This window comes from Marinactinospora rubrisoli, assembly GCF_042664915.1.
GTDB classification, from domain to species: domain Bacteria; phylum Actinomycetota; class Actinomycetes; order Streptosporangiales; family Streptosporangiaceae; genus Marinitenerispora; species Marinitenerispora rubrisoli.
In genome coordinates this window covers 57,672-170,182 of the sequence record NZ_JBHTBH010000011.1, presented here as the reverse complement: position 1 = coordinate 170,182, position 112,511 = coordinate 57,672, and the positions used below count along the sequence as shown (strand labels likewise).

General features: G+C 73.4%; 107 protein-coding genes and 3 riboswitches (2 of these 110 cut by a window edge). Of the genes, 63 read left to right on the top strand and 44 right to left on the bottom strand.

All coding sequences use genetic code 11. The features are described 5' to 3' along the window. A protein-coding gene (locus ACFQRF_RS21790) for an alpha/beta hydrolase (protein ID WP_379873005.1) crosses the window boundary here: on the bottom strand, positions 1-673 show its 5' portion. Its footprint begins 95 nt before the window's first position; only the first 673 of its 768 coding nucleotides appear in the window; the start codon lies at positions 671-673; its stop codon lies beyond the left edge, outside the window. Between the two features lie 294 nt (positions 674-967). Here ACFQRF_RS21790 and ACFQRF_RS21785 point away from each other — a divergent pair, with 294 nt between their 5' ends. From ACFQRF_RS21785 to ACFQRF_RS21775, 3 genes are read left to right on the top strand one after another with little or no spacing between them, the layout of a single operon-like run. Continuing rightward, positions 968-1,792, top strand: a complete 825-nt coding sequence (locus ACFQRF_RS21785) for a lysophospholipid acyltransferase family protein (RefSeq protein WP_379873004.1) — start codon at positions 968-970, stop codon at positions 1,790-1,792. Beyond that, positions 1,761-2,927, top strand: coding sequence for a MacS family sensor histidine kinase (gene macS / locus ACFQRF_RS21780; protein WP_379873003.1), 1,167 nt, complete (start codon positions 1,761-1,763; stop codon positions 2,925-2,927). Before ACFQRF_RS21785 ends, macS begins: the two co-directional genes overlap by 32 nt. Before the next feature lie 38 nt (positions 2,928-2,965). Beyond that, on the top strand, positions 2,966-3,631 hold the full coding sequence (locus ACFQRF_RS21775; protein ID WP_379873002.1) for a response regulator transcription factor: 666 nt from the start codon (positions 2,966-2,968) through the stop codon (positions 3,629-3,631). Here the strand turns inward: ACFQRF_RS21775 and ACFQRF_RS21770 are convergent, their stop codons facing one another. The 3 genes from ACFQRF_RS21770 to glpK are packed head-to-tail and all read right to left on the bottom strand — an operon-like array spanning position 3,632 to position 5,714. After that, complete coding sequence (locus ACFQRF_RS21770; protein WP_379873001.1) at positions 3,632-3,907, bottom strand: type II toxin-antitoxin system RelE family toxin; 276 nt, start codon at positions 3,905-3,907, stop codon at positions 3,632-3,634. Beyond that, complete coding sequence (locus tag ACFQRF_RS21765) at positions 3,904-4,185, bottom strand: type II toxin-antitoxin system Phd/YefM family antitoxin (protein ID WP_379873000.1); 282 nt, start codon at positions 4,183-4,185, stop codon at positions 3,904-3,906. The genes ACFQRF_RS21770 and ACFQRF_RS21765 overlap by 4 nt, the downstream gene beginning before the upstream one ends. Positions 4,186-4,235: 50 nt before the next feature. Next, complete coding sequence (glpK, locus tag ACFQRF_RS21760; protein ID WP_379872999.1) at positions 4,236-5,714, bottom strand: glycerol kinase GlpK; 1,479 nt, start codon at positions 5,712-5,714, stop codon at positions 4,236-4,238. Between the two features lie 341 nt (positions 5,715-6,055). Between glpK and ACFQRF_RS21755 the strand changes: the two genes are divergently transcribed. Beyond that, positions 6,056-7,081: a 6-phosphofructokinase gene (locus ACFQRF_RS21755; RefSeq protein WP_379872998.1), complete on the top strand. Its 1,026-nt coding sequence runs from the start codon at positions 6,056-6,058 to the stop codon at positions 7,079-7,081. Positions 7,082-7,256: 175 nt separating this feature from the next. Continuing rightward, positions 7,257-8,525 carry a tRNA uracil 4-sulfurtransferase ThiI gene (gene thiI, locus ACFQRF_RS21750; RefSeq protein WP_379872997.1) on the top strand — a complete coding sequence of 423 codons (1,269 nt, stop codon included), beginning with the start codon at positions 7,257-7,259 and terminating at the stop codon, positions 8,523-8,525. A gap of 102 nt (positions 8,526-8,627) precedes the next feature. Here the strand turns inward: thiI and aroF are convergent, their stop codons facing one another. Then, on the bottom strand, positions 8,628-9,674 hold the full coding sequence (gene aroF, locus ACFQRF_RS21745) for a 3-deoxy-7-phosphoheptulonate synthase (protein ID WP_379872996.1): 1,047 nt from the start codon (positions 9,672-9,674) through the stop codon (positions 8,628-8,630). Between the two features lie 352 nt (positions 9,675-10,026). Here aroF and ACFQRF_RS21740 point away from each other — a divergent pair, with 352 nt between their 5' ends. The 5 genes from ACFQRF_RS21740 (at position 10,027) to ACFQRF_RS21720 (ending at position 14,937) form a co-directional block, all read left to right on the top strand. After that, positions 10,027-10,629 carry a sulfite oxidase-like oxidoreductase gene (locus tag ACFQRF_RS21740; RefSeq protein WP_379872995.1) on the top strand — a complete coding sequence of 201 codons (603 nt, stop codon included), beginning with the start codon at positions 10,027-10,029 and terminating at the stop codon, positions 10,627-10,629. Between the two features lie 34 nt (positions 10,630-10,663). Then, positions 10,664-11,836 (top strand): sensor histidine kinase, encoded by a 1,173-nt coding sequence (locus tag ACFQRF_RS21735; protein ID WP_379872994.1) that lies wholly within the window; start codon positions 10,664-10,666, stop codon positions 11,834-11,836. Positions 11,837-11,999: 163 nt separating this feature from the next. Continuing rightward, entirely contained in the window at positions 12,000-12,737 is a 738-nt protein-coding gene (locus ACFQRF_RS21730) for a LytR/AlgR family response regulator transcription factor (protein WP_379872993.1), read from the top strand. Beyond that, a complete protein-coding gene (locus ACFQRF_RS21725; RefSeq protein ID WP_379872992.1) occupies positions 12,734-13,240 on the top strand; it encodes a hypothetical protein in 507 nt (168 codons plus the stop codon). Before ACFQRF_RS21730 ends, ACFQRF_RS21725 begins: the two co-directional genes overlap by 4 nt. After that, a complete protein-coding gene (locus ACFQRF_RS21720) occupies positions 13,237-14,937 on the top strand; it encodes a sodium:solute symporter family transporter (protein WP_379872991.1) in 1,701 nt (566 codons plus the stop codon). The genes ACFQRF_RS21725 and ACFQRF_RS21720 overlap by 4 nt, the downstream gene beginning before the upstream one ends. A 369-nt stretch (positions 14,938-15,306) precedes the next feature. On the opposite strand, the gene ACFQRF_RS21715 is transcribed toward ACFQRF_RS21720, so the two are convergent. The 5 genes from ACFQRF_RS21715 to thiO form a co-directional block, all read right to left on the bottom strand. Beyond that, complete coding sequence (locus ACFQRF_RS21715; RefSeq protein ID WP_379872990.1) at positions 15,307-15,555, bottom strand: hypothetical protein; 249 nt, start codon at positions 15,553-15,555, stop codon at positions 15,307-15,309. A 1,333-nt stretch (positions 15,556-16,888) separates the two neighbouring features. Then, entirely contained in the window at positions 16,889-18,829 is a 1,941-nt protein-coding gene (pknB, locus tag ACFQRF_RS21710; RefSeq protein WP_379872989.1) for a Stk1 family PASTA domain-containing Ser/Thr kinase, read from the bottom strand. 133 nt (positions 18,830-18,962) lie between these two features. Next, positions 18,963-19,775: a thiazole synthase gene (locus tag ACFQRF_RS21705; protein ID WP_379872988.1), complete on the bottom strand. Its 813-nt coding sequence runs from the start codon at positions 19,773-19,775 to the stop codon at positions 18,963-18,965. A gap of 115 nt (positions 19,776-19,890) precedes the next feature. Continuing rightward, complete coding sequence (thiS, locus tag ACFQRF_RS21700) at positions 19,891-20,091, bottom strand: sulfur carrier protein ThiS (protein WP_379872987.1); 201 nt, start codon at positions 20,089-20,091, stop codon at positions 19,891-19,893. Between the two features lie 49 nt (positions 20,092-20,140). After that, positions 20,141-21,265 (bottom strand): glycine oxidase ThiO, encoded by a 1,125-nt coding sequence (gene thiO / locus ACFQRF_RS21695; RefSeq protein ID WP_379873057.1) that lies wholly within the window; start codon positions 21,263-21,265, stop codon positions 20,141-20,143. Positions 21,266-21,343: 78 nt separating this feature from the next. After that, a riboswitch (TPP riboswitch) is annotated at positions 21,344-21,456 on the bottom strand. A 120-nt stretch (positions 21,457-21,576) separates the two neighbouring features. On the opposite strand from thiO, the gene ACFQRF_RS21690 reads away from it, so the two are divergent. After that, positions 21,577-21,936, top strand: coding sequence for an Rv2175c family DNA-binding protein (locus tag ACFQRF_RS21690; protein ID WP_379872986.1), 360 nt, complete (start codon positions 21,577-21,579; stop codon positions 21,934-21,936). 95 nt (positions 21,937-22,031) lie between these two features. Here ACFQRF_RS21690 and ACFQRF_RS21685 read toward each other — a convergent pair whose 3' ends face one another. Next, entirely contained in the window at positions 22,032-23,231 is a 1,200-nt protein-coding gene (locus tag ACFQRF_RS21685; RefSeq protein WP_379872985.1) for an MFS transporter, read from the bottom strand. Positions 23,232-23,327: 96 nt separating this feature from the next. Between ACFQRF_RS21685 and ACFQRF_RS21680 the strand changes: the two genes are divergently transcribed. The 4 genes from ACFQRF_RS21680 to ACFQRF_RS21665 all read left to right on the top strand — a co-directional run bounded on the left by ACFQRF_RS21680 (position 23,328) and on the right by ACFQRF_RS21665 (position 28,174). Continuing rightward, positions 23,328-23,675, top strand: a complete 348-nt coding sequence (locus tag ACFQRF_RS21680) for an ArsR/SmtB family transcription factor (protein WP_379872984.1) — start codon at positions 23,328-23,330, stop codon at positions 23,673-23,675. Positions 23,676-23,744: 69 nt separating this feature from the next. Next, positions 23,745-24,398, top strand: a complete 654-nt coding sequence (thiE, locus tag ACFQRF_RS21675; RefSeq protein ID WP_379872983.1) for a thiamine phosphate synthase — start codon at positions 23,745-23,747, stop codon at positions 24,396-24,398. Between the two features lie 972 nt (positions 24,399-25,370). Continuing rightward, complete coding sequence (locus ACFQRF_RS21670) at positions 25,371-27,026, top strand: long-chain fatty acid--CoA ligase (protein ID WP_379872982.1); 1,656 nt, start codon at positions 25,371-25,373, stop codon at positions 27,024-27,026. 263 nt (positions 27,027-27,289) lie between these two features. Next, on the top strand, positions 27,290-28,174 hold the full coding sequence (locus ACFQRF_RS21665) for an SDR family oxidoreductase (protein ID WP_379872981.1): 885 nt from the start codon (positions 27,290-27,292) through the stop codon (positions 28,172-28,174). Positions 28,175-28,197: 23 nt separating this feature from the next. Here ACFQRF_RS21665 and ACFQRF_RS21660 read toward each other — a convergent pair whose 3' ends face one another. Beyond that, positions 28,198-29,268 carry a polyprenyl synthetase family protein gene (locus tag ACFQRF_RS21660; protein ID WP_379872980.1) on the bottom strand — a complete coding sequence of 357 codons (1,071 nt, stop codon included), beginning with the start codon at positions 29,266-29,268 and terminating at the stop codon, positions 28,198-28,200. A gap of 158 nt (positions 29,269-29,426) precedes the next feature. Between ACFQRF_RS21660 and metF the strand changes: the two genes are divergently transcribed. Continuing rightward, positions 29,427-30,380 (top strand): methylenetetrahydrofolate reductase [NAD(P)H], encoded by a 954-nt coding sequence (metF, locus tag ACFQRF_RS21655; protein WP_379872979.1) that lies wholly within the window; start codon positions 29,427-29,429, stop codon positions 30,378-30,380. On the opposite strand, the gene ACFQRF_RS21650 is transcribed toward metF, so the two are convergent. Then, positions 30,298-30,909, bottom strand: a complete 612-nt coding sequence (locus ACFQRF_RS21650; protein ID WP_379872978.1) for a GNAT family N-acetyltransferase — start codon at positions 30,907-30,909, stop codon at positions 30,298-30,300. The two genes, metF and ACFQRF_RS21650, sit on opposite strands and share 83 nt — an antisense overlap. A gap of 465 nt (positions 30,910-31,374) precedes the next feature. Beyond that, positions 31,375-31,869: a transcriptional regulator BldD gene (gene bldD, locus ACFQRF_RS21645; RefSeq protein WP_379872977.1), complete on the bottom strand. Its 495-nt coding sequence runs from the start codon at positions 31,867-31,869 to the stop codon at positions 31,375-31,377. Between the two features lie 540 nt (positions 31,870-32,409). Here bldD and pyrR point away from each other — a divergent pair. The 13 genes from pyrR to metK all read left to right on the top strand — a co-directional run bounded on the left by pyrR (position 32,410) and on the right by metK (position 48,366). Beyond that, positions 32,410-33,063, top strand: a complete 654-nt coding sequence (gene pyrR / locus ACFQRF_RS21640) for a bifunctional pyr operon transcriptional regulator/uracil phosphoribosyltransferase PyrR (RefSeq protein ID WP_379872976.1) — start codon at positions 32,410-32,412, stop codon at positions 33,061-33,063. Beyond that, positions 33,063-33,998 carry an aspartate carbamoyltransferase catalytic subunit gene (locus ACFQRF_RS21635; protein WP_379872975.1) on the top strand — a complete coding sequence of 312 codons (936 nt, stop codon included), beginning with the start codon at positions 33,063-33,065 and terminating at the stop codon, positions 33,996-33,998. Before pyrR ends, ACFQRF_RS21635 begins: the two co-directional genes overlap by 1 nt. 13 nt (positions 33,999-34,011) lie before the next feature. Then, complete coding sequence (locus ACFQRF_RS21630; RefSeq protein ID WP_379872974.1) at positions 34,012-35,310, top strand: dihydroorotase; 1,299 nt, start codon at positions 34,012-34,014, stop codon at positions 35,308-35,310. Between the two features lie 121 nt (positions 35,311-35,431). Then, on the top strand, positions 35,432-36,559 hold the full coding sequence (carA, locus tag ACFQRF_RS21625; RefSeq protein ID WP_379873056.1) for a glutamine-hydrolyzing carbamoyl-phosphate synthase small subunit: 1,128 nt from the start codon (positions 35,432-35,434) through the stop codon (positions 36,557-36,559). Between the two features lie 183 nt (positions 36,560-36,742). Then, complete coding sequence (gene carB / locus ACFQRF_RS21620) at positions 36,743-40,054, top strand: carbamoyl-phosphate synthase large subunit (protein WP_379872973.1); 3,312 nt, start codon at positions 36,743-36,745, stop codon at positions 40,052-40,054. Between the two features lie 60 nt (positions 40,055-40,114). Beyond that, entirely contained in the window at positions 40,115-41,008 is an 894-nt protein-coding gene (locus tag ACFQRF_RS21615; protein ID WP_379872972.1) for a dihydroorotate dehydrogenase electron transfer subunit, read from the top strand. A 210-nt stretch (positions 41,009-41,218) separates the two neighbouring features. Beyond that, positions 41,219-42,166 carry a dihydroorotate dehydrogenase gene (locus tag ACFQRF_RS21610; protein WP_379872971.1) on the top strand — a complete coding sequence of 316 codons (948 nt, stop codon included), beginning with the start codon at positions 41,219-41,221 and terminating at the stop codon, positions 42,164-42,166. Positions 42,167-42,466: 300 nt separating this feature from the next. After that, positions 42,467-43,192 (top strand): orotidine-5'-phosphate decarboxylase, encoded by a 726-nt coding sequence (pyrF, locus tag ACFQRF_RS21605; RefSeq protein WP_379872970.1) that lies wholly within the window; start codon positions 42,467-42,469, stop codon positions 43,190-43,192. A gap of 323 nt (positions 43,193-43,515) precedes the next feature. Next, positions 43,516-43,839: an integration host factor, actinobacterial type gene (gene mihF / locus ACFQRF_RS21600; RefSeq protein WP_379872969.1), complete on the top strand. Its 324-nt coding sequence runs from the start codon at positions 43,516-43,518 to the stop codon at positions 43,837-43,839. Between the two features lie 508 nt (positions 43,840-44,347). Next, positions 44,348-44,965 carry a guanylate kinase gene (gene gmk, locus ACFQRF_RS21595; RefSeq protein ID WP_379872968.1) on the top strand — a complete coding sequence of 206 codons (618 nt, stop codon included), beginning with the start codon at positions 44,348-44,350 and terminating at the stop codon, positions 44,963-44,965. A gap of 206 nt (positions 44,966-45,171) precedes the next feature. Continuing rightward, entirely contained in the window at positions 45,172-45,438 is a 267-nt protein-coding gene (gene rpoZ / locus ACFQRF_RS21590; RefSeq protein WP_379872967.1) for a DNA-directed RNA polymerase subunit omega, read from the top strand. A gap of 172 nt (positions 45,439-45,610) precedes the next feature. Next, positions 45,611-46,804, top strand: a complete 1,194-nt coding sequence (gene coaBC / locus ACFQRF_RS21585) for a bifunctional phosphopantothenoylcysteine decarboxylase/phosphopantothenate--cysteine ligase CoaBC (RefSeq protein WP_379873055.1) — start codon at positions 45,611-45,613, stop codon at positions 46,802-46,804. 368 nt (positions 46,805-47,172) lie between these two features. Beyond that, the gene (metK, locus tag ACFQRF_RS21580) at positions 47,173-48,366 is read left to right on the top strand and encodes a methionine adenosyltransferase (RefSeq protein ID WP_379872966.1); all 1,194 of its coding nucleotides are present in this window, start codon (positions 47,173-47,175) and stop codon (positions 48,364-48,366) included. Positions 48,367-48,475: 109 nt separating this feature from the next. On the opposite strand, the gene ACFQRF_RS21575 is transcribed toward metK, so the two are convergent. From ACFQRF_RS21575 to ACFQRF_RS21565, 3 genes are all read right to left on the bottom strand, one after another. Beyond that, complete coding sequence (locus ACFQRF_RS21575) at positions 48,476-49,702, bottom strand: DUF418 domain-containing protein (RefSeq protein ID WP_379872965.1); 1,227 nt, start codon at positions 49,700-49,702, stop codon at positions 48,476-48,478. Positions 49,703-49,910: 208 nt separating this feature from the next. Further along, positions 49,911-50,375, bottom strand: a complete 465-nt coding sequence (locus ACFQRF_RS21570; protein ID WP_379872964.1) for a nitroreductase/quinone reductase family protein — start codon at positions 50,373-50,375, stop codon at positions 49,911-49,913. A 142-nt stretch (positions 50,376-50,517) separates the two neighbouring features. After that, positions 50,518-50,613, bottom strand: a complete 96-nt coding sequence (locus ACFQRF_RS21565; RefSeq protein WP_379872963.1) for a hypothetical protein — start codon at positions 50,611-50,613, stop codon at positions 50,518-50,520. Between ACFQRF_RS21565 and ACFQRF_RS21560 the strand changes: the two genes are divergently transcribed. Continuing rightward, the gene (locus ACFQRF_RS21560) at positions 50,572-50,844 is read left to right on the top strand and encodes an aldehyde dehydrogenase family protein (RefSeq protein ID WP_379872962.1); all 273 of its coding nucleotides are present in this window, start codon (positions 50,572-50,574) and stop codon (positions 50,842-50,844) included. The genes ACFQRF_RS21565 and ACFQRF_RS21560 overlap by 42 nt on opposite strands. A 156-nt stretch (positions 50,845-51,000) precedes the next feature. Here the strand turns inward: ACFQRF_RS21560 and ACFQRF_RS21555 are convergent, their stop codons facing one another. Beyond that, positions 51,001-52,191: an acyl-CoA dehydrogenase family protein gene (locus ACFQRF_RS21555; protein ID WP_379872961.1), complete on the bottom strand. Its 1,191-nt coding sequence runs from the start codon at positions 52,189-52,191 to the stop codon at positions 51,001-51,003. 797 nt (positions 52,192-52,988) lie between these two features. Further along, positions 52,989-54,248: a CaiB/BaiF CoA transferase family protein gene (locus ACFQRF_RS21550; protein WP_379872960.1), complete on the bottom strand. Its 1,260-nt coding sequence runs from the start codon at positions 54,246-54,248 to the stop codon at positions 52,989-52,991. A gap of 255 nt (positions 54,249-54,503) precedes the next feature. Continuing rightward, positions 54,504-54,630: riboswitch (SAM riboswitch) on the top strand. 61 nt (positions 54,631-54,691) lie between these two features. Between ACFQRF_RS21550 and ACFQRF_RS21545 the strand changes: the two genes are divergently transcribed. The 4 genes from ACFQRF_RS21545 (at position 54,692) to ACFQRF_RS21530 (ending at position 58,990) form a co-directional block, all read left to right on the top strand. After that, on the top strand, positions 54,692-56,053 hold the full coding sequence (locus tag ACFQRF_RS21545; RefSeq protein ID WP_379872959.1) for an aminotransferase class V-fold PLP-dependent enzyme: 1,362 nt from the start codon (positions 54,692-54,694) through the stop codon (positions 56,051-56,053). Between the two features lie 200 nt (positions 56,054-56,253). Further along, on the top strand, positions 56,254-57,036 hold the full coding sequence (locus ACFQRF_RS21540; RefSeq protein WP_379872958.1) for an SAM-dependent methyltransferase: 783 nt from the start codon (positions 56,254-56,256) through the stop codon (positions 57,034-57,036). A gap of 74 nt (positions 57,037-57,110) precedes the next feature. Continuing rightward, a complete protein-coding gene (locus ACFQRF_RS21535; RefSeq protein ID WP_379872957.1) occupies positions 57,111-57,659 on the top strand; it encodes a DinB family protein in 549 nt (182 codons plus the stop codon). Positions 57,660-57,898: 239 nt separating this feature from the next. Continuing rightward, a complete protein-coding gene (locus tag ACFQRF_RS21530; RefSeq protein WP_379872956.1) occupies positions 57,899-58,990 on the top strand; it encodes a hypothetical protein in 1,092 nt (363 codons plus the stop codon). Here ACFQRF_RS21530 and ACFQRF_RS21525 read toward each other — a convergent pair. The 9 genes from ACFQRF_RS21525 to ACFQRF_RS21485 all read right to left on the bottom strand — a co-directional run bounded on the left by ACFQRF_RS21525 (position 58,960) and on the right by ACFQRF_RS21485 (position 64,649). Next, positions 58,960-59,547 (bottom strand): hypothetical protein, encoded by a 588-nt coding sequence (locus ACFQRF_RS21525; RefSeq protein ID WP_379872955.1) that lies wholly within the window; start codon positions 59,545-59,547, stop codon positions 58,960-58,962. The two genes, ACFQRF_RS21530 and ACFQRF_RS21525, sit on opposite strands and share 31 nt — an antisense overlap. Continuing rightward, a complete protein-coding gene (locus ACFQRF_RS21520; protein WP_379872954.1) occupies positions 59,528-60,091 on the bottom strand; it encodes a hypothetical protein in 564 nt (187 codons plus the stop codon). Before ACFQRF_RS21520 ends, ACFQRF_RS21525 begins: the two co-directional genes overlap by 20 nt. A 3-nt stretch (positions 60,092-60,094) precedes the next feature. Further along, a complete protein-coding gene (locus tag ACFQRF_RS21515) occupies positions 60,095-61,003 on the bottom strand; it encodes a phosphotransferase family protein (protein ID WP_379872953.1) in 909 nt (302 codons plus the stop codon). A gap of 60 nt (positions 61,004-61,063) precedes the next feature. Further along, positions 61,064-61,801: a hypothetical protein gene (locus tag ACFQRF_RS21510; RefSeq protein WP_379872952.1), complete on the bottom strand. Its 738-nt coding sequence runs from the start codon at positions 61,799-61,801 to the stop codon at positions 61,064-61,066. Between the two features lie 86 nt (positions 61,802-61,887). Further along, on the bottom strand, positions 61,888-62,730 hold the full coding sequence (locus ACFQRF_RS21505; protein ID WP_379872951.1) for a helix-turn-helix domain-containing protein: 843 nt from the start codon (positions 62,728-62,730) through the stop codon (positions 61,888-61,890). Next, complete coding sequence (locus ACFQRF_RS21500) at positions 62,727-63,263, bottom strand: DUF6879 family protein (protein ID WP_379872950.1); 537 nt, start codon at positions 63,261-63,263, stop codon at positions 62,727-62,729. Before ACFQRF_RS21500 ends, ACFQRF_RS21505 begins: the two co-directional genes overlap by 4 nt. A 5-nt stretch (positions 63,264-63,268) precedes the next feature. Next, the gene (locus ACFQRF_RS21495; protein WP_379872949.1) at positions 63,269-63,478 is read right to left on the bottom strand and encodes a hypothetical protein; all 210 of its coding nucleotides are present in this window, start codon (positions 63,476-63,478) and stop codon (positions 63,269-63,271) included. Positions 63,479-63,655: 177 nt separating this feature from the next. Further along, positions 63,656-63,841, bottom strand: a complete 186-nt coding sequence (locus ACFQRF_RS21490; protein WP_379872948.1) for a DUF397 domain-containing protein — start codon at positions 63,839-63,841, stop codon at positions 63,656-63,658. Beyond that, on the bottom strand, positions 63,828-64,649 hold the full coding sequence (locus ACFQRF_RS21485) for a helix-turn-helix domain-containing protein (RefSeq protein WP_379872947.1): 822 nt from the start codon (positions 64,647-64,649) through the stop codon (positions 63,828-63,830). The genes ACFQRF_RS21490 and ACFQRF_RS21485 overlap by 14 nt, the downstream gene beginning before the upstream one ends. Positions 64,650-64,854: 205 nt before the next feature. On the opposite strand from ACFQRF_RS21485, the gene ACFQRF_RS21480 reads away from it, so the two are divergent. Further along, positions 64,855-65,397: an ATP-binding protein gene (locus ACFQRF_RS21480; protein ID WP_379872946.1), complete on the top strand. Its 543-nt coding sequence runs from the start codon at positions 64,855-64,857 to the stop codon at positions 65,395-65,397. A 5-nt stretch (positions 65,398-65,402) separates the two neighbouring features. Here ACFQRF_RS21480 and ACFQRF_RS21475 read toward each other — a convergent pair whose 3' ends face one another. Together ACFQRF_RS21475 and ACFQRF_RS21470 are read right to left on the bottom strand one after the other, a co-directional pair. Then, positions 65,403-66,188, bottom strand: coding sequence for a nucleotidyltransferase domain-containing protein (locus tag ACFQRF_RS21475; RefSeq protein WP_379872945.1), 786 nt, complete (start codon positions 66,186-66,188; stop codon positions 65,403-65,405). Positions 66,189-66,310: 122 nt separating this feature from the next. After that, entirely contained in the window at positions 66,311-68,365 is a 2,055-nt protein-coding gene (locus ACFQRF_RS21470; protein ID WP_379872944.1) for a primosomal protein N', read from the bottom strand. A gap of 838 nt (positions 68,366-69,203) precedes the next feature. Between ACFQRF_RS21470 and ACFQRF_RS21465 the strand changes: the two genes are divergently transcribed. Beyond that, on the top strand, positions 69,204-70,772 hold the full coding sequence (locus ACFQRF_RS21465; RefSeq protein WP_379872943.1) for a hypothetical protein: 1,569 nt from the start codon (positions 69,204-69,206) through the stop codon (positions 70,770-70,772). Here the strand turns inward: ACFQRF_RS21465 and ACFQRF_RS21460 are convergent. From ACFQRF_RS21460 to ACFQRF_RS21450, 3 genes are all read right to left on the bottom strand, one after another. Continuing rightward, entirely contained in the window at positions 70,699-71,064 is a 366-nt protein-coding gene (locus tag ACFQRF_RS21460; protein ID WP_379872942.1) for an MmcQ/YjbR family DNA-binding protein, read from the bottom strand. The genes ACFQRF_RS21465 and ACFQRF_RS21460 overlap by 74 nt on opposite strands. 182 nt (positions 71,065-71,246) lie before the next feature. Then, the gene (locus ACFQRF_RS21455; protein ID WP_379872941.1) at positions 71,247-71,615 is read right to left on the bottom strand and encodes a hypothetical protein; all 369 of its coding nucleotides are present in this window, start codon (positions 71,613-71,615) and stop codon (positions 71,247-71,249) included. A gap of 49 nt (positions 71,616-71,664) precedes the next feature. Continuing rightward, entirely contained in the window at positions 71,665-72,726 is a 1,062-nt protein-coding gene (locus tag ACFQRF_RS21450; protein ID WP_379872940.1) for a hypothetical protein, read from the bottom strand. Positions 72,727-73,127: 401 nt separating this feature from the next. Between ACFQRF_RS21450 and fmt the strand changes: the two genes are divergently transcribed. After that, the gene (gene fmt, locus ACFQRF_RS21445; protein WP_379872939.1) at positions 73,128-74,060 is read left to right on the top strand and encodes a methionyl-tRNA formyltransferase; all 933 of its coding nucleotides are present in this window, start codon (positions 73,128-73,130) and stop codon (positions 74,058-74,060) included. Positions 74,061-74,096: 36 nt separating this feature from the next. Here the strand turns inward: fmt and ACFQRF_RS21440 are convergent, their stop codons facing one another. Continuing rightward, complete coding sequence (locus tag ACFQRF_RS21440) at positions 74,097-75,545, bottom strand: MFS transporter (RefSeq protein WP_379872938.1); 1,449 nt, start codon at positions 75,543-75,545, stop codon at positions 74,097-74,099. 90 nt (positions 75,546-75,635) lie between these two features. Next, a complete protein-coding gene (locus tag ACFQRF_RS21435; protein WP_379872937.1) occupies positions 75,636-76,118 on the bottom strand; it encodes an Rrf2 family transcriptional regulator in 483 nt (160 codons plus the stop codon). Between the two features lie 213 nt (positions 76,119-76,331). Between ACFQRF_RS21435 and ACFQRF_RS21430 the strand changes: the two genes are divergently transcribed. The 7 genes from ACFQRF_RS21430 to ACFQRF_RS21400 all read left to right on the top strand — a co-directional run bounded on the left by ACFQRF_RS21430 (position 76,332) and on the right by ACFQRF_RS21400 (position 84,609). Beyond that, positions 76,332-77,762: an RsmB/NOP family class I SAM-dependent RNA methyltransferase gene (locus ACFQRF_RS21430; protein ID WP_379872936.1), complete on the top strand. Its 1,431-nt coding sequence runs from the start codon at positions 76,332-76,334 to the stop codon at positions 77,760-77,762. 1,764 nt (positions 77,763-79,526) lie between these two features. Then, positions 79,527-80,207: a ribulose-phosphate 3-epimerase gene (gene rpe / locus ACFQRF_RS21425; RefSeq protein WP_379872935.1), complete on the top strand. Its 681-nt coding sequence runs from the start codon at positions 79,527-79,529 to the stop codon at positions 80,205-80,207. Positions 80,208-80,293: 86 nt separating this feature from the next. Further along, positions 80,294-80,424: riboswitch (FMN riboswitch) on the top strand. A gap of 107 nt (positions 80,425-80,531) precedes the next feature. Next, complete coding sequence (locus tag ACFQRF_RS21420; RefSeq protein WP_379872934.1) at positions 80,532-81,149, top strand: riboflavin synthase; 618 nt, start codon at positions 80,532-80,534, stop codon at positions 81,147-81,149. Then, positions 81,146-81,817: a nicotinamide riboside transporter PnuC gene (pnuC, locus tag ACFQRF_RS21415; RefSeq protein ID WP_379872933.1), complete on the top strand. Its 672-nt coding sequence runs from the start codon at positions 81,146-81,148 to the stop codon at positions 81,815-81,817. Before ACFQRF_RS21420 ends, pnuC begins: the two co-directional genes overlap by 4 nt. Positions 81,818-81,900: 83 nt before the next feature. After that, a complete protein-coding gene (locus ACFQRF_RS21410; RefSeq protein WP_379872932.1) occupies positions 81,901-83,199 on the top strand; it encodes a bifunctional 3,4-dihydroxy-2-butanone-4-phosphate synthase/GTP cyclohydrolase II in 1,299 nt (432 codons plus the stop codon). Between the two features lie 82 nt (positions 83,200-83,281). Further along, on the top strand, positions 83,282-83,776 hold the full coding sequence (gene ribH, locus ACFQRF_RS21405; RefSeq protein ID WP_379872931.1) for a 6,7-dimethyl-8-ribityllumazine synthase: 495 nt from the start codon (positions 83,282-83,284) through the stop codon (positions 83,774-83,776). Between the two features lie 371 nt (positions 83,777-84,147). Further along, positions 84,148-84,609 carry a PH domain-containing protein gene (locus tag ACFQRF_RS21400; protein ID WP_379872930.1) on the top strand — a complete coding sequence of 154 codons (462 nt, stop codon included), beginning with the start codon at positions 84,148-84,150 and terminating at the stop codon, positions 84,607-84,609. A gap of 312 nt (positions 84,610-84,921) precedes the next feature. Here ACFQRF_RS21400 and ACFQRF_RS21395 read toward each other — a convergent pair whose 3' ends face one another. After that, positions 84,922-85,497 (bottom strand): hypothetical protein, encoded by a 576-nt coding sequence (locus ACFQRF_RS21395; RefSeq protein ID WP_379872929.1) that lies wholly within the window; start codon positions 85,495-85,497, stop codon positions 84,922-84,924. Positions 85,498-85,992: 495 nt separating this feature from the next. Between ACFQRF_RS21395 and ACFQRF_RS21390 the strand changes: the two genes are divergently transcribed. The 6 genes from ACFQRF_RS21390 (at position 85,993) to ACFQRF_RS21365 (ending at position 91,026) form a co-directional block, all read left to right on the top strand. Continuing rightward, a complete protein-coding gene (locus ACFQRF_RS21390; protein WP_379872928.1) occupies positions 85,993-86,142 on the top strand; it encodes a hypothetical protein in 150 nt (49 codons plus the stop codon). Positions 86,143-86,359: 217 nt separating this feature from the next. Then, positions 86,360-87,331: an AAA family ATPase gene (locus tag ACFQRF_RS21385; RefSeq protein WP_379872927.1), complete on the top strand. Its 972-nt coding sequence runs from the start codon at positions 86,360-86,362 to the stop codon at positions 87,329-87,331. Beyond that, the gene (locus tag ACFQRF_RS21380; RefSeq protein WP_379872926.1) at positions 87,328-88,473 is read left to right on the top strand and encodes a vWA domain-containing protein; all 1,146 of its coding nucleotides are present in this window, start codon (positions 87,328-87,330) and stop codon (positions 88,471-88,473) included. Before ACFQRF_RS21385 ends, ACFQRF_RS21380 begins: the two co-directional genes overlap by 4 nt. Beyond that, positions 88,466-89,626, top strand: a complete 1,161-nt coding sequence (locus tag ACFQRF_RS21375; RefSeq protein ID WP_379872925.1) for an XdhC family protein — start codon at positions 88,466-88,468, stop codon at positions 89,624-89,626. The genes ACFQRF_RS21380 and ACFQRF_RS21375 overlap by 8 nt, the downstream gene beginning before the upstream one ends. A 145-nt stretch (positions 89,627-89,771) precedes the next feature. Next, positions 89,772-90,257, top strand: coding sequence for a hypothetical protein (locus tag ACFQRF_RS21370; protein ID WP_379872924.1), 486 nt, complete (start codon positions 89,772-89,774; stop codon positions 90,255-90,257). A gap of 148 nt (positions 90,258-90,405) precedes the next feature. Further along, positions 90,406-91,026, top strand: coding sequence for a nucleotidyltransferase family protein (locus tag ACFQRF_RS21365; protein ID WP_379872923.1), 621 nt, complete (start codon positions 90,406-90,408; stop codon positions 91,024-91,026). Between the two features lie 16 nt (positions 91,027-91,042). On the opposite strand, the gene ACFQRF_RS21360 is transcribed toward ACFQRF_RS21365, so the two are convergent. Continuing rightward, positions 91,043-91,981 (bottom strand): aldose 1-epimerase family protein, encoded by a 939-nt coding sequence (locus ACFQRF_RS21360; protein WP_379872922.1) that lies wholly within the window; start codon positions 91,979-91,981, stop codon positions 91,043-91,045. Between the two features lie 251 nt (positions 91,982-92,232). Here ACFQRF_RS21360 and ACFQRF_RS21355 point away from each other — a divergent pair, with 251 nt between their 5' ends. Then, positions 92,233-93,354 (top strand): hypothetical protein, encoded by a 1,122-nt coding sequence (locus tag ACFQRF_RS21355; RefSeq protein ID WP_379872921.1) that lies wholly within the window; start codon positions 92,233-92,235, stop codon positions 93,352-93,354. On the opposite strand, the gene ACFQRF_RS21350 is transcribed toward ACFQRF_RS21355, so the two are convergent. Further along, a complete protein-coding gene (locus tag ACFQRF_RS21350) occupies positions 93,335-96,019 on the bottom strand; it encodes a protein kinase domain-containing protein (RefSeq protein WP_379872920.1) in 2,685 nt (894 codons plus the stop codon). The genes ACFQRF_RS21355 and ACFQRF_RS21350 overlap by 20 nt on opposite strands. Positions 96,020-96,260: 241 nt before the next feature. Between ACFQRF_RS21350 and ACFQRF_RS21345 the strand changes: the two genes are divergently transcribed. After that, positions 96,261-97,451 (top strand): CaiB/BaiF CoA transferase family protein, encoded by a 1,191-nt coding sequence (locus ACFQRF_RS21345; RefSeq protein ID WP_379872919.1) that lies wholly within the window; start codon positions 96,261-96,263, stop codon positions 97,449-97,451. Positions 97,452-97,509: 58 nt separating this feature from the next. On the opposite strand, the gene ACFQRF_RS21340 is transcribed toward ACFQRF_RS21345, so the two are convergent. Both ACFQRF_RS21340 and ACFQRF_RS21335 read right to left on the bottom strand, forming a co-directional pair. Beyond that, the gene (locus tag ACFQRF_RS21340; protein WP_379873054.1) at positions 97,510-97,806 is read right to left on the bottom strand and encodes a DUF2470 domain-containing protein; all 297 of its coding nucleotides are present in this window, start codon (positions 97,804-97,806) and stop codon (positions 97,510-97,512) included. A gap of 223 nt (positions 97,807-98,029) precedes the next feature. Then, positions 98,030-98,575 (bottom strand): YceI family protein, encoded by a 546-nt coding sequence (locus ACFQRF_RS21335; protein ID WP_379872918.1) that lies wholly within the window; start codon positions 98,573-98,575, stop codon positions 98,030-98,032. Positions 98,576-98,685: 110 nt separating this feature from the next. On the opposite strand from ACFQRF_RS21335, the gene ACFQRF_RS21330 reads away from it, so the two are divergent. Together ACFQRF_RS21330 and ACFQRF_RS21325 are read left to right on the top strand one after the other, a co-directional pair. Further along, positions 98,686-99,162, top strand: coding sequence for a MarR family winged helix-turn-helix transcriptional regulator (locus ACFQRF_RS21330; protein WP_379872917.1), 477 nt, complete (start codon positions 98,686-98,688; stop codon positions 99,160-99,162). 62 nt (positions 99,163-99,224) lie between these two features. Next, positions 99,225-99,929, top strand: a complete 705-nt coding sequence (locus ACFQRF_RS21325) for an SseB family protein (protein WP_379872916.1) — start codon at positions 99,225-99,227, stop codon at positions 99,927-99,929. A 215-nt stretch (positions 99,930-100,144) separates the two neighbouring features. On the opposite strand, the gene ACFQRF_RS21320 is transcribed toward ACFQRF_RS21325, so the two are convergent. Then, positions 100,145-100,480: a YciI family protein gene (locus tag ACFQRF_RS21320; protein WP_379872915.1), complete on the bottom strand. Its 336-nt coding sequence runs from the start codon at positions 100,478-100,480 to the stop codon at positions 100,145-100,147. Positions 100,481-100,713: 233 nt separating this feature from the next. Here ACFQRF_RS21320 and ACFQRF_RS21315 point away from each other — a divergent pair, with 233 nt between their 5' ends. From ACFQRF_RS21315 to ACFQRF_RS21285, 7 genes are all read left to right on the top strand, one after another. Continuing rightward, positions 100,714-101,562, top strand: coding sequence for a prepilin peptidase (locus tag ACFQRF_RS21315; protein ID WP_379872914.1), 849 nt, complete (start codon positions 100,714-100,716; stop codon positions 101,560-101,562). A gap of 87 nt (positions 101,563-101,649) precedes the next feature. After that, the gene (aroC, locus tag ACFQRF_RS21310) at positions 101,650-102,831 is read left to right on the top strand and encodes a chorismate synthase (RefSeq protein WP_379872913.1); all 1,182 of its coding nucleotides are present in this window, start codon (positions 101,650-101,652) and stop codon (positions 102,829-102,831) included. A 122-nt stretch (positions 102,832-102,953) separates the two neighbouring features. Then, positions 102,954-103,475: a shikimate kinase gene (locus tag ACFQRF_RS21305; RefSeq protein ID WP_379873053.1), complete on the top strand. Its 522-nt coding sequence runs from the start codon at positions 102,954-102,956 to the stop codon at positions 103,473-103,475. Between the two features lie 191 nt (positions 103,476-103,666). Continuing rightward, positions 103,667-104,746, top strand: coding sequence for a 3-dehydroquinate synthase (gene aroB / locus ACFQRF_RS21300; RefSeq protein WP_379872912.1), 1,080 nt, complete (start codon positions 103,667-103,669; stop codon positions 104,744-104,746). A 468-nt stretch (positions 104,747-105,214) separates the two neighbouring features. After that, positions 105,215-105,778, top strand: a complete 564-nt coding sequence (gene efp, locus ACFQRF_RS21295; RefSeq protein ID WP_379872911.1) for an elongation factor P — start codon at positions 105,215-105,217, stop codon at positions 105,776-105,778. A gap of 43 nt (positions 105,779-105,821) precedes the next feature. After that, entirely contained in the window at positions 105,822-106,235 is a 414-nt protein-coding gene (gene nusB / locus ACFQRF_RS21290; protein ID WP_379872910.1) for a transcription antitermination factor NusB, read from the top strand. A 76-nt stretch (positions 106,236-106,311) separates the two neighbouring features. Beyond that, complete coding sequence (locus ACFQRF_RS21285; protein ID WP_379872909.1) at positions 106,312-107,127, top strand: methyltransferase domain-containing protein; 816 nt, start codon at positions 106,312-106,314, stop codon at positions 107,125-107,127. Positions 107,128-107,469: 342 nt separating this feature from the next. Here the strand turns inward: ACFQRF_RS21285 and ACFQRF_RS21280 are convergent, their stop codons facing one another. Continuing rightward, positions 107,470-107,751 carry a type II toxin-antitoxin system Phd/YefM family antitoxin gene (locus ACFQRF_RS21280; protein WP_379872908.1) on the bottom strand — a complete coding sequence of 94 codons (282 nt, stop codon included), beginning with the start codon at positions 107,749-107,751 and terminating at the stop codon, positions 107,470-107,472. A gap of 124 nt (positions 107,752-107,875) precedes the next feature. On the opposite strand from ACFQRF_RS21280, the gene ACFQRF_RS21275 reads away from it, so the two are divergent. Both ACFQRF_RS21275 and ACFQRF_RS21270 read left to right on the top strand, forming a co-directional pair. Beyond that, positions 107,876-109,144: a DNA polymerase IV gene (locus tag ACFQRF_RS21275; protein WP_379872907.1), complete on the top strand. Its 1,269-nt coding sequence runs from the start codon at positions 107,876-107,878 to the stop codon at positions 109,142-109,144. A 271-nt stretch (positions 109,145-109,415) separates the two neighbouring features. Then, a complete protein-coding gene (locus ACFQRF_RS21270) occupies positions 109,416-109,808 on the top strand; it encodes a DUF3040 domain-containing protein (RefSeq protein ID WP_379872906.1) in 393 nt (130 codons plus the stop codon). Positions 109,809-109,984: 176 nt separating this feature from the next. Here the strand turns inward: ACFQRF_RS21270 and ACFQRF_RS21265 are convergent, their stop codons facing one another. After that, positions 109,985-112,276 (bottom strand): transglutaminase TgpA family protein, encoded by a 2,292-nt coding sequence (locus ACFQRF_RS21265; protein ID WP_379872905.1) that lies wholly within the window; start codon positions 112,274-112,276, stop codon positions 109,985-109,987. Next, on the bottom strand, positions 112,273-112,511 hold the 3' end of the coding sequence (locus tag ACFQRF_RS21260) for a DUF58 domain-containing protein (protein ID WP_379872904.1). The gene runs 997 nt beyond the window's last position; the window shows 239 of its 1,236 coding nt (coding positions 998-1,236); its start codon lies off the right edge, out of view — the gene reads right to left on this strand; it ends in the stop codon at positions 112,273-112,275. The genes ACFQRF_RS21265 and ACFQRF_RS21260 overlap by 4 nt, the downstream gene beginning before the upstream one ends.

Sequence of the window (112,511 nt, the reverse complement as noted above, 5' to 3'; positions counted from 1 at the left end):
CATGGTAGCTGTCGTCACAGGACCGAACGGTCACCGGTGCGTTGACCGCCCTACTTGTGAGGATACGCAGACTCGCCGGACCGATCACATGATCCTCCGGACTCCGGTAGACCAAAATCGGGGCGGTGATCCGGCCCAGATCGCGGCGGGTCGTCCGCCACAGCCTGGGCAGTGTCGCGGCGGCGGCCGTGGGGACGCGATCGTAGCCCACCTCGAACGCGCCGGGCTTCTTGATGTCCCCCGCGACCGCCCGCGTCGACGGCAGCACGCGGCGCAGGACGGGGGCCACCAGGAGCAGCGGGTTCTCCAGCGCGAGGGAGGGGTTGACCACCACCACGCCCGCCACCGCGTCCGGGTGCGCGGCGGCCAGCCGCAGCGCCAGGCAGCCGCCGACGGACAGCCCCATGACGAACACCTCGGCGCAGCGCTCCCGAAGCGCCGCGAACGCCGTCTCCGTGGCGGCGGCCCAGTCGTCGGCGGTGGTGCCGCTCATCTCCTGCCACGTGGTGCCGTGGCCGGGCAGCGCCGGCAGGTCGACCGTCAGGCCGGCGTCGGCGAGGTGCCGCGCCCAGGGCAGCATCGACTGCGGGCTGCCGGTGAAGCCGTGGCACAGCAGGACGCCCACGGGGCCGCCGTCGTGCCGGAAAGGGTCCGCTCCCGGTAGAAACGGCATCGCTGTCTCCGTATGTCGTATGTCGTGGGTCGTGGGCCCGGCGCGCCGTGGGGCCGCCGCCGCGGTGGCGCTATCGAAACTAGCCGAGCGCCGGGATCGCCGGAAGTCCCGTCCCGTGGGGCATCCGGCACGCCGGGCCGCGGTCTTACCCGCTGGTAACCGGACGCGCCATTGGTAGCAGTGCTCCGGCGATGCGAAGATAACGGCGATTGTTCGTGGCAGCGGGGTGGCGGAGAGACGGCGCGCCGGAATCGACGAGGCCGGCCCTCCCCGCACGGGCGGGGGTGAGACTGGGTGTTCTACTGGGTGGTCAAGGCGATTCTCGGCCCGGTGCTCGCGGTGCTGTGGCAACCGCGGGCCGAGGGCGTGGAGAACGTGCCGCGGTACGGCCCCGCCATCATGGTCAGCAACCACCTGTCCTTCTCGGACCACTTCTTCGGCCCGCTGCCGCTGCCGCGCAAGATCACCTTCCTCGCCAAGTCGGAGTACTTCACCGGCAAGGGCGTCAAGGGCCTGGCCAGCCGCGTCTTCTTCACCGGCGTGGGCCAGATCCCCATCGACCGCTCCGGGGGCAAGGCCAGCGAGGCCGCGCTGCGCACCGGCCTCAAGGTGCTGCGCCAGGGCAAACTGCTCGGCATCTACCCCGAGGGCACCCGCTCGCCCGACGGCAAGCTCTACCGTGGCCGCACCGGGGTCGCCCGCCTCGCGCTGGAGTCCAAGGCGCCCGTGGTGCCGATGGCGATGATCAACGTCGACAAGATCATGCCGCCCGGCCGCACCGTGCCCAAGCTCGGCATCCGTCCCAAGGTGGTGTTCGGCAAGCCGATGGACTTCTCCCGCTATCAGGGCATGGAGAAGGACCCCCGCGTGCTGCGGGCCATCACCGACGAGATCATGTACGCCCTGATGGAGCTGTCCGGCCAGGAGTACGTCGACCGGTACGCGCAGTCCGTCAAGGCCGAACTGGAGGCCGCGGCCCGTGAGGGACGCAAGGAGCAGCACGCCGACCGCCGGGAGCGGCGCAAGACCAGGCGCGAGACCCGCCGGGCCGAACGCGCCAAGCGGCGCGCCGAGCGCAAGGCGCTCCGTGCCGAAGGACGCGGCGACCGGACGGACTGACGCCCCGGGCGCGGCCATGGGATTCGAGGTCCCCCTCTGGCGCGGCATCGCGGTGTTCCGCACCGCCGCGCTCGTGCACGCCGTCGCCCTCATGCTCCAGCACCTCGGCCGGATGGACCACCCCGCGCTGGCGTGGGCGGTCATCGTGGTCATGGCGGCGTGGACCGCCGTCGCCGGTTACGCCTACGCCCGCCCGGCGCTGCGGGGCTGGCCGCTGCCGGCGGCCGACCTCGGCGTCGCGTTCGCCTGCATGCTGAGCACCGGTGTCGTGGGCGGCGCCGGCTATTTGGACGCCGCACCGCCGCTCACGGCCACCTGGTTCGCGGCCGCCCCGCTGTCGGCGGCCGTGCTGGGCGGCCGCCGCTGGGCGGTCGGCGCCGCCCTCGGTTACGGGGTGGCCGACCTGCTGCTGCGCGGCGAGTTCGGCGCGGCGGTCCTCAACGGCGTCGTGCTGCTGCTGCTCGCCGGCTACGCCGTCGGCTACATGGCGCACATCGCCGCGGAGTCCGAGCGCCGGTTCGCCCGCGCGGTCGAGCTGGAGGCGCGTACCCGCGAGCGGGAACGGCTGGCGCGCTCCATCCACGACTCCGTGCTCCAGGTCCTCGCCATGGTGCAGCGGCGCGGCACCGAGCTCGGCGGTGAGGCCGCCGAGCTGGGCCGCCTCGCCGGGGAACAGGAGGCGGCGCTGCGCGGCCTCGTCGGGCGGGACCGCCCGGCGGGGGACGGGGTGGACCCGCCGCCGGGGACGGACCGCACCGACCTGTGCGGGCCGCTGGCCGCGCTCGGCTCGGCGACGGTCACCGTCTCCACGCCCGCCACCGAGGTGCCGGTCCCGGCCCTGCTCGCCGCCGAGGTCGAGGCCGCGGTGCGCGCCGCGCTGGCCAACGTCGACCGGCACTGCCCGCCCGGTACCCGATCCTGGATCCTGGTGGAGGACGAGGGGGACACCGTCACGGTGACCGTGCGCGATGACGGTCCCGGCATGCCGGCCGGCCGGGTCGAACAGGCCGCGGCCGACGGGCGGCTGGGCATCGCCCAGTCCATCACCGGCCGGATCCGCGACCTCGGTGGCGAGGTGGCGATCAGTACCGCCCCCGGCGAGGGGACCGAGATCGAGATGCGCGTGCCACGGTGACGGCCGGGCGCTGCCAGCGACCACGAGAGGACGGCGGCATGGCGGACGGGGAGATCCGGGTCATGGTCGTGGACGACCATCCGATGTGGCGGGAGGCCGTCGCCCGCGACCTCGGCGAGGCCGGCCTGGAGGTGGTCGCCACCGCGGGCGACGGCCGCACGGCCGTCCGCGTCGCGCCGGCGGCCCGGCCGACCGTCGCCGTGCTCGACCTCCAGTTGCCCGACATGTCCGGCGTGGCGGTGACCCGTGAGCTGCTCGCCCAGGAGCCCGCGCCGCGGGTGCTCATCCTCTCGGCGAGCGGTGAGCACCAGGACGTCCTGGACGCGGTGAAGGCCGGCGCCACCGGCTACCTGGTGAAGTCGGCCAGCCGCGAGGAGCTGCTCACCGCCGTGCGCCGGGTGCACGTCGGCGACGCGGTCTTCACGCCCGGGCTGGCCGGCCTGGTGCTCGGCGAGTACCGCCGCCTGGCCACCGCCGCCCGCGCACCCGAACGCCCCGCGGCGCCGCGGCTGACCGACCGCGAGACCGAGGTGCTGCGGCTGGTCGCCAAGGGCCTGACGTACAAGCAGATCGCGGCGCGGCTCACCCTCTCGCACCGCACGGTGCAGAACCACGTGCAGAACACGCTGAGCAAGCTCCAGCTCCACAACCGGGTGCAGCTGGTGCGCTACGCCATCGACCAGGGGCTGGACGGCGAGGACTGATCAGCGGGGACGGTAGATGCTTCCTCCGTGTCCGATATCTTCGATCACGACGAGATGTTCGTCCTCGTCGATGCGGTAGACGACACGGTAGGTGGCACGCCGTGCGGACCACAGACCAGTGAACGGCTCACGCAGGGGCTTGTCCACCCGGCGGGGCTCCTCTCGCAGGGGACCGAGGATGAGTTCGAGGGCCGCAGCTGCCGCCCCCTCCGGGAGTTCCTCATTCACCGCTCGCCTGGCGTTGCGAGACCACCGCAGATCGTAGGGAACGCTCACGCGGTGCTCCGCCTCCGCCGCCGGTCCGCGAGGACTTCTTCGGTCGTGTAGACGTCACCTCGCGCGATGTCGGCTTCGGCTTCGTAGATGGCCGCCACCGCCGCGCGGTCCGAGAGAATCTCCAGGGTCTCCCGCAGACTCTCCCATTCACCGATCGAGATCACGACGGCGGCGGCCTTTCCATTGCGCGTGATGAGGAGCCGCTCGCGCTGCTTCTCCACCTCGCTGACGAGTTCGGACGGTCCGGCCTTGACGTCGGCCAACGGCAGGGACTTCATGGTCCGAATTCTCGTCGTCCCAGCTGGTGGGCGTCAGCCGAACCGTGCGCCTACTCCAGCTCGGCCCAGCCCTTCGAGCGCTCCACCGCCGTGCGCCAGCGCGCGTAGGCGCGCTCGTCGCGCTCTCCCGGCTCGAAGCGCCGGTCAAGCTGCCAGGTGTGCGTCAGCTCCTCGGTGGACGCCCACACGCCGGTGCCCAGCCCGGCGAGGAAGGCGGCGCCGAGCGCGGTGGTCTCCTGGATCCGTGGCCGTGCCACGCTCACACCGAGCTGGTCGGCCTGCAGCTGGCAGAGCAGGTCGTTGGCCGACGCGCCGCCGTCCACGCGCAGCTCCGGCAGCGCGGTGCCCGACGCGGTGGCCATGGCGTCCACGACGTCGCGCACCTCGAAGGCGATGGCCTCCAGCGTCGCCCGCGCCAGGTGCGCCCGGCCGGTGCCACGGGTGATGCCGAAGATCGCGCCGCGGGCGTGCGGGTCCCAGTCCGGCGCGCCCAGGCCGGTGAGCGCCGGCACGAACACCACGCCGCCGGAGTCCTGCACGCTCGCCGCCAGCGCCTCGGACTGCGGCGCGGTGTCGATCAGCCCCAGGCCGTCGCGCAGCCACTGCACGGCGGCGCCGGTGACGAAGATCGAACCCTCCAGCGCGTAGTCGAGCCGGCCGTCGGGGTGCTGCCACAGCACGGTGCTGAGCAGCCCGTGCTTGGGGTCCACCGCCTCGCCGCCGGTGTTCACCAGAACGAAGGACCCCGTGCCGTAGGTGCACTTGGAGGAGCCGGGCAGGTAGCAGTTCTGCCCGAACATCGCGGCCTGCTGGTCGCCGGCGATGCCCGCCACCGGGATGCGCAGGCCGAAGAACTCCTCGGGGTCGGTGTCGCCCACCGGGCCGTAGGAGGGCACCACCTCCGGCAGCGCCGACATCGGAACGCCGAACAGGTCGCACAGCTCGGGGGACCATGCGCCGGCCCGGATGTCGTACAGCAGGGTCCGGGAGGCGTTGGAGGCGTCGGTCACGTGCCGCGCGCCGCCGGTGAGCCGCCAGATGACGTAGGAGTCGACCGTGCCCACCGCGACGTCGCCGGACTCCACACCGCTCCACGCCCGGGCGTCGTGCCGGGAGATCCAGGTGAGCTTGGAGGCGGTGAAGTAGGGGTCCAGGCGCAGGCCCGTCAGCTCGGTCACCCGGTCCTCGTGCCCGGCGTCGCGCAGCTCGGCGCAGATTCCCGCCGTGCGGCGGTCCTGCCACACGATGGCCCGCCGCGGCGCCGTGCCGCGTCTGCGGTCCCACAGCACCGCCGTCTCCCGCTGGTTGGTGATCCCCAGGCAGGTGGGGGCCTCCTCGGTGCCGTCCAGCGCCACCCGGCAGGCGGCGAGGGTGGCCTGCCAGATCTCCTCGGCGTTGTGCTCCACCCAGCCGGATTCGGGGTAGTGCTGGGCGAACTCCTGGTAGCCGCGCGCGAGGACGGCGCCGTTCTCGCCGACGATCAGCGCGGTGACGCCGGTGGTGCCGGCGTCGATGGTGAGCACGGACATGGGGTTGGCCTCCAGTAGCTCTGGCGACTATGGTCTAGACCATGTGAGACATGCGGCACGGCACCGTGCTCCCGTGTCGGTCGTCTTCCACCCGGACTTACCCGGTACGTGGAAGTCGCAACGCTACGCGATCCGGTGGCCGTGACGGCGGTCACAGCGTCCTCGCCAGGGTGGCGGGGACACGCCACGAGGTCAAGGGTCCGCGGCGGCGCCCAGGCGCGCCCGCGGGGACCAGTGGCGGCTCCCCGTGCTCCGGCGGCTGGTGGGCCGGGCGCGGGGGATACTGGGCTTCCGGTTACCTGTGGTTGCTGGTTCATCGACAATTTCGAGGAGTACACGCAATGCGAGTCGGGGTGCTGACCGGCGGCGGCGACTGCCCGGGTCTGAACGCGGTCATCCGCGCGGTGGTGCGCAAGGGCATCAAGGACTACGGGTACGAGTTCGTCGGCTTCCGGGACGGCTGGCGCGGCCCGCTGGAGGGCGACACCATGCCGCTGGACCGCGCGGCGGTCAGCGGCATTCTGCCGCGCGGCGGCACCATCCTGGGGTCGTCGCGGACCAACCCGATCAAGATCGAGGGCGGCGTCGAGCGCATCAAGGACAACCTGGCCGGTCTCGGGCTGGACGCCCTGGTCGCCATCGGCGGCGAGGACACCCTCGGCGTGGCCCGCAAGCTCTTCGACGCCGACGTCAAGGTCGTGGGCGTGCCCAAGACCATCGACAACGACCTCAACGCCACGGACTACACCTTCGGGTTCGACACGGCGGTGAACATCGCCACCGAGGCGATCGACCGCCTGCACACCACCGCCGAGTCCCACCACCGCGCGCTGATCGTGGAGGTCATGGGCCGGCACGCCGGGTGGATCGCGCTGCACTCGGGCATGGCGGCCGGGGCGAACGTCATCCTCATCCCCGAGCGGCCGTTCGACATCGACGAGGTCGTCGCGCACGTCGAGAGCCGGTTCAAGACCCGCTACGCGCCCATCATCGTGGTCGCCGAGGGGGCGCACCCCAAGGAGGGCCAGATGGAGCTGGCCACCGGTGAGCGCGACGCCTTCGGCCACGTCCGGCTCGGCGGCATCGGCCAGCGCCTCGCCGAGGAGATCGAGTCGCGTACCGGCAAGGAGGCCCGCTCGGTCGTGCTGGGGCACGTGCAGCGCGGCGGCACGCCGTCGGCCTTCGACCGGGTGCTCGCCACCCGCCTGGGCGTGCACGCCATCGAGGCCGTCCACGACAAGGACTTCGGCAAGATGGTCGCCCTGCAGGGCACCGACATCGTGCGGGTCGACCTGTCGGCCGCCACCGACAAGCTCAAGACCGTCCCGGTCGAGCGCTACCAGGAGGCCGAGGTCTTCTTCGGCTAGCCGCCCCGCGGCCGCGGCGCCCCCGCCCGGACATCCGGGCGGGGGCGCCCGTGCGCCGGGCCGGCCGTGGCCGATCCGGTTGCGCGGGTGTTCGATACTGGAAACGAACACACGTCACGGTCCCGCGCCGGTCCGGCCGGGACACCCCCTAGCGACTCTCCCCGGAGGTGCCGTCATGTCCGCGCCACTCGACTCAGCGGCGGCCGAAGTCCGTGCGGTCGACACCGCCGCGCGGTCCGGCGTCCAGGACGGACTGGGCGAGCTCTGCGTCCTGATGAAGCTCGGCGAGATCGTGCTCAAGGGCAGCAACCGGCAGCTGTTCGAGCGCCGGCTGCACAACAACATCCGGGCGGCGGCGCGCGGCCTGGGCGAGATCCGGATCTCCCAGCGCAAGGGCGTCATCGTCATCCGGGTTCCGGGGGGTTCCGACCTGCAGGTCGCCGAACTCGCCGAGCGCATGCGCAACGTGATGGGCATCGTCTGGATCCACCTGGTGCGCCGGGTGGCCAAGGACGTCGACGCCGTCACCGACGTCGCCGTGCGGTCGATGGCCGAGCGCACCGGCACCTTCGCCGTGCGGGCCCGGCGCCGCGACAAGCGGTTCCCGATGACCTCCTCGGAGCTCGCCCGCCACCTCGGCGCCGAGATCCAGGAGGCGCACGGCCTCCCCGTCAAGCTCAAGCACCCCGACAACACCGTGTTCGTCGAGGTGGACAAGGACGAGGTGTTCGTCTTCACCGACGGCATCCCCGGCCAGGGCGGGCTTCCCGTCGGCATGAGCGGCCGCGCGCTGGTGCTGATGTCCGGCGGCATCGATTCGCCGGTCGCCGCGCACCGCATGATGCGGCGCGGGCTCAAGGTCGACTTCCTGCACTTCTCCGGGATGCCGTTCACCGGCCCGGAGTCCATCTACAAGGCCTACAGCCTGGTCCGCCAGCTCGACCGCTTCCAGGTGGGCTCGCGGCTGTTCGTCGTGCCGTTCGGCAAGGCCCAGCAGCAGCTCAAGAACTCCGGAGTGGAGCGGCTGCAGATCGTCGCCCAGCGCCGGCTGATGCTGAAGACGGCCGAGGCGCTGGCCGAACGCCTCGGCGGCGCCGCCCTCGTCACCGGTGACGCGCTCGGCCAGGTGTCCAGCCAGACCCTGACCAACATCACGGCGCTGGACGACGCCGTCGACCTGCCGATTCTGCGCCCGCTCATCGGCATGGACAAGACCGAGATCATGGCCGAGGCCCGGCGGATCGGCACGCTGCACATCTCCGAACTGCCCGACGAGGACTGCTGCACCCTGCTCACCCCGCGTCAGGTGGAGACCGCTGCCAAGATCGAGGACCTGCGCCAGATCGAGAAGCGGCTGGACGTCGAGGAGCTGGCCGAGCACCTGGCCGCCAGCGCGCAACTGCACCGGCCGAGCTTCCTCGGCGACAGCGCCCCGGCGGCCTGAGCCCGCCCGGGCCTACGTCGCGGCCGGGTGCGGCCGCGACGGCGACCCGGGCCCACCGCTGCGGGCCGGACCCGGCCCGCGCGGCCGACCCGGGCCGGCGGTTCACACCGCGGCCACCGCCGGCTCCGGCGCCGGGGTGAGCGTGCGCCCCACCAGCGCGGGCAGCGTGCGCACCGCGTCCGCGAGCTGGTCCAGGTCCGTGGACACCAGGGCCTGCGGGCCGTCGCACAGCGCCTTCTCCGGCTCCGGGTGCACATCCACGATGATGCCGTCGGCGCCCACCGCGATGGCCGCGCGCGACAGCGGCAGCACCAGGTCGCGCTTGCCACCGGAGTGCGACGGGTCCACGATCACCGGAAGGTGCGACAGCTCCTGCGCCACCGGCACCGCGCTGAGGTCGAGTGTGTTGCGCGTCGCCTTCTCGAAGGTCCGGATGCCGCGCTCGCACAGCACGATGTCGAGGTTGCCGCGCTGCGCGATGTACTCGGCGGCCATGAGCCACTCCTCGATGGTGGCGCTCATGCCGCGCTTGAGCATCACCGGCCGGCCGGCCTCGCCGGCCGCCTGCAACAGCGCGAAGTTCTGCATGTTGCGGGTGCCGATCTGCAGCATGTCGGCGTAGCTCGCCACCAGCTCCACGTCGGCCGGGTCCACCACCTCGGTGACGATCGGCAGCCCCGTCTCGGCGCGCACGTCGGCGAGGATCCGCAGCCCGGCCTCGCCCAGGCCCTGGAAGGCGTACGGCGAGGTGCGCGGCTTGTAGGCGCCGCCGCGCAGCAGCGCCGCCCCCGCCGCCCGCGCCATGCGGGCCGCGGCCAGCGTCTGCTCGGGCGTCTCCACCGCGCACGGGCCGGCGATCAGCGTCATGTGGTCGCCGCCGATCGGCACGCCCCCCACGCGCACCACCGTGCGGCTGTCGTGGTTCTCCCGGCTGACCAGTTTGTACGGGACGGAGACGCGCAGCACGTCGCTCACCCCCGGCAGGGCCCGCAGGTCCAGGGTCTCGAACTGCTGGACGTCGCCGACGAGCCCGATGATCGTCCGGCTGACACCTCGGGTTACGTACGCCGTCCCGCCCGCCGTGGTGACCACATCGACGATGTGGTCGATGTGGTCGGGCGTGGCTTCGGAATCCATCACGATGACCATGTACGCCGTCCTTCAACGCGTCTGAAGATGACTGGAGATAACCGCCGGACAAACGAAAGAGCCCCGGGCCGTGCGGCCCGGGGCTCTTGGGAAGTCGTCCGTGTCAGCGCAGCGCTATTCGGGCGACCGTCCCACCCATGGGCCGGTAGCCATAAAAGCGCCAGAAGTTCCGCTGCATGTCAGCGACTATAGCGCACCCCCGTTCGCCGAAGTCCCAGCTTCCGCCAATGATCCGCCCATCGCCGGGTGAACGCGGTCCGGGTAACGCCAGGTCGGCGCCGGGTGCGGGGGCCCGCCACGGAACGTCACCACGGCCTGGCAAGATGGCGGTACAGCCACGAAGGAGCCCCGATTGCCCGAGCATCGACTTCCGCCGGGGCAGCACGTGCCGCGAGGCTGGCCGGCGGTGCACTACGGCCCGGTTCCCAGGTTCCGGCCGGAACGCTGGGACCTGCGCGTCTACGGGATGACCGCCTCGCTCGGGGAGTACCGGTGGACGTGGCCGGAGTTCGCCGCCCTGCCGACGGCCGAGATCACCGCGGACCTGCACTGCGTCACCAGGGTCACCCTGCTGGACGTGTGCTGGTCGGGGGTGCCGGCCAGCGCCCTCGTCGCGATGGCGCCGCCCGCCGACTCCGCCAGTCACGTCATGGTGTGGGCCGAGTACGGCTACAGCGCCAACCTGTCCATGGCCGACTTCCTCGCGCCCGACGTCCTTTTCGCCACGCACCGCGGTGGCGTGCCGCTGACCCCCGAGCACGGCCGGCCGGTCCGTCTCGTGGTGCCGCGGCTCTACGGGTGGAAGAGCGTGAAGTGGGTGCGCGCCATCGAGTACCTGGACGCCGACCGGCGCGGTTTCTGGGAGGAACGCGGCTACCACAACCGCGGCGACCCGTGGAACGAGCAGCGCTACTCCTACCAGGAGCGCCCCGGGGACGGCCCGCCGCTCGGCTAGCCGGGCCGGGGCGCGCCGGGGATACGTTGTGCGCATGCTCTACCTCGCCATCGGCAGCCTCCTGGTCGCGCTCGCCAGCGCCGGCGAGCTGGTCCGCCGCACCGTGCTGCACCGGCGGCGGCAGCGGGTCCTGGCCGCGGACGCCACCCGCGCGACCCTGCACACCGCGGCGCTGGCGGCCCCCGCGCTGCGCCAGGGGCTGACCCGGGAGTCGGCCCGCCGTGCCGCGCGGCACCTGCGGGCTTTGCTGGGCAGCCCCGCGGTGGCGATCGTGGACACCGGCGAACTGCTCGCGTGGAACGGCGCGGGCGGCGCGCACGCCACCGAGGCCCTGCGGCTCGCCCGCCCGGTTCTCGCCAGTGGCCGGCCGCACGTGCACGAGCGGCTGAGCTGCGACGACCCGGGCTGCGCGGTGCGCGTCGCCGCGGTGGCGCCGCTGGTGGTGGACGGCCGGCCGGCCGGCGCGCTGCTGGCCTTCGCGACGGACCGTGCCGCCGCACTGGCCGAGGCCACCGCCGAGGTCGCGGGCTGGGCCTCCGGGCAGCTGGAACTCGCCGAACTCGACCGGTGCCGCGCCCGGCTGGCCGACGCCGAACTCCGCGCGCTGCGGCTGCAGATCTCGCCGCACTTCGTGTACAACTGCCTGACCACCATCGCCTCGTTCGTGCGGACCGACCCCGAGCGCGCCCGCGGGCTGCTCCTCGACTTCGCCGACTTCGCCCGCTACTCCTTCCGCAGTTCGCGCAACCTCACCACCCTGGAGGAGGAACTGCGCTCCATCGACCGCTACCTGGCCCTGGAGCGGGCCCGGTTCGGCGAGCGGCTGCGGATGACCGTCCGGGTCGCGCCCGAGGTGCTGCCGGTCAAGGTGCCGTTCCTCTGCCTGCAGCCGCTCGTGGAGAACGCGATCCGGCACGGCATCGAGGGCAAGCCGGGGGCCGGGCAGGTCAGCGTCACCGCCCGGGACGCCGGCGCCGAGGCGCACATCAGCGTCGAGGACGACGGCATCGGGATGGACCCGGACCGGCTGCGTGCCATCCTGTCCGGGCAGGCCGACGGCTCCAGCGGTATCGGGCTCGCCAACGTCGACGAACGGCTGCGCAACATGTTCGGTGACGCCTACGGGCTGGTGATCGAAACCGGCCCCGGCGCGGGAACCCGGGTCAACCTCCGATTCCCGAAATTCCTCCCCAAAGCCGACGGCTGACCCGGGCGTCGAGTGCCGGATCGGCCATTCCCGGCGGCCCCGCGGTGGTGAACGGCCCGCTGGTCGGGGCGATAACGGGGCATCCGCTCACCACGGCCACCGATCCCGTCGCATTACGCCAAAACGGTTGCGGGCGCCGGAGGGCTCGGCCATCCTCGGTGACATGCTTCGTGTCCTCGCGGTGGACGACGAGCTCCCCGCCCTTGAGGAGATGGGCTACCTCCTCCAGCGCGACCCGCGCGTCGCGGAGGTGGTGACCGCCGGTGATGCCACATCGGCCATGCGCCTCATCAGCGACCGGGCCGCCGCGGAGGACCCCGTCGACGCACTGTTCCTCGACATCCACATGCCCGGACCGAGTGGAATCGACCTGGCACGGTTCATCTCGGCGCTCGCGCTGCCGCCGGCCGTCGTGTTCGTCACCGCGCACGAGGACTTCGCGCTGACCGCGTTCGAACTGCGCGCCGTCGACTACCTCCTCAAGCCGCTGCGCGAGGAGCGGCTGGCCGACACCGTCGACCGCCTGGTACGGCTGCGGCCGGGACGCGCCGACCGCACCCGCGTCCCGGTGGAGCTGGGCGGGCGCATCCGGTTCATCGAACGTTCCGACATCTGGTACGTCGAGGCGCGCGGCGACTACGTGCGGCTGCGCACCGCCGAGGGCAGCTTCCTGATCCGCAGCACGCTCGGCGCGCTGGAGCGCGACTGGGCCGGGGACGGCTTCGTCCGCATCCACCGCAGTGTCCTGGTGGCGGCGCGGCACGTCTCGGAGCTGCACCTGGACGGCGCGCGGGCCAAGGTCAAGGTGGGGGAGGAACTGCTGCTGGTCAGCCGCCGGCAGACCCGGGAGGTGCGCGACCAGCTCGTGCACCGGCTCGCGGGCGAACGGGGCGGCCGGTGACCGGCCGGCCGGACCGGCCCGGCCCTCCCGGCGAGCCCCCGCGCCGCACGGTGGTCGCCTCGCCCGCCACGCGGCGCGCCCTTGCCGCGCGGGCCGCGCAGCACCGTCTGCCACCGCCGCCGGAGCGCGGGACGGCCGCCCACGGCGTCGGCGCCAGGCCGCTGCTGCGCCGCCAGTTCGCGCTCGGCGGCGCCTGCGCGCTGTTCGTCCTGGGCACCATGATGACGCTGCCCGCGCTGTTCGCCCTCGTCCCGTGGCTCGACGACCTGGAGATCGCCGGCACGCCGCTGGCCTGGATCGTGGTCACCCTCGGTGCGCCGCCGTCGATGGCCGCGGTCCTCGTGCTGCACGTGAGCCGCGCGGAGCGACTGGAACAGTGGGCGGTGGACGAGGGGGCCGCGGCCGCCGGAGGCGCCCCGGAGCCGCCCGTGGCTCCCCGGCGCCACGTCGTTGCGCGGCTCCGGCCGGGCCGTCCGGCCACCCGCGGCGAGGGCCGGCGGTGATCCCCCTCGTCGGCGGCGCGATCATGGTGACCGCGCTGCTGATGAGCCTGCTCGTCGTGGCCGGCTACTTCGGCCGCTCCAGCGGCGTCTCCGACTTCACCACCGCCACCCGCCCCACCCCGCTGCTGACCTCGGCGGCGGCGGCCGGAGGCGAGTACACCTCCGCCGCCACCTTCCTCGGCTTCGCCGGGCTGCTGCTCGTCCAGGGCTTCCAGTCGGTCTGGCTGTTCATCGCGCTGAGCGCCGGCTATGTGCTGCTGGCCGTGTTCGTCGCCGCACCGCTGCGCCGCTCCGGGGTCTACAGCCCCTCCGACTTCGCCGAGTGGCGGTTGCGCAACCGCAGGGTGCGCCGGATGGTGAGCGCCTGCGTGGTCTTCACCGGCTGGGTCTACCTGCTCGCGCAGTACGCGGCGGCCGGCGTCCTCGTCGACCGCTTCCTCGGCCTGCCCGAGCAGGCCGGCTGGATCGGCGTCACGGCGGTCACGCTCGTGATCGTGCTGCGCGCCTTCAGCGGCTCCGACACCGGCTTCCAGGCGGCGTTCTTCTGGGTGAAGCTGGTGGCGATCGCCGTTCCGGCGGTCGTGCTGCTGGTCCTGTGGCACCTGCAGGACGGGCCGCACGTCGAGCACACCGGGGTGCCGGTCTTCGCCGAGACCACCACCGTGCGCGTCACCGAGGACCAGCGGCTGACGCTGCCCGAGGCGACGCGGGTGACCGTGACCGGCCGCATCGACGGACGGCCGGCCGCCGGCGCGGAGCTCCGGCTCGCGGCCGGCGGCCACCACGTCGCGGCCGGCAGCGCGCTCACCTTCGAGGCGGGCACGGCCGTGCCGCACGCGGAGGGGGTGCCCCCGCTCGAAGGACGGCAGTGGCTGGCGATGGAGGCCGACGTGCCCCTGCTCAGCCTGTACTCGATGCAACTGGCGCTCGCGCTCGGCGTGGTGGGGCTGCCCCAGATGGTGGCGCGGCTCTACGGCGCCCCCAGCGCGCGGGCGGCCCGGCGGATGGTCGTCCTGACGCTGGTGCTGATCATGGTGTTCTCGATCTTCCCGCTGATCTACGCCGGGCTGGGACGGCTGTACGCGGGCGACCTGCTGCTGACCGGTGGCAGCGACATGGTGGTCCTCGCCCTGCCGGAGCGGATCGCCCCCGGCGCGCTGGGCCAGGCACTGGTCACCCTGCTCGCCGCCGGGGCCGCCGCGGCGGTCATCACCGTGACGGCCGGACTCGCCACCGCGCTGGGCGGCACCATCTCGCAGTGCGTCCTCGGTGGCGGGTCGGGGATGTTCCGGCTGGGGGTGCTGATGGCGGTGGGGGTGCCGCTGGCCGGCCTCCTCGCGTTGCCGCGGCTGGCCGAGGCGGACCTGGTCCCGATGGTGCTGCTCGCCTTCCGGATCAGCGCGGTGACCGTGGCGCCGGTCCTGCTACTCGGCGTGTGGTGGCGGCGGCTCACCGACGTGGGCGCCGCCGCTGGGATGGCGACCGGGCTGGCCGGGGTCGCCGCGGGAGTGGCGGCGCCGCTGGCCGGTCTCGATCCGGCGACGCCGGCCGGCTGGCTGCTCTCGGTGCCGACCCTGCTGCTGGTCCCGCTCGTGTTCGCGGTGATGGTGCTCGTCTCGCGGCTCACCGGCCGCCGGGTGCCCGAGAGCGTGGACGCGATGCTGGCCCGGATGCACCTGCCCCACCGGACGTCGTGACGACGCACTCGCACCGGAGGCTGCCGGACCGCCGGGGAACGCCCGTCCGAACGGCCGGATGGGCCCGTATGGCCACTGCCGCCCCCACTCGCGCCGCTATCGGGGACTCCGGCTGCTCCCGGTCCGCGCTCCGGATCGCCTACGAGCACTGACCACAAAACAGCGGACAGGTATGCAAACCCTGCGCGACCTGCGGCCGGAGCGCTCGGGCCGGTGCAGGTCGCCGGTGCCGCGCCCGGAGAACCCGGAGGAGCCGGGCGGCCGGTCCCGTTCGGGCCATCCACGGCGAACCGCTCGTCGGCCACCCCTGGCTCCTCGAGGCGCCGGAGCCTCGGTTCCCGACACCCGCCACCCTGAGGAACCACTCGGCTAGAACTCGGTCACCCCGCTGCGGACGCACTCCTCCAAGAGCCGGTCCGGCCGGGAGAGGGAGTCGAATGCGATGTGGACGGGGATCACCAGGCAGACGGGGATGCTGATGTTCAGGTCCTCGACCAGGTCCAGGTCGTTGAGGATCGCGGTCCCCCCGACGTCGTCGACGGCCCCGGCCGGGCCCGCGGCGCCCAGCAGCGCGGCCACCGTGGTCCCGGCCGCCGCCAGCGCCCGTGTTCCGAACATGAGAACCTCCCGGCCACGTCCGCTCGCGGGATCGCGGGTCGTGGTCGACGGCTACGTTACGTGGCGCGGGGCGCGGCGCTGGCGCGCCACACCGCCCGGCCGGGGAACCGCGACGCGCGGCCCGGATCGCGCGGCCCGGCGGAGCCGCCCACCGAGCCGGACGACCGCTCGTCGTACCGGAACGACCGTTGGTCGGCCGCCCGGCCCCGCGTGGCGACGCCTCCGCGCCGCCCGCCGATCGGCGGCGCCGTACGGCGTTCCAGCCTCTCTGCAGAGCCTAGGGTTGTTCTCAGCGGCCGGCCGACAGTCTCGTCGGCGGAAGCGATCGGTTCCGGCCGTGGCCGGGACCGAGAGGGGGGAGGACCCCGGCGCCGTGCACGCCACCCGGAACGGGAAGCCGCGTGGCGGGGAGGGGAACGGCGTCGGAGTGTTGCCGCCCGGCCACCATCCCGAGGATGGTGGCCGGGCGGCAACGTGCTGCGCGCGGTCCGGCGCCCGCCGGTGTCCAGTCGTGGTGCTCGGAGTGGCCGGGAACACGCTCGGCGGTGCGTGGCCGCCGATTCCGGTGTGGGGTCTGTGGTCGTTGTGCCGGTCCAGGGAGGCCGGGTGGGCGGCTAGACGGTCGGCCGCTGAGCCGTGCGGGTGGGCGTGCGCCCCATTCCTCCAGCGGTGTGGTGGATGCGTTCGGCCTTGCCGTTGGCCTGGGGCCGCCAGGGACGCCTCCACCGGGGCGAGACGCCCGGCTCGGAGCAGGCCGAACGCTTGGTGGCCTTGGCGTACGCCCAGGCGTTGCCGGTCAGCGCCCGCTTGACGCCGATTCCGTGGCCGGCGAACCAGGCCGTGGCGCGGCGGGCCGGTGCCTTCCCGTCGTCCAGGATTTCAGAGCAAGCCAGGCGCGTGTGGTCGTGGGCGGCGGCGCGCTAGGGCGGTCGCCCGGCCGGTGTTGTCGTGGGCCTTGTTGGGCCGGGCCGCCACCGCCCGGCCGCGTTCGAGCCGCTGGTCCCGCACCCCCGCTCGCCGATCGCCATGGCCGGCCGGACCGAAGACGGATGGGCGGGCACCCCTGCGGCGTTCACGTCCACGGCCGGCCAGCCGGTCCGTTGGATCGTCGCTCTGCTCCCGCCCGTGCGGGCGGAGCGCCGCGGAACCGCGCGCCTCGTCGGTGCGGATCCTGGTGGAGCCGACCTCGACCTCCCGGCAGAGCCTCCGGTGCGTGGAATCTCCTCGGCCGTTGATCCAGGTACCGGAGGCGGCGCCGGTGTCCGGGGAACCGCGCCGCTGTGCCACCGATCAGATCCCGGTCGGCGCACCATTGACGGGATTCCCGGCGACCCTAGTCCTCGTCACGGTCGTCCCGGTCGCCGCGGCCCGGCCCGCCGTTGCCGAACGGGCTGGTCCACAGCTCGATGGTGGCGCCCTCCTCGGCGCGGCCGGTGGGGCTGTAGGCGGCGACCCGGTTGCCCATGATCTGGTGCACCTCGACCTCGAAGCCGAGCTCCTCCAGCTCCTTGCGGGCGTCGTTCACCCGCCAGCCGGTGACGTCGGGGATCTCCACCTGCTCGGGCCCGGTCGACACGGTCATCGTCACCTCATGGCCGTTGGCCACGGCGGATCCGGCCTCCGGGTCCGTCGAGATGACCTGGTCCCGAGGGACGCTGTCGCTGGCCTGCTCGGTGACGGAGACGCGCAGGCCGCTGGACTCGAGCTGGGCGCGGGCGTCCTCCCGGTTCATCCCGGTCACGTCGGGCATGTCGAAGCCCTCGCTGACGGCCAGGGTCACCCCGGCCGCGCGGTCGGCGTCCTGGCCCGGCTCAGGGTCGGAGGACAGAACCGTGCCGGCCGGATGCTCCTGGGAGGACTGCTGCTCCTCGTTGACCTCCTCGAAGCCGGCCTCCCGGAGCCGCTGGCGGGCCTCGGAGACGGGGAGCCCCACCACCTCGGGCATCGGGACCGTCTGCGGGCCCAGCGAGAGCGCCACCGTGACGGTGTCGCCCGGCAGCGCCCGCTCGGAGGCCGCCGGAGTGCTCTCGGCGACGGTGCCCTCGTCCGCGTCGTCGCTGTACACGCCCTCGTCGGCCACCGAGATCCGCAGGCCCTGCGCCGACAGCTCCTGCTCGGCCTGCTCCTGGCTCATCCCGACGAGTTCCGGCACCTGCTCGTAGCGGCCGAACCCCATCCACCAGCCGAACCCGGCCAGCAGCACCACGAGCAGAGCGGCGGCCGCGAGCAGCGGGTAGCGCAGGTCCCGGCGCCGGCCGGGGCGCTCGTCCTCGTAGTCGTCGTCGGGCACGTCGGGCAGTTCCACCACGAGCGTGCTGTTGGAGTCGTCCTCGGAGCCGGACGGCCCGGCGGCCGTCGCGGCGGGCGGCAGCGCGCCGGGGGCGCCCGCGGCGAAACCCGCGGGAGGGTGCGGGCCGGCGCCCGCCAGGTTCGGGTAGACGTCCAGCACCGCGGCGAGGAACCGCCCGGCGTCCGCCGGCCGGTAGCGCGGGTCCCGCTCGGTGGCGCGGGCGACCAGCGCGTCGACCTCGGGCGGGATGCCCTCGACCGTCCGCGACGGAGGCGGCACGTCCTGGTTGACGTGCTGGTAGGCGACCGCGATGGCGGAATCGCCGGTGTGCGGCTGCGCGCCGGTGAGGAGCTCGTACAGCATGATGCCGCACGCGTACACGTCCGTGCGGGCGTCGGAGACGCTCTGCGCGATCTGCTCGGGCGCCAGGTAGGCGGCGGTGCCCATGAGCGTGCCCGTCTTGGTCAGCCCCTCCTGCGCCGCCTCGACCACCCGGGCCAGGCCGAAGTCCACGACCTTGACCTGGCCGTCCCGGGTGAGCAGCACGTTCTCGGGCTTGACGTCCCGGTGCACCATGCCCGCCTGGTGGGCGGCGCCGAGGCCGGCGAGCACGGGAGCCATGATCCGCAGCGCGTCGTGCGGGGCCAGGCGGCCCCGCAGGTTCAGCAGGTCGCGCAGCGCGCGGCCGGGGACGTACTCCATGGCGAGGTACACGTGGCCCTGGTCGGTCCCCTGGTCATAGACCTGCACGACGTTGGGGTGGGACAGCTTGGCCACCGCGTGCGCCTCGTTGATGAAGCGGCGCACGAACTGGGGGTCCTGCGCCAGGGAGGGGTGCATGACCTTCAGGGCCACCCGCCGGTCGAGCCGAAGGTCATGGGCGACATAGACGGTCGCCATGCCGCCACCGGCCAGTCGCGACTCGACGTAGTAACGCTGATCGAGGGTCGCGCCGACAAGCGGGTCCGCAGTCGTCATGTCCACGGAGGCGAGTTTACGGGTAGCCGGGCAAAGTGCGACGGGCCGATGGTTTTCCCGTTACCGGAACGGGGTAAAAGCAGTTGCTCGTGGTCACGCGGATGTGACGTTCCGGCACGTTCCCCCGGCCGGTGCGGCGTCACCGCGCCGGCCGGTCCGGCTGCGGTGAGGACGCCTCGGCGTACCGGCGGACCGGGATCCGGCCGGCCCGGCGCGCCCGCCGGCCCGCGGCGACCGCGTCGCGCATGGCCGCCGCCATCAGCGCGGGCTCCCGGGCGCGGGTCACCGAGGTGGCGAGCAGCACCGCGTCGCAGCCCAGCTCCATGGCCAGCGCCGCCTCGCTCGCGGTGCCGATACCGGCGTCCAGGACCACCGGGACCCCGGCCTGCTCGACGATCAGCTCGATGTTGTGCGGGTTGCGGATTCCCAGACCGGACCCGATCGGCGCGCCGAGCGGCATCACCGCGGCGCATCCCACCTGCTCCAGGCGGCGGGCCAGCACCGGGTCGTCGTTGGTGTAGGGCAGCACCACGAAGCCCTCGTCGACGAGGCGCTCGGCCGCGTCCAGCAGCTCCACCGGGTCCGGCAGCAGGGTGCGCTCGTCGGCCACCACCTCCAGCTTGATCCAGTTCGTCTCCAGTGCCTCCCGGGCCAGCCGGGCGGTGCGCAGGGCGTCGGCGGCGGTGAAGCAGCCGGCGGTGTTGGGCAGTGGCCGGATTCCGTGGCGGCGCAGCACGTCCCACACCGAGCCGCGCGCGGCCGGGTCGACCCGGCGCATCGCCACGGTGGTCAGCTCGGTGCCCGACGCGGCCAGCGCCTCCTCCAGGATGTGCAGCGACGGCGCGCCGCCGGTCCCCATGATCAGCCGCGAGGCGAAGCTCTGCCCGGCGATGACGAGCGGGTCGTCCGCGGCGCGCGGTTCGGTGGGCGCGGTGGTGGGTTCGACGGTCATTCAGCTCTCCTCCGCGGTCGTCCCCGCCTGCCGGCGGGGGAGGAAACGGATGTTGCGCCGGGCACGGCCGGGCCCCGGCCGCCGTGGCGCGTGGACGGCGGACGGCGCCACCGCGTCAGCCCCCCTGCACGGCCGTGAGCACGTCCACCCGGTCGCCGGGCGCCACGGCGGTGTCGGCCCAGCCGGTGCGCGGCACCACCTGGTCGTTGACGGCCACCGCGACGCCGCTGGTCGCATCGGTCAGCGAGCGCACCACGTCCGCGACGGTGCTGGCCGGCGCGACCTCGCGCGGCTCGCCGTTGATGATCACGTGCACGGGTTCCTCACCTTCCTTGCGGTGCGGGTGCCGCCGCCCGCGGGCCGGGTCAGGCGGCGCTGCGCGCCGTCCGGCGGGTGGCGGCGAACGGGCGGGCGACGTCGGGCAGCTCGCCGTCGGCGAGCGCCGCCGCCATGGCGTCGCCGGTGACGGGGGTGAACAGCACGCCGTGCCGGAAGTGGCCGACGGCCAGCTGCAGCCCCGGCACGTGGGTCGGCCCGAGCAGGGGTTCGTTATCGGGGGAGCCGGGGCGCAGGCCGACGCAGGTCTCCGCGATCTCCAGCTCGCTGACGCCGGGCACGAGCTCGTGCGCGTCGCGCAGCAGCTCCCAGACGCCGCCGACCGTGAGCCGGGTGTCGTGGCCGGCCTCCTCCTGGGTGGCGCCGAGCACGATCTCGCCGTCGTCGCGGGGCACCAGGTAGACGGGCCCGCCGCGGACCAGGCCGCGGACGGTCCGCGAGACGATCGGAGGCTCCCCGGCGGGCGTGCGCAGCCGCAGCAGCTGGCCCTTGACGGGCCGCAGCTCGGGCAGCACGTCCTCGGGGATTCCGCCGATGGAGCCGCTCCACGCCCCGGCGGCGAGCACCACCTGTGGCGCCGACAGTTCGGAGGGTGCAGCGGCGCCGGTGCCGGCCGGGCGCGCCAGCCGGACGCCGCGTGCCGCGCCTCCGGCGCACTCGACGGCGGTGACCCGGGCGGGCACCAGGGTGACGCCGCGCCGGACGGCCGCCGCGCGCAGCGCCGCCAGCAGCCGGCGCGGGTCCACCGAGTGGTCGTCGGGCGCCAGGAACCCGCCGCGCACCGAGGGCGCGAGCATGGGCTCCAGCCGCCGGCACTCCCGGCCGGTGAGGCGGCGGGTGGCGATGCCGAGCCGGGCCCGCAGGTCGCCGAGGTCGGCCAGCCGGGCGAGGTCGTCGGTGTCGAAGGCCACCTGCAAGGTGCCGCCGGTGCGGTAGCCGGGGTCCAGGCCGCTGTCGGCGGTCAGCTCCGCGACGAAGCCGGGGTAGCGCTCCCGGGCGGCGAGGCCGAAGCGGGTGAGCCGGTCCTCGCCGTAGCCGGCCTCGGTGGCGGGCGTCAGCATCCCGGCCGCCACCACGGACGCGGCGTTCCGGTGCTCGGGCCCGACCACGGTGACACGCAGGCCGCGGCGGGCGGCCCGCCACGCCGTGACCATCCCGATCAGTCCGGCGCCGACGACGATGACGTCGGATTCGGCGGTGTTCGCGGGCGTGGCGTGGTTTGATGGGGACGGCACGATGCCAGCTCCACTCCCTTCGCCGGTATGACCCGGATCAGGTTCGTGCGGTCGGAGGCTGCCAGCCTCCCTCTCAGCCGGGTCCCTACCCGGCTCCCGCGGGGACGTCGCTGCGGTCCATGGTAGATCCCGGCCGCCCGGCGGGCCAGGGCGGGGGTGTGCGCTACGCCCACAGCGATAACCAGCCGGTCGGCGTTTGGAATCAGCCGGTTTGTGGGACATTGACGGACGTGACACAGATCGACCGTGACACGGACGCCCTTGTCGGCGAGTGGCTCACCCTGCGTGAGGCGGCCCAGGCGCTCGGAGTCAGCCCGAACCGCGTGAAGCAGTTCATCCGCGACCACAAGCTTCTCGGCGCCACGCGCGCGGGGGAGGTCTCGGTCCCCGCGGCCTTCATCTCCGGCGGCGACGTGGTCAAGGGGCTGCCGGGCACGCTGACGGTGCTGGCCGACTGCGGGTTCACCACCGACGAGGCGCTGCGCTGGCTGTTCACGTCGGACGACACCCTGCCGGGCGCCCCGATCGAAGCCATCATGGCCAACCGGGGCACCGAGGTGCGCCGCCGCGCCCAGGCGATGGCGCTCTAGCTCCCGGCCCCGGCCGGCGGTGGAGGGCGGACGAGACGGACCCCGCCGCGCGGACGGCGTGCCCGGACCGGGCGCGGCGCCCGCGCGGCCGGGCGTCAGCGCGGCGGACGCCGGTCGACGAGCACCAGCAGCAGGCCGACGAGCAGCACCGCGGCGGCGGGATAGCCCAGCTGGGACGCGTCCAGCCAGGTCAGCGCCGCGCCGCCGGTGACACCGCCGAGTGATATCCCGGCGTACAGGGCGGCGCTGTTCAGGCCGAGCAGCACGGCGGCCGAGCCGGGGTCGACCGCGACGGCGCGTTGCTGCTGCGGCACGGTCACCAGCCAGGAGACCGCACCGAACAGCATCATCCACACCACCGCGGCGGGCATGGCCGTGGTCGCGGCCTGCAGCGCGAGCGTGAGGACGACCAGCAGCGGCGCCGCCACCAGCACCACCGATCGCGGGCCGCGTGCGTCGGCGAGCCGCCCGGAGACCACGTTCCCGGCCACGGCCATGAGCCCCCAGACCCACAGCAGCGCGGTCATCGCACCGGCGCCGCCGGCGGCCGGGCCGAACACCGCGCCCACGTAACTGAAGACCGTGAAGCAGCCCCACAGGAGGAACAGGGTCTGCGCCGCGACCAGCAGCAGCCGCCGGTTCCCCAGGGGACGCAGCCGGGCCGCCAGCCCGACGGCGGGCAGCCGCACCCCGCGCGGCATCCGCAGCAGCGCCACCACCGCGGCCACGGCGAGCCCGGCGACCAGCCACAGCGATGCGCGCCAGCCCAGCGTCGTGCCCAGCCAGGTCCCGAGGGGGACGCCGAGTGCGGTGGAGGCGGTCATGCCGCCCACGACCACCGCCATGGCGCGCCCCTGGTAGGCGGCCGGGCTGAGGACGCCGGCCATGGCGCTGGCGTTGGGCGAGTACATCGCCGCCCCGGCGGCGGCGAGGCCCCGCGATAACAGCAGCACGGGATAGTTGGGGGTCAGTGCCGACACCGCGTTGCCGATCGCGAAGACCACCAGCGCGGCCACCAGCACCGTGCGCCGGTCCAGCCGTCCGGTGACCGCGGCCAGTACGGGGGACAGCACCGCGTAGCACAGCGCGAACACCGTGAGCATCTGCCCGGCGGCGGTGACGCTGACCCCGACGTCCGCGGCGATGCCGGGGAGCACGCCGGAGGTGACGAACATCGCGGTGCCGACGGCGAAGGAGCCCACGGCGAGCGGGAGCAGCCGGACGACGGAGAAGCGTTCCGGCCGGCCGGGCGCGGCCGTGGCCGATGGCGGGAGGCCGGTGGTGGAGGCGGTCACAGGACTTCCTTTGTTTGGCTACCATCAAACAAAGCGAGAGCATCACACGGTAGTTTGATGTTTGTCAAACAATCGGCGGGAGGGTGTCCTGATCCCATGAACCACCTCTTCCAGCCCGCACCGGAGGAGATGCGGCTCCCCCAGGTCCTGGCCGCCCTCTCGGACCCCGTGCGGCTGCGCCTGGTCGCCCAGATGGCCGACGGCGCCGAGCGCACCTGCGGGGTGGAGGCGTGGGACGTGCCGGTGCACAAGTCGACGCTCTCCCACCACTTCCGCGTGCTCCGCGAGGCCGGTGTCACCCGGACCCGCATCGACGGCCGCAGCCGCTGGATCCGGCTCCGCCGCGCCGACCTGGACGCCCGGTTCCCGGGGCTGCTCGACGCGGTCCTCGCGTCCCTGGCGGAGGAGACCCGCGACGACCCGGCCGACGCGGCGGCGGGCTGACCCCGCCGCGCGACGGCCCGGCCGGTCCCGGCCGCCCGGCCGGCCACGCCGGGCGTTACGCTGGCCGACGTGAGCGCTACGGATCTCCGGGACCGCCTGGCCGCCGCCCGCCTCTACCTGTGCACCGACGCCCGCAGCGAGCGGGGCGACCTCGCCGACTTCCTCGACGCCGCGCTCTCCGGGGGCGTGGACGTCGTCCAGCTACGGGACAAGAGCCTGGAGGCCCGGCAGGAGCTGGCCGCGCTGGAGGTCGTGCGCGCCGCGTGCCGCCGGCACGGCGCGCTGTTCGCCGTCAACGACCGCGCCGACATCGCCCGGGCGGCGCGGGCCGACGTGCTGCACCTCGGCCAGAACGACCTGCCGGTGCCCCACGCCCGCGCGATCATCGGCGACGAGCCGCTGATCGGCCGGTCCAACGACACCCCCGCCCTCGCCGCGGCGTCCGCCGCGCAGCCGGGAGTCGACTACTACTGCGTCGGTCCCGTGTGGGCCACCCCCACCAAGCCGGGCCGCTCGGCGGCCGGACTCCCGATCGTCGAGCACGCCGCGGCGCTGGGCACCGCGCGGCCGTGGTTCGCCATCGGTGGCATCGACCTCGGCAACCTCGACCAGGTGATAGCGGCCGGCGCCCGGCGGGTGGTCGTGGTCCGGGCCATCACCGAGGCCGCCGACCCGCACGCCGCCGCCGCCGAGTTCCGGCGCCGGCTCGCCGAGACCGGGTAGAACGCCGGCGGAGGGCGCTCTGTTCGGTGGTCACCAGCGACCAGTGACCGTCCGGCCCGGGGTACCCGATCGGCGGGTTGCGCCGGGTCACCGCGTGGGTGCGCGGGCGGGTGCGGTCCGCCGGGGGCCGCCGGAGGCCGCTCGGAGGGTCCGCGCGTCGCCGGTCCGTGTTCGTCGTCGGGCATGGGGTGGGTGCGCGCGGCCCGCGCGTGCGGGGAGCACCCGCGCAAGCACTACGTCCTGATAACGGGATGGGGACCATCCCCGCGCGTGCGGGGAGCACATGTAGCGGGCCTTCGGGGTCCCACTGAGCATGGGACCATCCCCGCGCGTGCGGGGAGCACAGGGACTAGCAGGGGACTTCCACGAGGGCGGTGGGACCATCCCCGCGCGTGCGGGGAGCACTCTTACTGACCTGCGACGTTATCAGCGCGGAGTCTCGTTTTCGACCACTTTCCCAATGAAGGGTGACTCAGCCAGCCCCGGAGGACCCAGCCTCGCCCTCAGCGACGTTGACGTGAACGGTACGTCCCGCGCCCGGCCGGGGACGTGCGCGCACCGCCCGGCGCGTGATGCCGCGCCGGATCGGCCGCGCGGATGTTCCCGGATGGCCGCGCGGGCGGACCGGGGCGGTCCCCGGGACGTCGGCGATCCAGCCTCGACCGCAGCGCCGCGCCGCACGCCCCCGGGGCCGTGCGGCGCGCACCTGTCAGCGGTTCCGTCGGCCGGGGGCTGGTCGATGCCGGCCGGGGCGGAGCCCTCATGGTCGCCGTGCGCGATGGGAAAGGGCATCGGTGGTCACGTACCGTTCCCCGGCGCCGCTCGCCGGGTCCGCAGCACGTTCGCGGAACTCCCGTCCAGCGGCCGGACCCGCCGTTCGTTAGCCAACCGTCATTGCCGGCCGGGTACCCCGCAACGCGGGAGCCTCCTACCCTCGTGGCATCGATCACAACGGCCGATCCGGGAGGGTACATGCGCAGCACCATGCAGGACGTCCCGCTTTCCGTCGCCGACCTGGTCCGCCACGGCACCACGGTGCACGGCGCCGCCGCCGTGGTCACCTGGACCGGAGGCGAACCGCGCCGCAGCAGCCTCGCGGCGGTCGGCCGGCGGGCCGCCCAGCTGGCGCACGCCCTGCGCGACCTCGGGGTCACCGGCGACCAGCGGGTCGCCACGTTCCAGTGGAACAACCAAGAGCACCTGGAGAGCTACCTGGCCGTTCCCGCCATGGGGGCGGTGCTGCACACCCTCAACATCCGCCTGAACCCGGACCAGATCGCCTACGTCGCCGACCACGCCGAGGACCACGTGGTGATCGTCGACGCCTCCCTGCTGCCCGTCCTCACACCGGTGCTGCCGCGCCTGACGACCGTGCGGCACGTCGTCGTGGCCGGTGGCGGCGCGGAGGACCTGCCCGCCCCGGAGTCGGTGCCCGGCGGTGTCCAGGTGCACCGCTACGAGGACCTGCTGGCCGGGCGGCCCACGGAGTTCGACTGGCCCGTCGTGGACGAACGCGACGCCGCGGCGATGTGCTACACCTCCGGGACCACGGGTGACCCCAAGGGCGTGGCGTACAGCCACCGCTCGATCTGGCTGCACTCCATGCAGGTCTGCATGACGGACGGCCTGCTGGTGCGCCCCGACGATCACGTGCTCGCGGTGGTCCCGATGTTCCACGCGATGTCGTGGGGCCTGCCGTACGCCGCGCTCATGGTCGGCTGCTCCCTGGTGCTCCCCGACCGTTTTCTGCAGCCCGGCCCGCTCGCGGACATGATCGCGGCCGAACGGCCCACCCTCGCCGCCGCCGTGCCGACCGTCTGGCAGGGACTCGTGCGCGAGCTGGCGGACGTCCCGCGCGACGTCTCCTCCCTGCGGCAGGTGGTGATCGGCGGCGCCGCCTGCCCGCCGGCGTTGATGCGGGTCTTCGAGGAGCGGTACGGCGTCCCGGTCCTGCACGCGTGGGGCATGACCGAGACCTCGCCGCTGGGCACCGTCGCGCACCCGCCGCCCGGCTCCGAGGGGGAGCGCCGGTGGTCCTACCGGCTCAGCCAGGGGCGGTTGCCGGCGAGCGTCCGGGGCCGGCTGGTCGGCCCCGACGACCGCCCGGTGCCGAACGACGGCCACAGCGTGGGCGAACTGGAGGTGCGCGGGCCGTGGGTCACCGGCCGCTACCACGGGGACGCCGGGGAGACCGGCGAGGCAGCCGCCGCGGACCGTTTCCACGACGGCTGGCTGCGCACCGGTGACGTCGGAACGCTGTCCCCCGACGGCTACCTCCGGCTGACCGACCGGTCCAAGGACGTCATCAAGTCCGGCGGGGAGTGGATCTCCTCGGTGGAGCTGGAGGGCCGCCTCATGGCGCACCCCGACGTGCGCGAGGCCGCCGTGATCGCCGTCCCGGACGAGACGTGGGGGGAGCGCCCCCTCGCGGCGGTGGTCCTGGAACCGGGGGCCACGGTGGAGTTCGCGGAGTTGCGGGACTTCCTCGCCGAGCACGTCGCCCGCTGGCAGCTTCCCGACTGGTGGGCCGTGGTCACGGAGGTGCCGAAGACGTCGGTCGGCAAGTTCGACAAGAAGCTGATCCGGCACCGGCACGCGGAGGGGGAACTGGTGGCGGTCCGGCTCTGAGGAGCCGTCCGGCCCGGGGCGCCGCCGCCCGGCGGCGCCCCGGGAGGAGATTGCCCCATTTTGCGAATCTACTTGATAAAGGACGGGCTTAGGGGGCACGGCCCGAAATCGGCGGACGTGGGAGGTCGCCGGACCGAAACCAGCTGCATGCCGGAAATAGCGGCGCATGGTGCGCCACATCCCAGGGAGAAGTCGGGACCAACCGGTTCCTTCCGCGTGCCGATCGCGGCCTCCGCCGGTCCCGTCGCCGAAGATAGGGAGTCATGGGCGACGACCAGTCAGCAGCACACGTCATCGGAGTCACCGGTGCCACCGGAGCCGTGGGCGGCAGGGTGGCCAGCCGGCTCGCGAAGCGCGGCGCCACCCAGCGACTCGTGGTCCGCGACCTCAACCGGGCTCCTGAGCTGCCGGGCGCCAGCGCCGCGATGGCCGCCTATGAGGACACCGCCGCCTTCCAGCGTGCCGTGCGAGGCGCGGACACCCTGTTCCTGGTCTCGGCCGGGGAGGACCCCGACCGGGTCCAGACGCACATCAGCGCGGTTGACGCCGCGATCGAGGCCGGGGTCACGCGCATCGTCTACCTGTCGTTCCTGGCCGCCGGTCCGGCGGCCACCTTCACCTTCGCCCGGGACCACTTCTTCACCGAGGCGCACATCCGCTCCACCGACGTCGCGCACACCTTCCTGCGTCCCAGCCTCTACCTCGACCTGGTGCCGCGCTGGGCCGACGAGTCCGGGCTGGTCCGCGGCCCGGCCGGCCAGGGCCGGGTCGCCTGGGTCTCACGCGACGACATCGCCGATGTGGCCGTGGCGGTGCTGCTCGGCGGCCCCGAGCACGACGGGCGGACCTACGACGTCACCGGCCCGGAGGCGGTGACCCTCGGGCAGACCGTCGACCGGCTCTCGGCGCTGACCGGCAAGCCGCTCCGCTACCTGCCCGAGACGTGGGAGGAGGCACTGGAGTACCGGCGGGCGTCCGGCGCACCGGAGTGGCAGATCGAGGGGTGGGCCAGCAGCTACGCCGCGATCGCCCGCGGCGAGCTGAACGTGGTGAGCACAGCGGTGGCGGACCTCACCGGCCACCCGGCGCAGTCCATCGAGGGCTTCATCCGCCGCAACCCGAGCGCGTGCGGGCACGTCCACAACTGACCGCCGCGCAGCCGTGCCGCCCGTCAGTGCTTGCGGGCCGTGGCCGCCACGATGAGGTCGGCCAGCGCGGAGCGCGCGTCGTCGGCGATCGCGTCGGTCTGCAGCGCCGTGGTCGCCTCCTCCACGTAGCGGTCGATCCGGCGTTCGCAGGCCGCCAGCGCGCCGCTGTCGGTGATGACGTCGCGCATCCACCGCACCGCCTCCGCCGACAGCTCCGGGTCGCCGAGGCGGCGGCGGAACTCCGCGGCCTCGGCGGCGGGGGCCAGGCGCAGGGTCTCGGCCACGAGGATGGTGCGCTTGCCCTCGCGCAGGTCGTCGCCGGCCGGCTTGCCGGTCTGCGCGGGGTCGCCGAAGACGCCGAGCACGTCGTCGCGGAGCTGGAAGGCGATGCCGAGCGGCATCCCGTACGCGCTGTAGACCGGCGCCAGCTCCGCGTATCGGCCGGCGAGCGCGGCGCCCAGGTGGAGGGGACGCTGGATCGTGTACCGGGCCGCCTTGTAGCTCATGACGCGCAGCGCGGCGTCGACCGTGTCGGCCCTGCGGGCCTGTTCCACGAGGTCGAGGTACTGGCCGGCCATGACCTCCGAGCGCATGCGGTCGAAGGGCGCGCGGCCGGCCCGCAGCGCGGGCTCCGGCAGGCCGCTCGACTGGTACATCTCGTCGCACCAGGCGAGGCACAGGTCGCCGAGCAGGACCGCGGCGCCCTGCCCGAAGGCGGTGGAGTCGCCGCTCCAGCCGGACGCGGCGTGCAGCGCCGCCAGCCGCCGGTGGGTGGCCGGCAGGCCGCGGCGGGTGTCGCTGTTGTCGATGACGTCGTCATGGATGAGGGCGCACGCCTGAAGGAACTCCAGCGCCGCCGCCGCGGTGTAGATCTCCGGGACCTCGGAGCCGCCGGCGCCGCGCCAGCCCCAGTAGCAGAACGCCGGGCGGATCCGCTTGCCCCCGGCCAGCATGGCCTCCAGCGCGTCGATGACGGGGGCCAGCTCCTCGCCGATCTCCAGCATCTCGGCGCGGCGCCGCTGCACGAAGCCGGAGAGCTCGGCGTCCACGGCCGGCCGCACGAAGGTGACGGGGGACGAATGCGAGGAATCCATGCTGGCAGCGTATCCTCCCGCGGTCGCTCTCCCCGCCGGGCGACCCGGTGGCGGTGGAGGGAACGCGGCGGGCGCGGTCCACGCCGGACCGTGGCCCCGACCCGTCCTCAGCCGTTCCGCAAGGGCTCCCATCAGCCTCGTGATTTACAGTTGGACGCATGCTTGGGTCACCGACACGTCCTGGCGCCGCGCCGGGAACCGCCACTCGCCCCCGCCGCATCAGCGACCTCCTCACCGCCGGGAAACCCACCTTCTCCTTCGAGTTCTTCCCGCCGAAGACCGCGGAGGGGCAGCGCAAGCTGTGGCGGGTCATCCGGGAGATCGAGGCGCTGCAGCCGTCCTTCGTCTCGGTGACCTACGGGGCCGGCGGCGGCACGCGTGACCGCACGGTGGAGATCACCGAGCGCATGGCGACCGACACCACACTGCTGCCGGTCGCGCACATGACGGCGGTCGACCACTCCGTGCGGGAGCTGCGGCACCTGATCGGGCGGTTCGCGGGGGTGGGAGTCGGGAACATGCTCGCGTTGCGCGGTGACCCGCCGGGCGACCCGCTGGGGGAGTGGGTGCCGCACCCGGAGGGCCTGACGTACGCCGAGGAGCTCGTCCGGCTGATCAAGGAGAGCGGCGACTTCTGTGTCGGGGTCGCGGCGTTCCCGTACAAGCACCCCCGCTCGGTGGACGCCGACACCGACGCCGACTTCTTCGTGCGCAAGTGCCGGGCCGGGGCCGACTACGCCATCACCCAGATGTTCTTCGAGGCCGACGAGTACCTGCGGCTGCGGGACCGGGTCGCGGCCCGCGGCTGTGACGTGCCGATCATCCCCGAGATCATGCCGGTGGTGAAGCTCGCCACCATCGAGCGGTCCGAGCAGCTGTCCGGTGCCCCGTTCCCGCGCCGGCTGGCCGCCGAGTTCGAGCGGGTGGCCGACGATCCGGAGGCGGTGCGCGAGCTCGGCATCGAGCAGGCCACCCGGCTCTGCGAGCGGCTGCTCGACGAGGGCGCGCCCGGAATCCACTTCATCACGTTCAACCAGTCGACCGCGACCCGGGAGATCTACCAGCGGATCGCGGGTGCGGGGCAGCCGGCAGCGGCAGCGGCGCGGCCATGATGGTGAACGGCTGGTCGGGGCTGCCGGGGAAGCGGAAGTCGGTCAGGACCTCGGTGAAGCCGCACGAGCGGTAGAGCGCCTGGGCCCGGGTCGGTCCGCTGTGCGTGGACAGCACGGCGGTGGGTTCGGGCCGGTCGGCGGTGAGCGCTTCCAGGATCCGCCGGCCGATGCCGCGCCCCTGCCATTCGGGGAGCACGTGCAGTTCGGCGATCTCGAACGCGTCGCCGAACCAGCGCCGCTCGGCCTCGGGGTCGCGCCGCCGCAGTTCGTCGCTGATGACGTCGTGCCACCACTGCCCGTGCCGGCCGTGGAAACCGTAGCCGAACCCGACGGCGTTGCCGTCGCTGGTCCGTACGGCGGTGAACGACCGGAAGCGGGGATGGCCGGCGTGCCGCTCCATGATGGCCCGGCGTCCGGTCAGCTGGTCGCGGGGCGGGTCCATGGCGGCGCGGTACACCTCCAGCAGCGCCGGCAGGGCACGGACGAAGGCGGGGGCGGCGAGCTCCCACAGGTCGATCTCGGTCTGCACAGCGCCACACTACGGCGCCCCGGTGGATTCGCCGGGCTCCGCCGCCGCGCGTCGCCCGCGCCGGGCGGCCGGGGGAGCGGGCCGGCGCGGGGAGGGGGGCACGCCGGCACGACGATTGACGGACGCCTGTTCGAGGGGTACTTTGGTGTCTATCGAACGCATGTTCGATGGGTGGTTACGGCCCTTCGGGGCTCGCTCCGGTCACCCGGAGCGGGAGCGGTCGGGCGGGGGGAGGGGAAGCCTCTCGCTCGACCGTGTCCACTTGTTCGTCCAGCCGGGTCCGGGACCCGGCGCCCCGTGTCATCCGCGTGTCCCGGTCGCGCCGTGACTCCCCGTCCCCCGTCGCGCGGTGCCGATGGGGGTGGCGTGAACCGACCGGGCGCCGGCCCTTCCGCGTGGGCATCCCCGGGGCAGGGGGGACGCCACCTGCCGTTGAAGAAGAGGCCCCTGCAGAATGGCCGGGACCTAGAACGCGTCCACGGCGCGGCGTGCCTCCGGGTCGAGGACGCCCCAGTTGATGAGTTCCTCGGTCAGGTCCGCGGGCGAGCGGTCGTAGATGACCGCCAGCGAGCGCAGGTCCTCCTGGCGGATGGACAGCACCCGGCCGTTGTAGTCGCCGCGCTGGCTCTGGATGGTGGCGATGTAGCGCGCGAGCGGTCCGGCCTTCTCCTGCGGCAGTTGCTGCATGCGCTCCAGGTCGATGACGAGCTTGGGCGTGGGGCCCAGCGGGGTCGGAGCGGCGCCGCCCGGAAGCAGTTCCGACATCGGGACGCCGTAGAAGTCGGCCAGCTCGGCGAGCTTCTGGACGGTGACGGCGCGGTCACCGCGCTCGTAGGAGCCCACGACGACGGCCTTCCAGCGTCCGTGGGACTTCTCCTCGACCCCGTGCAGGGACAGACCCTGCTGGGTCCGGATGGCGCGCAGCCGCGCGCCAAGGGATTTCGCGTATTCCGATGGCATCTTCTTCGTCGCTCCCCGGCCATGAATGGTGGTGGTGTGGGCGGAGCGGTCCCGGTGCCCAGCGGCCACTGGGTCACGCGGTTCCGGCAGCCGCCCCGGAAACTCGTGATGATTCGGTTGTCTCGCGGGGGCGGCGTGCAGCTGTCCCACCCAGATTGGTTACGGACAGTGACCGTAAGGCGGTGGCGACGCCAGGTCAAGCCGTTAGGCGAAAACGCGACTAATCAGTGGCCAAACTGTGCGTAGGTGAGGGGTCTCTCATACCGCAACCAAATAGGACACAATGTCTGGTCACGGAGCGTCGAAAACGCCCGTTGCGCAAGGACTTTGGGGATCTGGGGGTGGTTCCGGGGCGCATCGCACGAACGGGATGCCGACTCCCGGACCCGGGAAATCAAGAACCCTGGCTGTGTTGAGAGTCACAATCCCGCCGGGAACGCCGGCCCACCCCGTCGGGGCCTCAAGATCACGCTGGTAGCGTGAAAGACGTTCGACGTCCTTTAACGACCTGTCCCGTGAGGCAGGGAAGGAGGTCATCTCATGCATGCCCGAAAGCATGCGGAAGGTGGCAGTAGCAGCACCGCCGCCGGACCGCCCTCGCGCGCGGACCTCGGCGACGCACGGGCCGTTCTGGAAGGCCCCGAGATCAATCGGGCACTGACCCGCATCGCGCACGAGGTGCTGGAACGCACCAAGGGCGCCACCGACATCACCCTCCTGGGCATCCCCACCCGCGGCGTCCCGCTGGCCCGCAGGCTGGCCGGGCGCATCACCGATGTCGAGGGCCAGGCCATCCCCTGGGGATCGCTCGACATCACCATGTACCGCGACGACCTGCGGCTCGCCCCCGCCCGCGCGCTGGGCCGCACCGAGATCCCGGCCGAGGGGGTCGACGGCCGCGTCGTCGTCCTGGTGGACGACGTGCTCTTCTCCGGCCGCACCGTCCGTGCCGCGCTCGATGCCCTCAACGACATCGGCCGGCCGCGCGCCGTCCAGCTCGCCACGCTCGTCGACCGCGGCCACCGCCAGCTCCCGATCCGCGCCGACTACGTGGGCAAGAACCTGCCCACCTCGCTGCGCGAGACGGTCACCGTCCTGGTCGAGGAGCTCGACGGCCGCGACGCCGTGCTGCTCGGCCCGGCGCGGCCCCGCGCCGGCCGGCCCGCCGCAGAGACCGGTGAGGGGGAGGACTGATGCGCCACCTGCTCTCGGCGGGAGACCTTTCCCGTGACGAGGCCACCCTCGTACTCGACACCGCCCGCGAGCTGGCCCAGGTCAGCAGCCGGTCGGTCAAGAAGCTGCCCACCCTGCGCGGGCGCACCGTGGTCAACCTCTTCTACGAGGACTCCACCCGCACCCGCATCTCCTTCGAGGCCGCCGCCAAGCGGATGTCGGCCGACGTCATCAACTTCTCCGTCAAGGGCTCCAGCGTCTCCAAGGGAGAGAGCCTCAAGGACACCGCGCTGACGCTGCAGGCCATGGGCGCCGACGGCGTCGTCATCCGGCACGGCGCCTCCGGAGCCGCCCGGCGGCTCGCCGGCTGGGTCGACGGCGCGGTCATCAACGCCGGTGACGGCACCCACGAACACCCCACCCAGGCGCTGCTGGACGCCTACACGATGCGCGAGCGCATGGGCCGGCTGGAGGGCCTGCGGGTCGCCATCGTCGGCGACGTCCGGCACAGCCGGGTGGCCCGCTCCAACGTGCTGCTGCTGCACACCCTGGGCGCCGAGGTGACCCTCGTGGCGCCGCCCACCCTGCTGCCGGTATCGGTCGGCACCTGGCCGTGCGGCGTGAGCTACGACCTCGACGAGACGCTGCCCAAGAGCGACGTCGTGATGATGCTGCGGGTGCAGGCCGAGCGCATGCGGGCCGCCTTCTTCCCGAGCGCGCGCGAGTACAGCCGGCGCTACGGGCTGGACCGTGACCGCTTCGCCCGGCTGCACGACGACGCGATCGTCATGCACCCCGGCCCGATGATCCGCGGCATGGAGATCTCCGCCGAGGTCGCCGACTCGCCGCGCTCCACCATCACCGAGCAGGTCGCCAACGGCGTGAGCGTCCGGATGGCGGTGCTCTACCTCCTGCTCGGCGGCTCGGAGTCCGCGATCGGGCACAACGGCAGCTAGGAGACCCCACCCCATGACCCACGACCGCACCATCCTGATCCGCGGTGCCCGCCTCCTCGGCGCGGAACCGGCCGACATCCTGATCCGCGACGGCCGCATCGCCGCGGTCGGCCCCGGCGCCAGTGGCGCCGACGCGGACGAGACCGTCGACGCGCACGGCCTCATCGCGCTGCCCGGCCTCGTGGACCTGCACACCCACCTGCGCGAACCCGGCCGCGAGGACGCCGAGACCGTGGCCAGCGGCGCCAGGGCCGCCGCGCTGGGCGGCTACACGGCCGTGCACGCCATGGCCAACACCGATCCGGTGGCCGACACCGCCGGAGTCGTGGAGCAGGTCTGGCGGCTCGGCCGCGACGCCGGCCACTGCGACGTCCAGCCGGTCGGCGCCGTCACCCAGAACCTCGACGGCGCGCATCTGGCCGAACTGGGCGCCATGGCCGACTCCATCGCCGGGGTCCGCGTCTTCTCCGACGACGGCATGTGCGTCTCCGACGCGCTGCTCATGCGGCGCGCGCTGGAGTACGTCAAGGCGTTCGACGGCGTCGTCGCCCAGCACGCCCAGGAGCCGCGGCTCACCGAGTCCGCGCAGATGAACGAGGGCGTGGTCTCCGACCGGCTCGGGCTGGCCGGCTGGCCCGCGGTGGCCGAGGAGGCGATCATCGCGCGCGACTGCCTGCTCGCCGAGCACGTCGGTTCCCGGCTGCACATCTGCCACGTCTCCACCAAGGGGTCCGTGCAGATCCTGCGCTGGGCCAAGAGCCGCGGCTGCGACGTCACCGCCGAGGTGACGCCGCACCACCTCCTGCTCACCGACGACCTCGCCGAGAGCTACGACCCGATCTACAAGGTCAACCCGCCGCTGCGCACCGCCGAGGACGTGGCGGCGCTGCGCGAGGCACTGGCCGACGGCACCATCGACTGTGTGGCCACCGACCACGCGCCGCACCCGAGGGAGGCCAAGGAGACCGAGTGGGCCAACGCGGCCATGGGCATGATCGGCCTGGAGACCGCGCTCTCGGTGGTGCAGCACACCATGGTGGACACCGGCCTGCTCGACTGGGCCGGGGTGGCCGAGCGGATGTCGGCGACCCCCGCGCGCATCGGCCGTCTCGCCGGGCACGGCCGCCCGCTGCGGCCCGGCGAACCCGCGAACGTTACCCTGTACGACGCGGCCGCGACCAGGGAGATCGACCCGGCGGCGATGGCGTCCAAGAGCGGCAACACCCCGTACCGGGGCATGACCCTGCCCGGCCGAGTGGTCGCCACTTTCCTGCGGGGCACCCCGACGGTCCTCGATGGGAAGATCCAGTGACGGAAGAGAAGAACGCGCGCAGCGCCGGGTTCGTCGGCGGCGGAGTGAGTGAGGGCCGGTGAGCGACCAGGTGGTGCGCGGCCGTCCCGCGGAGGAAGAGAAGAACGTGCAGATTCCCGCGATGCTGGTGCTCGAAGACGGCCGCGTCTTTCACGGACGCTCGTTCGGAGCCGAGGGTGAGACGTTCGGCGAGATCGTGTTCAACACCGGTATGACCGGCTACCAGGAGACGCTCACCGACCCGTCCTACCACCGCCAGATCGTCGCCATGACGGCGCCGCACATCGGCAACACCGGTGTGAACGACGACGACCCCGAGTCCGGGCGGATCTGGGTGGCCGGCTATGTGGTGCGTGAGCCGGCGCGCATCCCGTCGAACTGGCGGGCGCGCCGCACCCTGGACGAGGAACTGCGCCGTCAGGGCGTCGTGGGGATCGCCATGCCCGGCACCCGGGCGCTCACCCGGCACCTGCGGGACCGCGGGGCCATGCGCGCCGGCATCAGCACCACCGAGACCGATCCGGAGCGGCTGCTGGCGCGCGTGCTGGACAGCCCGCAGATGGCGGGCGCCGACCTGTCGTCCGAGGTCACGACCACGGAGCCCTACACCGTCCACCCGCCGGAGGGCGTGCCGACCCGGTTCACGGTCGCCGCGGTGGACCTCGGCATCAAGGCCATGACCCCGCAGCGGCTCGCCGAGCGCGGCTGCGAGGTGCGGGTGCTCCCGGCCACCGCCACCGCCGAGGAGATCCTGGCCCTGGACCCCGACGGCGTGTTCTTCAGCAACGGGCCCGGCGACCCGGCCACGGCCGACGGCCCGGTAGCGGCGATGCGCGGCGTCCTGGAGGCCGGCACGCCGCTGTTCGGAATCTGTTTCGGCAACCAGATCCTGGGCCGGGCCCTCGGCCTGGGCACCTTCAAGCTGCGCTTCGGGCACCGCGGGGTGAACCAGCCGGTGCGCGACGTGCACAGCGGCCGGGTGCACATCACCAGCCACAATCACGGCTTCGCGGTCGACGCGCCCGTCGACGGCCCGTTCGAGACGCCGTACGGCCGGGCCGAGGTCAGCCACATCGACCTCAACGATGGCGTGGTCGAGGGCCTGCGGCTGCTGGACCGGCCGGCCTTCAGCGTCCAGTACCACCCCGAGGCCGCCGCCGGGCCGCACGACGCCGCCGAGCTGTTCGACGAGTTCTGCGCCCTCATGGCCCGTGAGAAGGGCGCGGTCCCCACCGGGGCCGCCCGGTGAGCGGCGTCCCGCCTCGCCACCACGCCGCCGGGCGCGCGGCGGTCCGGGGCACGCCCGGTCCGCTCCGGCCCGGCCGGTCCCGGAGCGCGCCGGCCCCGATCGCCATGCCCGCCGGCCCTGCCGTCTTCCGCGCCGCGCGGCCCCGTGCCGCGCGCCGTGCCACCGTCATCATCCGAGGGAACAATGCCGCGCCGCAGTGATCTGTCTTCCGTACTCGTGATCGGCTCCGGCCCGATCGTCATCGGCCAGGCGTGTGAGTTCGACTACTCCGGCACCCAGGCGTGCCGGGTGCTCAAGGCCGAGGGCCTGCGCGTCATTCTGGTGAACTCCAACCCGGCCACGATCATGACCGACCCGGAGTTCGCCGACGCCACCTACGTCGAACCCATCACGCCCGAGATGGTCGAGAAGATCATCGCCAAGGAGCGCCCGGACGCCCTGCTGCCCACGCTGGGCGGCCAGACCGCGCTGAACACCGCCGTCGCGCTGCACGAGGCCGGCGTGCTGGACAAGTACAACGTCGAGCTGATCGGCGCCAACATCGACGCCATCCAGGCCGGTGAGGACCGCGACACCTTCAAGGGCATCGTGGACCGGATCGGCGGCGAGTCGGCCCGCTCGCGGATCTGCCACACCCTTGAGGAGTGCCTGGCCGCCGCCGACGAGCTCGGCTACCCGGTCGTCGTGCGGCCCTCCTTCACCATGGGCGGCGCCGGCTCGGGCTTCGCGCACGACGCCACCGAGCTGCGCCGCATCGCCGGCCAGGGACTGGCGCTGTCGCCGACCACCGAGGTGCTCCTGGAGGAGTCCATCCTCGGCTGGAAGGAGTACGAGCTGGAGCTGATGCGCGACGGCAAGGACAACGTGGTCGTCGTCTGCTCCATCGAGAACCTCGACCCGATGGGCGTGCACACCGGCGACTCGATCACCGTCGCGCCCGCGATGACGCTCACCGACCGCGAGTACCAGCGGCTGCGCGACATCGGCATCGCGGTCATCCGCGAGGTCGGCGTCGACACCGGCGGCTGCAACATCCAGTTCGCCGTGAATCCCGAGACCGGGCGCATCATCGTCATCGAGATGAACCCGCGGGTGTCCCGCTCCTCCGCGCTTGCCTCCAAGGCCACCGGCTTCCCCATCGCCAAGATCGCCGCCAAGCTCGCGGTGGGCTACACCCTGGACGAGATCCCCAACGACATCACCGCCGAGACCCCGGCCAGCTTCGAGCCGAGCCTGGACTACGTGGTGGTGAAGGTGCCGCGGTTCGCGTTCGAGAAGTTCCCCGGCGCCGACCCCGGCCTCACCACCACCATGAAGTCGGTGGGCGAGGCCATGGCGATCGGCCGTTCCTTCCCCGAGGCGCTGCAGAAGGCCATGCGGTCCCTGGAGAAGAAGGGCGTGGGCCTGACCTGGGCCGGGCCGGCCGGTGGCGAGGAGGAGAAGCAGGCGCTGCTGCGCGCGGCGGCCACCCCCACCGAGCACCGGCTGCGCCAGGTACAGCAGGCGCTGCGCGCCGGGGCGACGGTGGCCGAACTGCACGAGGCGACCCGCATCGACCCGTGGTTCCTCGACCAGCTCATGCTGCTGGAGGAGACCGCCCGTGAGCTGGCCGCCGCCCCCAAGCTGGAGGCGGGCCTGCTGCGCGCGGCCAAGCGGCTCGGCTTCTCCGACCTCCAGATCGGGGAGATCGTCGGCAAGACCGAGGAGGTGGTGCGCGAGCTGCGGCACGCCCTCGGCGTCCACCCGGTGTACCTGACCGTGGACACCTGCGCCGCGGAGTTCGCCGCCCGCACGCCCTACCTGTACTCCAGCTACGACGAGGAGACGGAGGTCCCGCAGGGCGAGCGCCCCAAGGTGATCATCCTGGGCTCCGGGCCGAACCGCATCGGCCAGGGCGTGGAGTTCGACTACAGCTGCGTGCACGCGTCCTTCGCGCTGGCCGAGGCCGGCTACGAGACGGTCATGGTCAACTGCAACCCCGAGACCGTGTCCACTGACTACGACACCAGCGACCGGCTGTACTTCGAGCCGCTCACGCTGGAGGACGTCCTGGAGGTGGTGCGCGCCGAGCAGCTCACCGGCGAGGTGGTCGGGGTCGTCGTCCAGCTGGGCGGCCAGACCCCGCTGGGCCTGGCGCGCGAACTGAAGCGGGCCGGCGTGCCGATCGTGGGCACCAGCCCGGAGAGCATCGACCTGGCCGAGGACCGCGGCGCGTTCGGCGAGGTGCTGGACCAGGCCGGGCTGCCGGCGCCCAAGCACGGCATGGCGCAGTCCTTCGAGGAGGCCAAGAACGTCGCCGACGAGATCGGCTACCCGGTGCTGGTCCGGCCGTCCTACGTGCTGGGCGGCCGGGGCATGGAGATCGTCTATGACGAGGACATGCTGCGCGACTACATCGAGCGCAACGCCGAGGTGAGCACCGAGCACCCGGTGCTGGTCGACCGGTTCCTGGACGACGCGATCGAGATCGACGTCGACGCCATCTTCGACGGCACCGAGCTGTACCTCGGCGGCATCATGGAGCACATCGAGGAGGCCGGCATCCACTCCGGCGACTCGGCGTGCGCGCTGCCCGCCATCACGCTGGGCGGTGAGGACGTCGAGCGGATCCGCGCCTCGACCGAGGGCATCGCCCGTGGCACGGGCGTGCGTGGGCTGCTCAACGTCCAGTACGCGCTCACCTCCGGCGTGCTCTACGTCCTGGAGGCCAACCCGCGCGCCTCGCGGACCGTGCCGTTCGTGTCCAAGGCGACCGCGGTCCCGCTGGCCAAGGCGGCGGCCCGGGTCATGCTCGGCGCCACGATCGCCGACCTGCGCGCCGAGGGGCTGCTGCCCGCGCACGGCGACGGCGGCACGCTGCCGCTGGACGCGCCCATCGCGGTGAAGGAGGCGGTGCTGCCGTTCAACCGCTTCATCGACCGCCAGGGCGAGGGCGTCGACACCGTGCTGGGCCCGGAGATGCGCTCGACCGGCGAGGTCATGGGCCTGGACGCGCAGTTCGGGGCGGCCTACGCCAAGTCGCAGCTCGCCGCCTACGGTTCGCTGCCGACCTCGGGGCGGGTCTTCGTCTCGGTCGCCAACCGGGACAAGCGCTCGGCGATCTTCCCGGTCAAGCGGCTGGCCGACCTCGGCTTCGAGATCCTGGCCACCGAGGGAACGGCGGTGGTGCTGCGCCGCAACGGCGTGCACGCCACCGTGGTCCGCAAGCACAGCGCGGGTCCCGGTCCCGCCGGGGAACCGACTATCGTGCAACTCATCCACGACGGCGGCGTGGACCTCATCGTCAACACCCCCTTCGGCGGTGCCGGGCAGTCCGGCCCGCGGCTGGACGGCTACGAGATCCGTACCGCCGCGGTCGTGCGCGGGGTGCCCAGTGTCACCACGGTGCAGGGACTGGCCGCCGCGGTCCAGGGCATCGAGGCTCTGGTGCGCGGCGACGTCGGCGTGCGCTCCCTCCAGGAGCACGCCGAGGCGCTGCGCGGGGGCGAGGGCTGACCGAGGGCGCGGGCGGCGCTGGCGCCCGCGCCGAGAGACGCCGAGAAGAGGGGCCCACGGGTGACTGATTTCCGACCGGTGCAGATGCGCAGCCCGGTGCTGACCGTGCGGCGGGTGGACGCCTACTACGCCGTCACCGTGGTGGCCCCGGGCATCGCCGAGCGGTTCCGCTCGGGCCAGTTCATCGCGGTGGCGGTCGGCGGGGAGCAGTCCAGCATGCTCTCCCGCCGGGCGTTCGCGATCCACGACGTCAAGCCGGACTACGGCGGCACCGTGGAGTTCCTGTTCGCGGTGCGGGGCAAGGGGACCGCGTGGCTGGCCGAGCGCCGGTCGCGGGACCTGCTGGACATCGTGGGCCCGCTGGGGCGGCCGTTCCCGCTGCCGCGCGACCCGGTGAACTGCGTGCTCGTGGGCGGCGGCTCCGGCAGCGCGCCGCTGTTCCCGCTGGCGCACACGCTGCGCCGCCGCGGCTGCCGGGTGGACTTCGTGCTGGGCGCGGCCTCGGCCGACCGGGTTTTCAGCGCCATCACCGCCCGGCGGGTCGCCGAGACCGCGACGTTCACCACCGACGACGGCTCGTTCGGGGTGCGCGGCCGGGTCACCGACGTGCTGCCGCAGGTGCTGGAGGACGCGCCCTCGGACGTGGTCTACGCGTGCGGCCCGATGCCGATGCTGCGGGAGGTGACCGCGATGGCGGCCCGCTACGACATCCCGATCCAGGTCTCGGTGGAGGAGACCATGGCGTGCGGCACGGGCGTGTGCATGACGTGCGTGGTGCCGGTGGTCGGCGAGGACGGCATCACCCGGATGGCGCGCTCCTGCGTCGACGGGCCGGTGTTCCGGGGCGAGCGGGTGCGCTTCGACGATGTCGGCACGATCCCGTTCGACGCACTCGGGGCGCCGGGGTGGAAGGCGCGCGGGGACGACCCGGTCTCGGCGCGCGAGGCGGGCTGAGGCGTGACGGGGGAGTTCTCGGTTCCCGCCGCGGAGGCCACCCCGGGCGCCGTGTGGTGGAAGGGCTTACCGGACCCGGCCGGGGCGTGGGCGGCGGCCGTGCCGCCCACGGTGCCGCCGTCCGGTGCCGGCGGCACCGGGCCGGGCGCGGGCCGGGGGACCCCTTCGGGGCCAGGGCGGGAACGGACGACGACGAAAGGTGCCTCGGGGATGAGCCCGGACCTGCGGACCCGGCTGGCCGATGTGGAGCTGGCCAACCCGATCCTGACGGCGGCCGGCTGCGCGGGCGCGGGCCGGGAGCTCGCGCAGTTCATCGACATCGCGCGGATCGGCGCGGTCGTCACCAAGTCGGTGATGCTCGACCCGCGGGCCGGCCTGCCGGCGCCGCGCATGGCCGAGACCCCCAGCGGGCTGCTCAGCGCCACCGGCCTGCAGGGGCCCGGGATCGAGGTGTTCCTGCAGCGGGACCTGCCGTGGCTGCTCTCGCGCGGTGGGCGGGCGGTGGTGTCGATCGCCGGCGGCAGCCCGGCCGAGTACGCCGAGCTGGCCCGGCGGCTCTCCGACGCACCCGGTGTGACGATGATCGAGGTGAACCTGTCCAGCCCCAACCTGGCCGACCAGGGGCGGCACTTCACCGACGATCCGGCCGCGGCCGCGCGCGTGGTGCACGCGGTGCGCTCGCACACCCGCTCCGACATCCCGGTGTTCGCCAAGCTGTCGCCCGACGTCCCCGACATCGTCACGCTGGCCGGGGCGTGCGTCCAGGCGCGGGCCGACGGCCTGTCCATGATCAACACGGTGCGCGGCATGTCCATCGACACCGTCACCATGCGCCCTGCGGTGGCCGGGGGCGTGGCCGGCCTCTCAGGGCCGGCCGTCCGCCCCATCGCGGTGGCGTGCGTGTACGAGGTGCACGCGGCGCTGCCCGATGTGCCCATCATCGGCATGGGCGGCGTCCGCACCGGCACCGACGCGCTGGAGTTCCTGATGGCCGGAGCGTCGGCGGTGGCCGTGGGGACGATCATCTTCCACGATCCGTCGGCCTGCGTGCGGATCCTCCGCGAGTTGGAGGAGGAGCTGGCGGAACGGGGGGTCCGCCGGGCCGCCGACCTGGTGGGGGCCGCGCACCGGCCGATGGGGGCGCTGCCGGCGCGCTGAATTCGGCCGGTCCGTGACGACGGTTTCACCGAACGCACTGAGAGGCCCGCTGCCGGGTCGAACGGCCTGGTAGTACCGCCGGTGGCTCCCAGTGGCCACCGGCGCGGCTGCAGCCGTCTGGGGGCCGCCCAGGCGGTTCCGTGCCGCCTGGGGGGAAGTCCGCGGCCCGCGGGCCGTGCCCGCCAGGCATGAACCCGTGCAGCCGGGGAACCGCACGGAACGGTGCCCTGGTTGCCACGCACGCCCGTCCGCACAACGGATGTGTGATCCCGCTCACCTGTGATCCGAAGGAGAACGATCGTGGCCGCGCCCATCGCCGTCGCCATCGACGCACCCGACATCGAGACCGCCGCCCGCTGGGCGTCGTCGGTCGCACCGCACGTCAGCACGGTCAAGGTCGGGCTGGAGCTCTACCTGCGGTACGGCCCGGACGTGATCACCACGATCCGGGGCGGCAACCGCGTCTCGCTGTTCCTCGACCTGAAGCTGCACGACATCCCGGCGACGGTGTCCGGGGCGGCGCGCGCCGTCGCCCGGCTGCGGCCGTCCCTGCTGACCGTGCACGCGGCCGGCGGCGCGGCCATGATCCGGGCCGCGGTGGACGCCGCCCCCGACACCCGCATCGCCGCGGTGACCGTGCTGACGTCGCTGGACGACGCCGCGCTGGAGCGGATCGGGGTGCGCGGCCCCGCACCGGACGCGGTGCGTCGGCTGGCCGTGCTCGCCGTGGAGGCCGGGGCGCGGGCGCTCGTCTGCTCGCCGCACGAGGTGGCGTCGCTGCGCGCCGAGGTGGGCCCCGACATCACGATGATCACACCCGGGGTGCGCCCGGCCGGCGCCGACCGCGGCGACCAGGCGCGGGTGGCGACCCCCGAGGAGGCGCTCGCCGCGGGGGCCGATCTGCTCGTGATCGGCCGGCCCATCACCCAAGCCGCGGACCCCGGCGCGGCCGCCGCCTCGATCGCCGCCGCGCTGCGCCGGGCGGGCGCCGGATCGGGCGCCGAGACGGGCGCGCCGTTGGCCTGAGGGGGCGGCCGATGGCGCTGAGTCGCCGGTTTCGGACACCGAATTCTGCGCGAAAATCGACTGTCCGAAACGCGGACCGCGGGGGCGGGCATGGTGAACGTCACGCGGCTCGGAGTACTGCGCGTCCGCCATTCCGGTGCCCGGCAGGTCGGGCCTAAAGTCCCGAATTTGCTCCCGCTCCGCAATCAGGCGCCTACTGGGCGTAGTTAGTTGGACCAAATAGCGGTTGAAAGGCCACTTTGCGTTGCCGAAGAGGCCCGGAACCTACTAACTTGCGCAGGCGTCCGCCCTCCGAAATCGAGAGAAAACCGAGGTGACCCGGCGTGGCCCTTCCTCCCCTCACACCCGAACAGCGCGCCGCGGCTCTGGAGAAAGCCGCGAAGGCCAGAAAAGAGCGCGCGGAAGTCAAGAACCGTCTCAAGCACGGTGGCGTTTCGCTGTCCGAGGTTCTCGCCGGCGGCCAGACCGACGACGTCATCGGCAAGATGAAGGTCTCCGCCCTCCTGGAGTCGCTCCCCGGCGTCGGCAAGGTCCGCGCCAAGCAGATCATGGAGCGGCTCAACATCGCCGAGTCCCGGCGGGTCCGGGGTCTCGGCGCCAACCAGCGCGCGGCGCTGGAGCGCGAGTTCGGTGGTGAAGCCAAGTAGCGGTGTGACCGCGTGGCGGGGCGGCCGGTAGTCCGGACGGCCCGCCACGTGACACCGGTCGTCCCACGGCGGCCGGTCCCATCACGGACGCCGCGTGCCGCGGCGCGAACGGCATCCGGAGCGGTGAAGACGACCGCGACCGGGCCGAGCGCGCCGCGGCACGGTGGTATAAAAGACCCACTCGGCCTGGGCGGACGGTGCCCGTCCAGAGTCGCCGGACGTTGCTCCCGGTCGTCGTCGACCGGCCGCCCACGGCGGGCCGGTGAACCGGAAGGACGTCGCACCGGCGGTACAGGCGCAGCCGGTGCCGCGCCCACAATGCGGCAATTCGGACTTCCCGCCCGGCGTGGGACCGATCTCCGTAGACTGGGCAGAGATCGCAGAGATCTTGACGATCACCACCGCCGCGAGCCGCCCGGAGCGAACGGCCTCCGGAACGCGGCGGGCGCGTCGGCCGGATCCCCGCCGGCGCCCGCGGCACACCAGCAGCGTCGAGCCGCTCGCGCGGATGACTGAGGGTCTGAATCCATTGTTCAACGAGTCCGGCATATCCGACGGCGCGGCAGGCGCGTCGAAACGCCTCACGGTGCTGTCCGGGCCTTCGGGCGTGGGCAAGAGCACGGTCGTCAGGGAGATCCGCCGCCGGCACCCGGAGGTGTGGCTGTCGGTCTCGGTCACGACCCGGCGCCCGCGTCCCGGCGAGACCGACGGGGTCGAGTACCACTTCGTCGATGACGCCCGGTTCGACCGGCTCGTCGAGGCCGACGATCTCCTGGAGTGGGCCGAGTTCGCCGGCAACCGCTACGGCACGCCGCGCGGGCCGGTGGAGAGCCACCTGCGCGCCGGGCAGCCGGTGCTGCTGGAGATCGACCTGCAGGGCGCCCGCCAGGTGCGCGGCACCATGCCCGACGCGCTGCTCGTCTTCCTCGCGCCGCCCTCCTGGGAGGAGCTGGTGCGCCGGCTCACCGGCCGGGGGACGGAGGCGCCCGAGGTGGTGCGGCGCCGCCTCGACGCGGCCCGGGTCGAACTCGCCGCCGAGAAGGAGTTCGACATGACGCTGGTCAACACGTCGGTGCGCGAGGTGTGCGACGACCTGCTAGCGTTGATGGTTGCGCCATCGGTGTGATATCGGCGCGCCCGGCGGACCCGTCCACGGCCGTAAGGGCGCATCTCCCCGGCTGACCGGCTAACTTGGAAGTCGGCCGGCAGGACGGCCGGCCGGTGGCCGGCCCGCCGGCACCGTCGGCCGTGGCGACCAGGTCGCCGACCGAAATCCGAACCATCCCACGGTCCTGCCAGCCGGGACCGGTGAACCGTCTAGGGGTACGCAACGTGGCAGGCACGCAGCCCGTCGCCGAAGGCATCACCAACCCGCCGATCGACGACCTCCTGGAGGTCGTCGACAGCAAGTACAGCCTGGTCACCATGGCGGCCAAGCGTGCCCGGCAGATCAACGCCTACTACGCCCAGCTGGGCGAGGGCCTGCTGGAGTACGTCGGACCGCTCGTGGAGACCCAGGTGCAGGAGAAGGCGCTGTCCATCGCCCTGCGCGAGGTCAAGGAGCGCCTGCTGACCGCGGAGCCCTACGAGGGCTCCTGACCGAGCCTCCGGGCCGGCCGACGCCCGCGGTGGATGAACGGAGGGCGAAACCTCCGTGACGATCGCGCGAGAGCCGTGGCCGGTCCGGTCCGCCGGTTCCGGCGGCGGGGGCAGCTCCGATCCGCCGGAGCCGCTTCGTTAGAGTCCCAGCGTGAGTACAGAGCACCCCACGATCGTCCTCGGAGTGGGCGCCGGTATCGCCGCCTACAAGGTCTGCGAGCTGCTGCGCCGCTTCACCGAGTCCGGCCACCGTGTCCGCGTCGTGCCGACCGAGGACGCCCTGCGGTTCGTGGGCGAGCCCACCTGGGCGGCGCTGTCCGGCCAGCCCGTGGCCACGGGCGTCTGGGCGGCGGCGCACGACGTGCCGCACGTCCGCATCGGGCGGGAGGCCGACCTCGTCTTCGTCGCCCCCGCAACGGCCGACCTGCTGGCCCGCGCGGCGCACGGAATCGCCGACGACCTGCTCACCAACACGCTGCTCACCGCCCGATGTCCGGTGATCTTCGCCCCGGCGATGCACACCGAGATGTGGGACCACCCCGCCACCCAGGCCAACGTCGCCACCCTGCGGGCGCGCGGCGCGATCGTGCTGGATCCCGCGGTGGGCCGGCTCACCGGCGCCGACACCGGACGCGGCCGGCTGCCCGAACCGGACGAACTGTTCGCCGTCGGCCGCAGGGTGCTGCGGCGCGGCGGCCCGGCGAGCGACCTCGCCGGACGGCACGTCGTCGTCTCGGCCGGCGGCACCCGCGAACCCATCGACCCGGTCCGTTTCCTCGGCAACCGCTCCTCCGGCCGGCAGGGGTACGCCCTGGCGGCCACGGCGGTCGCGCGCGGCGCCAGCGTCACCCTCGTCGCGGCCAACGTGGATCTGCCCGACCCCGCCGGCGCCGACGTGCGCCGGGTCGGCTCGGCGCGGGAACTGCGCGCGGCCATGCTGGCCGAGACTACACGGGCCGACGCCGTGGTCATGGCGGCGGCCGTGGCCGACTTCCGGCCCGAGACGGTCGCCACCGCCAAGATCAAGAAGTCCGGGGGCGCCCCGCAGCCCATCGCGCTGGCGGAGAACCCCGACGTCCTGGCCGAACTGACCCGCGAGCGGGACCGGACCGCATCCGGGCAGATCATCGTCGGTTTCGCCGCCGAGACCGACCACGTGCTGGAGCACGGCCGCGCCAAGCTGGCCCGAAAGGGCTGCGACCTGCTCGTGGTCAACCAGGTCGGCGAGGGGCGGGCGTTCGGCACCGCCGACAATCAGGCCGTCGTGCTCGGCGCCGACGGCTCGGCAACGGACATCCCGCACGGGCCGAAGGAGGACCTCGCCGACCGCGTGTGGGACCTGGTCCGCGAACGGCTCGTCCGCTGACACCCCGGTAGGGTGGCCTCTGCGACGATGGCATCGAGCAACACGCTACGGAGATTCGAGCGGGAATCGCGGCCCGGCGGCTTATGCTCCGGGGGTTGGCGAATTCCGCTCCCAACGTCACACTGTGGTTCGGACCGTCGAGACGGGCCGGCCCACCCAACCGAATCATGCCCGGGGAACGCTGCGGCGGGGACCCACCCGGTGCCGTCGCGCGGCGCATCCGGCCTCGTCCCCACTACAGTGGGCCCCATCCGACCGCGTTGGTTGGGATTCGACGGGGCCGCCACCCCACCCGTCGGGCACCAATACGCGCCAACAGCCGACCACTGACACTGTCAGCCAGCAGCCGCTGCAAGGAGTCACTCAACGTGTCCCGTCGCCTTTTCACCTCCGAGTCGGTCACCGAAGGCCACCCTGACAAGATGGCCGACCAGATCAGTGACGCGATCCTCGACTCGATGCTCAAGGACGACCCGCGCAGCCGGGTCGCCGTCGAGACCTTGATCACCACTGGCCAGGTGCACGTCGCCGGAGAGGTCACCACCGAGACCTACGTCGACATCCCGAGCATCATCCGCGAGAAGATCCTGGAGATCGGCTACGACTCTTCAGCGAAGGGCTTCGACGGGGCCTCCTGCGGCGTCTCCGTCTCGATCGGCGCGCAGTCGCCCGACATCGCGCAGGGCGTCGACACCGCCTACGAGGCTCGGCAGCAGCAGGGCATCGACGACCTCGACCGGCAGGGGGCCGGCGACCAGGGGCTGATGTTCGGCTACGCCAACCGCGAGACCCCCGAGCTGATGCCGCTGCCGATCAAGCTGGCGCACGCCCTCGCCCAGCGCCTTTCGGCGGTCCGCCGCGACGGCACCATCCCCTACCTGCGGCCCGACGGCAAGACCCAGGTCACGGTCGAGTACGACGGCAACACCCCGGTCCGCCTGGACACCGTGGTGGTCTCCAGCCAGCACGCCCCCGACATCGACCTCGGCGAGCTCCTCACGCCGGACATCAAGGAGCACGTCATCGCCCCGGTCGTGGCGAACTACGGCCTGGACTCCGACGACTACCGGCTGCTGGTCAACCCCACCGGGCGGTTCGAGATCGGCGGGCCCATGGGCGACGCCGGCCTCACCGGCCGCAAGATCATCGTGGACACCTACGGCGGGTACGCGCGGCACGGCGGCGGCGCCTTCTCCGGCAAGGACCCCTCCAAGGTGGACCGGTCGGCCGCCTACGCCACGCGCTGGGTCGCCAAGAACATCGTCGCGGCCGGCCTCGCCGAGCGTGCCGAGGTGCAGGTGGCCTACGCCATCGGCAAGGCGCACCCGGTGGGCGTCTTCATCGAGACGTTCGGCACCGAGAGCGTGGCGCCGGAGGTGATCGAGAAGGCGGTCCAGGAGGTCTTCGACCTGCGCCCGGCCGCCATCATCCGCGACCTCGACCTGCTGCGGCCCATCTATTCCCTGACCTCCGCCTACGGCCACTTCGGCCGCGAGCTGCCGGAGTTCACCTGGGAGCAGACCACCCGCGCCGAGGCGCTGCGCTCGGCCGTGGGGGCCTGAGACACCCGGCGTACGGCCCTCCGGGGCCGGAACGAGAACCACGGCCCCGGTGTCCGTCCGGACACCGGGGCCGCGTCGTGCCGGAGCGGGGCGTCCGCCCGCGACGGCGTCAGCGCCGGGCGCCTTCCGGCAGGCGCGTCAGCGTCCACTTCTGCAGGGCCTCCAGGGGGCCGGCCGGGAAGCGGCGCAGCCACAGCGGCGCGGCCACCAGCAGCAGCAGGCTGACCGCCGCCCACAGCCCGAACACCCACCACGGCCCCGTCCCGGCGAACCGGGCGGCGAGACCGAGGCCGAAGCCGTAGCACACGAGCACGCAGATCACGTTCTGCAGCACGTACCCCGAGAGCGCGGTGCGGCCGAGCGCGGAGAAGGCCGTGGTGACCGGACCGCGGCGGACCCGGTCGGCCACGAACCCGACCAGCCCGATGTAGCCGAGCGCCAGGACCGGCGCCGCGACGTAGCGGTCCAGGAGGAAGAAGTTCTCCCCGCCGAGCGTGGTGGCGAGGTTCAGCGGCAGCCCGGCGCCCAGGCCCCAGCCCAGCAGCCGGCCCCGGATGCGCCGCCCGGTGGCGTCGTCGCCGAACGCCCCGGCCCGGAACAGCCGCACGCCGAGCAGGAAGAGGAACAGCAGCAGCGCCGAGGAGAGGACCGGCTCGATGCGGAACGCGACGGCGTTCGACAGCCGCAGTCCCACCAGGTCGAGGTAGCCGCCCTCGGCGTACAACCGGGCGGCCTCGGCGGCGTCGTCACCGCCGCGCGAGATGGACCCGGCGGGGGACAGCGTGAGGCCCAGTGTCAGCAGCGCCATGAGCGCGACGTTCAGGGCGGCGGCCGTCCACATGACGGCGTGCTGGGCCCGCTGTGAGCGGGTGAGCAGCCAGGCGACCACCAGCGCGGTGACGGCGTACCCCATGAGCACGTCCCAGGCGAAGACCAGGACGAAGTGCACCGTTCCCTCGGCCAGCAGGAAGAGGGCGCGCCAGCGGTACGGTCCCGGCCAGCGACCGCCGCGCCGGGCGGCGGACCGGAACTGGATGGCCAGCCCGACGCCGAACAGCAGGGTGAGCAGCGCCAGGAACTTGCCGTTGGCCAGGAACCGGAACACCCCCTCGGCGATGGTGCCCGGGCCGGGGTCGGCGAGCATCGATGCCGCCGGGCTGATCGAGGCGCCGACGAGCAGCGACGCCTCGCCCCCCGCGGCGGTGAAGATCCAGATGTTGGTCCCGAGGGTGCCGACGATCGCCACCCCCCGAAGGATGTCCAGAAGCGCCGACCGTTGGTGCGGCGCCGCCGCGGCGTCCGCCCGGGGTGCGGGCGTGGCGGCGGTCGTGTCCATCGTGGGTCCCTCCCGAGGAAGACGGAGCGCGCGGCGGTCGCCACGCTCCGCCCCATGCTGGCCGAGGCGGATGCCCGGCCGCTTCCTCTTCGGGAGGGAGAGGACCTGCAGACTTCGATGTACGCGCGGGGGCCGGCGCGAACGGGGCCGCGGCCGCGCGAGCGCACGTCCGCCGCCCCGCGCCGCACCGGCGGTCAGCGGGGCGGGATCACAACCGGACGGTGGTGCTCCGCACGATCTCGAACACCGGGTGGGCGTCGGCGATCGCCGCGAACGCCTCCACGGGGGCGTCCGGCTCCACCTCGAAGTGGGCGCCCACGATGGCCGCCCGGGGATGGCTGAGGTACTCCCGCAGCACCGGCGCCGCGCGCTGCGGAGCGACCTCGGTGACGCTCACCAGTTCGATCCAGCCGCCGCGGCGCAGCGTCGCGAAGCCGTCCTTGCGGATGTTGCGCACCCAGCCCACCGGGCCGTAGGGGGCGACGAGGAACCGCCCCTGGTCGTTGTCCACCAGGCTCACCGGGGTGGTGCGCAGGAACCCCGACTTGCTGCCCCGCGTCGTGAGCAGGTGCAGCTCGGGCGGACCGAGCCCGAATTTGAGGAATCCGCCGATGACGGCGTTGGCGGTGCGACGCAGTTGCGTCATTTCGAACCGCTTGGTCTGCTTGGCCATGCCTTCTCCCTATCACGCGTCCGCCTCCATTCTGGGGGCGTGCACGGGGTCGGTGGCGCAGGGACGGAGGTTCAGCTGGCCTCCGCGCCGTCGGGGACCGGGACGAGCCGTGCCGCGTCGTAGCAGGAGCCCGCGCTGTAGATCATCGGCGGCTTGTCGGTGTGCCGACCCCGACCACGCGGCCGATGAAGACCGTGTGGGCGCTGGCCCGCAGCCGTTCACCGACCTCGGCCACCATGAACGCGGCGGCGCCCTCGATGACTGGGGCGCCGCCGGCGTCCGGCGGGTCGCCGGGGTGTGGACCCGCGACCTCGCCCGCGCGCACCGCATGGCCGACCGTCGGGAGGCCGGCACGGTGTGGGTCAACACCTACCGCTCGATGTACCCAATGTCGCCGCGCGAGGGATTCGGCCGCAGCGGGCTCGGCGTCGAGCACGGCACGGAGGTGATCCGGGAGTACCGCGGGTGAAGAGCGTCTGGATCAACACCAGCGACGAGCCGATGGCCGACCCGTTCCTGCTGCGCAGCTGAGAAGCGCGCACCACCGGGCCGGGGACGAACGCCCTGGCCCGGGCGGACGCACGCGTCCACCCGGGCCCGGACGGTCGGTCAGCCGGTCACGCGGTCAGCGGAACGCGGACAGCCCCGTGACCGCCTGCCCGATGCTGAGGGCGTGCACCTCCTCGGTCCCCTCGTAGGTGGCGACCGTCTCCAGGTTGAGCAGGTGGCGAAGCACCGGGTACTCCAGCGTGATGCCGTTGGCCCCGTGGATCGAGCGCGCGGCGGCCGCCACCCGCTGGGCGGCGGCGACGTTGGCGAACTTGCCGAAGCTCACCTGCGTGTGGTGGCACTGCCCGGCGTCCTTGAGCCGCCCGAGCCGCGCGGCCGTGAGGCCGGCCTGGTTCACGTCGACGACCATGTCGGCCAGCTTGCGCTGGGTGAGCTGGAACCCGGCGATCGGCCGGCCGAACTGCACCCTGGTGCCCGCGTAGTCCAGCGCGGCCAGGTAGCAGGTCCGGGCGGCGCCGACGACGCCCCACACGATGCCGAACCGCGCCTCGTTCAGGCAGGACAGCGGTGCGCCCAGCCCGGTCGCGCCGGGCAGCAGTGCGGTGCCGGGGAGGCGGACGCCGTCCAGCACGAGCTCGGAGGTGATGGAGGCGCGCAGCGAGAGCTTGCGGTGGACGGTGTTCGCGGTGAATCCCGGGGCATCGGTCGGCACCAGAAAGCCCCGGATGCCGTCATCGGTGGCCGCCCATACCACGGCGACGTCGGCGACCGAGCCGTTGGTGATCCACATCTTGGTGCCGTCGAGGATCCAGTCGGAGCCGTCCCGCCGCGCGCGGGTGCGCATCGAGCCGGGGTCGCTGCCGGAGTCCGGCTCCGTCAGCCCGAAGCATCCGATGACCTCGCCGGCCGCCATGCGCGGCAGCCAGGACGTTTTCTGCTCCTCGGATCCGTACTTGTGGATCGCGGCCATGGCCAGCGACCCCTGCACCGACACGAAGCTGCGCAGCCCGGAGTCCACCGCCTCCAGTTCGCGGCAGGCGACCCCGTAGGCGGTGGCGCTGGCGCCCGCGCAGCCGTAGCCGGACAGGTGCATGCCGAACAGGCCCAGCTCACCGAACGCCTTGGCGAGCGCGCGCGGATCGGGGATGGTGCCGGCGTCGAACCAGTCGGCGACGCCGGGCAGCAGCTCGCGGGCCGCGAAGTCGCGGACCGTGTCGCGGATCGCGGTCTCCTCGGCCGTGAGCGCGGCGTCGACCGCGAGGAAGTCGTCGGGAGCGGGAACCGCCGGTCCGCGCTGGTCGGTCATCGGGACTCCATACGTCGTTGGGTGAGGTCCGGTCTGGTCTGCGGGCGGCTCCGCCGGGCGAGGTCGGATGGAGCCGGTGCTACCCCTTCCGTTCCCGGAGGAGAGCCGCGTGGAACCGGGGTTCCGCGATGCGGTGCGGGCGCGCAGCCCCGGCGGCTCCGCACCGGAGGGGAGCAGCGCCTTGGCGTCGTCGACGTGAACGCTCCGCTGGAACGGATACGCCGCCGGCACCGCGCTCCTCGGCCCGCACCTCACGCGAACAGGTTCGCACGCCCCCTGCGGTCCGCCAAGGCGCCCTCGGTACCGCCTTCATCGCCACCACCGGCCGCCCCGGCACGCTCGCACGGACCGAACCCGGCCGGCGGTCACTCGTCCCGCTCGTCCGCCCGGCCACCTGGACGTGGAGCGCGCCGTGGAGTGGGGGAACGGGACGGGCAGGAACTTCATCGACGTCCACGAGTCCTTGGCCATCCGCACCCTTAACGACGCGGCCGGTGCGGCCCGTGCGGCCTTCGCGCCGCCATCGCCCCCGCCAGGCCGCAGGCGGTCGGACTCGCCTGGAGGGACCGTTCGGTCGCTGCCGCCCAACCCTCCCGGCTGGACCGTCTCGGCCATCACCTCGGCCACCGCGACGGCGTCCACGCGCCGCGTGATCGACCTCATCGGGACGGGTGGCGGTCGGTGGTGGCCGTGCCGGTGTTCGTGGTTCCGGCCGGTGTGCTTCCCCCCGTTCGCCTGCCATTGGCCGGGTTCCGGACCGTTGGAAGGGTGCGGGCGTGGTGTGCGGTGCGGGATGTTCACCGGGTCTCGTGCTGGTGGACGGCACCGCGTTCGACCATGGCGGCGATCTCCTGCTCGGACAGGCCCAGTTCGGCGAGGATCGCGGTCGAGTGCTGGCCGAGCAGCGGTGGTGGCAGCGGGCCGGGGGAGCCGTGCGGTGGTGCGGCTTCGCCGGTGCCGCCGTGCGGCTCGGCGGCCGGCCGGAATCCGGCGCGCACGAGGTCGAGCGGCCCGGCCGTGGGGTGGGGGAGGGACAGGGTGACGTCGTCGCCCGCCTCATCGGCGGCGCGGACGGCGTCGAGGACGCCGCGCACCCGGCCGGCGGGGACGCCGGCCCGCCGCAGGCGGTCCAGCCACTCGGCGGCGCCGCGTTCGCGCAGCGTCGCGGAGAGCGCGCCGATCAGTTCGGCGCGGTGCGCCACCCGGCCGGGGTTGGCGGCGAAGCGCGGGTCGGCGGCGAGGTCGGGGCGGTCCAGGGCCGCGCACAGCCGCTGGTACAGCGCGTCGTTGCCGGCGGCGATGACGATGTCGGCGTCGGCGGTGCCGAACGCCTGGTAGGGGACGATGGAGGCGTGCGTGTTGCCGTACCGCCGCGGCTCCTCGCCGGTGACGAGGGCCGACTGCGCGACGTTGACCAGGCCGGACAGCGCGGAGCCGATCAGGGAGACGGTCACGTGCTCGCCGCGGCCGGTCGCGCGGGCGCGGACCAGCGCTCCCAGCACGGCCACGGCCGCGTTGAGGCCGGTGAGCACGTCGGTGATGGCCACCCCCACCTTCACGGGCGGCCCCGCCGGCTCGCCGGTGACCGCCATGAGGCCGCTCTCCGCCTGCACGATGAGGTCGAAGCCGGGACGGTCCGGCGGACGGTGGTCCGGCCCGAACCCGCTGATGGAGCAGTACACCACCGCGGGGTTGCGCTCCCGCACCGCGGCATGGTCCAGGCCGAGGCGGTCCACCACGCCGGGGCGGAAGTTCTGCACCACGATGTCGGAACGCGCGCACAGTTCCCGCACGGCGGCCAGGCCGTCGGGGTCCTTCAGGTCCACGGCCAGGCTGCGCTTGCCACGGTTCACCGCCAGATAGTAGGCGGACTCGCCGCCGGCCCACGGGGGTCCCCAGGACCGGGTGTCGTCGCCGTGCCGCGGGCTCTCCACCTTGACGACCTCGGCGCCGAGGTCGGCGAGCAGCATCGTGGCGTAGGGGCCGGCGAGAACACGCGACAGGTCGGCGACGCGCACGCCCGCGAGCGGCGCCCCGGCCGCACTGATGGGGTTCACCGCGCCGCGCCGGTGGGCGTGGGGAGCGGTCCGCCGGGGAGGCCGGATCGGCGCCGGAAGCGGTCGTGGCCGTCCAGGGCGGGTCTCCTCCCACGGGTGCGCGGGTCCTCCTCCGCGCGGCTGCCACGGAGGTGCCTCCGGCGGCGCCGGGCATCGCCAGTATCACCGGGGGGCGCGGGGTGTTGTCAATCACTCCGTGTCCCCCGCGCCCCCGGCTTGCCGCGAACCGGACACCGTGCGCTATAGTCACCGGCAGGTCATGAGCGCCAGCGTCAAGCCCCGGCTTGCTGGCCGGCAACCCTCCTTCCGCGGTGGGGTGCCCCGGGTGAGGACCAGGTCGAGACACGACCGAGTACGTAACCGTGTCAGGCAAGCGCGGACCCCTCCCGTGCCAGCACCGCCGCGTGCACCCCGGGGTCCCCGGACCCATGGAGGTGCCCTGAATGACCGCTGTCGCCGAGAACCCGATCGCCGAGTCGTCCCGGTCCACGGACGCGGCCGTCCCCGCTGCTGACGGCGACGCCGTCGGCATCCTGGGGGCCGACGTCCGCGTCCCGCTCGTCACCGGAGAGCGGGTCGACTACGCCAACTTCGACTACGCCGCCAGCGCGCCGTGCCTCACCGCCGTGCACCGGGCGCTGGAGGCGGCGCTGCCCTACTACGCGAGCGTGCACCGCGGCGCCGGCTTCCATTCCCAGGTCAGCACCGACGCCTACGAGCGGGCCCGCCGCTCGGTGGCCGGGTTCGTCGGGGCGCGGCAGGGCGACGCGGTGGTGTTCGTCCGCAGCACCACCGACGCTCTCAACCTGCTGGCCCGCTCGGTGCCGGACGGCTGCACCGTCGTCGTCTTCGCCTCGGAGCACCACGCGAGCCTGCTGCCCTGGCAGCACCGGGGCAGCCGCGCCGGCCGGGTGGTCCGGCTGCCGCTGCCGGACAGCCCACGGGCCGCGGTCGAGGCGGCCCGCGCGGCGCTCGGCTCCGCCCCGGAGGGGCCACGGCTGCTGTGCGTCACGGCGGCGTCCAACGTCACGGGCGAGATCTGGCCGGTCGAGGAGCTGACCGGGGTGGCGCACGCCGCCGGGGCGCGCATCGTGGTCGACGCCGCGCAGCTCGTTCCGCACCGGGCCTTCAGCCTGGCCGCGACCGGCGCCGACTACGTCGCGTTCTCCGGGCACAAGCTGTACGCCCCGTTCGGCTCGGGCGTCCTCGCCGGGCGGACCGACTGGCTGCGCGCCGCGACCCCCTACCTCGCGGGCGGCGGCGCCACCGCCAACGTCACCGAGGACGACGTGCGGTGGAACGACCTGCCGGCCCGGCATGAGGCGGGCAGCCCCAACGTGCTGGGCGCCGTCGCGCTCGCCGCGGCCTGTGACGCGCTCAGCGCCGCCGATCAGGAGCGGCTGCACGAGCGGGAGCAGGCGCTGCTCGACCGGCTGCGCGCCGGACTGGCCCGGATCCCGGGCGTGCACGACCTCGGCCTCTGGGACCGCGACCACCCGCGCGTCGGCATCGTGTCGTTCGTGGTGGACGGCCTCGCCGCCGACCTGGTCGCGGCGGCACTGTCGGCGGAGTACGGGATCGGCGTGCGGGACGGCCTCTTCTGCGCGCACCTGCTCACCCGCGGACTCCTGCCGGCCGGGCACACCCAGGCGGTGCGCGCCAGCCTCGGCCTGGGCACCACCGAGGAGCACGTCGACCGGCTGGTCGGCGCCGTCGCGGAGCTGGCGGCGCGCGGGCCGAGGTGGCACTACGACCTGGTGGACGACCGGATCGCCCCGGTTCCGGACCCGCGCCCGCGTCCCTGAGGACCGGCGGAAAACCGCCGTCCCCGCGAAATCCGCATTACCCGCCGTTGAATTGCACCGGGGGGATAAATGACGGTGGAGGCGGTACCATCGGGCGCTAATGAAAGGGCCACGGGACGTCGCGGGATTCCGAGGGCACCGACGCGGAGCTCTCACCCGTTCACCGAGCCCTGATCAGGCGACGGTCGGGGAGCGTGATCGTGACTGACGATCAGCGGGCACGGCACTTCGAGCACGATCTCCCCGCGCTTGAGGTTCCGCCCCCGCGCGTCATCAGGGTCGCGGACTTCCTGCGGCGATCCGGCCGTGAGAGCCCGCCCGTGGCGGAAGCGGCCCCCGGGAACGCGCGGCTGGAACAGCTGAAACGCGGATTCCTCCGGCGGGCCGTGAGTCATTTCGCGGCGGATCTGCGGATCGCGCAATTCGTGGACGTGGGGTCGCGGCTTCCGGCCGCGGACGGAATCCACCACGTCGCCCGCCATCACCTTTCCGGCGCCCGCGCCGTGTACGTCGCCACCGAATCCACGGTGTCCCTGCACGGCCGGGCGTCGTCGTCCGCGGACGCGGTGCCGGTGGTGCGGGCGTTCGGGGAGAATCCGGAGGCGGTCGTCGCGGTGCTGGCCGCGCGCGGGCTGGTCGACTTCGCCGATCCGGTCGCCGTGCTCATGGTGGAGCCCGACGCCGTGCGGTCGGCGGGGGTGGATCCCGGGGCGCTGGTGCGCGCCTTCCACGCCGCGTCCTGCCCGGGCAGCCGCATCGCCATCGCCCAGCGGTCGCTGCCCGAGGAACGGGCCGCGAACGGGGCGACGGCGCCGGCCGACGTCCCGGCCGGGCGGCGGGCCCGCGAGCGCGCCGCGGCGCTCTTCGAGCCGTTCACGCTGGTGGAGCCCGGGCTGGCCGACATGGCGTGGTGGCCGTATCCGGACGAGGAGGTGACCGCCGTCGGCGTCGGCGTCCTGGCCGGAGTCGGCCGGCGGGGCTGAGAGCCCGTTGCGAGGGCGCTCCGCCCGCCCGGCGATGGATAATCGACGCCGGTGCCGGGCAGAGGGGACATGTGGTGAACTGGACCGCCGAGATTCTCGGGCAGCTGGAGTTCTACTGGGAGACCTCGCTGCGCCCGCGGCTCATCGGGCTGGGCGACGACGAGTTCTTCTGGGAGCCGGTGGAGGGCTGCTGGTCGGTGCGCCGGCTCAGTGACGGCACTTTCGCCCCGGACCGCGAGTGGCCGGAGCCCGTGCCGCCCCCCGTCACCACGGTCGGCTGGCGGCTCGGCCACATCGTGGTCGAGGTGCTGGAGATGCGGGTGGACCACCACTTCGGCGGCCGGACGATGATGCGGGAGAACGCCGCCTGGCCCGGCAGCGCCGACGAGGCGCTGCGGCGGCTGGAGCGGGCCTACACGGCCTGGTGCGCCGGAGTCCGCGCCCTCGACCCCGAGGACTGGGACGCGCCGGTCGGCGCCGCCGAGCCGCCCGAGTGGTCGGAGTTGCCGTTCGTCACGCTGGCGCTGCACATCAACCGCGAGGTCATCCACCACAGCGCGGAGATCGCGCTCATGCGGGACCTCTACCGCAGTCGTCCCGGCCGGGGGGCCGACGCGCTCTGACCATCCCCACACTCGGACGACCAGCCGGTTCGGTGTCAACGCCGCCGTTCAGGCGGTCTGCGCCGCTAATTATTCAGTGATACGTCGGAAAAACCCGTGGTTTCCGGCAAACCTGCGCGTGCGGTGGCACGTCCTACCAACAGATTTTCGTGATCTCCGAGCGAACGGAGTATGACCGTATGACGAATTCTGGTGGGCGCAGGCGTACCGCTGCCGTCCGAGGCCGCCAGGCCGTCCGCGTGACGGCGGCCACGGCCGTCGCGCTGGCGACGACGGCCGCCCTCACGGGCTCGGCGCACGCGGACCCGGCGCCCGCGGGCCCGGAAACGGCGGAGAACACCACCGGGCGCCTGACACTGGGATCGCCGGAACTCGGCGGGACGTTCGACACGGTCGCCGCCGCCGACGCCGGCAACGTCTGGGCCTTCGGCATCGCCGACGACGAGGGGCCGACCTGGATCCACCGCCGCGACGGCGCCGAGTGGGTGCGCGAGGAGCTCCCGGCGGACTGGACCGTCCGCCCGACCGTGGCGGACGCCTCCGCTCCGGACAACGTCTGGGCGGCCGGTCAGTCCGCCGACGGCGCGAGCACCCTCCACTACGACGGCACCTCGTGGCGCGCCGTGGAACTCGACCCGGCACTGGTCCCCACCGACATCGAGGCGGTGGCGAAGGACGCGGTGTGGCTCCTCTCCGAGCCGGTCGACGGCTGGGCCCGCGCCGCCTACTTCGACGGCGAGATCTGGCGCGACTACCCCGCTCCGGAGGCGGCGCACCAGGCGGTGTCCGGCGTCGCCTCCGACGCGGTGTTCGCGGTCGGCTACGACGGCGACCAGCCCACCGCCGAGCGCTGGGACGGCACCGCGTGGCAGCCGATGGACGTCCCCGACGTCGAACTGCCGGGCGGTGAGCCCTCCGCCGCCTTCGACGACGTCTACGCCCGCGCGGCCGACGACGTGTGGGCCGTCGGCTCCATCCACTACGTCGACGACGACGAGCGGAACCGCTACCTCCCGCTGCTCGCCCACTGGGACGGCACGGAGTGGACGGTGCAGACCGGCGACGAGGAGGGCGAGTACACCGGCGTGACCGACGACGGCGCCGGCGGCCTGTGGCTCAAGGACGGCAGCTGGGACGGCGACCTGGTGCACCGGGCCGCCGACGGCGAGCTGACCCGCTACACCCCCACCCAGGAGGGGTACGAGCTCAACATCCCGAAGCCGACGGCCATCCCCGGCACCACCAGCGTGCTCGCGGCCGGCCAGGCCTACCCCGAGGGCGACCCGGACGTTCCGGTCGGTTATGGAGTGGTGTTCGAGTACGAGCTGTGATCCTGGGGGACGTCCCCTGAACCGGCGGCCGGGCTGATGCCTGGCCGCCGGTTGCGTGACGGGGGCTTGGGCGCGACGGGACTTCGGCCGGGTTCCGCCGCCGGGTGGTCCACCGGCCGTGCGGACGCCATTCCGAGCACGTGTTCGATCCTGCCGAGGTGAGCCGAGGGGAAGAACAGGTGGACGTCGTTCGACGTCTCGACGCCGACCCCGAACGCGTCCAATACCACCGGGCGGAAGGCCAGCCAGGAGTCCGCAGTGGCCCATCGTCGCAGAGCCGCTCGTAGCCCACGGTCGGTGCCGACCATGGTGAGGAGTCGCTGGGCGTCTTGGGCGGGGAGTTTCAGCCAGACGCGGCCCCGGTGGAACTCGATCCATCGCGGGTCGCCCGAAGGCAGGCCCGGATGCGCCTGGAGGGATTCGCCGTAGTCTTGGCAACTGGCCCGCGTGCGGATGTCGAGGTTCCACAGCAGGCGGATGAGCGGGACCAGCCGGAGGTCAATGTGCACGGTCCGCCCGTCCGGAGCGGTGAGGCGGTCACCCGGGTGCCGTGGCATGGCCCTCCTCGGCCTCCTGTTCGTGGATCAGGCCGACCGCCCACAGCCGGACGGCCTGGAGATGACCGCGCCGGAGTCCGATGTGGGGGTCGGGCTGAACGAGGAGAGTCGGCGTCCCGGCACGGGTCCGCTGCGCCGCCCACGCGTGGTCGGCGTCAGTGAAGTCGTCATCGATCCACGCCAACGGCCGGTCAGCCGCCCAGGTGCGGACAGAGTCCCGTTTCCACAGGTAGCCGTTGGGGTGCGGAGTGCAGATGCCGGGGCGCCCCAGGTCGATGTAGGGCTGGGGGTCCAGGCCGGCGTGGCGGCCGACGCACCGGTCGGCGTCGGCCATCCAACTGCTCGCCCACACCGGTCGGACGAGGCCCATCGCGGCGGTCGCGGTGATCCACGCCCCGTGGCGGGGGTCGAGCCAGACGAGGATGTTGCGATGGCCCTCGGGGGAAACGCGGTGCGGACGGTAGCCGGGAGGCACCGATCCCTGAGGGCCGGGGAAGGGGTTGAGGACCCCGTCGATGTCGATGAGCAGGGCGGGGGGCTCCATGGTTCACACCTTCAGCAGATGGACCGCGTCCTGGACGTGGCGGCGCACGACGCGGACATAGACGTGGTCGGTGGCGTGGTCGACGATCCAGACGGCGGCCTGGGCGAGGAACCATTCCACGACCCAGACGCGGTGCCAGCCGAGCGCCCAGTTCTCGGCCGGCAGCCCGCCGCGCATGGCGAGCGCCTGGTCCGGCCCGCCGGCCGCGACGTAGGCGTCGATGAGGGCGCGGGTGCGCGCGGGGTCGGGGGCGTCGATGGTGCCGTGCCAGGACGCCAGATCGATCAGCCCCGGGCCTGCGAACGCGCGCGCCAGGTCGTAGAGGCGGCGGCGATCACCGCGGACGTGCAGGCTCTCCGGGTGGAATTCCGAGTGCACCCACCCGAACGGCGGCGTGCGAACACCGCGGGCCCGGGGGAAGGACGCCTCGTCCAGTGCTGCAAGGGCCGCAGCGATGTCGCCGGCCTCGTTCCACCGACCGGCCGCACGGAGCCGGTTCAGGTGCCCGAGCGCCCGCGCGGGGAGGGTGGCCAGCCACTCCGCTGAGCCGATGGGAAGGTGGTCGGGTGCCGTGGCCGCGTGCAGCGGGACGATCGCCGCGACGCCGTCGGCGTCGGTCGCTTCCCGTTCAGGGGTGCCCAGGTCCTCCAGGACCATCCCCAGCGCGGTGGGCGTACGCACCGACGCGATCACCTCGGGGACGTCGATTCCGGCCGTGCGCAGATGGGACAGGGACCGGGCCTCCTCCAGGAACGGCTGGACGGCGCACTTGAAGATGACGGTTCCGCTGGGAGTGCCCAGGCGTTCGACGTGGGACAGCGCCCAGTCGTGCAGGACGTCACGGTCCCGGGCCGTCAGCCCCGCGCGGCGCAGGACGGTATCGCGGAGCTGGTCGATGTCGGCGGTGTGCATGGGGCCTCTCGTGGGCGAAGAGAGGCTCCCCGCCGCGCGGGGAGCCTCGTTGGGCGGGTGTCAGTTCACCGCGAACGACTGGACCCGGGACATCCACTCGTCGCGGAATCCGGCGAGTTCGTCGCGGATGCGGTCCATTGGGGTGCCGTAGGGGGCGACGACGCCGCCCCGGCTGTCGGGGACGGACTGACAAGCGTGCACCAGCCTCCCGCCGAGGGCGGCGTGGGCCTTGATGCTCTCGATGCGGCGGTTCTCGTTGAACCATCCGCCGTGGAAGACCTCGTCCAGCATGTCGGCGGTCTCCCGGTCGAGGTCGTAGACCACTTTGGCGGCGTCGACGAAGAACCACGCAGGGCCGACGTTGCTGATGCTCCCGTCGGGCTCGACCTTGTTGAGCGCTGTGAGGGTGGAGACCTCGGCGAGCATCCGCAGGTGGTCCGCGGTCACCGCTTCCAGGCCGAGCGAGGGCAGGTGCTCCTCGCGGAACAGGAAGCCGTAGACCTGCCAGGCGATCCGCAGCACCTCGGCCGGGTCGGTGGTCGTTCGGCCGTGCTCGGCGATGTAGTTCAGCGCGATCTGCTCGATGGACTCGGTGGGCGTCTCATTGATGGGCAGCAGTGCAGCGGCGACCTTCTCCCAGTCGATGACCGTCCACGTGGTGGACTCGACGCGGAAGTAGTACGAGGCCGGATCGATGGTGAGCGTCCTGCCGGTGACGGTGATACCGGGGATGCGGTTCCACCGTGCGTCGAAGGTGTGCGGCAGGTCCACGGTGATCGGAGCGATCGTGATTGCCATGCCCGGACCGTATGACGGAGTGACCCGGCGCCTCCTGGCGATTGCGCCGGATTGCGGCGCTGCTGGCCGGCGTTGCGCGAAGTCGCTTACGGCCGGGTGAACTGATCCCGTGCGCGGGTGATGAGGCGGTGCGCCTTGTGCTCGTAGACGGCGGAGGCGGCCATGAGGTTCCAGATCTTGCGGTAGAGGGTCACGTCGTCGGTCGAGTCGAGCCAAAGTTCAGCGTTCCACGTTTCCGCGACGACGAGACGTTCGTCCATGATCCAAAAGCCATGCATCGGCGAAAATGTGGTGCGAACGCCGAACGGGATTACGCCGAGCGTGACGGTATCCAGTCCGATGACACCACACAGGCGGTCGAGCTGGGCGGCCATCGCCTCAGGGGCGCAGCGCACCACGTGCAGTGCACCCTCCCAGAGGAGGGCATGAAAGTGGCGGCCAGGTCGATACAGCACTTCCTGTCGCTGCATTCGGGCGCGCACGCCGGCTTCAATGTCGCGTGGCGAACCGATGCGGTCGGACACGTCGGTGAGGACACCGCGGGCGTATTCGGGAGTCTGGAAGATGCCGGGGATGATGCCGGATTCGAAGAGGTGAACGATCTTGGCCTGCGATTCCTGGAGGGCGTGACCCTCCTGGACAGCTCGGTGGCCGGCGGCCAGTTGGCGTTTCCAACTGCGATACGAGGTTTCCAGGCCCCGTAGGCGTGCCTTGAGTTCGTGAAGGTCGTCGATTGCGCCGAGGGCCGCAACCCAGGCTTCCAGGTCGGCAACCGTAGCGGTCTGCCTGCCATTCTCCAGACGTGAAACTTTGGACGGCTGCCAGCCGAGACGTGCGGCAAGTTGCTTGCCGGTCAGATCGGCCTCGGTGCGCAGCTCACGCAGCCGCGCACCGAGGGCCGCACGCCCCTGTTGGAAGTCAGTGCTCACGCTGTTGACGGTAGCTGTCTAAGGACGTCGTCCCGGCGGATGGCGTGGTGCCATGCCGCGTCTCGGATCTGGCAGAACTCGACGATGCGCGCCGGGTCCTCGACCAGTTCGGAGCCGAGAAGCTCGTCATCCTGGTCGAAGTGCAGGACCAGCGCGCGACGGGAGTCGAACAGCCAGAAGTCGACGGCGGGGAGGCCGAGTTTTTCGGCGTCGGCCCGCCACAGGTTCCGGATGTCCTCGCCCGATGCGATGTTGGACGCGGCTGAGGTGAGAAGGTAACGCTGGCCCTCAGTGGGAGGGGAGTCAAGGATGCGCACCCGAGCGAACCACTTGCCCTGGCGCACTTGCTCCCGCACGTTCACACGCCATGGCCGGTGGCGATCGTCCGGGAGTGGCTGTCCGGCGAGGAAGCGCTGGTACTTCTCGCTGGCCCGGTCACTGGCGTAGCCGCGCCGGGACTCCAGTCGCCACGCCGTGTACTGGAAGTCCCGGAAGTAGTCGCCGAACGTGGCCTCGTCGATGTATGTCACCACGTTAATCAGTCCTTCAACGGAAAGCGGGTGAGTAGTTCGCGGGGAACGACGACGAACGACTCGCCGTCCAGCACGTGCCGGAACTGCCGGAGGTCGTTCGGGTCGGTGACGGTATAGCCCTGCACGATCACTTCGCCAGTGTCCACGTCCTCGTACAACGTGGGGCAATTGCCGTACTCAGATGTCGAACCGATCACGCGAATCCTGCGCGCCATGGGTCCCTTTCCTTTCAGCGATGTCGGGGACCAGGATGCTCCGGATGCCGCACGTCCACCGCTCGATTGCGCGGAATTGCGCGAGGAGGTCATGCGACTCCGCTCCCCCCGAGACGGCCTGCAATGAACCGGCGGCCGGGCTGATGCCTGGCCGCTGGTTGCGTTCTTGGGGCGGGGTTACATCGTGTGGGTCTTGAGTTCGTGGAGGAACGTCGCCCATGCGTTGGGGGAGAAGGTGAGGTGGCCGAGGTGGCGGTGTTGGGTGTCGCGGACGAGGACGGCAGGTCCTTCCGCTACCTCCACACAGCTGCCTTCTACAGCGCTGTAACTGCTCTTGTGCCACGTGGACTCATGCTCGAACATCAAGGTTGTCCCTGACCTTCCGGACCAATTCGCTGCTTGCGCGGGGTGAGAGCGCTTCGGACTGGAGGACACCGAAGATCGTCGCGCACTGTTGGATCTTCATTGTGTCGTCCAAAGTCATCTCGCCTCCCATGTACTCGGCTGAGGCGACCTGAGGAGTATCCACGAAGGTGTAGATGCGAAATGGCCCTGACGCTCCCGGGTGGCACTCTGCGTCTGGAGCCATGACCTGGAACCGGATGGCTTCTCGCTCGATCAGTCCCAGGACGTGCGTGAGCTGCTCCTTGAGCACCTTCTGTCCGCCGATGGCGCGTTGGATTACGGACGCCTCCACCACCATTGACACCAGAGGTGGGGCCTCCTTCTCCAGGATGTGCTGCCGCTGCAGCCGGGACCTTACCCTGCGTTCCCGGTCCGTTGGAGTGATCCAGGGAGCACCTTCACGGTACACCGCCCGCGCATAGTCCTCGATCTGGATCAGCCCCGGAATCAGTTGCGGCTGGTACTCCCGCAGTTCGGTAACCCGGTGTTCCAGCTGCTCGACCTCTTCGTACCACACCGGTAGCGGGTCCGGCGCGTGTGCCTTCGCCCACGCCCGTGCGATAACACCAGACGTGTTGAGCGCTCGGTCGAGCTTCTCTGCCTGCTTCCCGGTCATCCCCCGAGTCCCGCATTCCCAGGCGGAGATATGCGAGGGCACCATCTGCATTTCCTTGGCGACCTGTGCCTGCGTCATCCCGGACCTGATTCGGAGTGTCCGGATTTCCCGACCGAGACGACGCCAGGCCGGTTTGATTTTGCGATCCATTAGCCCGCCTTCACAACCGGTTCACGACCGACTACACCAGTGCAGCACGGTGGCGCCTCTGTCGAGCACCGGTTCTGACCTTTTGTAGCCGAACGGTGATCCGCCTGGTCCGAGGTGTGCGGTGTCGTTCATGGTGGTGCCCATGGAACTCACTGCCGGTCTGCGAGTTTCCATTGGTTATGGGATGAATTGAAGGGGCGCGCCAATGAGTGCAACCGTCATAGTCGCGGATAATTCCGACGAACAACGCGAGGGCAATTACGTCACCCCGCTTCCCCGCCGAGCCACGACATCGGCCGACCGCGCCGCCGTCGCCTTGGACGGCTCCGCCAGCCCCGGTACCGGCTACGCCATCACCATCCCCGGGGACCCGGCCCAGGCGGCCGTGCTCCGGCGGCATGTCCGGTTCGTCGCCGCGTTGCCCCGCGACGAGAGCGAGGTGCTGGAACAGCTCGCCAGTGAACTCTTCAACAACGCGGTCACCCACACCCGCTCCCGCCTGCCCGGCGGCGGTGTGACGGTCACCGTCGCCAAGCTGACCGACCCCGCCCGGACCCAGGTCAAGGTGATCGATGACGGCACGGACGACGACTCCGCCGTCCCACGCGTCCAGCCCGCCGACCCCGATCGGGTCGGCGGGCTGGGGCTGTTCCTGGTCGATCACTACGCCGACCGCTGGGGGACGCTCCGCGGCCCCGACGGGCGGACCACCGTGTGGTTCGAGGTCGACCGGTGTCCGTCCGCGTGACGGCGCTACGCCGCTGCTGCCGCCCACTCCTGCCACGTGCGCTCGTGGGCCGTCACCAGCCAGGCGTTCGCCCAGGTGGAGTCGGCCCGCTCGGGCAGGTCCGGGCTCTCGCTCAACTCCGTCAGCCGTGCCTCAAGGTCCGCCGCCGCCTCCAGCGCCTCCTCCCTGGTGTGCCGGCCCTGGCGCAGGTCGCGCAGCCAGGTGCGCCACGGCTCGGGGACCGGCACCGGCATGTGGCCGGTCTCCAGCAGGCCGACGCCCTGCACGCCCAGCCGGACCATGTGGTAGGCGTACTTGGTGTCGAAACCGTAGGCGGCCACCAGCTCGGGGCGGTTGACGTGCCGGGTGTTCTCGCCGGTGAGGCCGCCGCGTTGCGACCGCAGGTAGCCGCGGAACCGCCGGGCCGCGTCGCGGGAGACGAAACGGTGGCCCTCGGCGCGCAGTTCGCGGCCCAGGTCGGTGCAGTGCGTGATCTCCGCCTCGGGCACGTACAGCGGCAGCAGCACCGTGGGGTTTCCGGCCAGGGCCAGGCGCATCCACTTGCGCAGGGCGTACACCACGAGGTCCAGGTCACCCGGCCCCGAGCGCCGTCCCTCGCCGGCGGTGCGGAAGATGTACTGCTCGAAGCGGCGCAGCCCCGCCACGTACTCCGGCGGCTCGACGCAGATCCCCATCTCGTCGCGGTCGTCCTGCCCGCTGATGGCGGTGCCGTGCACGCCGGAGCCGACCTGGCAGCGCAGGATCGTGCCGCGCTCCGCCAGCCGGGCGAACTCGTCGGTGGAATGCCGCATCCGTCACCTCCCCGTCACGCGAGACCGGAGACGGAACGCCGCCCCCGGAGATGTCCGGCAGCGTAGAGCGGCGTGTGGCGGTGCCGCCACGGGTTTTCGCCCGACCGGGAGGGCGGGGCCGCTCACACCACGTCGAGCGGATCCACCCGCACCTGCGCGAGCCGGTCGTCCTTGCGGGCGCTGCGGGCGGCCGCGGCGGCCTTGAGGGACGCGGACAGCCGCCGGGCGCCGCCGCGCGGGACCCGGAGCAGGGCGCGTTCCGTCCCGGCGGACTCCGGCGCCCCGAGGACCGGCACGGGGCCGAGCAGTTCGGCGTCCTCGGGCAGCGTCAGCTCGTCCACCAGCTCCCGGACGTGCGCCGCCTCCCCGGTGACCGACGCCATCGTCACCGCGGGCGGGAAGCCGAGCTCCCGGCGCTCGGCCAGCTCCCGCTCCGCGAAGCCCATGGGGTCCCACCGGATGAACGCCTGCGTGACCGGCAGCGCGGCATCGGCGAGCACGATCACCTGGCCGCCCTCACCGGCCGGCCGGACCAGTGCGGCGGCGTTGCACCACCGCCGCAGCGCCTCCTCCGACGCACGCAGGTCGGCGCGGCCGAGCAGCGCCCAGCCATCCAGGAGCAGCGCGGCGGCGTAACCGCCCGCCGCCCGTGGCTCGGCGCCCGGGGTGGCCACCACGAGCGCCGGCCGCTCGCCGACCTCGGTCAGCACCTCCTCCCGGCCGGACGTGCGGACCGGCAGCGACGGGAACGCCCGGCCCAGTTCCTCGGCCGTCCGCCGCGCGCCCACGACGCTGGCCCGCAGCCGGGCGTGCTCACAGTCCGGGCAGCGCCACTCGCCCGCGATGCGCCCGCACCACCGGCAGTACGGCATAGCGTGGGCGCTGCGCAGCGCCAGCGGCCCCTGGCAGCCGGGGCAGCGGGCCGGCGCCCGGCAGCGCGCGCAGGCCAGCGAGTTGAGGTAGCCGCGGCGCGGCACCTGGACGAGCACCGGCCCGTTGCGGGCCGCCTCGCGCGCCACCCGCAGGGCCACGCTGGGCAGCCGGGCCGAGCGCGCCGCCTCGTCCCGCGCCAGCTCGGCGTCGTCGCCGGCCGCGCGGATCACCGGCGCCCGGCCGCGCAGCACCTCGCGGGGGGCGGCCAGCGGGCGCGCCCAGCCCGACTCCACGAGCGCCAGGCCGTCCGTGGTGCTGGTGAAACCGCCGACGAGCAGCGCCGCGTCGCTGCGGTGCGCCCGCATGGACAGCACCGTGCGGGCGTGCGGGTACGGCGCGTGCGGATCGCTGTGCACGTCGTCTCCGTCGTCCCACACCACGGCCAGCCCGAGATCGTGGACGGGGGCGAACATGGCCGCCCGGGTGCCCACCACCGCGGGGACGTGCCCGCGCCGCACGGCCAGCCAGCGCCGGTACCGCTCCTCGGGGCCGAGGCTCGCGGTGAGGGCCACGTGCCGGTTCGCGCCGAGCCGGGAGCGCAGCGCGGCGTCCAGCACCTCGACGTCGCGGCCGTCCGGGGCGACGACGACCGCGCCGCGCCCGGCCGCCACCGTGCTCGCCACCGCGACCGCTACCGCGTCCGCCCAGTCGGGGCCGGGCAGCGCGCTCCACACGGCCCGCGGCGCGCCGCCGTCCCGCAGCGCGGCCAGGAATCCCGGACCGGCCGGGTAGTCCCGCCACGGGCCCGGCTCCGGCGCCGTGAGCGGGGGAAGATCGGGGGGCTCCGCCGGCGCCTTCTCCACCCGGGCGTGCCGGGGCGGGATCGCCAGCCGGAGCACGTCGATGAGCGTGCCGGCGTAGCGGTCGGCGACCGCGCGGGCCAGGTCGCGGATCTCGGGGGAGAGCACCGGCTCGGCGGACACCACCGCGTCCAGGTACTCCAGCCGGCCGCGGAACTCCGACTCCGCAACCCGCTCCAGCAGGAAACCGTCGAGGTGCTGCCCCTTGAAGGGCACCCGCACCCGGCAGCCGGGCACCGCGTCGGCGTCCATGGTGCTGGGCACGCGGTAGTCGAACGGAGAGTCCAGGTGCGGCAGCGGGATGTCCACGATCACCCGCGCCACCGAGAGTTCCGCCGCCGGGCGGCGCCGCGGGGGAGGCTTCCGGCCCGCTGCCCGTGCCTTCTCCTTCGCGCGCGGGAGGTCGAACAGCAGCCCCTCGCCGGGCTCGGACCGCGCGCTCATCGGACCGCCCCCGTGGCCGGGCGCGGCGGGACATGCCGCGCGGGGCGAGGAAACGCTCCCCGGCGTCCGGCCGGACGGTGGTCTCCGGCCGCGCGCGCCCGGTGGGGAACGAGCCGCCCGGACGGCGCCGTGCCGGCTACCGCGAGCGGGGCGAGCAGCGCCCGAACGCGCCGGCCGACGCCATGCCGACGCACGGGACGGGATGCGAAGCGTCCGTGCTCCCGTCCGAGGTCTCGTTCGTTCCGCTTCAGCGGACACGTCATCGTCAGCATGCGGTGTTCGCGAACGTCGCCGCAGGTCGCGGCGGGTACCCGCGCTACACGAACCCCGGTTCCCCGAAGCGCGCGCGCTACACCCGATCCGGCGTGGCGGACACCGATGCCCCCGAGCCCCGGGAGACGGCGGGAGGCGAGCCCGGTGCCGATCCGGGCCGCGTGCGCCCCACCGGCCGCGCCCGGCACGACCGGGACGTCAACGCGGCGAACGACATCCTCGGGACCGGCCGCGCCGCAGCCGCGAAGGACCCCGGTGATGTCCGGGAAACCGGCGTGAGACGGCAAGGGCCTCCTTCCAGGCGGCCGTGCGGCGGACGCCCCGCCGCGCGGGAGACGCGGTGCGCGCCACTGATCCCGTAAGGGCGGACGGGGATTCCCCCTCTCTCGGGGGATGGAAGTCACTGCCAGTCTTACCAGAGCGCGCGGACAGCGCGACGCGGGCGGGCGGGCGTGCCGAGTGGCGAGGATACGGGCGCGTGGTGAGGGTCGTTCCGGTCCGGCCGGGTCGGATGCAATGCCGCAAACGCCCTCACGCTCAGTGGTCGCCATGCCACGCTGGGCGGGTGACGGGACACACGAGCTTCGCCGCCTACGAGCGCGAGATCCTCAACGCCATGACCAGCGACGGCGTCGACATCGCCGACGCCGCGGCCGTGCGCTCCTGGCTGCGCCGGAACCCCGGGCCGGGCGTCCGCCCGGACGGCCCACCCGCGGTGCCCGCGCAGGCGCGGAGACAGCCGAACCTCCCCGTACCCCTGCGGGCCGCCCACGCCACCCTCCTGCCGCCCGTGCGGCTGCCGCCCGACGCCGAACTCGCCGCCACGGCCCGCGTCTCACCGCTGCTGCGCGAGGCGTGGGCCATGCGCAGATGGGCCGAGGCGCACCGCCCCCGTGTCGTCGGCGGGGTGCTGGCCCCCGACGACGCCAGAGCCGCGGCCGCCGCGCTCGGGCTCCTGGACGACTGCGCGACCAGCTTCGACGGCCGCCGGCCCGAACTCGTGCGCCTGTGGTCCATGGCGCTGGACGCCGGTCTCCTCGCGATCGTCCCGGAGCCCGGCACCGGCGAGGCGCGGGCGCACGTCACCGAGATCGACGACTCCGACACCGCCGCACTGCGCAGCTGGCTCGCCGTCTACGTGCGCGCCAGCGGGTTCGCGGAGTACTGCGGCGAGCACGACCACACCGGTTACCACGTCGCCGAGCGCGTCCTCGGCGAGCTGACGTTCGAGCTCTACCACTCCGGCCGGGCCGCCCAGCTCGAACCGCGGGTCGCGCGGCTCGTCACGGACGTGCTCGCCGACGCCGCCATGGACGGGCTGATCCGCGACGGCCAGCGCGCCCGCCTGCGCGCCGTGGCCGAGTTCGCCGTGTACCGGTCGCTCGCCGCGCTCGCCCGCCACGGCGCCGTCCTCCTGCACCAGGGCGGCACCGTCGAACTCACCGGCCTCGGCCGGTGGGCCATGAACCAGCTGCTCACCGAGGCCGGCATGACCGCCCCGGTGATCGGGGACTACGCCACCGCCGACGCGGCGGAGCTCGCCGACGTGCTGGTCGGCTACAGCGAGGCCGACCGGCTCGCGGAGTTCGTGGGCTGGCTGCGGCAGCGCTCCGAACGGCAGGCCGCCGCCGAACTCGTCGCCGCCGGAGGCAGGGCGGGATGCGGCCGGCGCGGGATGGCGGTCGCGCTGCTCCGCCGGCTCGGCCGTCCCGCCGAACCCGCCGTCCGCGCCGGGCTGGCCGAGCCGCTGATGTGGCGGCACTGCCGCGAGTGGCTGCACGACCGCGGATTCGACCCGGTCCGCGACCTCACCGAGACCGACCGCGGCTGGCTGCTGGCCGACGCGGTGGCCGCCCTCGCCGAACACCGTGGGCCCGACGACTTCATGCGCCTGCTCGGCCGGCTGGTACACCGTCGCGACCTCGGCCTGATCGCCCGCATCCCCGCCACCGACCACCCCGACCGCGACCGCGCCCTGCGGCTGCTGTTCGAGTTCCATCCCGACCCGCACGTCTCCCTCGCCGTGCGCTGGGCGGTCGATGTCGCCGGCCGCCAGGGGCTCAGGGACGGTCCAGGCGCAGGCGCTCAGCCCGTGGGAGCCCCGCCACCACCAGGTCGTAGGAATCCTCGATGAGCTCCCGGACGAGCCGATCCGGCAGCCCGCCGTCCAGCACCACCGTGTTCCAGTGCCGCTTGTTCATGTGCCAGCCCGGGAGGATCAGGTCCGGGTGCTCGCCGCGGAGGCGGATCGCGTCCTCCGGATCGCACTTGAGGTTCACCTTGAAGGGGCGCGCGTCCAGGGTGGTCAGCGCGAAGATCTTGCCGAGCACCTTGAACGTCGCGATGTCCGGGTGACGGGGGAACGGGAAGTCCTCCACGGCCGCGTTCAGGGAGAGGCAGTGCGAGCGCAGCTGCTCGGGGGTCATTCCGGATCCTCCTCGTGATCGACCGGTGCGGCCTGTCTCCGGTCTACCAGGAGCGACGTGCCGTCGCCCGGCCTCCCCGCCGGACACGGGGAAAGGAAGAAGCCCGGCGCCGCCGCGCCCGGTCCCGGCCCCGAGCGGGATGGGGATGCTCGGAGCCGGGACCGCCGGTGGCCCGCGGTGCGCTACCGCGCGCCCGCCTCGTCCTGGGCGAGCAGTTTCGCGTATCTGTCGAGGGTTTCGGGGGCGACGGCGGGGATGGAACGACAGAACTTCTGGTACTGCGCGTGGACCTCGCGCACGCGTGCGCCCTTGAGCGTGCGAAGCGTGTGCAGCACCCCGTAGGCCCGCGCGATCTCCGCGGTGGTGCGGTCGACGAGGTCGGTGTCGCCGTTGACGTAGCCCTCGATCCGCCGCGCGTTCAGCTTCGCAATGGCGATGTTGACCGTGTCGCGGGCCCTCATCCGGTCGAGCGCGGGAGCGGGGTCGGCCGGGCCGCGGTCGCCGGTCCCGTCGAAGATCCCGTCCAGCTCGGTGGAGGTCTCAATGGCCATGTGCATCTCCCTGTGGTACCGGTCTTCGCTCGATCTGTTCAGCGGCCGGTCAGATGCCGTGCCCGTGCTGCTGCTTGCTGGAGTCGGTGGCCCGCTCGACCCGGACCGTGGACGGTTTGTGGCTGCTGCGCTTGGCCCCGCTCACCGCGTCGGTCACCTTGACGGCCGCACCCGCCATCCGGCCCAGTACGCCCGATTGCTGCGGGCCCCAGGCGTCCGCGGCCTGGTTGGCGCCGCTGTACTCCTGGGCGAGCTTGCGGACGCTGGACGCGTTGTCAACCTGCTCGTGCGTCCGCAGCTCCTCCATCACGCCCTGGACGTACCGGCCGTCCCTGCGGTGCTGCCCGAGCAGCCGCTGCGGGTTGCGCTCCGTCGCCTCCTGGGCGCTCGCCGCCAGCGAGGACTCGGGGGTCCGTTCTCTCGTGGCGGTCACGAAGGGCCGGACCCGCCCGTTCGCGACGATGCCGGACCGCTCGAAATCGGTGTCCTTGCCCGGTGTCACGGCGCGGTCGGCCGCCCGCCGCAGATCCTCCTCGTACGCCGGGAGGTCCGGGATCCTGATCCGCTGCGCGCCATCGTCGCCGGCGACGCTCACCGCGTCGTTCACCCGCTGTGCCGCGGCCGTCGCGTACCCGACGTGGCTGCTGGGCACCACGGTCAGCTGCTGCAGGCTCCAGCCGGTGGCGTTCGCGAACTCCGCGCGCTGCTCCGCGCCGATCCGGTACGCGGCTTCGCTGGCGCCGTCAGTGACGCGGACGAAGTGCAGCCCCTCCTCCCGCGCCCGGGTGGCGAGATCGGCGGCGGCGCGCGCCGCGCGTTCCCGGGCCGCGTCCCAGCCCTCGCCGGAGTCGGAGCGCACGGCGTCCAGCCAGGCCGGATCCTGCCGCATCAGGTCGCGCTCGTCGGCGACCACCACGGCACCTCTTTTGCCGAGCTGGCCGACGACGTTCTCGATCGCCGGGTCCGCGTCGGAGCCGACGGCGGCCACGACCTCGAGGTAGACGGGGAAGATGGGGGCTCTTGATCGCCCTGTCGTCGGACGCAGCGCCTCCTGAAATCTCTCCTCCGCCGCTCTCTCCGCCAGCGACTGTTCGGACTGCTCAGTGGCCATTCCGGTGACTCCTCTTATGGGGTGAGGGGGAAGCAGAGGCTGGCGGACCGGAAACGAGGTCGCGCAACCACGACGCCGCCGCTCAGAGCCCAGGGACACGGGGCACGCGGTAACGGGGCCGGTCAGCCGGACGGGATCGCCGCGACGGCGGAACGACGACGTGCCGGAGGGCGCGCCGCCGGGTCCCCGTACCGCCGGACGGTGTGCTGTGCGGCATAGTACGCCGTGCCGGATCCTCAGGCGATCGGCGGTGCCGCCGAGTTTTCGCCGCCCTTCTTGGAGGTCCGCATCAGTCCGGCATCGCATTCCGCATACCGTCGGCGACCGGGCGTGCGCACCCGCTGCGGCTAGGCTCGGCGTGACGTCGTCATCCGAGATCATCCGAGCCGTTGGGGGCATGCATGAAGCTGGTCTTCGCCGGAACACCCGAGGCGGCGGTGCCGTCGCTGCGCGCGCTGCTGGAGTCGCGTCACGACGTCGCCGCGGTCGTCACGCGACCGGACGCGGGCGCCGGGCGGGGGCGGCGGATATCGGTGAGTCCGGTCGGCCGGCTGGCGGCCGAGGCGGGGATCGAGGTCCTCAAGCCGGAGAAGGCGAGCGACCCGGACTTCCTCGACCGGCTGCGGGAGATCGGCCCGGACTGCTGCCCGGTGGTCGCCTACGGCGCGCTGCTCCGCGAGGAGGCGCTGGGCATTCCGCGGCACGGCTGGGTGAACCTGCACTTCTCCCTGCTGCCGGCCTGGCGCGGGGCGGCACCCGTGCAGCACGCGGTGCTCGCCGGTGACGACGTCACGGGGGCGGCGACCTTCCAGATCGAGGCGGGCCTGGACTCCGGACCGGTGTTCGGCGTGCTGACCGAGCCGATCCGCCCCACTGACACCAGCGGCGACCTGCTGGACCGGCTCGCCCACTCGGGCGCGGGACTGCTCGTGCGCACCCTCGACGGGATCGAGGCGGGCGAACTGGTCGCCCGCCCGCAGAGCACCGAGGGCGTCTCGCACGCCCCCAAGATCACCACCGAGGACGCCCGCGTCGACTTCACCGCGCCGGCGCTGCGGGTGGACCGCGTGGTCCGGGCCTGCACCCCGGCGCCGGGCGCCTGGACCACCTTCCGGGGCGGCCGCCTCAAACTCGGCCCGGTGGCCCCCGCCCCGGACGCCGATCCGCTGCCTCCGGGCCGTGTCGCCGCCGGCAAGCACCGGGTGCTGGTGGGCACCGCAACCCACCCGGTCGAACTGGGCGAGGTGCAGCCGCAGGGCAAGCGCCGGATGACGGCGGTGGAGTGGGCGCGCGGCGTCCGGCCGGGGGAGGGGGACCTCCTCGGGGCGGAGTAAGGAGGCGCGGACCGGGGCGCGGTCCCCGGCCGGGTCCTAGCGCACGGTGCCGGCGTCGCGGGACGGCACGGTCGCGGGGACCGCTGCGGGGCGCATCCGGTAGGCCACGACCAGAGCCGGGACGACGACCACCACCATGGCCAGGAAGGCGTCGGAGAACGCGGCGCCCTCGTGACCGGCGTACAAGGGGTTGACGGCGCCGCCGCCGCTCTGCTGCCTCGCGGACACCAGCACGCCGAAGAGGGCGGGCCCGGCGCCGGCGCCGAGGAACTGGGCACCTTGCAGGATCCCGAGCCCGACGCCGGTCTGGCCGGCCGGTAGCGCGCTCGCCGCGGCGCTGATGATCGGGGTCAGCACGCAGATGAAGCCGACGCTGAGCCCGAGAATCCCGGCACCCGCCGGGATCACCGACGTATCTCCGGCGGAACCGGAGAGGAACAGGGCGGAGACCCCCATGGCCGCCAGGCCCGCCAGGACCAGGGGGCGGGTGCCAATACGGTCGGCGAGGCGGCCGATCAACGGCGAGATGACGGCGACGGCGATCCCGGCCGGGATCATGACCAGCGCCCCCGCCCCCGGGGTGAGACCGTTGACGTCGACCAGCAGCAGCGGAACGAACACCAGGCCGCCGAGGTTGGCGGTCATGGCCAGGAACGCGACGACGACCGCGGCGCGGTAGACCCGGTTGGTGAACAGCGCGGGTGGGACGAACGGGTTCGCCACGCAGGCGGTGCGCCACCCGAAGAGCCCGATCGCCACGACCGCCACCGCGAGACCGCCCCAGGTCGAGGGCACTGCCGGGCCCGCGACCTGGGCCTGGGTCATGCCGAAGAGCAGCAGCCCGGCGCCCAGGCCCAGGAGGATGCCGCCGGGAAGGTCGAAGCGGCCCGTGCCCGCCGGAGCCTCGCCCGGGAGCACGCGCAGCGCGGCGGGGAGCAGGACCAGCGCGGCACCGAGCATGAGCCAGAACAGCGCGGGCCAGCCGAGGTACTGGCCGATCCCGCCGCCGACTGCCGGCCCGGCGGCGGTACCGACACCCGAGGCCGCGGAGATGACGCCGATCGCCATGCCGCGCTTGTCCGCCGGCAGCAATCGGGTGACGGCGACGACCGAGAGCACGGGTATAGCGGCCGCGCCCACGCCCATCACGATCCGCCCGAGCACGAGCACGAGGAGGTCCGGGGCGAGCGCGCAGATCAGGCTTCCGGCGGCGTAGGCCAGCAGGGCGAACCCGAAGAGCCGCCGCAGGCTCACCCGGTCGGAGACGCGGCCGTAGAGGGGGACCCCCACCGAGAACGTCAGCAGAAAGCCGGTGACGACCCAGGCGAGTTCCGCCTCGGAAGCCCCGAATTCCGCTCCGATCGACGGGAGCACGAGGTTGACCATGTCGCTGGCGATGACCGTGATGAGCAGGGTCGTCGTGAGCACCGCCAACAGGGCCGGCGCAGAGGGGGGTCGTTCGGTCGTGGGCGGTTCGGGGGGCATTCGGCGCTCCTATCGGGTGATTAACTGGCACTGTGACGGTTACAGTTATGCCATGAGAAAGGCGGAGGACCCGCCTCCGCCGTTGCTCGGTTAACGAACCAGCCCGAGTTCGCGCTCGGTGTCCAGCACCCGCTGGACCAGGTGGGCGATCGTCGTCCGGCTGAGTCGTTCTTCCATGGCTCGTTCGGCGTCCCGAAACTCCACTTCGAGCAGCGCCTGCATGTTGCGCCCGACCTCGCACTCGGCGCTGGGCGGATGGGGGTGCCGTGACAGGATCGGCCCCGCCTCCACGGCGGCGAACGCGTCGTGGAGCGTGATCTCGCGTGGGGGGCGGGCCAGTGACCAGCCGCCACCGCGCCCCTCGGTGGACCACACCAGGCCGGCGTCCCGCAGACTGCCGAGGATGCGCCGCACGAGGACCGGATTGCTCTCCAGGCTGTCGGCGATCTCCGCGGAGGTCAGCGAGCGCTCGCTCCAGCGCCCCATCATCGTGAGCGCGTGGATCGCGACCGCGCTCCTGCTGCTGAGCCCCACCGTGCCTCCCGTGCACTCCGCCGCGCCATCGAACTGCAACGAGAGTAGTTACGGTTGCGGTGCCTCGTCAATCCCGGCAACGCGCACCGCCGGCATCGTCGCGCCGGGAACCGGGCGACCGGCTCGCCCGTCCTGTTTCCCGGGCGGCGGCCACCACCTGCCCGACACTGGGAGAATGGACCCAGGACGCCCGTCACCAGGCCGGGCGGCCGCCGGACCGATCCCGTACACCCCGCGTGAGGCTGATTCACCGTGACCGACCGTCCCCGTTCGCCCTACCGCTCCACGCGCCGCGGCCAGCGGCGGCCGGCGACGCCGCCGACCCCGAAGGACCCGGCGCGGCGGGTCGCCTACGACGTCCTGCGCGCGGTGGACACCCGGGACGCCTACGCCAACCTGCTGCTCCCCGCCCAGCTCCGGGACCGCGGCGTCACCGGCCGGGACGCCGCGCTGGCCACCGAGCTGACCTACGGCACCCTGCGCCGCCAGGGCAGTTACGACGCGATCCTGGACGCGTGCGTGGACCGCTCGCTGCGCTCGGTCGACGCCGAGGTGCTGCCGCTGCTGCGGCTCGGCGCGCACCAGCTGCTCAGCACCAAGATCCCGCCGCACGCGGCCGTCAGCGCCACCGTCGACCTCGCCCGGCGTGTGGTCGGCCAGCACCGTGCCAAGTTCGCCAACGCCGTCCTGCGCAAGGTCAGCGTCCGTGACCTGGACGAGTGGCTGGCCATCGTCGCCCCCGCGGCGGAGACGGACCGGGCCGGGCATCTCGCGGTCGTGCACAGCCACCCGCGCTGGATCGTGGAGGCGCTGGCCGCCGCGCTGGGGGAGCGGCCGGACGGCGGGCTGGCGGAGACGGAGCGGCTGCTCGCGGCGCACAACGAGCGGCCGCGCGTGACGCTGGTCGCCAAGCCGGGCCGGGCCGCCGTGGCCGACCTCGTCTCCGAGGGCGCCGCCGAGGCGCGGTACTCCCCGTACGCCGCCTACCTGCCCGAGGGGGACCCGGCCGCGCTGCGCCCGGTCCGGCAGGGGCGCGCCGCCGTCCAGGACGAGGCGAGCCAACTGGTCGCGCTCGCCCTGGCCCGGGTCCCGGTCGAGGGCACCGACGCCAGATGGCTGGACATGTGCGCGGGCCCCGGCGGCAAGGCCGGCCTGCTGGCCGGGCTGGCGGGGCAGCGAGAGGCCCACCTGCTCGCCGCCGAACTGCAACCGGCCCGCGCCGGACTGGTCGCCAGCGCGGTACGCCGCTCGGTGCGCGACGCCGCACGGGTCGTCGTCGCCGACTCCACCCGCCCGGCCTGGCGGGAGGCGGCGTTCGACCGGGTTCTGGTGGACGTGCCCTGCACCGGCCTCGGCGCCCTCCGCCGCCGCCCGGAAGCGCGCTGGCGCCGCACCCCGCAGACCGCCGAGGAACTGGCCCCGCTACAGCGCGCGCTCCTCCACCGGGCCCTGGACTCCACGCGGCGTGGCGGAGTGGTGGCGTACGTGACGTGCTCGCCGCACCTGCCGGAGACGCGGGGGATCGTGGACGCGGTGCGCGCCGAGCGAACCGACGTGGCCGCGATCCGGGCGGCCGACCACCTGACGGAGGCGCCGGACGCGGCGGCCGGAGACTACGTGCAGTTCTGGCCGCACCGGCACGGGACCGACGCGATGTTCCTGGCGCTGCTGCGGCGGGTCTGACCGTCCGACGGCGGCGGCCCGATCGGCGCGGCCGGCGGAGCCGGGCTGGGACGGCGTGCCGGAGATCGTGGCGGTCACCGAGCTCTTCCGGCACACCGGCTTGATGGTCGATGGGGGTTCGCTGAACCGGCCGCGGGCCTGGCGACGGGCACCCGCGGCCAGGCTGTGAAGAGGCATCCGGACGCCCTTCCCACCACTTCGCACGGCCGTCTGGACGAGCACGTCTGGTGGCGGGTCCGGGGCGTGCGCGCACCGCACGGCCGGATGGCTCAGGCCCACCGAAGAGAGCGCACACCCCATCAGCGATCTAGGCGTCGCCGGGCCGCATGCGGGCTCGTCCCGCCTGCTTTGGTCGGAAAGTCTTGACGACCGGTCTCGGTCACGCCTGGGAACGCCGTCCCAGATGGCCGTGGGGAACACCACGCCGCACGGTTCGGCGCCGCGCGCCGAACCGCAGGCGATGCCTGCCCACGCACATCGTCAGCCGGGCGGCGCGCCGCAACCTTGCCCGGCCGATCGAGCGGGACGCGCGACATGGACTCTTGGACAGGCGATACCGCGCCACGGTCATCCCTGCGCGTGCGGGGAGCAGGCCCCAGGATGATCCCGGCCCAGATCAGGCCGGGGACCATCCCCGCGCGTGCGGGGAGCAGGCCGGCGCGGTCGTCGTCGGCGTCAACCCGGCGGGACCATCCCCGCGCGTGCGGGGAGCAGACGGCCTGGACGCCGCCACCGCCCGCTCGGTGGGGACCATCCCCGCGCGTGCGGGGAGCAGGCCGAGTCCGGCCACGGCCGGGAGGCCGTCGAGGGACCATCCCCGCGCGTGCGGGGAGCAGTCTTGCTGACCTGCGACGTTATCAGCGCGAGGTCTCGTTTTCGACCACTTTCCCAATGAACGGTGACTCAGCCAGTCCAGGAGGACGAAGTCTCCCCCTCAGCGAGGTTGACGTGGACGGAGCGGAATGCCGACTCGCCCTTCCAGGCCCGGGCGACGCGGACCAGCCGACGCCCGCACCTGAGACTCGATGCTTCGACGCCCTGGACACAGCCGCTCCACGCGCTGCCGACCGGGGAAGCAGCCGACCTAACGTGCGCGGTACGGCTGTCAGAAGTCGTGACGTCGTCCCCCGGGTGCGGGACGCAACAGCAGAGTCCAGTCACGCGACCGCCCCATGCCCACCATCCCCGCGCATGCGGGGCGCACTACTACGGCACGACCAAGACGCCGTACAACGAGGGGTCATCCCCGCGTACGCGGGGCGCACTGGCCGCTTTCCGCGAGCGACCACGCCAGCCCGGGGTCATCCCCCGCGTACGCGGGGCGCACAGAGCCGCCCGGCCTCTCCCTCTGGGGCACCCGGGGTCATCCCCGCGTGTGCGGGGCGCACCTCGTGCCGGTACTCCTCGGGGCCACGGTCATGGGGTCATCCCCGCGTGTGCGGGGCGCACATCGCACAGTCGTGCGGGTACAGCCCGGCCACGGGGTCATCCCCGCGCACGCGGGGCGCACGTGACGGTTCCGTCGCTGAATCCCGACGAGGCGGGGTCATCCCCGCGTACGCGGGGCGCACTCTTGACGACCTGGGACGCTATCAGGACCGAGCCCGCCTCACGAGCACTTTGAAAATCCTCGAATGCGCATCCAACGCACCCGCACCCCCGAAGACCCCGTCGGCTCGTTGCCCCACCCTCACTCCACCATCCGCCCTTCCACCTCGGCGTCTGAGGACGCCGCCTTACCCGCCACGATCTACACTCGGTGCCGTGGCCATCCAGATCTCTCCCAGCATCCTCGCCGCCGACTTCGCCCACCTTGCCGACGAGGCGGCGGCGGTCGCCACCTCCGCCGACTGGTTGCACGTCGACGTGATGGACAACCACTTCGTGCCCAACCTGACGCTGGGACTTCCGATCGTCGAGGCGCTGCGCAAGGCCGCCGCGCTTCCGCTGGACTGCCACCTGATGATCGAGGACCCCGACCGGTGGGCACCGGCGTACGCGGAGGCCGGAGCCGGCAGCGTCACCATCCATGCCGAGGCGGCCAAGGCCCCGGTGCGCACGCTCCGGTCCATCCGGGCGGCCGGGGCGCGGGCCGGGCTGGCGTTGAATCCGGCCACGCCCGTGGAGCCCTACGCCGACCTGCTGCCCGAGTTCGACATGCTGCTGCTCATGACGGTCGAGCCCGGCTTCGGCGGGCAGCGGTTCCTCGACATTGTCCTCCCCAAGATCCGGCGTGCCCGTGAGCTCATCCGGGGGCGTGCGGGCGCCGTGTGGCTGCAGGTCGACGGGGGCGTCAGTGCGGACACCATCGAGCGCTGCGCCGAGGCGGGCGCGGACGTGTTCGTCGCCGGGTCCGCCGTCTATGGGGCCGAGGACCGGGCCGGTGCCGTCGAGGCGCTGCGTGCGCAGGCCGAACGCGCGGCCTCGCACACCGCCGCCGGGTGACCGTGGCGCGGCGCCCGCCCGTGTGAGCGACCCGACATCCGGCCGGGAATGCCGCCCGTGGCAGACTGGTTGACCGAGACGTTGACACGCGTGCTCCGGGGTCGGTGAAAGTCCGAACCGGCGGTGACAGTCCGCGACCCGGCCGAATCCATCGGCCGGTGGAACCGGTGGAATTCCGGTACCGACGGTGAAAGTCCGGATGGGAGGCAGCGCGCGTGGAGGGCAGCGGACCCGTTCCCGGTTGACGGGATGGCCGTCGTCCTCCTGCGGCGGCGGCCGTGTGCACATCCCCGGAGCCTGGACAGGTTAGGGGATGGCTTTCACGTGTTCACCGGAATCGTGGAGGAACTGGGCGAGGTCGTCGCCATCGCGCACGTCGGCCCCGCCGGCCAGGCCGCCCGGCTGACGATCCACGGCCCCACCGTCACCGCCGACGCCCGGCACGGCGACTCCATCGCGGTCAACGGGGTCTGCCTCACCGTCACCGAGTGCGCCGACGGCCGGTTCGCCGCCGACGTGATGAAGGAGACGCTCGACCGCTCCAGCCTCGGCGTCCTCACCCCCGGCTCCCCGGTGAACCTGGAGCGCGCCGCGCCCGTGTCCGGCCGGCTCGGCGGGCACATCGTGCAGGGCCACGTGGACGGCACCGGGCGCGTCCTTGAGCGGGTCCCCGGCGCCGACTGGGAGACCGTCCGCATCGCGCTGCCCGCCGACCTCGCCCGCTACGTCGTGGAGAAGGGGTCCATCGCCGTCGACGGCGTCAGCCTCACCGTGGTCGCCGCCGCCGACGACGCGTTCACGGTCGGCCTGATCCCCACCACGCTCGACCTCACCACCCTCGGCCGGACGGCGATCGGCCAGCCGGTCAACCTGGAGGTCGACGTGCTGGCCAAGTACGTGGAGCGGCTGCTCGGCGCGACCGGGCGGGAGACGCTCCGATGAGCGGGCCCGAAACCGGCGTGTGGTGGCTGGAATGGGCCTACGCCGGCTTCACGCTGTTCGGTGAACATGTGCGCTGGGCGGATCTGCTGGGCAACCTCGCCGCCCTGGGCACGGTGGCGCTCGCGGTGCGCCGCAGCATCTGGACGTGGCCGGTGCAGCTGTCCGGCGCGGTCCTGCTGTTCGCCGTCTCCATCGACGCCCACCTGCTCGGCAACGCCCTCAAGCAGGTGATGTTCGTGCTGCTGGTCTGCTACGGCTGGTACCGCTGGGCCCGGGGCACCCGCGGTGGCGCGGCGCTGCCGGTGCGCCCGGCGACCGCGCGGGAACGCGGCCTGCTCGCCGGCGCGCTCGTCGGCGGCACGGTGGCGGTCGCGCTGCTGTTCGAGGCGACCGGCATCTCGTGGGCGCCGTGGCCGGACGCCTTCATCTTCGTCGGCAGCGCCGTCGCCACCTTCGGCCAAAGCCGCGCGCTCGTCGACTTCTGGATCGTGTGGATCATCGTCGACCTGGTCGGCGTGCCGCTCGCCCTGATGTCGGGCCTGTGGGTCAGCGGGCTCGTCTACGGCGTCTTCTTCGTGCTCGCCGTCGTGGGCGTCCGCGACTGGATGCGGCGGTACCGGACACTCACCGCCGTGACCGGCCCCGGGCGGGAGCAGGTGGTGGCGTGATGAGCCCCCGGACCGGAAGACGCGATCGCGCGAGTGCCCAGCGCCCCGCACCGCAGCGGAGACCGAGCAGACCAGGAGTGAGCATGACAGCCGCCATCCACGACGCCACGGACGCCACCGCGCAGCGCGCCAGAGACGCCGACGCCCCCGGCACCGTCCTGCTGGACGACATCGCCGACGCGATCGAGGACGTGGCCGCGGGCCGGGCCGTGATCGTGGTGGACGACGCGGACCGCGAGAACGAGGGCGACATCATCTTCGCCGCCGACGCCGCCACCCCCGAACTGCTCGCCTTCACCATCCGGCACACCTCGGGCGTGGTGTGCGTCCCCATGCTGGGATCCGACCTCGACCGGCTCAACCTCCCGCTGATGACGGCCCGCAACGAGGAGTCGCTGCGCACCGCCTACACCGTCACCGTGGACGCGCGGTCCGGCGTGAGCACCGGGATCTCCGCCGCGGACCGGGCGCACACCATCCGGACCCTGGCCGACCCCGCCGCCGAGGCCGCGGACCTCGTGCGCCCCGGCCACGTACTGCCGCTGCGGTACCACCCGCACGGAGTCCTCGCCCGCGGCGGCCACACCGAGGCGGCCGTCGACCTCGCCCGGCTCGCGGGCCGCCGCCCGGCCGGCGTCCTCGCCGAGGTCGTCAACGACGATGGCACCATGGCGCGGCTGCCGGAGCTGCGCCGGTTCGCCGACGAGCACGGGCTGCGGTTGGTGTCGATCGAGCAGCTCGTGCAGTACCGGCGGCGGACCGAATGGCTGGTCGAGCGGGCGGTCGAGACCCGGATCCCCAACCGCCACGGTGAGTGGCGCGCCGTCGGATACCGGGGCGTGGTGGACGGTGTCGAGCACGTCGCCCTCGTTTACGGCGACCTCGGCGACGGCCAGGACGTGCTCGCCCGGCTGCACTCGGAGTGCCTCACCGGCGACGCCTTCGGATCGCATCGCTGCGACTGCGGGACCCAGCTCGACACCGCGATGGCCGCCATCGCCGCGGAGGGCCGCGGCGTGCTCGTCTACCTGCGCGGCCACGAGGGGCGCGGCATCGGCCTGCTGCACAAGCTCGCCGCGTACCGGCTGCAGGACGACGGCGCGGACACCGTCGACGCGAACCTGGAGCTCGGCCTGCCCGCGGACGCGCGCGAGTTCGGCACCGGCACCCAGATCCTCGCCGACCTCGGGGTGCGCTCGGTCCGGCTGCTCAGCAACAACCCGGGCAAGGTCGACGGCATCACCCAGCACGGCGTGCGGGTGACCGAGCGCGTGACGATGCCCCCCGCCGTCACCACCGACAACCTCCGCTACCTGGAGACCAAACGCGACCGGATGGGGCACGACCTGCCCGGTCTGGCCGACGTCTCCACGGCCAACTGACCATGCCCGCCCGGCCGCCGCACGGCGCCGGCACGACTCCCCAGACCATGACATCGCGAGCGAACGGAACGGAAGAACCACCATGAGCGGAGCCGGACTCCCCGACGTGAGCGCGGTCGCCGCCGCCGGGCTGCGCCTGGGCGTCGTCGCCACCCGCTGGAACGCCGAGATCGTGGACGCGCTGCTGGAACGCGCGCTGGCCGCCGCCCGGGACAGCGACGTGCCCGCGCCGACCGTGGTGCGGGTGCCCGGCGCGGTCGAACTGCCCGTGGTGGCGCAGGAGCTGGCCCGCGGGCATGACGCCGTGGTCGCCCTCGGAGCGGTGATCCGCGGCGGCACCCCGCACTTCGAGTACGTGTGCCAGTCGCTCACCCAGGGCCTGACGGAGGTGGCGCTGTGCGCCGCCACCCCCGTGGGCAACGGGGTGCTCACCTGCGACACGATGGACCAGGCCCGCGACCGCGCCGGCCTGCCCGGCAGCCGGGAGGACAAGGGGTGGGAGGCGGCCATCGCCGCGCTGGAGACCGCGCTGGTCCTGCGCCGGCTGCGCTCCGCCGCGGAGGCGGCCGGGGGTTGACGGCCCGCCGGGAACGGCTGCGCGGTCGCGTCCGGGGGCCGCTCCGCAGCCTGTCGCGGCGCGGACCCCGGGTTTCGCGTTAAACTTCGCAGGCGTGTCACCGGTGCGCGCAGGTGGACGCGGAGCCGCACGGGAACCGAGGCGCATTCGTGTGCACCCGGCACCGGGACCATGCCGATGTGACCGCGGCCGGGAACCTCCTCGGCGCGGCAGGACGCGCGGCGCCGCCCGTGCCTGCCGCGCGGGACCGCAACCCCGCGAGAGAACCGCATGCCACCGGCGCCGCCGGACGGAGCCCGGGGAAACCGGCCTCCCGAGACGTGAGACGAGGACCAGCCGTGCAGCCGGGCGACGTGAGAGATGGTGACACTGTGGGCGAAGCGGCCCGCCCGCCGGTTCCGGACCTGCCCGCCACGTGGCGGCCCCGCAACATCCGCGTGGTCGGCTACGGACTGGCCGTGGTGGTCCTGGCCACCATGGCCGTTCTCGCGGTGATCCTGCCGCCGGACTGGGGCGTCCAGGACCGCGTCGGCCTCGTCGGCCTCGGAATCGTGGGCGTCGGCGCCCTGCACCTGCTCGCCCGCCCCCGGGTGGAGGCGACCGAGCGCGGGCTCACCGTGGTCAACTCCATCCGCACCCACGTGCTCGACTGGGCCGAGATCATCGACATCCGCATGCCGGTCGGCGAACCGTGGCCCACCATCGATCTCGCCGACGGCTCCACGCTGGCGGCCATGGGCATCCAGAGCAACGACGGCCGGATGGCCGGTGAGAACCTGGCACAGCTCCAGGCGCTGCTCCACCAGCGCGGAGAGGCGCAGGAGCCGGGCTGAGGCCCGCGGCGCGGATCGCAAGGCCGGTCGGGGACCGGAGGTGCTCGCACCCGGGTCCCGATCCCCGCCGTGGCCGGAGCACCGTCTGCCTCTGGCCCATCGGCGGTCCCACCGAGACGGGCGGTGTCCGTGCGGCACAGCCGCCTCTGAGACGCGAACGGCCCCGCATCCTGGTGGATGCGGGGCCGTTTCCGCTCCGGCGCTCGCCCACCCCGAACATGACGGCGAGGCGTTCCCGACCGGCCGGGGCAGGCAGTGGCTCTCCGGCCGGGCACGCCGGGCGGGCGGCGTTCGCTCCGGTCAGGACGCCGGTCAGTCCGCTATACGGGCGTACTGGTAGCGGGTCTCGCCGTTCTCGTCGCCGGAGTGCTGCCGGCCGACCATGACCTCGTAGGCGCCCGCCTTGGAGTAGCTGTTGCTCTCCCGCTGTCCCGGGCTCCAGCGGTAGGAGGTCAGCTCCACCGGGCGTCCCCCCGCGCTCATGGAGGCGGTGGCGTAGCGGGTCTGGCCGTTCTCGTCGCCGGAGTGCTGTCGGCCCACCAGGACCTGGTTCGCCGGGGCCGCGAAGAACGAGTTGCTCTCGCGCTGGGAACCGCTCCAGGACGGGGCGCTCACCTGGACCACTTGCCCGTCGATGAGGATGAGGCCGCAGTAGTAGGTGGTGCTGCCGTTCTCGTCGCCGGAATGCGACCGGCCGAGAAGAACCTGGTTCGTGGGGCAGACGACGGGGACTCCGTCCGATTCTCGCACCGTCTGGGTGTAGCCGTCGATGATGATGATCTCCGCGGCGCTGGCTTCGGTGGCCGTCGCCGTGGCGAGACCTGCGGACAGCAGGCCGGTGCTGACAAGAGCCAGCGCACGCTTGCCGGTGCGCGAGAAATGGGTCACGACCATCCTCCCTGTGATGACAACCCGTGATTCGGCGATTACTCTAAGGCTTTTCGGGAGAGGTGGAGACCTGGTCGGTAAAGCTCCCGCTGGGGCGCATCTCGCGGCGGTACCGCTGTGCGTTTCACCGGCCCCGGCGGTGTTCCGCTCGGCGTGACCGCCCTGCGTGTTCCGGCCGGTGCCGCGGTGCCGAGACCGCCCGCCGCACCTGCACTGCGACCCCGGCCGTCCTCGCGGCGCGCGGGTTCCCCGGCTGCGAGACGGCCGGCCATGGCCGGAATCGGCCGCGCCTGCGACGTCGCGTGCGTGGTGACGGCCTCCATCTCGCCCGCCGGTAGCCGATGACGTCGGCTCCGTACCCGCGGTCACCTGCTCTGTTCGGCGAAATCGGGTGCGTGGCCGACCGGACGGGTGCGGCCACAGGACGGCGGCGTCCCCGATTGGAAACGTCACGGCGTCATATCGATGCGGACGGCGACCGAACGCGGTCCCGCTGTGCCGCGTCGAACGGACATGGACGTCAAGGACCGGAACAGGAACGCGCATCGGCCGCGCCGGGCGGACCCGGTCGGGCCGTTGCTCTGGTTCGTCGTGGTGGCCCTGGCGCTGCTCTCCTTCGTCATCGATCACCTGCCCGGCTGGTAGCGGGGACACCGCGGCCGGCCCGTCGGGAACAACAGCACCAGCGGTCCAGCACTCGGGACGGTCGCGGCGGCGGCCGTCCTTCGGTGCTTCTGGGCGAGCGCGGCCGGTCGTGGGGGCGTATGGCGGGATCAGGGCGGTGGTTTCGGGGAACGTCCGCCTTACCTCCGCGGCCCACGACGCAATAGCCTGGCGGAGAGGTGGAGGGAGCGGCCACGCCATGAGCGATCTCATCGAGTCCCGCGGTCTCCCGGTCTCGGAGCCGGCCGACATCGCCGCGCTGCTCGACGCGCAGGACTACCTCGCCGACGACGGCGTCGCCACGGCCTGTTTCCTCGCCCTGCGGATGGGCCGCCCGCTGCTGCTCGAAGGCGACGCCGGGGTGGGCAAGACCGAACTCGCCAAAGCACTGGCCGCCGCCGTTGGCGGTCCGCTGATCCGCCTGCAGTGCTACGAGGGGATCGACGCCGCCCAGGCCCTCTACGACTGGGACTATCCGCGCCAGTTGCTGCACCTGCGCGCCGCCCAGGCCGCGGGCGCCGGGAATCTGTCCGAGCTGGAGGCCGGGCTGTACGACCGGCGGTTCCTGCTGGCGCGGCCACTGCTGCGGGCGCTGGAGACCAGCGGTCCGGTGCCGAGCGTACTGCTCATCGACGAGATCGACCGCGCCGACGACGAGTTCGAGGCGTTCCTGCTGGAGTTCCTCGCCGACTTCGCCATCTCCATCCCCGAACTCGGCACGGTCCGGGCCACCGTGCCGCCGCTGGTCGTGCTCACCTCCAACCGCACCCGCGAAGTGCACGACGCGCTGAAGCGCCGCTGCCTCTACCACTGGATGGCGCACCCCGGCCTGACCCGCGAGATCGCCATCATCCGGCGCAGGCTCCCCGAGGCGGCCGAGCGGCTGGTGCGCGAGGTCGCGCGGGTCACCCAGCGGCTCCGCGACTCGGCCGCCGACGGCGCCGGACTCCTCAAACCGCCCGGGGTCGCCGAGAGCATCGACTGGGCGGCCGCGCTGGTCGCGCTGGGGGCGCGCGAACTCGACCGGGACCGTGCCGCCCGTACCCTCGGCGCGCTGGTCAAGCACCGCGAGGACCACGACGAGGTGCGCCGGCGGCTGGACGCGCTGCTGGACGGTGCCGCGGGCGCCACCGGCGGGGAGCCGGCTTCGCTGGGAGGTGACCCGGTATGACCGCCACGGCGCCGCCGCCCGCCGGGGACGGCCTCGGCGCCCTGCTCGGTCTGCTGCCCGCGCTGCGCGCGGCCGGTGTGCCGGCCGGTGGCGACCGGGCGCGGGCCTTCACGACCGCGCTGGCCACCCTCGACGTGGCCGACCCCCGCCAGGTCTACTGGGCCGGCCGGCTCACGCTGTGCTCGCTTCCGGCCGACCTGCCCCGGTACGACGCGTGCTTCGCGGCCTACTTCTCCGGGCTGCGCGGCACGGGCGCGCCGCTCCCGGCGGTGCCGGTCCCGCGCCCGGCGGCCTGGCCGCCGGACCGGCGCGACCGGCCCGGCGAACCGCCGGACACCCGGCGGCGCCGCGCGGCCAGTGACACCGAGGTGCTGCGCTCGCGCGACCTCGCCACCCTCACCGGCGAGGAACGCGCCGAGGTCGCCCGGCTGCTCGCCCTGCTGGCCACGCGCCGCCCGCAGCGCCGCAGCCGCCGCACCGCGCCCGCCCGCAGGGGCCGGCTCGACTGGGTCCGCACCGCGCGCGCCGGTCTGCGCCACGGTGGCGAACCGGTGCGGCTGCCGCGCCGCGGCCGCACCACCCGGCCGCGCCGCGTGGTGCTGCTGATCGACGTCAGCGGCTCGATGGCCCCCTACGCCGACGCCCTGCTCCGCCTCGCGCACGCCGTGACCCGCGGGCACCCCGGCCAGACCGAGGTGTTCAGCCTGGGCACCCGGCTCACCCGGCTGACCCGGGAGATGCGCGTCCGCGAGCCCGGCGCGGCGCTCGCCGCGGCCGGTGCCGCCATCCCCGACTGGTCCGGCGGCACCCGTCTCGGCGGCGAACTCCGGGAGTTCCTGGACGAGTACGGGCAGCGCGGCATGGCGCGCGGCGCGATCGTGGTCATCGCCTCCGACGGCTGGGAGCGCGGCCCAGCGGCGCAGCTCGGCCGCCAGATGGCGCGACTGTCCCGCCTCGCGCACCGGGTCGTGTGGGCCAACCCGCACAAGGCGCAGCCGGGGTACCGGCCGCTGACGGGCGGAATGCGCGCGGCACTGCCCTATGTTGACGACTTCGTCTCCGGACACAGCCTGGAGGCGCTTGAGGAACTGGCCACCGTCGTCATCGGCGGATGGGCGAGAGGAGGAGCGCCACGTGCGTGACATCAGAGGTTCCGTCGCGGAGCTGTACGCCGCCGGCGAGACGTTCGCGCTCGCGACCGTCATCGACACCCAGCACAGCTCGCCGCGCGGCGCCGGCGCCGCCATGGCCGTCTCCGCCTCGGGCGAGGTGGTCGGCAGCGTGTCGGGCGGCTGCGTCGAGGGCGCCGTCTACGAGCTGGCGCAGGAAGTGATCCGCACCGGCCGACCCGCGCGGGAGCGGTACGGGATCAGCGACGACGACGCGTTCGCCGTGGGGCTGACCTGCGGCGGAGTGCTGCACATCTTCGTGGAGCCGGTCGACCCGCTCCGGCACCCGCACCTGGGCGAGGTCCTGGCCGCGGTCGAGGCGCACCGGCCGGTGGCGGTGGCGACCGTGGTAGGCGGCCCCGGTGAGGTGGGGGCGCGCCGCGTCGTCTGGCCGGACCGCGCCGAGGGGCGGCTGGGCCCCGACCGGCTCAACGACGCGGTGGACGACGACGTCCGCGGCATGCTCGCCCAGGGGCGCACCGGGATCCTGCGCTACGGAGCGCAGGGCCAGCGGCGCGGCGACGACCTGGAGGTGTTCGTGCAGTCGTTCGCACCGGCACCGCGCATGCTCGTCTTCGGCGCCATCGACTTCGCCGCGGCCGTCGCCCGGATGGGCGGCTACCTGGGGTACCGCGTCACGGTCTGCGACGCCCGGCCGGTGTTCGCCACCGCCAAGCGGTTCCCCGACGCCGACGAGGTCGTGGTCCGCTGGCCGCACGTCTACCTCGGCGAGATCGAGGACGAGATCGACGAGCGGACCGTCATCTGCGTGCTGACCCACGACCCCAAGTTCGACGTGCCGGTCCTGCGGCTGGCGCTGCGCACCCGCGCGGGCTACATCGGGGCCATGGGCAGCCGCCGGACCCATGACGACCGGCTGGAACGGCTGCGCGAGGCCGGTGTTCCGGAGGAGCAGCTGGCCCGGCTGCGGTCCCCGATCGGCCTGGACATCGGGGCTCGCACCCCCGAGGAGACGGCGGTGTCCATCGCCGCCGAGATCGTGCAGAACCGGTGGGGCGGCAGCGGCCTGCCGCTGCACGCCACGCACGGCCGGATCCACAGCGAGTCGGCGGTGCCGCAGGGGCTGCTGCCGGCCGGGCCGGTCTTCGGCTCCACCGGACGCTGACCCGGGCCCGGCCGGGAGAGGCGGCCGGACCTCCCCGCCGCCGGCCTGGTCGGCGGGCGTGCCTGAGGACACGCCCGCCGGGCCGTGCATGAGACTCCGTCCACCGGGCAGGTGCGCCGCAAGGCGATTCCGGTGGGAGGTACCTGTGCCTGGATGGGGATGGCTCGGAGCACTGCTGATCGTCTCGGTGGGACTCGTGGGGATCTGGGCGGCGTGGCGCCGGGAGAACCGGCCGCGGCGGTTCTTCCGCGGCGGCGTGCTCGATCCCGGAAAGGACGGCATCGAGCCGGCCGACCACGCGCGCCTCGCCCCCGAGGTCGTCGAGGAGCCGCAGGCGCCGATGGACATGGTCAGTGGCATCGACGCGCAGGCCGCCGCCCTGGTGGAGGGCGGGGAGCGCCCGCACGGCGAGCTGTCGCCGACCATCGATGAGGAGGCCGCGGCGGTGGTCGACGAGGAGGTCCGCCAGCAGCACGACGACGGTCCTGCCGACGGCTCCGCCGGCCGGGAGCCCCGGACCCGGCCGGCGGACGACGGACCCGGCGCGCACGGCGCTGCCGGCGCCGCGGACGCCGACGGTCCGCCGCAGCCGCATGTCCTCGACGACGAACCGCGCGGGCGGGATGGCTGAACGGCCGGAACCGGTCACCGATTCGGGTAAACCACGGCCGGGATCGGGGTAACCGACCGTACGATCAGGGTCGTTTGTGGGCGTAACGGGCGATGCGGAGGGCTATCGGCCCCCTGCCCGGACGCAATGCCCATGGCATCATCGCGTCATGACGACACGTGCGCGAGGCGACGACGGCGCGGCGGTCGCCGGTCTGCTCCTGGCCGCAGGCGAGGGCACCCGGCTCGGCCGTCCCAAGGCCCTGGTCAAGCTGGGCGGCGAGCGGCTGGTCGATCGTGGCGTGCGCACGTTGCGGGAGGGTGGTTGCGCACCGGTCTACGTCGTCACGGGAGCGGCCGACATCACGGTCGAGGACGCGGTGGAGGTGCACAACCCCGACTGGACCAGCGGGATGGGGTCTTCGTTACGCGTCGGGCTGGAAGCGCTCCCGGAACCGGTGGACGCCGTCGTCGTCGCGCTCGCCGACCAGCCGCTCGTCACACCCGCGGCGGTGGAGCGCCTGGTCGACGCCTACCGGGACGGGGCCCGCGCCGCCGTCGCGACCTACGCCGGGAACCTGCGCAACCCGGTGCTGCTCGGCCGGGAGCACTGGCCGAGCGTGCAGGCCCTCGCGCAGGGCGACGTCGGTGCCCGGCCGTTCCTGAGCGCCTACTCGCATCTGGTCACCACCGTGGCGTGCGACGACGTGGCCCGTCCGGACGACATCGACACCCCCGAGGACCTCGCCCGGCTGAGCCGGCTGCTCACCGCCCAGGGCGACGCGTCCTGACGGGCGCCCGCCGGCGTCACCCCACGGCGAGCGGGCCGACGTGGCAGATCCCGTAGGACGCCCGGCTGCCGCCGCCCGGCGGCAGGACGGTGAGGTCCACGCCCGACGCGAAGGCGTTCGGCGGGCAGGTCATCGGCTCGACCGCCACCTGGCCGCGGTGCGCACCGTCGGGAAGCCCGTCCGAGCTGAACACCTGGAGCCACCCGAACGCCGCGTCCGCCCAGAGCGCCACCGCCGAGTCGGCTCCCGAGAGCACGGTCCAGGCGCGGCCGTCGTAGCCCCGGCGGAGCCCGGTGAACGCGGTGTCGAGCACGGTGCCGCCGATCCGCCGGGGGGTGCCGAAGTCGAACTCGCCGCCCGCCACCGGAACCGGCGGCCCCGACGGCAGCAGCCGGTCGTCCACCGGCAGCCGCTCACCGGCCGGCAGCAGCAGCACCGCCGCGTCCACCGGCGTGCCCACGGTCAGGTAGTTGTGGCTGCCGACGCCGTAGGGAGCGGGCCGGTCGCCGATGTTGCGCGCCGTCATGTGCACGGTCAGCCCTGACGTCGCGGTCAGCTCGTACTCCACCGACAGCTCCACCGCGAACGGATAGCCCGGCGCGCCCGCCGTCCGGTGGGTGAGCCGGGTGAAGGCGGGCGCGATCTCCGCCGGCAGCCACGCCTGAGCGTGCGCGAGCCCGTGGATCGCGTTGTCGCGCTGCGGCTCGGTGATGTCGAGCCGGTGGGTCACGCCCTCGAAGGTGTACCGGCCGTGGTCGACGCGGTTGGGCCAGGGCGCCAGCACCTGCCCCTGGAAGGCGGCGGGGCCGGGAGGGCGCGTGTAGCCCCAGACGAGGTCGTGGTCACGCCACACGAGCCGCTGCAGCGCGGCGCCGTGCCGGTCGACGACGGCGCGGTAGTCCCCGGCCGTGAGCTCGATCTCGTCAGCTGCCACCACCGTGTCGCGACCGGTCATGCGCCCTCGCCGTCTCTCCGCTCGGATGTGCACCATCGGCGATCTTAACGTTGCGGAGCGCGTCCGTCCCGGGCGATGGCGCCACCCGACCGTGTCGGCCCCGGCCGGTACCGGAGCCGTCGTGTTCGTCGCGGATGGCCTGATGTGGTCACGTTATGTGGTAAGCCGAAACGTAGGGTTACGTTGCGGGTCTGCTGGATACCGCCGTTCCGTGCGGAATCCGGGGCGGTGCGGGAAGGAACCGACGGCGCATGGCAGCGAGCTGGGAGAAAAGGGCCACCGAGGCGCTCGTGGCGAGCATGCCGACTCCGGACTGGCCCGAGACACGCGACATGTTCGCCGGGCTGTTCGGCGCGGCGGCGGCCCGGGAGATCGCGGCCGAGCTGGAGCGGGCCCGCGCCGAGGCGCGGAGCGGAGGCGCCTCGGTGGCCGAGGAGCTCCAGGTCGAATGGCGGTCCCGGTTGCGCCGGCTCGTGGCGGCCGATCCCACGGCCGCGGAGCGGCTGGGCGCGTTCGTGACCGAGGTCGCCGCGCGTGGCGCGGGAGCGACGAGTAACACCCTCCTCGGCGACGTGCCCGGCACGGTGATCCAGATCGGCAGCGTCGTGGGGTCCGTCGGCGTCTCCGGCGGCGAGCGCGGTACGGAGGCCGGAAAGCGCGCGGCGAAGCGGGACGCCGCCCGGTGGACCGGGCGCGGGCCGCTGGTGGCCGCGGGCGTGGGCGTCACGGTGTTCGCCGTGGCGGCGATCGGCTTTCTGGCGCTCCCGGACCGCTCGGCCCCGGCCGGGGAATCCTTGTCCACGGAATCAGGGGAGGGAGCCGTTGCTCCCCCCGCGGTGGCGAGCCGACCGCAGGGGGACCAGGTGCGCTGCCACGAGCCGTGGGTCGAGAAGGACGCGAGCGTGCTGTACCGGCCCTGTATCGCGCCGGACGACGACGGCCTGCGCCTGTCCGTCGAGGTCCAGCTGATCGATCCCACGGAAGACACGACGGAGGTTTCGGCGTGGGTCTGGCTCATGCGCAGCGATCGGGAACTCGTGCAGGAGTTCGGGAGGAGCGGCAGGTGGGATCTGAGCCGCGACGATGACCTGCTGAAACCCTGCTCGCTCACGGTCACCGGAGCGGAGATCGCCACCTGCGGCCCATTCGTGATGACTCCGACAGAGCCTGGTCGCTACTCCGCTTCCTCAAGCGTTCACCTGCTACAGACCGGTCCCTTTCCGCCGGGGTGGGAGAACCCGGAATTCAGCGGCACCCAGAGCCCGCCCCTGGAGTGGGACGGCGAAGGCGGTGCACCATTGCCGGAGTCCACCACATCCGCCGCCGTGCGCGCGGCCACCGCCCGGCGAACCGCTACCCCGTCACCAGGCTGAGCGGGATCAGCACGCCCATGCCCAGCAGGAACAGCCCGCTCGCCAGCAGCCGCAGCACCATGAGAACGGCCCCCAGGCGCACCAGCGCCCGTGCGGTGAGCTGCACCCGGGAGCCCAAGCGCCCATTGCCGGCCGTGCGAGCCAGGACTAGCAGTGCCACGCCCAGCAGGACGGGGAACCAGGGGCCCTGCGCCACGTCGCCCGGGAGCAGCCCGAGCAGGTTGGTGGCGACGCGGGACAGCCCGCCCATCACCGCGTTGCCGCTGAACTCGGTGAGCCCCAGCCGGGCGCTCTCCATGAACGGCAGCGAGCTGTACAGGCCGACGGAGGTCCACAGCCAGTGGCCGAGGCCGTCCACGATGCCGAGCACCCCGGCCGGGTAGGCGTACCTGCGGCACCGGCCGGCCCGCATCGCGCGCTTGAGACGGCGCATGGCGCGGTCGGCGCGTTTCCGCTCCGCCGGGTTCTTGGGGTCGAGCACCTCGCGTTCCCAGTCGGCCAGCGGGCGGCCGTCGCGGCGGCGCGCCCACTGAGGGCCGTACCGGGTGGCGGCCGACCCCTCCTGCGGAGGGCGGCGGCCGTCGCCGACACGATCGCGCAGGCCGGCCCAGCCGCCGCTCACGGCGGCGGTGATCTGGTCCCAGCGATGCCGCCAGCGGGCACTGGCGTCCCGGCGGTCGCGCTCGCGCACCTTCGCCCCCGCCCGGGCGGCGCAGGGCAGCAGCAGCTGCGACCCGACGAGCGCGGCGTTGGTGTCCACCTCGGAGACCCGGCCGCGCAGACCGGTGCGGCACAACTCGCGCCACCAGTCCACCCGTGGGGCGTCGCTGCGCTGCGCCGGGTGCCAGGACTGCGCGCGCAGCCGCCGGCGGTGCCGCTGGTCGGCGTCGGGGTCCAGGACGAGCTCGACCGCGAGCGCCCACGCCGCGTCCCACTCGTGCCGGGCCGGGCGGGTGAAATCGGCGAGCCCGGAGCGGCCCAGCCGGTTGACCGTCAGCTCCACCTGCTCCATGACGAGCGGAACCTCGTGCTGCACCCGCTCCAGCAGCGCGCACCGGTTGGTCCCCTCCGACCGGCATGCCGGGTGGCCGCACCAGTGCCGCGCCGCCAGCCCCAGCGCGCCGAGCTCGATGGCCTCGCGCAGGGTGGGGTACCGGCTGCCGTCGCCGGTGGCGAGGGCGCGCACCCCCTCCGCCGTGACCTCGTGCCCCCGGTAGCGCGGCGGCATCCCGGGCACGAACCGCGCCGCGAGCGCGCTGATCGTCAGGTGCGCCTGCTCGGGGTGGTCGGCGAGCCGGGTCAGGTAGCCGCGGTCGAACGTGTAGTCGCGCACCTCCCGGTCCAGCCAGGTCCGCAGGGTCGCCCAGTGGCTGCCGAGCCAGATCTCGCCCTTGTCCGAGCGGTCGAGCAGGTCGAAGGCGAGGCTGGGCGGGTCGTCGTGACTGACGTCGGCGAACCGGATCGGCGCGTGGCGGCGGACCCGCTCCAGCCGCGGCGTCTGCCCGTCCAGCCACTGCGTCACCTGGGTGTGCCCCCAGCGCGCGTCCGGCGCGGGGGTGAGCAGGCCGCGGGCGAGCAGCCGCCACCGTTCGTCGGTGATGGCCGAGACGTCCACCTCGGTGTTGCGCGCCGTCAGCCAGTTCTCGCCGCGCGGCGGACGGCGTCCGGTGAGCATCTCGTGCACCATGACGCCGAGCGACCACCACGCGGCCGGCGCCTCGCGGCGGCCCTCGACGACCTCCGGGGCCGCGTAGTCCTCGGTGATGGCCAGCCCGCCATAGACCCGGCTCATGGTGGCGCGCACCGCGCCACCGAAGTCGGTGAGGGCGAACACCGGCGGATCCAGCTGCCGGATCAGCAGGTTCTCGGGCTTGACGTCGGTATGGTTGTGCTGCAGTTCGTCCTGCCAGTGGTGCAGGCAGGCGGCCACCGCCGCGACGACCTCCCGCGCACGCTCGTCCGAGAGCGGGGCCTGGTCGATCAGCCCCCGCAGCGAGCCCTCGGGGAAGTACTCCTGTGCCTCCCAGGCGACCTGCTCGCCCCAGGAACTGAGCGCGTGCCCGTAGCCGTGGATCGCCGGAGTGTGCGGCGCCGCGGTGCCCCGGGCGCGCAGGCGTTCCAGCAGTTCGCGGTTGATGTCGTGCCCTGGCCGGTACACCTTGAGCGCCAGGCGGCGGGTGGGAGCGGAGCCATCGGCGCCGCGCTGCGCCGTGGAACGCCCGGCGGGCTCGGCGAGGTACACCATGGCCTCTCCGCCGGACCCGATGTGGCCGAGGACCGTGTAGCGCCGGCGCAACTCGGCGGGCACGGCGTAGTCGGTGTCGCCGGCGGGGCTGGTGACCAGCCGCCCGACCAGGCGGGCCCACCAGGCGAGCAGCGGCGCGAGGAGCCGGTGCCACCAGGTGCCGGAGCCGGCGGGGTCGGGACCGTCCGCGCGCGTACCGGCCGGCCCGCCGCCGGGTGCGCCGAAGCGGCGGGTGCGCGCGGCCAGGTGCTCGGTCCGCTCCGCGTCGGCGCCTTGGTGCTCCGCGGCCCGGGCGCCCGGGCGCAGGACGGCGGTGATCCAGCGGGTCCGGCCCTGCTCGCGCTCCAGCCGGGTCGTGGCCGCGGCCGGCTCGACCTTCTGGGTGGGGGCGCTCGGATCGGAGGGTTCGGGTGTGACCATCGTGCGGGCGACGCCTTTCGGCGGATCTCGGTGGTGGACGACTCGGGGTGTGGACGGGTTCACTTGCGGTGCGGTTCCCGCCTCCCAGGGTAGGCGAGGTGCGAGCCGCCGGCAGCGGGGTCCGCGCGGGGTTGTTCCGGTGCGTCCGGAGGGGTTAGCGTGGCTCACTGGCTAGGCCAATTCCTGCAGTCGGGAGGACGTGGTGGCCCGGGTCTGGCCGCCGCCACGAGGAGTCGCAGACATGGCAGAAGTCGGCGGACCGCTGTCCGGCATCGTCGTCCTGGATCTCTCGCGCGCCCTGGCCGGGCCGCACGCCGCGATGCTGCTCGGTGACCTGGGGGCCCGGGTCATCAAGGTGGAGCAGCCCGGCTCGGGCGATGACACGCGGGGCTGGGGTCCGCCCTTCGTCGGGCCGGAGGAGGACCCGATCAGCAGCTACTTCCTCTCGTGCAACCGGAACAAGGAGTCCATCGAGCTCGACCTGAAGTCGCCGGAGGGCGTGGGGCTGCTCACCCGGCTGGTCCGCGCCAGCGACGTGCTGGTCGAGAACTTCCGGCCCGGCGTGCTCGACCGCCTCGGTTTCTCCATGGAGCGCCTGCACGAGCTGAACCCGCGCCTGGTCATCTGCTCGATCAGCGGGTTCGGCCACGACGGCCCGGAGGGCGGCCGCGCCGGCTACGACCAGATCGCGCAGGGCGAGGCCGGGCTGATGAGCATCACCGGCGCGGCCGACGGCGAGCCGACGAAGGTCGGCGTGCCCATCGGTGACCTGCTCGCCGGGCTGCACGGGGCCTACGGCACGCTCGCCGCCCTGTACGAGCGCGAGCGGACCGGGCGCGGGCGCGTGGTCCGCACCTCGCTGCTCTCCTCCATCGTGGGGGTGCACGCCTTCCAGGGCACCCGCTGGACGGTGGCCGGGGAGGTGCCGAAGTCGATCGGCAACCACCACCCCTCCATCGCCCCCTACGGCAGCTACGCCTGCTCCGACGGCATGCTCCAGGTCGCGGTGGCCAGCGAGGGCCAGTGGGCCAAGTTCGCCGGGCTGCTGGGACTGGACGCCGCCGATCCACGGTTCGCCCGCAACGCCGACCGCGTCGCCAACCGCCCGGAGCTGAACGCGGAGATCGAGGCGGTGCTGGCCACCGGCACCCGCGACGAGTGGCTGGAGCGCATCGGCGCCATCGGCGTGCCGTGCGGCGCGATCCGCACCATCGACCAGGTCTACGAGTGGGAGCAGACCCGTTCGCAGGGACTGGTGCTGCCGGTCGAGCACCCGGTGCTCGGCCGCATCGAACTCCCCGGCCCGCCGGTGCGTTTCGACGACGTCGCGGGCGGCCGCACCGAGCACCTGCCGCCGCCGGGGCTGGGCGAGCACAACGCCTCGATCCGCGCGTGGCTGGACACGGTGCAGCCGGAGGAAGCGGCGGACTGAGCGGGCTGAAGGGCAGCCGGGACGTGACCGCCGCCGTGTGCCGCCACGCGGCGGCCGGTCAGTGCCCGCCGCCCGCGGCACCGTCCTCCTCGGCCGGCGCGCCGAGCCGGGCCCGGGCCTCCTGGTACATGCGGACCACCTCGCGGCGTACCTGGGCGCGTTCGGTCAGTGGCGCGCTCCACGGGATCCGCACGGGTACCTCGGTGCCGGCCACGGTCGCGGCGAAGTCGCCACCCGTCGCGTCCAGGCCGGTCATCCGCGCCGCCGTGGCCGCCGGAACGCCGCCCAGCGCCCGGCAGATCAGCAGGGTGTCGGCGGCGTGGTCCTCGTTCATGTGCCGGGTGATGGCCCGCACGACGTCGGCCGCCGGGTGGTACGCGGCCGGCCCGGAAGGCTCAGGGGACGGAGTCGGCGCCGAGTTCACCTGCCGGTCCTTTCGTTCGGCCCCGTGCCCGCCGTCCCGGCGCGGTCGCCGGACCCGGAACGGGCGAGGGCGCCGGCCTTCGCCGGCGCCCTCCACGTTAGCGGGGACCCCCGTGGTCTCCCCGGTTCCGCGCTTCGCGTCCGCTGCCCCGGCTTCAGTCGGCCTGGCGGGTGAACTCGGCGTCGATGGTGATGCTGATCTTGTCGCCGACCACGACGCCGCCGCCGTCCATCGGCATCTCGATGTCCACCCCGAACTCCTTGCGGCTGATCTCGGTGGTGGCGCTGAACCCGGCGCGGTCCTGGCCCCAGGGGTCCTTGGTCACGCCGTGGAACTCCAGCGCGAGCTCGACGGGACGGGTGTTGCCCTTGATGGTGAGGTCGCCGCTGAGCACGATGTCCTCGCCCTTCTGGGCCAGGCCGGTCGAGACGAAGGTGAACTCCGGGTGGTTGGCCACGTCGAAGAAGTCGGCCGAGCGGATGTGCTCGTCGCGCTGCTCCTGGTTGGTGTTGATGGAGCCGGCGTCGATGGTGGCGGTCACCGAGGACTGTGCCGGGTCCTCGGCCACGGTCACGGTGGCGTCGAACTTCTCGAACCGGCCGCGCACCTTGCTGATCATCATGTGCCGGACGGAGAATCCGACCTCGGTGTGCGTGGGGTCGATCTTCCAGGTGCCGGGGAGAAGGGTCTGCTCGGACATGCTGCTGCCTCCAGGGCCGTCGCGTCGCTATTGATGACACTGATGAATCATCAGCGAAAGATTCTTTCCGGGAAGAGAGTCTACGCTGATCGGGAGACCGCGCAAGTACCATGTGCTGTATGAGCGGGGTCGACTGGCTGGATGCCGACGAGCAACGGACGTGGCGGAGCTATCTCGTCGTGAACTCCCTGCTCGAAGAGCGGCTCGACCGCGACCTCCAGCAGCGGAACGGCCTCAGCCTGGTCGAGTACGGAATCCTCGTCCACCTCTCCGAGGCCGAGGGCAGGCGCATGCGCATGCGCAACCTGGCCGACACCGTGATCGTCTCCAAAAGCCGTCTCTCACACCAGATCGCGCGCCTGGAGCGCGACGGCTACGTGCGCCGCGAAACCTGCGCCGAGGATCGCCGCGGCGCCTGGGCGGTCCTCACGCCGCTCGGCGAGTCCGCGCTGCACGGTGCCGCCCCCGGACACGTCGCGGCGGTACGCGCCAACCTGTTCGGAGTCCTGAGCGACGAGCAGACCAAGCAGCTGGGCGAGATCATGGGCGTACTGGAACAGCACCTGCGCGAGACCAACGGGACGTGACGGAACTCCCCGCGCACGGGCGCCCGCCGGACGGCGCCGGCGGGCAAGTAGAGTCGCCTTCCGTGACGGGACCACGCATCATCGGGGCACAGCGCTTCCGCGACGACGACGGCGGCGCCGATCCGCGGGTACGCGAACAGCTCGACGGCTACGCCAAGGGGACGAGCGGCGACCGCCAGGTGCTCGACGCCCTCAGCGGTTCCCGCCTCCTGGTCCCGGTGGTCGCCGTCCCGGTCGAGACCACCGAGGACGCCGACGGCCTCCGGCACGACAAGAAGAGCGAGGTCGCGCTGCCCATCCTGGTCGGCGGCGACGGACGCCGCGGCGTGCTCGCGTTCACGTCGGTGGACTCGGTCCGGCGCTGGCGCCCCGACGCCCGCCCGGTTCCCGTGGAGGCCGTCGAGGCGTGCCGGGCCGCGATCGACGAGGGAGCGGACGCCCTCGTGGTCGACGTCGCCGGCCCGGTGACCTACGCCGTCCAGGGCCACTTCCTGGCCAGTCTGGCCGAGCACGGCACCGTGCCCGACCCCGCCGAGGACCCCCAGGTGCTCGCACGCATCTACCAGGTCACCCACGGCGAGTTCGGCATCGACCGGGTGCGGATCCTCGCCTCCGAGCGCGCCGACATCGGCGTCCGGCTGGAGGTCGACCGGCTGGACGACCCGATGCTGCGCCGCGTTGCCGAACGCCTCGCCGCGGAACTCGCCCCGGTGCTGCCCGGCGGCATCGAACTCAGCGCGGTACGGCGGGCCCGGCCCGGCGCCTGACGCCGCACCGGGCCCGCCTCCGCCGTGTCAGACGGTCACGTCCGGGCACCTCGGCCGCGCCCCCGCGACGCCGAACACCCCGTAGGGCAGCACCCGGGAACGGGGCGCGTGATCACCGGCCACGGCGGTGTTGTCCGTTCACGCGGCACGGCGTGTTGTCCGTTCACGCGGCACGGCGGTGTTGTCCGTTCACACGCCACGGCCGTGTTGTCCGTTCACACGCCACGGAGGCTGCTACCCTCCCGCTCGCGCTCGAACAGTTCCGCCAGTGCCGGGTGCCGACGTCCCGCGTCGAAGGTCACGATCTCGTAGCCGGCCACCCCGGCCCGCACGAACGGGTCCTCCGCGGTGATCTCCTCCACGCGTTCCCGGCTGACGCCGGTGGCGACGATCGCCCCGCCGAGTTCGGTGGGAACCGCGGAGCCGGAGAGCAGGAAGGTGCCCTCCTCGTGGTGGCGTTCCAGATAGCGGACGTGGGCCGGAACGTGCGGTCCGACCTGCGCGGGTGGAACCGTGTACCGGACGATCAGCAAGTGGACGTGTTGGCTCATTCGGGTGATGGTAACCGCGTCCGCGCCACCGGGAAGATGCGGCACGCCGACGCCCGCCGGACGGAAACCGCAGGTCGCGGCCGTCGTTCCGCCCGGCCGCGCCGCCGTGCGAGCCCGGACCCGGTTCACGGCCGGACCGGCGTCCGGCCGGCCGCTCCCGGTTCCCGGCGGCTGTGGAACACTCTCCACGGGCCACCCCGGCCCGCCCCCGACCACCCGCCTGGAGACCCGCCATGCCCGCGCCCGCCGACATCGTGCTCCCGGTGACGCTGGCCGCGCTCGGCGCCGGACTCGGTGCGGTGCTCGGCACCGTCCTCGGGCGGGTCGTCCCGCTGTTCCACGCCTACGAGTACGACCCCGACGATGACTCGGGGCCGCCGCCGCCCACCTGTCCGCACTGCGGCGGCACCGTGCCGTGGCCGCGGTGGAGCGCCCTGCCGGTCCGGTTCGTCACCACCGGGCGCTGCCCCGGATGCGGGACCACCGTCCGCTCGCCGCGAACCGTGGCGGTGCTCGCCGCGGTCGTCCTGGCCGTGCTCGGTGTCACGGGCTCCGGCGCCCTTCCCGGCGGCGCGGGCGCGCCCGCGCCGATGTGGGCCCCGCTGGAGCTCGTGGCCTTCGGCTTCTTCGGGCTGTGGGGCGTGCTGCTCGCCGTCATCGACGCCCGTACCCACCGGCTGCCCAACCCGCTGGTGCTGCCGGCCTATCCGGTCGCGCTCGCCCTGCTCGTGGCCGCCGCCGCGACCACGCCCGGCGGTGGCCGCGCCCTGCTGTCGGCGCTCGCCGGCATGGCCGCCCTGGCCGCCGGCTACTGGCTGCTCTGGTTCATTCATCCCGCCGGCATGGGATGGGGCGACGTCAAGCTCTCCGGGCTGCTGGGCCTGTACCTCGGCTGGACCGGTCTGGGCACCGTGCTGAGCGGGACGTTCGTCGCCTTCCTGCTGTCCGCCAGCTACGGCCTGGTCCTCATCGCGCTGCGCCGCGCGACCCGCAAGAGCCAGATCCCGTTCGGGCCGTTCATGATCCTCGGCGCCCTCGGCGTCATCGTCGCCGGCGACCCGCTGCCCGCGCTCCTGGGGTGACCGGACGACCGCTGAGCAGGCAGGGGCGGCGGCACGGGCGCCTCCCCGATGTGCCGCCGACGGCCGAATCGTGAAAGGATCAGCACCATGTTGCGCTGGCTGACTGCAGGAGAGTCCCACGGACCGGCACTCGTCGCCATCTTGGAGGGGCTGCCGGCCGGCGTCTCCGTCACCTCTGAGGACATCACCGCCGCGCTGCGCCGCCGCCGCGCCGGATACGGCCGCGGCGCGCGGATGAAGTTCGAGCAGGACCGGGTCTCCGTCATCGGCGGCATCCGGCACGGCCGCACCCAGGGCGGCCCCATCGCCATCGAGGTCGGCAACACCGAGTGGCCCAAGTGGGAGCAGGTGATGTCACCGGACCCGGTGGCCGCCGATGTCCTCGAAGGGCTCGCCCGCAACGCCCCGCTGACCCGGCCGCGCCCCGGCCACGCCGACCTCGTCGGCATGCAGAAGTACGGCCACGAGGAGGCCCGGCCGATTCTGGAGCGGGCCAGCGCGCGCGAGACCGCGGCCCGGGTGGCAATCGGCGAGGTCGCCCGCCTGTTCTGCGAGCAAGCGCTCGGCGTGCGCATTCTCAGCCACGTCGTGTCCATGGGGCCGGTCGCCGTGCCGGAGGGGACGCCGACGCCGACGCCGGAGGATCTGGACCGCATCGACGCCGACCCGCTGCGCTGCTTCGACCCCGAGACCAGCGCCCGCATGGTCGCCGAGGTCGATGACACCAAGAAGAACGGCGACACGCTCGGCGGAGTGGTGGAGGTCCTCGCCTACGGTCTGCCGCCCGGCCTCGGCAGCCACGTGCACTGGGACCGGCGGCTGGACGCCCGGCTGGCCGGAGCCCTCATGGGCATCCAGGCGATCAAGGGGGTCGAGGTCGGCGACGGCTTCCGCACCGCCCAGCGGCGCGGCTCGGCGGCACACGACGAGATCGAGCCCGGCCCCGACGGGGTGCGCCGGCGCAGCAACCGCGCGGGCGGCGTCGAGGGCGGCATGTCCACCGGCGAGCCGCTGCGGGTGCGCGCCGCGATGAAGCCCATCGCCACCGTGCCCAAGGCACTGGACACGATCGACGTGGCGACCGGCGAGACCGCACAGGCGCACCACCAGCGCAGCGACGTCACCGCCGTCCCGGCGGCCGGGGTGGTCGCCGAGGCCATGGTCGCCCTCGTGCTGGCCGAGGCCGCGGTCGAGAAGTTCGGCGGCGACTCGGTCACCGAGACCGCGCGCAACCTGCGCGGTTACCTGGACTCCCTGACCATCAGGTAGTGCCCGGCCGGGTAGGCGAAGGATGCGGCCGCGCGGACGTCGCGGCGCCTGACCCGCCACCCCGGCCCGGCAAGCCCACCACGGACCTGTCCCGCCCTTGCCGGGCGGGCACACGAGGAGATCTGATGAGCGGACCCGTCGCGGTTCTCATCGGCTCGCCCGGCGCGGGCAAGACCACCGTCGGCCGCGCCCTGGCCGAGCGGCTGGGAACGGCGTTCATTGACACCGACGACGTGATCGCCGAGCGCGCCGGCAAGCCCGTCGCCGACATCTTCGTCGAGGACGGCGAGGAGGCGTTCCGCGCGCTGGAGCGCCAGGTGGTCGCCGAGGCGCTCACCACGCACACCGGCGTGCTCGCCCTGGGGGGCGGCGCGGTCCTGAACCCGGACACCCGCGCGGCGTTGCAGGGCCACCATGTCGTCTACCTGGAGGTCGAATTCCGGGACGCCGCCAAACGGGTCGGCCTCGACCAGTCCCGCCCGCTGCTGGCCGGCAATCCGCGGGCCAAGCTGCGCGCCCTCCTGGAGCAGCGGCTGCCGATCTACCAGGGGCTGGCCGTCAGCACGGTCACGACCAGCGGCTACCACCCCGAGGAGGTCGTCGACGCGATCGTCGCGGCGCTCCCGGCGCACGAGGAGGGGTGACAGCCTCCCGTGGCGGTGAACGGGGGGTTGGTCTCCCGTGGTGGTGAACGGGGGCTTGGCCTCCCGTGGCGGTGCACGCGCGTCGGCTCCCCTGACGGGTGATGGGCGACCATGCTTTCCGGTATGACGACAGACGACCCCTCCGCGGTGCGGCCTCGGCGGACACCCCCGCGGTGCAGGAAAGGACGACCATGACGGCCACCCGGATCGGTGTCGGCGGGACATCGGCGCCCTACGACGTGGTCATCGGCAGCGGTGTGCTCGGCGAGCTGCCGGGGCTCATCGGGCCGCGCGCCGAACAGGTCGCGGTGATCCACTCCGCGGCCCTCGGCGAGGTGGCCCGGCCGGTGATCGCGGCCCTCGCCGCAGCGGGCCACACCGTGCACGCCATGCCGGTGCCGGACGGTGAGGCGGCCAAGACGCCCGCGGTGGCCGCCGACCTGTGGGCGCGGCTCGGGCAGGCCGGGTTCACCCGCAGCGACGCCGTGGTCGGTGTGGGCGGCGGCGCGACCACCGACCTCGCCGGTTTCGTCGCCGCGACCTGGCTGCGCGGGGTGCCGGTGGTGCTGATGCCCACCACGCTGCTCGGCATGGTGGACGCGGCGGTCGGTGGCAAGACCGGCGTCAATACCGCCGAGGGCAAGAACCTGGTCGGCGCCTTCCACCCGCCCGCCGGGGTGCTGTGCGACCTGGCCACGCTGCCCAGCCTGCCCACCGCGGACTACATCGGAGGGCTGGCCGAGATCGTCAAGGCCGGATTCATCGCCGACCCGGTGATCCTCGACCTGGTCGAGGACGACCCCGAGGGCGCCACCCGGCCCGAGGGCCGGCACACCCGGGAACTGATCGAGCGGGCCGTCGCGGTCAAGGCGGACGTCGTCTCGGGCGACCTGCGCGAGGCCGGCCGCCGCGAGATCCTCAATTACGGGCACACCCTGGGCCACGCCATCGAGCGCGCCGAGAACTACACGTTCCGGCACGGCTACGCGGTCGCCGTCGGCATGGTCTTCGCCGCCGAACTGTCCCGGTTGTCCGGGCGGATCGACGCCGCCCTGGTACGGCGGCACCGCGACATCCTGGCCTCCGTCGGCCTGCCCACCGGCTACGCCGCCCAGGCGTGGCCACGGCTGCGGGAGAACATGCGAGTCGACAAGAAGGCGCGCGGGGCGACGCTGCGGTTCGTGGTGCTCGACGCCCTCGGCCGGCCGGCCATCCTCGCCGGTCCGTCCGACGACCTCCTGGACGCCGCCTACCGCGCGGTGGCGTCCTGACGGTGGCGCCTTAGGCATCGGGCTCGCCGCTGGGTGTTTCTGGTCGCGCTCGCCGTCTCGCTTTCCTCCGCCGCCGACGTGGGGGCCTCCGGCGGTTGGCGTCGACGGCTCCGGGCGCTCGGCGGCTCGCCGCTCTGTGCTTGTGGTCGCGCTCGCCGTCTCGCTTTCCTCCGCCGCCGACGCGGGGGCCTCCGGCGGTTGGCGCCGACGGCTCCGGGCGCTCGACGGCTCGCGCTCCGCGCGTGCGTACCTCGAACACCCACTAGACTGCTCTGTGGAACAGTTCCGGCCGCATCACGCATGCCCGGCGCCCGCAGCCCAGGATCTCGTGGCGCCGCCCGGCCGGGACGCAGAGCCGACACAGCCTCCGCCGTGAGCGCGCGTGACCCGCGCGCGGGGACGGACGCGGGTGCGACCGCGGCTGAGACGATCACCGATCCTGCCCGACCGCTGGGAGAGACGACCGAAGTGGCCACGACGAACGACCTCAAGAACGGCATCACCCTGAAACTCGACGGTGGCGAGCTCTGGAGCGTCGTCGAGTTCCAGCACGTCAAGCCCGGCAAGGGCGGTGCGTTCGTCCGCACCAAGCTGAAGAACGTCACCTCCGGCAAGGTGGTGGACCGGACGTTCAACGCCGGCGTAAAGGTCGAGGTCGCCAACGTCGACCGCCGCGAGATGCAGTACCTGTACGCCGAGGCCGACTCCTACGTCTTCATGGACACCCAGACTTACGACCAGCTCAACGTTTCGCGCGAGGTCGTCGGCAAGAACGCCGACTACCTGCTGGAGAACAACACCGCCACCGTCGCGGTGAACGAGGGAAACCCGCTCTACATCGAGCTGCCCGCCGCGGTCGAGCTGGAGATCAAGGAGACCGAGCCCGGCCTGCAGGGCGACCGGTCCACCGGCGGTACCAAGCCGGCCACGCTGGAGACCGGAGCCGTCATTCAGGTCCCGCTGTTCATCACCACCGGTGAGCGCGTCAAGGTCGACACCCGCACCGGCGATTACCTCGGCCGCGTCAACTGATGCCGGGGTACTCGGCCGCCGGCGGCCCCCAGGCGGGCGACCGATGAGCGGCGCGCGGCGCAAGGCCCGCAGACGCGCGGTGGAGGTCCTCTACGAGGCCGAGGTGCGCGGTGTCCCGGTGGCCACGGTCATCGAACGTCGCCGGGCGCAGGCGGAGCCGCCGATCAACGAGTTCACCGAGCAGCTGGCCACGGAGGTCGACGACCGGCGCCGGCGCATCGACGAACTGCTGAACGAGTACGCGATCGGGTGGACGCTGGAGCGCATGCCCGTGGTCGACCGCAACATCCTGCGGATGGGCGCCTACGAGCTGCTCTGGGCGAACGACATCCCCGACGGGGTCGCGATCGCCGAGGCCGTCGCGGTGGCCCGGGAGCTGTCCACCGACGAGTCACCGACGTTCGTCAACGGCCTGCTCTCGCGGCTCATGGAGAACAAGGCGACGCTCGCCCTCTAGCGCGGGGCCGGCAGGCCGCCCGGGACGGCGCCCGCCGCGCCGGTCCCGCCGTCCGGGCGGAGGGGAAGGAACTCTCGTGACCGACAACCCCGGCGTGCCCTCGAACGGCACGTCCGCCACCGGCTCGCACACCGGGTCGCGCACCGTCCCGCAGCGGGCCGCCACCACGGCGCGCACCGCCGTGGTGTGGAACGTGCTGCGCGGTGTGCTGGCCGATCTCGGCACCGAGGCCGGCGGTCCGCTGGAGATCGTCGACGCCGGCGGCGGAACCGGCGGCTCCGCCGTCCCGCTCGCCGAACTCGGCCACCACGTCACGGTCGTGGAGCCCAGCCCCGACTCGCTGGCCGCGCTGGAGCGCCGGGCGGCCGAGGTCGGGGTCCGGGTGCGGGCGCTGCAGGGGGAGACCGGCGACCTCGCCGACCTGGTCCCGGCCGGGCACGCACACCTTGTGCTGGTGCACAACGTGCTGGAGTACGTGGAGGACCCGCTGGCCGCCCTGCGCGACGTCGTGCGAGTCACCCGCCCGGGCGGCGCGGTCAGCCTGCTGGCCGCCAACGCGGTGGCCGGCATCCTGCACCGGTCCCTGGCCGGGCACTTCGAGGAGGCGCGCCGCCTGCTGGAGTCGGCCGACGGCCGATGGGGGCCGGCCGACCCGATGCCGCGCCGGTTCACCGAGCGGCACCTCACCGGCCTCGCGGCACAGGCCGGCCTGACGGAGACCGAGGTGCGCGGCGTCCGGGTCTTCGCCGACCTGCTGCCCGGCCGGGTGTTCGAGGGCGACCCGCAGGCCGGGCAGGCGCTGATGGAGCTGGAACAGGCCGCGTCGGTGCACCCGGCGCTGTCCGGCATCGCCACCCAGCTGCACGTGCTCGCCCGGCGCCCGGCGTCCTAGCCGGAGACCGCCCGCCTTTCTTGGTGACGCGGACGCCGACTCCGGCGTCCGCGGCCTGCCGAATCGGGGGCCGACGTCGCGGCGATGGCCGACGGTCAGCACCCGCGCGGCCGGTCGGCCGTCCTCGAAGGTGCGGGCGACGCGATCAACGCCGGTCCCGAGCCGCCAACGGGCCGCTGTGCCCTTGGATCACCCTGACATCGGAGCCGCGCCGTCGCGGCGTTCCTCCCTGCTGTGGAGGCCGGTCAGGTGACATGAGGACTCGCGGGGCACCCGGTCGCGGAAGTCGAGCACGTCCCGCCGAGCAGCCCCGGCGCGCAGCGCGTGTCCCGCCCATGAGGGTCAGCCGTGCCGAGCGCGATGCAAGGCGGCCATCTCTTCGAGCGTGATCGATCCTTCCGTACCCTCGGCTTCGGCTTCGTCGGCCAATCGGTTCAGCCAGGTATCTTCGGTGGCTTCCTCGATGTCGCGAAGGCGCTGGTACTCCTGGACATCGAGCACGACGGCCTCCTGCCTGCCCCGCCGCGTGATGATCGTCGGGACTCCCTCCCTGCGAGCGCGGTCGATGACGTCAGCCAGGTGGCTGCGAACCGCGGCCATGGATTCGATGACCGGATCATTCATGTCATTGATCTAGCAGATGTGCATTGCGGCCGGTGTCGACATGGCGCGGGCCGACGGACTCGACCACCCGGGCGGCCCGGTGCCGGATTGGCGCCGGACGCGTCGCAGGGAGCACACTGGTCACATGAGCCGACGCCAGCTGGAGCGCGGAGCGGCGCTGCGCGGCATGGTCGGCCCGGACGGGATCGAACCGCTGGCCGCCGGGACCGACTCCGACGCCGACTGCCGCATCCTGCACATCGACATGGACGCGTTCTTCGCCAGCGTCGAGCAGCTGCGGCACCCCGAAGCGCGCGGCCGGCCGGTGATCGTGGGCGGTACCGGCGCGCGCGGTGTGGTGTCGTCGGCCAACTATCTCGCCCGTGGATTCGGCGTGCACTCCGCCATGCCCATGGTCCGCGCGCTGCGGCTCTGCCCCGACGCCGTGGTGTTCCCGCCGGACGGCGCCGCCTACCGGCGGACTTCGGAGGCGGTCATGGACATCCTGCGGTCCGTCACCCCCGAGGTGGAGAAGCTGTCGACGGACGAGGCGTTCCTGGACGTCTCCGGGGCACAACGCCGACTCGGCAGCCCGGTGCGCATCGCGGAGCTGATCCGGCACCGCGTCCGCCAGGAGCAGCAGCTGACCTGCTCGGTGGGCGTCGCCGCCACCAAGTTCGTCGCCAAGCTGGCCTCCACGCACTGCAAACCGGACGGCCTGCTGCTCGTTCCCACCGAGCACGTCACGGCGTTCCTGCACCCGCTTCCGGTGGGCGCGCTGTGGGGCGTGGGTGAGAAGGCGGAGCAGGCCCTCACCCGGCTCGGCCTGCGCACCGTGGGCGACGTCGCGGCGGTCTCCCCGGAGACGCTGCGGCACGAGCTGGGGCACGCGCTCGGCGGGCGGCTGGCCGCGCTGGCGTGGGGGCGCGACGACCGGCCGGTGGTCACCGAGACCCCGGACAAGAGCATCGGCGCCGAGGAGACCTTCCCCCGCGACGTGGACGAGGTCGAGCTCATCCACCGGGAGCTGCTGCGGCTCTCGGAGAAGGTGGCGCGCCGGCTCCGTGCCAGTGGGCAGGTGGGGCGCACCGTCGTGGTCAAGCTGCGCCGTGCCGACTTCACCACCATCACCCGGTCCCGGACTCTGCCGGAGCACACCGACGTGGCACGCGAGATCAACGCCGCCGCGCGGGAACTGTACGCCGCGGCCGGACTGGAGCGGGTGCGGCTGCGCCTGGTGGGCGTGCGGGTCGAGGGGCTCACGGACGCCGCCACGGCGCCCCGGCAACTGGCGCTGGACGAGCCGGAGACCGGCTGGCGGGAGGCCGAGCGCGTCATGGACCGGGTCGCCCGCCGTTTCGGCGCCGGTGCGATCCAGCCCGCGGCGCTGGTGCGTCGCGATGACGACGTATGATGAGGCACTTTCGTCCCGTCTCATACGTTCGCAACGGAAGGGATGGGACGCATCCCACGCCGCTTTCCGCTGCTCGGCAGCGGATCACAGGGAACGAGGGAGCCGGTGGTTCGGGCAGACGGTGAGGGTAGTGTGACCCATGTGGGTCACCCGGACGCACATCTTTTCTTTTCACCGACCGCTAGGGCAACGTATTCTGGGCATATCACTGGCCGTCAGGTTGTTGCTCAGTACCCGCCACCCCACCCGGGGACTGTCATTGGGAGGCGCCGTGCCGCTCTCTGAACACGAGCAGCGCATGCTCGAACAGATCGAGCGGGCGCTGTATGCCGAGGACCCGAAGTTCGCCAACACCGTACGTCAGACGAACCCGAAGGTCCATTACAAGCGCTGGATCATCAAGGCGTCGATCGGCTTTGTTCTGGGCGTGTGCCTCCTCATGGGGGGCGTCATCGCCAAGGCGCCCGCCATCGGCGCGATCGGCTTCATCGTCATGCTGGCCTGCACGCTCTGGGGTCTCTCCGGATGGCGGCGGGTCGTGGGCAGCAGCCCGGACGCCGGCGGCGGAGGCACCCCGCAGCCCCGGCAGCGGCGTCAGCAGCGTCCCGGCATGATGAACAGGTTCGAGGAGCGGTGGCGCAGGCGCCAGGAGGGCGACCAGTAGCACCGGGCGGCCAGGCCCCCACAACGGGATACCGGCACGGATTCACGGACGGGCGTCCACACCGGCGGCAGCCGGGGCGGGCGCCCGTCGTCGTGTCCGGGGGCGTGAGACGTCGCCACCGCCTGCGTTGGCGGGGAGGGCGCCTCTGCCGGACCGCGTCCCCCGGCGGGGAGGGCTCAGCGCAGCGCCGGAAGCAGCAGCGCGCGCAGGCGGACGCGGCGGCTCCGGGTGGCGACCAGCGCGGCCCGCACCACGGCGCTGTCGGAGGCCAGGTCCTTGGGCACGTCCGGGACCGGCGCGTAGCGGGCGCTCTCCTCGGCGAGCGCGATCCGCAGCAGCGCCGCCCGCGCCGGGCCGGACAGCCCCGCCTGGGCGGTGAGCCGGCGGGCGGTCGCGCGCGGCGTCTCCGCCGGGTCCCAGTGCAGCCCGGAGTCCAGCACGTCGGCACGCAGTTCCCGCCACGCCGCCCGGGCCCGCGAGGCAGGAGTGGTGGCCCGCGCCCACCGGATCCGGCTGCGGATCAGCCGGGCCAGGGCGGGAAGGGCGAGCAGCGGCAGCAGCGCCGCCGCGGCCACCAGGATCCGCCACGCCGTGCCGGAGCCGGAACGCTCGTCGTCCGTGGCCGGCTCCGCGGGGCCGGCGGCAGGGCCGGCCGTCGCCGGCGGATCATCCTCCGGGGACGGCCCCGTGGGGGCCTCGGGCTGCCCGCCCGGGTCGGTCCCGTCGTCGGACTCGTGCACCGCGGGCGCGGAGGGCACGGCGTAGGCGGGCGTGGTCGCGCTCGCCTGGCCGGTGGCGGAGGCCGGCGTCGGCTCGAACCGCAGCCAGCCGACCCTCTCGAAGTACAGTTCCGGCCAGGCATGGGCGTTCTGCTCGGTCACCACCCAGCGGCCGTCGGCGGTCCGGGTGCCGGACGTGTATCCCACCGCCACGCGCGCCGGGACGCCGGCCTCCCTGGCCATGAGCGCCATGGCGGCGGCGAACTGCTCGCAGTAGCCGACGCGGTTGTCGAAGAGGAAGTCGACCAGCGGGTCGACCCCCTCGGGGACCGGTGGCGGGCGCAGGCTGTACTCGAACCGGCCGCCGGTGAACCACTGCTGCAGCGCCACCGCCCGCGCGTGCGGGCTGTCCGCGCCGTCGACGATCGACCGGGTGAGCTGGGCGACGCGCGGATCGAGCGAGTCGGGGACCTCCAGGTAGCGGCGGTCCACCGTCGCGACGGTGCTCGGCGGTGCCGCCGCCAGCTCCGCCGGGTCGGGGTCGGCCACCGTGCTGCGCACCTGGTAGGTCAGGCCGGCCGCCTGCTCCTGCGTGGCGAACACCATCAGGGTGGCCGGGTCGACGTACCATTCCCCGCCGACCGCCACCTGGCGCGCGGGGTAGGGCAGCGGCAGGAAGTCCACCCGGCTCGCGGTACCGGCCACGGTGATTTGGGTGGTCGCCGTCGCGGCGTCCGGGTCGCCGTCGTACCCCGGGGGCGCGGGCAGGTCGGCGTCTCCCACCCGGTTGCTCCGGCCCGCCTGCACCGGCGACATCGTCCAGTTCTGGCCGTCGAAGACGTCCAGCACGTGCATGCGCAGGTACTCCGGCCGGTCGGAGGAGGTGCGGTACTCCAGCACCTGGCGGTCCGCTGGCGAGGCGAGGTCGCGCCGCAGCGACACCAGGGGATGCGTGGTGATGAGCGTCTGTGCGCCGATCCGCTGCCCGCCGGCCAGCGCGTACACGGCGCCGTCCGCGAGCCCCGGCAGGGCCGAGGGCAGCAGCAGCGCGACGGCCAGCGCGGCGGCGGCGATGCCCAGACCGCCCCCGGCGTGGCGGGCGCCGTCCCGCAGCGCGCCGAGCCGTTCCCGCAGCCCGGCCCGGGACAGGCCGGGGGCCGAGGCGCCGGAGAACGTCAAGGGTGCGGTGCGGTCCCAGCCGTCGGCGGCGAGCAGCAGCAGGTAGCCGCCACCGGCGGAGGCGAACTCCACCCACCCGACGCCGCCCGGGTGCACGGTGAGCGGCACCAGGAACAGGAGCAGGAGCGCGATCCCCGCCAGGGCCGCGGTGCGCAACGTGACGGCGAACAGGTCGACCAGAATGGCGAACAGCGCGAGGCAGAGCGCCACCACCAGCGCCAGGCCGGTGCCGACCGGCACCGGCGCCGGATTGCGCAGGATCGCCGCCCACCCCTCCGCGGCGAGGGCGCGCAGGGCCGTCAGCGCGGCCGGCGAGGGAACGAAACCGAGCCAGGCGGTGCCGGGCGGGGCGAGCAGCGCGGTCAGCAGGCACAGCGCCGCGATCGCCTGCCCGGCCGGAACCGCCCAGCCGGGCAGCCGGGCGAGCCGTGCCGCGGCGCCGGTCAGCGCGACCACGACGACCGCCAGCGCGGCCGGCCGCCACCATCCTGCGCCGTCGAAGAGCGGGTGCAGCAGCGGCATGGCGGCCAGCGTCGTCACCATCGCGGCGAGCGTGATTCCCAGCCTCACCGCGGCGCCTCCCGCCGGCCGGCCCAGGACGGTAGCGCCCGCCACGCGGAGGCCAGCTGCTCGACGGAGTCGAGTTCGATCACCGACCAGCCCGCCGCCGCCAGCCGCTCACGGACCCGCGGCAGCGCCGCGGGCGCGCTCCAGGCGGCCCCACGGCACAGCACCGCGACGCGAGGGCCGCCGTCCGCGCCGCGGACGTCGGCGAGCGCGTCGGCCTCGGCCGCGCGGACGGCGC

Bases quoted from the DNA above. Each gene is read 5' to 3' on its own strand.
- ACFQRF_RS21775 (WP_379873002.1), top strand. From the start codon at position 2,966: ATGGCGGACGGGGAGATCCGGGTCATGGTCGTGGACGACCATCCGATG.
- ACFQRF_RS21765 (WP_379873000.1), bottom strand. From the start codon at position 4,185: ATGAAGTCCCTGCCGTTGGCCGACGTCAAGGCCGGACCGTCCGAACTC.
- glpK (WP_379872999.1), bottom strand. From the start codon at position 5,714: ATGTCCGTGCTCACCATCGACGCCGGCACCACCGGCGTCACCGCGCTG.
- ACFQRF_RS21755 (WP_379872998.1), top strand. From the start codon at position 6,056: ATGCGAGTCGGGGTGCTGACCGGCGGCGGCGACTGCCCGGGTCTGAAC.
- thiI (WP_379872997.1), top strand. From the start codon at position 7,257: ATGTCCGCGCCACTCGACTCAGCGGCGGCCGAAGTCCGTGCGGTCGAC.
- aroF (WP_379872996.1), bottom strand. From the start codon at position 9,674: ATGGTCATCGTGATGGATTCCGAAGCCACGCCCGACCACATCGACCAC.
- ACFQRF_RS21735 (WP_379872994.1), top strand. From the start codon at position 10,664: ATGCTCTACCTCGCCATCGGCAGCCTCCTGGTCGCGCTCGCCAGCGCC.
- ACFQRF_RS21730 (WP_379872993.1), top strand. From the start codon at position 12,000: ATGCTTCGTGTCCTCGCGGTGGACGACGAGCTCCCCGCCCTTGAGGAG.
- ACFQRF_RS21715 (WP_379872990.1), bottom strand. From the start codon at position 15,555: ATGTTCGGAACACGGGCGCTGGCGGCGGCCGGGACCACGGTGGCCGCG.
- ACFQRF_RS21705 (WP_379872988.1), bottom strand. From the start codon at position 19,775: ATGACCGTCGAACCCACCACCGCGCCCACCGAACCGCGCGCCGCGGAC.
- thiO (WP_379873057.1), bottom strand. From the start codon at position 21,265: ATGGTCACGGCGTGGCGGGCCGCCCGCCGCGGCCTGCGTGTCACCGTG.
- ACFQRF_RS21680 (WP_379872984.1), top strand. From the start codon at position 23,328: ATGAACCACCTCTTCCAGCCCGCACCGGAGGAGATGCGGCTCCCCCAG.
- ACFQRF_RS21670 (WP_379872982.1), top strand. From the start codon at position 25,371: ATGCGCAGCACCATGCAGGACGTCCCGCTTTCCGTCGCCGACCTGGTC.
- ACFQRF_RS21665 (WP_379872981.1), top strand. From the start codon at position 27,290: ATGGGCGACGACCAGTCAGCAGCACACGTCATCGGAGTCACCGGTGCC.
- ACFQRF_RS21660 (WP_379872980.1), bottom strand. From the start codon at position 29,268: ATGGATTCCTCGCATTCGTCCCCCGTCACCTTCGTGCGGCCGGCCGTG.
- metF (WP_379872979.1), top strand. From the start codon at position 29,427: ATGCTTGGGTCACCGACACGTCCTGGCGCCGCGCCGGGAACCGCCACT.
- bldD (WP_379872977.1), bottom strand. From the start codon at position 31,869: ATGCCATCGGAATACGCGAAATCCCTTGGCGCGCGGCTGCGCGCCATC.
- pyrR (WP_379872976.1), top strand. From the start codon at position 32,410: ATGCATGCCCGAAAGCATGCGGAAGGTGGCAGTAGCAGCACCGCCGCC.
- ACFQRF_RS21635 (WP_379872975.1), top strand. From the start codon at position 33,063: ATGCGCCACCTGCTCTCGGCGGGAGACCTTTCCCGTGACGAGGCCACC.
- ACFQRF_RS21630 (WP_379872974.1), top strand. From the start codon at position 34,012: ATGACCCACGACCGCACCATCCTGATCCGCGGTGCCCGCCTCCTCGGC.
- carA (WP_379873056.1), top strand. From the start codon at position 35,432: ATGCTGGTGCTCGAAGACGGCCGCGTCTTTCACGGACGCTCGTTCGGA.
- carB (WP_379872973.1), top strand. From the start codon at position 36,743: ATGCCGCGCCGCAGTGATCTGTCTTCCGTACTCGTGATCGGCTCCGGC.
- ACFQRF_RS21610 (WP_379872971.1), top strand. From the start codon at position 41,219: ATGAGCCCGGACCTGCGGACCCGGCTGGCCGATGTGGAGCTGGCCAAC.
- gmk (WP_379872968.1), top strand. From the start codon at position 44,348: ATGACTGAGGGTCTGAATCCATTGTTCAACGAGTCCGGCATATCCGAC.
- ACFQRF_RS21575 (WP_379872965.1), bottom strand. From the start codon at position 49,702: ATGGACACGACCGCCGCCACGCCCGCACCCCGGGCGGACGCCGCGGCG.
- ACFQRF_RS21570 (WP_379872964.1), bottom strand. From the start codon at position 50,375: ATGGCCAAGCAGACCAAGCGGTTCGAAATGACGCAACTGCGTCGCACC.
- ACFQRF_RS21565 (WP_379872963.1), bottom strand. From the start codon at position 50,613: ATGGTGGCCGAGGTCGGTGAACGGCTGCGGGCCAGCGCCCACACGGTC.
- ACFQRF_RS21555 (WP_379872961.1), bottom strand. From the start codon at position 52,191: ATGACCGACCAGCGCGGACCGGCGGTTCCCGCTCCCGACGACTTCCTC.
- ACFQRF_RS21545 (WP_379872959.1), top strand. From the start codon at position 54,692: ATGACCGCTGTCGCCGAGAACCCGATCGCCGAGTCGTCCCGGTCCACG.
- ACFQRF_RS21525 (WP_379872955.1), bottom strand. From the start codon at position 59,547: ATGCCACGGCACCCGGGTGACCGCCTCACCGCTCCGGACGGGCGGACC.
- ACFQRF_RS21520 (WP_379872954.1), bottom strand. From the start codon at position 60,091: ATGGAGCCCCCCGCCCTGCTCATCGACATCGACGGGGTCCTCAACCCC.
- ACFQRF_RS21515 (WP_379872953.1), bottom strand. From the start codon at position 61,003: ATGCACACCGCCGACATCGACCAGCTCCGCGATACCGTCCTGCGCCGC.
- ACFQRF_RS21510 (WP_379872952.1), bottom strand. From the start codon at position 61,801: ATGGCAATCACGATCGCTCCGATCACCGTGGACCTGCCGCACACCTTC.
- ACFQRF_RS21495 (WP_379872949.1), bottom strand. From the start codon at position 63,478: ATGGCGCGCAGGATTCGCGTGATCGGTTCGACATCTGAGTACGGCAAT.
- ACFQRF_RS21490 (WP_379872948.1), bottom strand. From the start codon at position 63,841: ATGTTCGAGCATGAGTCCACGTGGCACAAGAGCAGTTACAGCGCTGTA.
- ACFQRF_RS21485 (WP_379872947.1), bottom strand. From the start codon at position 64,649: ATGGATCGCAAAATCAAACCGGCCTGGCGTCGTCTCGGTCGGGAAATC.
- ACFQRF_RS21480 (WP_379872946.1), top strand. From the start codon at position 64,855: ATGAGTGCAACCGTCATAGTCGCGGATAATTCCGACGAACAACGCGAG.
- ACFQRF_RS21475 (WP_379872945.1), bottom strand. From the start codon at position 66,188: ATGCGGCATTCCACCGACGAGTTCGCCCGGCTGGCGGAGCGCGGCACG.
- ACFQRF_RS21470 (WP_379872944.1), bottom strand. From the start codon at position 68,365: ATGAGCGCGCGGTCCGAGCCCGGCGAGGGGCTGCTGTTCGACCTCCCG.
- ACFQRF_RS21460 (WP_379872942.1), bottom strand. From the start codon at position 71,064: ATGACCCCCGAGCAGCTGCGCTCGCACTGCCTCTCCCTGAACGCGGCC.
- ACFQRF_RS21455 (WP_379872941.1), bottom strand. From the start codon at position 71,615: ATGGCCATTGAGACCTCCACCGAGCTGGACGGGATCTTCGACGGGACC.
- ACFQRF_RS21450 (WP_379872940.1), bottom strand. From the start codon at position 72,726: ATGGCCACTGAGCAGTCCGAACAGTCGCTGGCGGAGAGAGCGGCGGAG.
- fmt (WP_379872939.1), top strand. From the start codon at position 73,128: ATGAAGCTGGTCTTCGCCGGAACACCCGAGGCGGCGGTGCCGTCGCTG.
- ACFQRF_RS21440 (WP_379872938.1), bottom strand. From the start codon at position 75,545: ATGCCCCCCGAACCGCCCACGACCGAACGACCCCCCTCTGCGCCGGCC.
- pnuC (WP_379872933.1), top strand. From the start codon at position 81,146: ATGAGCGGGCCCGAAACCGGCGTGTGGTGGCTGGAATGGGCCTACGCC.
- ACFQRF_RS21410 (WP_379872932.1), top strand. From the start codon at position 81,901: ATGACAGCCGCCATCCACGACGCCACGGACGCCACCGCGCAGCGCGCC.
- ribH (WP_379872931.1), top strand. From the start codon at position 83,282: ATGAGCGGAGCCGGACTCCCCGACGTGAGCGCGGTCGCCGCCGCCGGG.
- ACFQRF_RS21385 (WP_379872927.1), top strand. From the start codon at position 86,360: ATGAGCGATCTCATCGAGTCCCGCGGTCTCCCGGTCTCGGAGCCGGCC.
- ACFQRF_RS21380 (WP_379872926.1), top strand. From the start codon at position 87,328: ATGACCGCCACGGCGCCGCCGCCCGCCGGGGACGGCCTCGGCGCCCTG.
- ACFQRF_RS21365 (WP_379872923.1), top strand. From the start codon at position 90,406: ATGACGACACGTGCGCGAGGCGACGACGGCGCGGCGGTCGCCGGTCTG.
- ACFQRF_RS21360 (WP_379872922.1), bottom strand. From the start codon at position 91,981: ATGACCGGTCGCGACACGGTGGTGGCAGCTGACGAGATCGAGCTCACG.
- ACFQRF_RS21355 (WP_379872921.1), top strand. From the start codon at position 92,233: ATGGCAGCGAGCTGGGAGAAAAGGGCCACCGAGGCGCTCGTGGCGAGC.
- ACFQRF_RS21350 (WP_379872920.1), bottom strand. From the start codon at position 96,019: ATGGTCACACCCGAACCCTCCGATCCGAGCGCCCCCACCCAGAAGGTC.
- ACFQRF_RS21345 (WP_379872919.1), top strand. From the start codon at position 96,261: ATGGCAGAAGTCGGCGGACCGCTGTCCGGCATCGTCGTCCTGGATCTC.
- ACFQRF_RS21335 (WP_379872918.1), bottom strand. From the start codon at position 98,575: ATGTCCGAGCAGACCCTTCTCCCCGGCACCTGGAAGATCGACCCCACG.
- ACFQRF_RS21330 (WP_379872917.1), top strand. From the start codon at position 98,686: ATGTGCTGTATGAGCGGGGTCGACTGGCTGGATGCCGACGAGCAACGG.
- ACFQRF_RS21320 (WP_379872915.1), bottom strand. From the start codon at position 100,480: ATGAGCCAACACGTCCACTTGCTGATCGTCCGGTACACGGTTCCACCC.
- ACFQRF_RS21315 (WP_379872914.1), top strand. From the start codon at position 100,714: ATGCCCGCGCCCGCCGACATCGTGCTCCCGGTGACGCTGGCCGCGCTC.
- aroC (WP_379872913.1), top strand. From the start codon at position 101,650: ATGTTGCGCTGGCTGACTGCAGGAGAGTCCCACGGACCGGCACTCGTC.
- aroB (WP_379872912.1), top strand. From the start codon at position 103,667: ATGACGGCCACCCGGATCGGTGTCGGCGGGACATCGGCGCCCTACGAC.
- nusB (WP_379872910.1), top strand. From the start codon at position 105,822: ATGAGCGGCGCGCGGCGCAAGGCCCGCAGACGCGCGGTGGAGGTCCTC.
- ACFQRF_RS21280 (WP_379872908.1), bottom strand. From the start codon at position 107,751: ATGAATGATCCGGTCATCGAATCCATGGCCGCGGTTCGCAGCCACCTG.
- ACFQRF_RS21275 (WP_379872907.1), top strand. From the start codon at position 107,876: ATGAGCCGACGCCAGCTGGAGCGCGGAGCGGCGCTGCGCGGCATGGTC.